The 85,640-nt window shown below is 71.0% G+C and carries 84 protein-coding genes and 1 riboswitch (1 of these 85 cut by a window edge); of the genes, 40 read left to right on the top strand and 44 right to left on the bottom strand.

Features of this window, described 5'->3' with window-relative positions; translation table 11 throughout:
- The 3 genes from ACFY1E_RS17525 to ACFY1E_RS17535 all read left to right on the top strand — a co-directional run.
- Positions 1-101, top strand: the 3' portion of a protein-coding gene (locus ACFY1E_RS17525; RefSeq protein ID WP_389076593.1) for a glycosyltransferase family 2 protein. The gene continues 886 nt to the left of window position 1, outside the view; the window shows 101 of its 987 coding nt (coding positions 887-987); its start codon lies beyond the left edge, outside the window; its stop codon occupies positions 99-101.
- The gene (locus ACFY1E_RS17530; RefSeq protein WP_389076596.1) at positions 101-1,441 is read left to right on the top strand and encodes an alpha-2,8-polysialyltransferase family protein; all 1,341 of its coding nucleotides are present in this window, start codon (positions 101-103) and stop codon (positions 1,439-1,441) included. The genes ACFY1E_RS17525 and ACFY1E_RS17530 overlap by 1 nt, the downstream gene beginning before the upstream one ends.
- Before the next feature lie 217 nt (positions 1,442-1,658).
- Positions 1,659-2,783 (top strand): acyltransferase family protein, encoded by a 1,125-nt coding sequence (locus tag ACFY1E_RS17535; RefSeq protein WP_389076598.1) that lies wholly within the window; start codon positions 1,659-1,661, stop codon positions 2,781-2,783.
- 47 nt (positions 2,784-2,830) lie between these two features.
- Here the strand turns inward: ACFY1E_RS17535 and ACFY1E_RS17540 are convergent, their stop codons facing one another.
- Entirely contained in the window at positions 2,831-3,481 is a 651-nt protein-coding gene (locus ACFY1E_RS17540; protein WP_389076599.1) for a TetR/AcrR family transcriptional regulator C-terminal domain-containing protein, read from the bottom strand.
- A 73-nt stretch (positions 3,482-3,554) separates the two neighbouring features.
- Between ACFY1E_RS17540 and ACFY1E_RS17545 the strand changes: the two genes are divergently transcribed.
- Complete coding sequence (locus tag ACFY1E_RS17545) at positions 3,555-4,979, top strand: FAD-dependent monooxygenase (protein WP_389076602.1); 1,425 nt, start codon at positions 3,555-3,557, stop codon at positions 4,977-4,979.
- 15 nt (positions 4,980-4,994) lie between these two features.
- Here the strand turns inward: ACFY1E_RS17545 and ACFY1E_RS17550 are convergent, their stop codons facing one another.
- Positions 4,995-5,672, bottom strand: coding sequence for a hypothetical protein (locus tag ACFY1E_RS17550; protein WP_389076603.1), 678 nt, complete (start codon positions 5,670-5,672; stop codon positions 4,995-4,997).
- Between the two features lie 286 nt (positions 5,673-5,958).
- Positions 5,959-7,557, bottom strand: a complete 1,599-nt coding sequence (locus ACFY1E_RS17555) for a methylmalonyl-CoA mutase (RefSeq protein WP_389076606.1) — start codon at positions 7,555-7,557, stop codon at positions 5,959-5,961.
- A gap of 241 nt (positions 7,558-7,798) precedes the next feature.
- Between ACFY1E_RS17555 and ACFY1E_RS17560 the strand changes: the two genes are divergently transcribed.
- Positions 7,799-8,641, top strand: a complete 843-nt coding sequence (locus tag ACFY1E_RS17560; protein ID WP_389076608.1) for a L,D-transpeptidase family protein — start codon at positions 7,799-7,801, stop codon at positions 8,639-8,641.
- A 210-nt stretch (positions 8,642-8,851) separates the two neighbouring features.
- Here ACFY1E_RS17560 and ACFY1E_RS17565 read toward each other — a convergent pair whose 3' ends face one another.
- From ACFY1E_RS17565 to ACFY1E_RS17585, 5 genes are all read right to left on the bottom strand, one after another.
- On the bottom strand, positions 8,852-9,922 hold the full coding sequence (locus ACFY1E_RS17565; RefSeq protein WP_389076611.1) for a hypothetical protein: 1,071 nt from the start codon (positions 9,920-9,922) through the stop codon (positions 8,852-8,854).
- Entirely contained in the window at positions 9,922-10,584 is a 663-nt protein-coding gene (locus ACFY1E_RS17570) for an RNA polymerase sigma factor (protein WP_389076614.1), read from the bottom strand. Before ACFY1E_RS17570 ends, ACFY1E_RS17565 begins: the two co-directional genes overlap by 1 nt.
- Before the next feature lie 383 nt (positions 10,585-10,967).
- Entirely contained in the window at positions 10,968-11,735 is a 768-nt protein-coding gene (locus ACFY1E_RS17575; RefSeq protein ID WP_389076615.1) for a hypothetical protein, read from the bottom strand.
- Positions 11,728-11,853, bottom strand: coding sequence for a hypothetical protein (locus ACFY1E_RS17580; RefSeq protein WP_389076618.1), 126 nt, complete (start codon positions 11,851-11,853; stop codon positions 11,728-11,730). Before ACFY1E_RS17580 ends, ACFY1E_RS17575 begins: the two co-directional genes overlap by 8 nt.
- Complete coding sequence (locus tag ACFY1E_RS17585) at positions 11,850-12,467, bottom strand: RNA polymerase sigma factor (protein WP_344404500.1); 618 nt, start codon at positions 12,465-12,467, stop codon at positions 11,850-11,852. Before ACFY1E_RS17585 ends, ACFY1E_RS17580 begins: the two co-directional genes overlap by 4 nt.
- Before the next feature lie 318 nt (positions 12,468-12,785).
- Between ACFY1E_RS17585 and ACFY1E_RS17590 the strand changes: the two genes are divergently transcribed.
- A complete protein-coding gene (locus ACFY1E_RS17590; protein WP_389076620.1) occupies positions 12,786-15,032 on the top strand; it encodes a peptidoglycan recognition protein in 2,247 nt (748 codons plus the stop codon).
- Positions 15,033-15,036: 4 nt separating this feature from the next.
- On the opposite strand, the gene ACFY1E_RS17595 is transcribed toward ACFY1E_RS17590, so the two are convergent.
- A complete protein-coding gene (locus tag ACFY1E_RS17595) occupies positions 15,037-15,405 on the bottom strand; it encodes a hypothetical protein (protein ID WP_389076623.1) in 369 nt (122 codons plus the stop codon).
- A gap of 33 nt (positions 15,406-15,438) precedes the next feature.
- The gene (locus tag ACFY1E_RS17600) at positions 15,439-15,831 is read right to left on the bottom strand and encodes a hypothetical protein (protein WP_389076625.1); all 393 of its coding nucleotides are present in this window, start codon (positions 15,829-15,831) and stop codon (positions 15,439-15,441) included.
- Positions 15,832-15,998: 167 nt separating this feature from the next.
- Here ACFY1E_RS17600 and ACFY1E_RS17605 point away from each other — a divergent pair, with 167 nt between their 5' ends.
- Positions 15,999-16,493, top strand: coding sequence for a DUF1877 family protein (locus tag ACFY1E_RS17605; protein WP_389076627.1), 495 nt, complete (start codon positions 15,999-16,001; stop codon positions 16,491-16,493).
- Between the two features lie 268 nt (positions 16,494-16,761).
- On the opposite strand, the gene ACFY1E_RS17610 is transcribed toward ACFY1E_RS17605, so the two are convergent.
- From ACFY1E_RS17610 to ACFY1E_RS17620, 3 genes are all read right to left on the bottom strand, one after another.
- On the bottom strand, positions 16,762-17,328 hold the full coding sequence (locus ACFY1E_RS17610; RefSeq protein ID WP_389076630.1) for a hypothetical protein: 567 nt from the start codon (positions 17,326-17,328) through the stop codon (positions 16,762-16,764).
- Between the two features lie 96 nt (positions 17,329-17,424).
- Positions 17,425-17,928, bottom strand: a complete 504-nt coding sequence (locus ACFY1E_RS17615) for a hypothetical protein (protein WP_389076968.1) — start codon at positions 17,926-17,928, stop codon at positions 17,425-17,427.
- Positions 17,929-18,031: 103 nt separating this feature from the next.
- Positions 18,032-19,642, bottom strand: coding sequence for a glycoside hydrolase family 20 protein (locus ACFY1E_RS17620; RefSeq protein ID WP_389076969.1), 1,611 nt, complete (start codon positions 19,640-19,642; stop codon positions 18,032-18,034).
- Between the two features lie 218 nt (positions 19,643-19,860).
- Here ACFY1E_RS17620 and ACFY1E_RS17625 point away from each other — a divergent pair, with 218 nt between their 5' ends.
- From ACFY1E_RS17625 to ACFY1E_RS17670, 10 genes are all read left to right on the top strand, one after another.
- A complete protein-coding gene (locus tag ACFY1E_RS17625; RefSeq protein WP_389076632.1) occupies positions 19,861-20,436 on the top strand; it encodes a 2-oxo-4-hydroxy-4-carboxy-5-ureidoimidazoline decarboxylase in 576 nt (191 codons plus the stop codon).
- A 191-nt stretch (positions 20,437-20,627) separates the two neighbouring features.
- Entirely contained in the window at positions 20,628-21,008 is a 381-nt protein-coding gene (sdhC, locus tag ACFY1E_RS17630; RefSeq protein ID WP_115906317.1) for a succinate dehydrogenase, cytochrome b556 subunit, read from the top strand.
- A gap of 5 nt (positions 21,009-21,013) precedes the next feature.
- Positions 21,014-21,496: a succinate dehydrogenase hydrophobic membrane anchor subunit gene (locus ACFY1E_RS17635; protein ID WP_389076635.1), complete on the top strand. Its 483-nt coding sequence runs from the start codon at positions 21,014-21,016 to the stop codon at positions 21,494-21,496.
- A 22-nt stretch (positions 21,497-21,518) separates the two neighbouring features.
- Positions 21,519-23,273 carry a succinate dehydrogenase flavoprotein subunit gene (gene sdhA, locus ACFY1E_RS17640; protein WP_351462343.1) on the top strand — a complete coding sequence of 585 codons (1,755 nt, stop codon included), beginning with the start codon at positions 21,519-21,521 and terminating at the stop codon, positions 23,271-23,273.
- Complete coding sequence (locus tag ACFY1E_RS17645) at positions 23,273-24,034, top strand: succinate dehydrogenase iron-sulfur subunit (RefSeq protein WP_389076637.1); 762 nt, start codon at positions 23,273-23,275, stop codon at positions 24,032-24,034. Before sdhA ends, ACFY1E_RS17645 begins: the two co-directional genes overlap by 1 nt.
- Before the next feature lie 138 nt (positions 24,035-24,172).
- A complete protein-coding gene (locus ACFY1E_RS17650; protein WP_389076640.1) occupies positions 24,173-24,715 on the top strand; it encodes a hypothetical protein in 543 nt (180 codons plus the stop codon).
- A 102-nt stretch (positions 24,716-24,817) separates the two neighbouring features.
- The gene (locus ACFY1E_RS17655) at positions 24,818-25,228 is read left to right on the top strand and encodes a VOC family protein (protein ID WP_115906321.1); all 411 of its coding nucleotides are present in this window, start codon (positions 24,818-24,820) and stop codon (positions 25,226-25,228) included.
- A gap of 117 nt (positions 25,229-25,345) precedes the next feature.
- Positions 25,346-25,741, top strand: coding sequence for a hypothetical protein (locus ACFY1E_RS17660; protein WP_389076642.1), 396 nt, complete (start codon positions 25,346-25,348; stop codon positions 25,739-25,741).
- Entirely contained in the window at positions 25,738-26,253 is a 516-nt protein-coding gene (locus tag ACFY1E_RS17665) for a thiol-disulfide oxidoreductase DCC family protein (protein ID WP_389076645.1), read from the top strand. The genes ACFY1E_RS17660 and ACFY1E_RS17665 overlap by 4 nt, the downstream gene beginning before the upstream one ends.
- 11 nt (positions 26,254-26,264) lie before the next feature.
- Positions 26,265-26,999: a TetR/AcrR family transcriptional regulator gene (locus tag ACFY1E_RS17670; RefSeq protein WP_389076647.1), complete on the top strand. Its 735-nt coding sequence runs from the start codon at positions 26,265-26,267 to the stop codon at positions 26,997-26,999.
- A gap of 14 nt (positions 27,000-27,013) precedes the next feature.
- On the opposite strand, the gene ACFY1E_RS17675 is transcribed toward ACFY1E_RS17670, so the two are convergent.
- Positions 27,014-29,419, bottom strand: a complete 2,406-nt coding sequence (locus ACFY1E_RS17675; RefSeq protein ID WP_389076970.1) for an MMPL family transporter — start codon at positions 29,417-29,419, stop codon at positions 27,014-27,016.
- A gap of 166 nt (positions 29,420-29,585) precedes the next feature.
- On the opposite strand from ACFY1E_RS17675, the gene ACFY1E_RS17680 reads away from it, so the two are divergent.
- Positions 29,586-30,275, top strand: coding sequence for a response regulator transcription factor (locus ACFY1E_RS17680; RefSeq protein WP_115906323.1), 690 nt, complete (start codon positions 29,586-29,588; stop codon positions 30,273-30,275).
- Entirely contained in the window at positions 30,272-31,723 is a 1,452-nt protein-coding gene (locus ACFY1E_RS17685; protein ID WP_389076650.1) for a sensor histidine kinase, read from the top strand. Before ACFY1E_RS17680 ends, ACFY1E_RS17685 begins: the two co-directional genes overlap by 4 nt.
- A gap of 14 nt (positions 31,724-31,737) precedes the next feature.
- Here ACFY1E_RS17685 and ACFY1E_RS17690 read toward each other — a convergent pair whose 3' ends face one another.
- The 4 genes from ACFY1E_RS17690 to ACFY1E_RS17705 all read right to left on the bottom strand — a co-directional run bounded on the left by ACFY1E_RS17690 (position 31,738) and on the right by ACFY1E_RS17705 (position 35,509).
- A complete protein-coding gene (locus tag ACFY1E_RS17690; RefSeq protein WP_389076652.1) occupies positions 31,738-32,139 on the bottom strand; it encodes an ATP-binding protein in 402 nt (133 codons plus the stop codon).
- A gap of 95 nt (positions 32,140-32,234) precedes the next feature.
- The gene (locus ACFY1E_RS17695; RefSeq protein ID WP_389076653.1) at positions 32,235-33,791 is read right to left on the bottom strand and encodes an ABC transporter substrate-binding protein; all 1,557 of its coding nucleotides are present in this window, start codon (positions 33,789-33,791) and stop codon (positions 32,235-32,237) included.
- Between the two features lie 185 nt (positions 33,792-33,976).
- Positions 33,977-35,218, bottom strand: a complete 1,242-nt coding sequence (locus tag ACFY1E_RS17700) for a metallophosphoesterase (protein ID WP_389076654.1) — start codon at positions 35,216-35,218, stop codon at positions 33,977-33,979.
- Positions 35,219-35,269: 51 nt separating this feature from the next.
- A complete protein-coding gene (locus ACFY1E_RS17705) occupies positions 35,270-35,509 on the bottom strand; it encodes an SCO4848 family membrane protein (protein ID WP_099930902.1) in 240 nt (79 codons plus the stop codon).
- A gap of 91 nt (positions 35,510-35,600) precedes the next feature.
- Between ACFY1E_RS17705 and ACFY1E_RS17710 the strand changes: the two genes are divergently transcribed.
- Positions 35,601-36,881, top strand: coding sequence for a D-alanyl-D-alanine carboxypeptidase family protein (locus ACFY1E_RS17710; protein WP_389076657.1), 1,281 nt, complete (start codon positions 35,601-35,603; stop codon positions 36,879-36,881).
- On the opposite strand, the gene ACFY1E_RS17715 is transcribed toward ACFY1E_RS17710, so the two are convergent.
- Positions 36,826-37,818, bottom strand: coding sequence for a YihY/virulence factor BrkB family protein (locus tag ACFY1E_RS17715; protein ID WP_389076660.1), 993 nt, complete (start codon positions 37,816-37,818; stop codon positions 36,826-36,828). The genes ACFY1E_RS17710 and ACFY1E_RS17715 overlap by 56 nt on opposite strands.
- Positions 37,819-38,018: 200 nt before the next feature.
- Between ACFY1E_RS17715 and ACFY1E_RS17720 the strand changes: the two genes are divergently transcribed.
- Positions 38,019-39,374 (top strand): FAD-binding protein, encoded by a 1,356-nt coding sequence (locus ACFY1E_RS17720; RefSeq protein WP_389076661.1) that lies wholly within the window; start codon positions 38,019-38,021, stop codon positions 39,372-39,374.
- Positions 39,375-39,696: 322 nt separating this feature from the next.
- On the top strand, positions 39,697-40,452 hold the full coding sequence (locus ACFY1E_RS17725) for a decaprenylphospho-beta-D-erythro-pentofuranosid-2-ulose 2-reductase (RefSeq protein WP_389076664.1): 756 nt from the start codon (positions 39,697-39,699) through the stop codon (positions 40,450-40,452).
- A 10-nt stretch (positions 40,453-40,462) separates the two neighbouring features.
- Here the strand turns inward: ACFY1E_RS17725 and ACFY1E_RS17730 are convergent, their stop codons facing one another.
- Complete coding sequence (locus ACFY1E_RS17730) at positions 40,463-41,041, bottom strand: 2'-5' RNA ligase family protein (protein WP_344404529.1); 579 nt, start codon at positions 41,039-41,041, stop codon at positions 40,463-40,465.
- A 137-nt stretch (positions 41,042-41,178) separates the two neighbouring features.
- On the bottom strand, positions 41,179-42,192 hold the full coding sequence (trpS, locus tag ACFY1E_RS17735) for a tryptophan--tRNA ligase (RefSeq protein WP_389076667.1): 1,014 nt from the start codon (positions 42,190-42,192) through the stop codon (positions 41,179-41,181).
- Between the two features lie 89 nt (positions 42,193-42,281).
- On the opposite strand from trpS, the gene ACFY1E_RS17740 reads away from it, so the two are divergent.
- The 3 genes from ACFY1E_RS17740 (at position 42,282) to ACFY1E_RS17750 (ending at position 44,608) form a co-directional block, all read left to right on the top strand.
- Positions 42,282-42,884 carry an RNA polymerase sigma factor gene (locus tag ACFY1E_RS17740; protein WP_389076669.1) on the top strand — a complete coding sequence of 201 codons (603 nt, stop codon included), beginning with the start codon at positions 42,282-42,284 and terminating at the stop codon, positions 42,882-42,884.
- Positions 42,877-43,761, top strand: a complete 885-nt coding sequence (locus ACFY1E_RS17745; protein WP_389076671.1) for a hypothetical protein — start codon at positions 42,877-42,879, stop codon at positions 43,759-43,761. The genes ACFY1E_RS17740 and ACFY1E_RS17745 overlap by 8 nt, the downstream gene beginning before the upstream one ends.
- A gap of 97 nt (positions 43,762-43,858) precedes the next feature.
- A complete protein-coding gene (locus ACFY1E_RS17750; protein WP_389076674.1) occupies positions 43,859-44,608 on the top strand; it encodes a hypothetical protein in 750 nt (249 codons plus the stop codon).
- A gap of 47 nt (positions 44,609-44,655) precedes the next feature.
- Here the strand turns inward: ACFY1E_RS17750 and ACFY1E_RS17755 are convergent, their stop codons facing one another.
- Complete coding sequence (locus ACFY1E_RS17755; protein ID WP_389076675.1) at positions 44,656-46,107, bottom strand: glycine hydroxymethyltransferase; 1,452 nt, start codon at positions 46,105-46,107, stop codon at positions 44,656-44,658.
- 45 nt (positions 46,108-46,152) lie between these two features.
- Positions 46,153-46,242: riboswitch (ZMP/ZTP riboswitch) on the bottom strand.
- A 104-nt stretch (positions 46,243-46,346) separates the two neighbouring features.
- Between ACFY1E_RS17755 and rocD the strand changes: the two genes are divergently transcribed.
- Positions 46,347-47,552 carry an ornithine--oxo-acid transaminase gene (gene rocD / locus ACFY1E_RS17760; protein WP_389076678.1) on the top strand — a complete coding sequence of 402 codons (1,206 nt, stop codon included), beginning with the start codon at positions 46,347-46,349 and terminating at the stop codon, positions 47,550-47,552.
- Positions 47,553-47,565: 13 nt separating this feature from the next.
- Here rocD and ACFY1E_RS17765 read toward each other — a convergent pair whose 3' ends face one another.
- Together ACFY1E_RS17765 and ACFY1E_RS17770 are read right to left on the bottom strand one after the other, a co-directional pair.
- Entirely contained in the window at positions 47,566-48,750 is a 1,185-nt protein-coding gene (locus tag ACFY1E_RS17765; RefSeq protein ID WP_389076680.1) for a glutathionylspermidine synthase family protein, read from the bottom strand.
- Positions 48,751-48,755: 5 nt separating this feature from the next.
- Complete coding sequence (locus ACFY1E_RS17770; protein ID WP_389076682.1) at positions 48,756-49,091, bottom strand: hypothetical protein; 336 nt, start codon at positions 49,089-49,091, stop codon at positions 48,756-48,758.
- Positions 49,092-49,219: 128 nt separating this feature from the next.
- Between ACFY1E_RS17770 and ACFY1E_RS17775 the strand changes: the two genes are divergently transcribed.
- Positions 49,220-50,062: a DMT family transporter gene (locus ACFY1E_RS17775; RefSeq protein ID WP_389076973.1), complete on the top strand. Its 843-nt coding sequence runs from the start codon at positions 49,220-49,222 to the stop codon at positions 50,060-50,062.
- A 127-nt stretch (positions 50,063-50,189) separates the two neighbouring features.
- Here the strand turns inward: ACFY1E_RS17775 and ACFY1E_RS17780 are convergent, their stop codons facing one another.
- Complete coding sequence (locus ACFY1E_RS17780) at positions 50,190-51,590, bottom strand: PLP-dependent aminotransferase family protein (protein WP_389076684.1); 1,401 nt, start codon at positions 51,588-51,590, stop codon at positions 50,190-50,192.
- 47 nt (positions 51,591-51,637) lie between these two features.
- Between ACFY1E_RS17780 and ACFY1E_RS17785 the strand changes: the two genes are divergently transcribed.
- From ACFY1E_RS17785 to ACFY1E_RS17795, 3 genes are read left to right on the top strand one after another with little or no spacing between them, the layout of a single operon-like run.
- Positions 51,638-52,135: a carboxymuconolactone decarboxylase family protein gene (locus ACFY1E_RS17785; RefSeq protein WP_389076687.1), complete on the top strand. Its 498-nt coding sequence runs from the start codon at positions 51,638-51,640 to the stop codon at positions 52,133-52,135.
- The gene (locus tag ACFY1E_RS17790; RefSeq protein WP_389076688.1) at positions 52,132-52,578 is read left to right on the top strand and encodes a carboxymuconolactone decarboxylase family protein; all 447 of its coding nucleotides are present in this window, start codon (positions 52,132-52,134) and stop codon (positions 52,576-52,578) included. The genes ACFY1E_RS17785 and ACFY1E_RS17790 overlap by 4 nt, the downstream gene beginning before the upstream one ends.
- Positions 52,575-53,303, top strand: a complete 729-nt coding sequence (locus tag ACFY1E_RS17795; protein WP_389076691.1) for an isocitrate lyase/phosphoenolpyruvate mutase family protein — start codon at positions 52,575-52,577, stop codon at positions 53,301-53,303. Before ACFY1E_RS17790 ends, ACFY1E_RS17795 begins: the two co-directional genes overlap by 4 nt.
- Here the strand turns inward: ACFY1E_RS17795 and ACFY1E_RS17800 are convergent, their stop codons facing one another.
- The 8 genes from ACFY1E_RS17800 to ACFY1E_RS17835 all read right to left on the bottom strand — a co-directional run bounded on the left by ACFY1E_RS17800 (position 53,304) and on the right by ACFY1E_RS17835 (position 63,865).
- Positions 53,304-54,275, bottom strand: a complete 972-nt coding sequence (locus ACFY1E_RS17800; RefSeq protein WP_389076693.1) for an ABC transporter substrate-binding protein — start codon at positions 54,273-54,275, stop codon at positions 53,304-53,306. It lies immediately after the preceding gene.
- 1 nt (position 54,276) lies between these two features.
- A complete protein-coding gene (locus ACFY1E_RS17805; RefSeq protein ID WP_389076695.1) occupies positions 54,277-56,220 on the bottom strand; it encodes an ABC transporter permease in 1,944 nt (647 codons plus the stop codon).
- Positions 56,220-57,281, bottom strand: a complete 1,062-nt coding sequence (locus ACFY1E_RS17810) for a glycine betaine/L-proline ABC transporter ATP-binding protein (protein ID WP_389076696.1) — start codon at positions 57,279-57,281, stop codon at positions 56,220-56,222. The genes ACFY1E_RS17805 and ACFY1E_RS17810 overlap by 1 nt, the downstream gene beginning before the upstream one ends.
- Positions 57,281-58,810, bottom strand: a complete 1,530-nt coding sequence (locus tag ACFY1E_RS17815) for a GMC family oxidoreductase (RefSeq protein WP_389076698.1) — start codon at positions 58,808-58,810, stop codon at positions 57,281-57,283. The genes ACFY1E_RS17810 and ACFY1E_RS17815 overlap by 1 nt, the downstream gene beginning before the upstream one ends.
- 126 nt (positions 58,811-58,936) lie before the next feature.
- Positions 58,937-60,466, bottom strand: a complete 1,530-nt coding sequence (locus ACFY1E_RS17820; RefSeq protein WP_389076700.1) for an aldehyde dehydrogenase family protein — start codon at positions 60,464-60,466, stop codon at positions 58,937-58,939.
- Positions 60,467-60,647: 181 nt separating this feature from the next.
- Entirely contained in the window at positions 60,648-61,712 is a 1,065-nt protein-coding gene (locus ACFY1E_RS17825) for a hypothetical protein (RefSeq protein WP_389076702.1), read from the bottom strand.
- Positions 61,713-61,722: 10 nt separating this feature from the next.
- The gene (locus ACFY1E_RS17830; protein ID WP_389076703.1) at positions 61,723-62,088 is read right to left on the bottom strand and encodes a hypothetical protein; all 366 of its coding nucleotides are present in this window, start codon (positions 62,086-62,088) and stop codon (positions 61,723-61,725) included.
- Positions 62,078-63,865, bottom strand: coding sequence for a hypothetical protein (locus tag ACFY1E_RS17835; RefSeq protein WP_389076705.1), 1,788 nt, complete (start codon positions 63,863-63,865; stop codon positions 62,078-62,080). The genes ACFY1E_RS17830 and ACFY1E_RS17835 overlap by 11 nt, the downstream gene beginning before the upstream one ends.
- A gap of 157 nt (positions 63,866-64,022) precedes the next feature.
- Here ACFY1E_RS17835 and ACFY1E_RS17840 point away from each other — a divergent pair, with 157 nt between their 5' ends.
- Complete coding sequence (locus ACFY1E_RS17840; protein ID WP_389076708.1) at positions 64,023-64,943, top strand: GNAT family N-acetyltransferase; 921 nt, start codon at positions 64,023-64,025, stop codon at positions 64,941-64,943.
- Here ACFY1E_RS17840 and ACFY1E_RS17845 read toward each other — a convergent pair.
- A complete protein-coding gene (locus ACFY1E_RS17845; RefSeq protein ID WP_389076709.1) occupies positions 64,926-65,852 on the bottom strand; it encodes a LysR family transcriptional regulator in 927 nt (308 codons plus the stop codon). The genes ACFY1E_RS17840 and ACFY1E_RS17845 overlap by 18 nt on opposite strands.
- A gap of 96 nt (positions 65,853-65,948) precedes the next feature.
- On the opposite strand from ACFY1E_RS17845, the gene ACFY1E_RS17850 reads away from it, so the two are divergent.
- On the top strand, positions 65,949-67,346 hold the full coding sequence (locus ACFY1E_RS17850) for an MFS transporter (protein ID WP_389076712.1): 1,398 nt from the start codon (positions 65,949-65,951) through the stop codon (positions 67,344-67,346).
- A gap of 335 nt (positions 67,347-67,681) precedes the next feature.
- Here the strand turns inward: ACFY1E_RS17850 and ACFY1E_RS17855 are convergent, their stop codons facing one another.
- From ACFY1E_RS17855 to ACFY1E_RS17880, 6 genes are all read right to left on the bottom strand, one after another.
- On the bottom strand, positions 67,682-68,590 hold the full coding sequence (locus tag ACFY1E_RS17855) for a hypothetical protein (RefSeq protein ID WP_389076714.1): 909 nt from the start codon (positions 68,588-68,590) through the stop codon (positions 67,682-67,684).
- 137 nt (positions 68,591-68,727) lie between these two features.
- Complete coding sequence (locus ACFY1E_RS17860) at positions 68,728-69,717, bottom strand: malate dehydrogenase (protein ID WP_389076717.1); 990 nt, start codon at positions 69,715-69,717, stop codon at positions 68,728-68,730.
- Between the two features lie 353 nt (positions 69,718-70,070).
- On the bottom strand, positions 70,071-71,288 hold the full coding sequence (locus tag ACFY1E_RS17865) for a DUF2690 domain-containing protein (protein WP_389076719.1): 1,218 nt from the start codon (positions 71,286-71,288) through the stop codon (positions 70,071-70,073).
- A 366-nt stretch (positions 71,289-71,654) separates the two neighbouring features.
- Positions 71,655-72,110 carry a helix-turn-helix domain-containing protein gene (locus ACFY1E_RS17870; RefSeq protein ID WP_389076722.1) on the bottom strand — a complete coding sequence of 152 codons (456 nt, stop codon included), beginning with the start codon at positions 72,108-72,110 and terminating at the stop codon, positions 71,655-71,657.
- Between the two features lie 257 nt (positions 72,111-72,367).
- On the bottom strand, positions 72,368-72,889 hold the full coding sequence (locus ACFY1E_RS17875; protein WP_389076725.1) for a DUF3017 domain-containing protein: 522 nt from the start codon (positions 72,887-72,889) through the stop codon (positions 72,368-72,370).
- Complete coding sequence (locus tag ACFY1E_RS17880; protein ID WP_389076727.1) at positions 72,879-73,733, bottom strand: bifunctional methylenetetrahydrofolate dehydrogenase/methenyltetrahydrofolate cyclohydrolase; 855 nt, start codon at positions 73,731-73,733, stop codon at positions 72,879-72,881. Before ACFY1E_RS17880 ends, ACFY1E_RS17875 begins: the two co-directional genes overlap by 11 nt.
- Before the next feature lie 247 nt (positions 73,734-73,980).
- Between ACFY1E_RS17880 and ACFY1E_RS17885 the strand changes: the two genes are divergently transcribed.
- From ACFY1E_RS17885 to ACFY1E_RS17915, 7 genes are all read left to right on the top strand, one after another.
- Entirely contained in the window at positions 73,981-74,595 is a 615-nt protein-coding gene (locus ACFY1E_RS17885; protein ID WP_389076729.1) for an RDD family protein, read from the top strand.
- Between the two features lie 38 nt (positions 74,596-74,633).
- On the top strand, positions 74,634-75,164 hold the full coding sequence (locus ACFY1E_RS17890) for a hypothetical protein (protein WP_389076732.1): 531 nt from the start codon (positions 74,634-74,636) through the stop codon (positions 75,162-75,164).
- 131 nt (positions 75,165-75,295) lie between these two features.
- The gene (locus ACFY1E_RS17895; RefSeq protein ID WP_344404555.1) at positions 75,296-76,042 is read left to right on the top strand and encodes an FHA domain-containing protein; all 747 of its coding nucleotides are present in this window, start codon (positions 75,296-75,298) and stop codon (positions 76,040-76,042) included.
- The gene (locus ACFY1E_RS17900) at positions 76,039-77,604 is read left to right on the top strand and encodes a protein kinase (protein WP_389076735.1); all 1,566 of its coding nucleotides are present in this window, start codon (positions 76,039-76,041) and stop codon (positions 77,602-77,604) included. The genes ACFY1E_RS17895 and ACFY1E_RS17900 overlap by 4 nt, the downstream gene beginning before the upstream one ends.
- Before the next feature lie 98 nt (positions 77,605-77,702).
- On the top strand, positions 77,703-78,203 hold the full coding sequence (locus tag ACFY1E_RS17905; RefSeq protein WP_389076737.1) for a hypothetical protein: 501 nt from the start codon (positions 77,703-77,705) through the stop codon (positions 78,201-78,203).
- Between the two features lie 127 nt (positions 78,204-78,330).
- The gene (locus ACFY1E_RS17910; protein WP_389076739.1) at positions 78,331-78,801 is read left to right on the top strand and encodes a hypothetical protein; all 471 of its coding nucleotides are present in this window, start codon (positions 78,331-78,333) and stop codon (positions 78,799-78,801) included.
- Positions 78,802-78,874: 73 nt separating this feature from the next.
- On the top strand, positions 78,875-80,536 hold the full coding sequence (locus ACFY1E_RS17915; protein ID WP_389076741.1) for a protein kinase: 1,662 nt from the start codon (positions 78,875-78,877) through the stop codon (positions 80,534-80,536).
- 19 nt (positions 80,537-80,555) lie between these two features.
- On the opposite strand, the gene ACFY1E_RS17920 is transcribed toward ACFY1E_RS17915, so the two are convergent.
- The 4 genes from ACFY1E_RS17920 to purN form a co-directional block, all read right to left on the bottom strand.
- Positions 80,556-81,281 carry a family 16 glycosylhydrolase gene (locus tag ACFY1E_RS17920; protein ID WP_389076744.1) on the bottom strand — a complete coding sequence of 242 codons (726 nt, stop codon included), beginning with the start codon at positions 81,279-81,281 and terminating at the stop codon, positions 80,556-80,558.
- A gap of 148 nt (positions 81,282-81,429) precedes the next feature.
- On the bottom strand, positions 81,430-81,933 hold the full coding sequence (locus tag ACFY1E_RS17925) for a hypothetical protein (protein ID WP_389076746.1): 504 nt from the start codon (positions 81,931-81,933) through the stop codon (positions 81,430-81,432).
- A gap of 117 nt (positions 81,934-82,050) precedes the next feature.
- Entirely contained in the window at positions 82,051-83,616 is a 1,566-nt protein-coding gene (gene purH / locus ACFY1E_RS17930; protein ID WP_389076748.1) for a bifunctional phosphoribosylaminoimidazolecarboxamide formyltransferase/IMP cyclohydrolase, read from the bottom strand.
- Complete coding sequence (gene purN, locus ACFY1E_RS17935) at positions 83,613-84,242, bottom strand: phosphoribosylglycinamide formyltransferase (protein ID WP_389076750.1); 630 nt, start codon at positions 84,240-84,242, stop codon at positions 83,613-83,615. The genes purH and purN overlap by 4 nt, the downstream gene beginning before the upstream one ends.
- 336 nt (positions 84,243-84,578) lie before the next feature.
- Between purN and ACFY1E_RS17940 the strand changes: the two genes are divergently transcribed.
- Positions 84,579-85,340, top strand: a complete 762-nt coding sequence (locus ACFY1E_RS17940) for a hypothetical protein (protein ID WP_389076753.1) — start codon at positions 84,579-84,581, stop codon at positions 85,338-85,340.
- Positions 85,341-85,640 lie beyond the last annotated feature (300 nt).

Raw genomic sequence — 85,640 nt, forward strand, 5'->3', positions numbered from 1 at the left:
AGGACATGCTCGGCGACGTGCTCGAGACGATGGACCTGCACCGTTCCTCCAAGCTGCGGCGACTGCGGCGCAGGATCACGACAGCGAAGGCGGCTGCCTGATGCCCCGTACCACCCGCATCTACTGCGTCTCGACCCTGTACGGCGCCGCCACCCTGGCCGCCGCGCTGGACTCGGACTGCTTCGAGGACGAGGACCGCAGTCTGCTGCTGGTCTTCAACAACTCGGCGACCCCGGAGACCACACCGTCCGTCGACGAGATGCCGGGCTTCGAGCCGCTGCGCGACCACTTCGACGAGATCCTGTCCTGGAACGAGGCCATCAGCCCCTTCCACCCGGGCGCCTGGACCCCGCGCCAGGACGACATCCCGCTCTTCGAGCGCTATCTGCGGCTGCTCTGGGACCTGGGCGACGACCGGGTGGAGCTGGTCGTGGAGTCCATCCAGGTCGCGCCGGCTCTGACGGTCGCCCAGCTGTTCACCGACGCGCCCGTGCACGTCTACGCCGACGGCCTGATGAGCTACGGCCCCACCCGCAACAAGATCGACCCGCTGGTCGGCACGCGCGTGCGGCGGCTGCTCCACCTGGACCTGGTGCCGGACCTGACCCCGCGGCTGCTGACCGAGTTCGACGTCCCGGCGGAGCTCGTGCCGACCGAGGCGTTCCTCAAGGTGATGGGCGAGCTCGCCTCGTCCGTGCAGGACTTGCCGGTGCTGCCCGACAACTCGGCGCTGCTGCTCGGCCAGTACCTGTCCGCGCTCGGCATCCTCTCCCCCGAGGAGGAGGAGGACCTGCACGTACGGATGATGCGCGGGGCGGTCGAGCGCGGGCACCGCTCGATCGTCTTCAAGCCGCACCCCACCGCGCCGGCCCGCTACAGCCGCGCCCTGGAGACCGAGGCCGGGAAGCTGGGCGTGGACCTCACCGTCCTGGACCTGCCCGTCCTCGCCGAGGTGCTGTTCGAGCGGTCGCGGCCCGCCCTGGTCGTCGGCTGCTTCTCCACGGCCCTCTTCACGGCGTCCGCGTTCTACGGCCTGCCGGTCGCCCGTATCGGTACGGCACCGCTGCTGGGCGCGCTCACGCCGTTCCAGAACAGCAACCGGGTGCCGGTGGTCCTCGCCGATGCGCTGCTGCCGGACCTGGAGGGCGGCAAGGGTGAGAAGACGCCGGCCGCGAGCACCCTGGACGGTCTGCTCGACGCGCTCAGCTACACGATGCAGCCGCAGATCTACCCGTCCCTGCGGACGGCTGCGGAACGTTACCTCTCCAAGCATCTGTCCGCACGCACCAAGCGGTACTTCCGGCGGAAGCGGCTCACCGCGCTGGGGCTGCCCGGGGGCATCCCGGAGCGCCTGGCGTTCCTCCCCCGCAACTCCACGGCCCGCCGGGTGGTCCGCCGGGCGCGGGCGCTGAAGAAGGCCGTGGGGCGACAGGCGCCGTAGGGGACGAGGCGAGCCGGGGCCCCCACGGAGTGGGGGCCCGCTGTCGGTCGCTCCCGCACGGGAATTCCGAGTGAACGCAAGAAGCCAGGGCGACACTCAGATGAACTCACCGGGACCACACGGCGAATCATGGCTTTCCCGGCCAAGGCATCACGGTCATTCGGACTAACGTGCTGTGAGGCACCCGTGAGAGTGAGCGCCCATCGAGGGGAATCCTGTGACCAGCACGACCGTCCGACCCGCGCCCGTCGCGCCGGTGCCTCAACGGCCGGCACGGCCGCAGCCCCGCGAAACCCGGCTCCGCGCCCTGGACGGACTGCGACTGATCGCCGCGCTGATGGTGGCGGCGTATCACTACGGCGGACGCGGCGGTGAGGTCACCAGAGCCTGGGGAAGTTCCGCCAAGCACCAGTTCCCCACGCTGCACGGCTATTTCGCCTACGGCTGCCTCGGTGTCCAGGTCTTCTTCGTGATCAGCGGATTCGTGATCTGCATGAGCGGCTGGGGCCGGCCCCTGAAGTCGTTCTTCGCCTCCCGCGCCTCCCGGCTGCTGCCGGCCTACTGGGCCGCGATCCTCATCGTGTCCGCGGTGTTCGCGCTGCCGATGGTCGCCTACAAGGCCCTGTCGCCGAGCGACACCCTGGTGAACCTGACGATGCTTCAGCAGCCGCTGGGCGTGGACCGGGTGCTGGGGGTGTGCTGGACGCTCTGGGCGGAGATCCGCTTCTACGCGCTGTTCGCGCTGTGTGTCGTCCTGCCCGGGGCGACCCGTCGCCGCGTGATCCTGTTCTGCGCCGGCTGGACGCTGGCGGCGGCGATCGCGCAGGGAGCGAAGATGCCGCTGCTCGACATCGTGCTGATACCCGAGTACGCACCCTTCTTCATCGGCGGTGTCGGGCTCTACCTCGTCCACCGCGACCGGCGCGACATCTACGCCTGGGGCATCGTGGCCGTGAGCTTCCTGATCGGGCAGCACTACGCGGTACGTGGCCTGTGGAACGCGTCGGACCCGAACGCCTTCGCCCACCGCTCCTCGCTCGGCATCGTCCTCGTCGTCGCATTCGGCTTCATCGCGGTCGCCGCGATCGCCCTGGGCTGGCTGAACCGGGTGAACTGGCGCTGGCTGACCGTGGCCGGAGCGCTGACGTACCCGTTCTACCTGGTCCACGAACACCTGGGCTGGGTGGTGATCCACGCCCTGCATCACAGCCTCGGCCTGCCGTCGGCGGTGACCTTCGTCCTGACGGTCGCGTCGATGCTGCTGCTGGCCTGGCTGCTGAATCGTTACGTCGAGAAGCAACTGACGCCGAGGCTGCGGGCCGCGCTGTCCGGACCGCGCTGAGGCCTGCCCACCGGACGAGACGTGCTCACCGGACGCCGACGCACCGCTCAGGTGCAGCCGTACCGCGCCTCGATCCCCGCGATGACCAGCTCAAGCCCTTCCGCGAAGTGCCGGTCGTAGTCCTCGAAGAGTTCCGCGCCGACGGCCGCCGAGAGCGGGAACTCGGCGAGCAGCCGGGCCCGTTCGGCCACGTCATAGCCTTCGCGACGTTCGTCCGGCAGCGGGCGGACGCCCTGTTCCTCGGTGACGAAGCCGATGGTGAAGGCGTACGCGGTCTGGTTGGCCCGCGCGGCCTCGGCGAGGGTGAAACCCGCGGCCGTGAACAGCCGTAGGTTCTGCTCCATCTCCCGGGCGTGGTCGGTACCGGTGAAGCGCGCGCCGCTGTAGACCTTCGCGCCGTCGCGGTAGCCGAGCAGGGCCTCCCGCAGCCCTCGGTACGTCTTGGCCATCCGCTCCTGCCAGGTGTCGTCCGGATCGAGGGCGGCCCCGGCGACCATCCGCCGGTACATCTGGGTCGCCATCTCGTCGAGCAGCGCCTGCTTGTCCTTGAAGTGCCAGTACAGGGCGGGCGCCTTGACGTCCAGTTCCTTGGCGATGGCCCGCAGGGACAGGCCGTCCAGGCCCACCTCGTTCAGGAGCTCCAGGGCGGTGTCCGCGACCCGCTTGCGGTCGAGGGGCGCGCGTCGTTCCGTACTCACGCTTGACAGCTTAACAGCGTTAAGGGCACCCTCGGACCCAAGGCTACTTAACAGCGTTAAGGAGAGTGGGATCGTGAGTCGTGCCGTGGATGGCGTGATCGATGTGGTGATCGTGGGGGCGGGCCCGACCGGTCTGGCCCTCGGCGTCGACCTCGCCCGGCGGGGAGTGGACGCACTGGTCGTGGAGAAGGCGGACGGGCTGTTCCCTGGCTCGCGCGGCAAGGGCCTGCAGCCGCGCACCATGGAGGTCCTGGAGGATCTCGGGGTGCTGGACGCGATCCTCGCGGCCGGCGGGCGCTACCCGGTCGGGATGATCTGGCAGGACGGCGAGCGGGTCGGCGAGCACCGGATGTTCGACGCGGACGAGGTGAAGGAGGCGGCCGGGGGCTCGGCGTTCACCGAGCCGTGGATGGTGCCGCAGTGGCGGACGCAGGAGATCCTTTACGCGCGCCTGCAGGAGTTGGGCGGGCGGGTCGAGTTCGGCCGTGAGGTCGTCGGGCTCGACCAGGACGAGGACGGCGTGAGCGTGCGCTTCGCATCCGGGCCGGAGCTTCGTGCCCGGTACGTCGTCGCCGCCGACGGCGGACGCTCGGCCGTGCGGCGGGCGCTCGGCATCGGCATGACCGGCGAGACGGTCGACCCGAAGCCGGTTCTGGTGTCCGACGTGCGGATCAGCGGCCTGGACCGCGACAACTGGCATGTCTTCCCGCCACGCGGGGACGGCGACGGCTACATGGCCATCTGCCCGCTCGCCGGTACGGAGGACTTCCAGCTGGTCGCCCAGTTCCCGGAGGGGACCGCGGTCGACGTCTCCCTGGACGGCATCCGCAAGGTGGCCGCCGCGCGCTCGCATCTGGCCCCCCAGGACGTGACGGAGGTCCGCTGGGCCTCGGAGTTCCGCCCGCGCGCGGCCCTCGCGGACCGGTTCCGGAGCGGGCGGGTCTTCCTCGCCGGGGACGCGGCGCACGTGCACTCCCCCGCCGGCGGCCAGGGACTCAACACCAGCGTCCAGGACGCGTACAACCTGGGCTGGAAGCTGGGAGCGGTGCTGCGGGGCGGAGCTCCCGCCGCGCTCCTCGACACATACGAGGAGGAGCGGCGCCCCATCGCGGCGCAGATGCTCGGCATCTCCACCGGCGTGCACCGCGGGGAGGTCAAGCGGGGTGCGGCGACCGTCCAACTCGGTCTCGGCTACCGGGAGTCCTCACTGACGGAGGAGACGCGGACGGACGCGGGGGCGCTACGGGCGGGCGACCGTGCGCCGGACACGACCGTCGGAGGTGTACGCCTCTTCGACGCGCTGCGCGGGCCGCACTGGACGCTGGTCGCGGTGGGGGTGGCACCGCCGGAGCTGCCGGATTCGGTGCACGTGGTCAGGGGCGAGGCCCAGCCGACGCTCGGCACGGGCCTGTTCCTGGTACGCCCGGACGGTTACGTGGGCTGGGCCGGCGAAACGAAGGACGGCCTGTCGGAGTACGTGACGCGACTCGCCCCGTAGGGGCGCGTACCGAGCTCACAAGCCGAAGGAGAGGCCGTCGTCCGGATCATCCAGCTCGCTGGACGCCTCCAGCGGTGTCCCGAGGGTCGGGTGACGGCCGGTCAGGTCGAAGTCGTCGGGCAGCTCGTCGACCTCGTACGCCTTGGGGGCCACGTCGGGCAGCTCGTCGACGTCGTGCCGGAGAAACTCCCCGACCTCCTGCGTCGCCAGGAAGTCCCGGGCCTCGGTGATCTCCTTGAGCTCGGTCTTCTCGTTGATGCCCCGCACCGCCTCGGCGAGCATCGTGATGGCCTTGCCGATCACCGACGTCGGCATCAGGTGGATGAGGAAGCCGCTGATCGCAAACCGGGCCACCCCCGCCGCCAGGCTGTCGTCGCCCTTGGTCGCCGCGTGGACCATCTGCAAGGCGGCTGCGTCGACGTGGCCGTGCAGGGCGGTGATGGCCGCCGACGCCGCGTCGTAGCCCGTGGGGCCCTTGGGGTGCTTGGGCTCAAGGGGACACGCCACGGCGATGGACTTCCGGTCGCCTTCATCGAATCGGTGGAACGTGATCGCGAGGTCCTTGACCCGTTCGTTGACCTCCTCGAGCGTCAGCGGGGTCTCGCTGGTCCCGAGCCGGCGGAGCGCCGTCCCGAGGACCGTCTTCGCGTCGGCGAGCGGGCCCACCTCGAAGCCCGGCCCATTGAGCTCCATTCGTGCCTTCCCTTCGATCGGGAGGTGCGACTCCGGGCCTCGGGACAGCTCCCCGCCCCCTCGCGCATGCGGGTCCCGCTGCGACTCCGGACCTCGGGACAGCTCCCCGCCCCCTCGCGCATGCGGGTCCTGCTCGACCTTCGGCTGCCGCACGTTCTTCCCCGGCCGTGGGAACCGCAGGCGCGGCCTCTCCGGTCCGAACCTCATCCGAGCCTCCCCGAGACAGCGGGCCATGTGTGTCGCTAAGACGCCTCGGCCCGCTCCCCGGTTCCTGGAAAATCCCAGCTCAGAAGGCGTCCGAGGGCACGTACGTCCCCCACACCTCGCGCAGCGCGTTGCACACCTCGCCCACCGTCGCCCGGGCCCGCAGCGCGTCCTTCATCGGGTAGAGGACGTTGTCCTCGCCCTCGGCCGCCTTCTTCAGCGCCGAGAGGGCCGCGTCGACCGCCGGCTGGTCGCGCTCAGCGCGCAGCTTCGCCAGGCGTTCGGCCTGCTGGGCCTCGATGGCCGGGTCGACGCGGAGCGGCTCATAGGGCTCCTCCTCGTCGAGCTGGAAGCGGTTGACGCCGACCACGACCCGTTCGCCGGAGTCGGTCTCCTGGGCGATGCGGTAGGCGCTGCGCTCGATCTCGGACTTCTGGAAGCCGTGCTCGATCGCGTTGACCGCACCGCCCAGCTCCTCCACCTTGGCCATCAGTTCGACGGCGGCCGCCTCCACGTCGTCCGTCATCTTCTCGATGACGTACGAACCCGCGAAGGGGTCCACGGTGGCCGTCACATCGGTCTCGTAGGCCAGCACCTGCTGGGTACGCAGGGCGAGCCGCGCGGACTTGTCCGTGGGCAGCGCGATCGCCTCGTCGAAGGAGTTCGTGTGCAGCGACTGGGTGCCGCCGAGGACCGCGGCCAGGCCCTGGACCGCGACGCGGACCAGGTTCACCTCCGGCTGCTGGGCCGTCAGCTGGACGCCCGCGGTCTGCGTGTGGAAGCGCAGCATCAGCGACTTCGGGTTCTTCGCGCCGAACTCCTCCTTCATCACGCGGGCCCAGATGCGCCTGGCCGCACGGAACTTGGCGACCTCTTCGAGGATCGTCGTACGGGCCACGAAGAAGAAGGAGAGCCGGGGCGCGAAGTCGTCGACGTCCATGCCGGCGGCGACCGCCGTGCGGACGTACTCGATGCCGTCGGCCAGGGTGAAGGCGATCTCCTGCGCGGGCGAGGCACCCGCCTCGGCCATGTGGTAGCCGGAGATCGAGATCGTGTTCCACTTCGGGATCTCGGCCTTGCAGTACTTGAAGATGTCGGCGATCAACCGGAGCGAGGGCTTCGGCGGGAAGATGTACGTGCCCCGCGCGATGTACTCCTTGAGCACGTCGTTCTGGATCGTGCCGGTGAGCTGGGAGGCCGGCACGCCCTGCTCCTCGCCGACCAGCTGGTACATGAGCAGCAGCAGGGCCGCAGGCGCGTTGATCGTCATGGACGTCGAGACCTTGTCCAGCGGGATCCCGCCGAACAGCACCCGCATGTCCTCGACGGAGTCGATCGCCACGCCGACCTTGCCGACCTCGCCGTGCGCGATGGGGGCGTCGGAGTCGTGGCCCATCTGGGTCGGCAGGTCGAAGGCGACCGACAGGCCCATCGTGCCGTTGGCGATGAGCTGCTTGTAGCGGGCGTTGGACTCGGTCGCCGTGCCGAAACCGGCGTACTGGCGCATGGTCCACGGGCGGCCCGTGTACATCGACGGGTAGACACCGCGGGTGAAGGGGTACTGGCCGGGCTCGCCCAGCTTCTCGGCCGGGTCCCAGCCCGCCAGGTCCTCAGGCCCGTAGACCGGTTCGATGGGCAGTCCACTCTCAGTAGATCGAGCACTGCCCGACTCGCGCGCCATGGTGTGATGCCTCCCGCTGAGTTACTGGCCAGTACAGACCGACCCTCCTGCGGACTGTAGCGGGGTGCGTGCAGTCGGTGGAGGGGAGCACGCTGGGAGCTTCCTCACAGCGTTTTTGCGGTCTCCGTCACAACCATGCCCCGCCGTTCGCAACCCGTCATCCGCGGGCAGCATCTCAGTTAAACGCGGGGCTGTCGGTTGCATCGGTGAGACGACGGGGGGCGCTGTGCGTATGACGGGCATGGGGAGATCGGCCGCCGCTGCGGCAGCACTCGCGGCGCTGGCCGCCGTGTGCGGCTGCACCGTGCAGGGCACGGACGGCAAGGGTCACTCACCCGTGCACATCCAGCTGCCGAGCAGCACCCCCTCCGGCAAGTCCGAACCGGCCTCCGGCTCCGGCTCCGGCTCCGGCTCCGAGGACAAGCCGAGCGCGTCGCCCTCGACGCCCGGCCCGGCAGTGCTGTGGTCCCGTGGCGACTCCGGGGACGACGTGCGTGAACTCCAGGCCCGGCTGCGTCAGGTCGCCTGGCTCTACGACGGTCCGACCGGGACGTACGACGACCTGACCGAGGAGGCCGTGAAGGGCTTCCAGGGCAAGCGCGGGCTGCCGAAGACCGGGCGGACGGACACCGTCACCTGGCAGCGGCTGCTGAAGATGACGCACGAGCCGGGGAAGTGGGAGCTGTATCTGATGGGCGGTCAGCCCGCCGGCCCTGCCGATCCGCGGTGTCTGACCGGGCGGGTGCTGTGCATCGACAAGACGAGCCGCACCCTGCGCTGGATGATCGACGGGCGGACGGTGTCGACGATGTCGGTCCGCTTCGGCGCGACCGGCACGCCCACCCGCGAGGGCGTCTTCCACGTGTACTGGAAGTCCCGCCACCACTGGTCGACGCTCTACGACTCGTCCATGCCGTACGCGATGTTCTTCAGCGGCGGCCAGGCCGTGCACTACTCGTACGACTTCGCGGCCCGCGGTTACGCCGGCGCCTCGCACGGCTGTGTCAACGTCAGGGACGAGTCGGCGATCGCGGATCTGTATGCGCAGGTGAACGACGGCGACAAGGTCGTCGTGTACCGGTGAGCCCCCGGAGCCGGGGAGAGAAGTGAGTGGGGCGCGGGCGGAACCGGGGGAACGTGTCCCGCCCGCGCCGATGCACGAGCCGTGGGTACGGGGGGAACCCCGGCTCTGTGCGACGGCCGATGACCAGTCGGCTCACTCAGTACTGCGCTGGTGGGGCCGAAAACGTTACTGGTGGGCCGAAGAAAATTTCGCGAACCACAAAACCGCAGGTCAGAGCGCGCTGTAGGTCGGCCTCGGGGACGGGTTCGGTGTCGTCACCAGCTGCCTCGGCAGAAACGGCGGAAGCGAGGAAGGTGTGACGACGGGGCCGGGGGCTATGTGGTGGCCGTCGCCGTCACCACCCTGATCTCCCTGGTCGCCGCCCTTGCCGTTGTGGTTGCCCCGTCCGCCCTTGCCCTTGCCGTCCTTGTCGTCGCCGCCGCGGGACGCGCCGTCGGTGCCGGCCAGGACGTTCTTGCAGTACTTCCAGACGCGGGCCGCGCCGGAACCGCCCGCCGCCCCCTCCAGGGCCCGCCTGCGGTCGGCGGTGAGTTCCTTGCCGTCGCGCACGTCGCGGCAGGCCGCCGGGGCGCCGAGCCACCAGCCGCCGGCAGTGGCCCGCCCGTCGTCGGAGCCGGAGCCGGGCTTGGCCGAGGAGCCGCCACCGGTCGAGCCGTGCGGGGTGCTCGGGCCGGCGGAGGGGGAGCTGGAGCCGTCGGGGGTGGTGTCGCCCAGGGCGCTGTTCTGCGAGGGCGACACCAGCGGGCGGTCGGGGCTCGCGCCGACCGAGACAGAGGCGACGGGGCCGGGCTCGTCGTGGCCGAACGGCGTCGGGAGCACTCCGGACGTCGCCGCGAACGCGACACCGCCGACCATGCCGGCGGCCAGTGCGGCCGTCAGCCCGAAGCGCGCGGGCCTGCCCCAGCGGGAGCGCCGGGGGGCAGCGGCGGAACCGCCGATGCGGACGAGCCCGGCATCGGAGGCCCGGGTGCGGGGACGGTGCCGCCCGGCGGCGGCCTGCTCGGGGAGCGCGCCGGAGCGGGCCGCGCGGAAGGCGGCCAGCGCGGCGGCCTCGCCGGGGAGTTCGGCGCTGCTCAGCGGGGCCTCGACGATCAGCCCGTCGAGGGTCTTCGCGAGCCGTTCGGCCTGGTCGCGGGAGGCGGGGTCGACACTTTCGAGTGACTCTCCGCGCAGCAGGAGCTCCGCCGTTTCGCGGTCCAGCCACCGGTCGGGGCTCGGGCCCGTGGCGGAGCCGGCGGCGGACTCCGAGTCCCCCGGAAAGGCACAGCGCTCGTCGGCCATCACATGTCCTTCTGCGTCCGCGCAACGCTGTGCGTCACACTCGCGGACGTCACCGCGCGGCCGCGCGGTTCCCTCTGGAGCGGCAGCCCGTCCAGGCCGCCGCTCGATTCCGGATCCTCGCCGAGCAGTTCCGCGAGCCGCTTCAGACCGCGGTGCGCCGCCGTGCGTACGGCACCCGGGCGCTTGCCGAGCGTCTCGGCGGCGGTCTTGGCGTCGAGGCCCACGACCACGCGCAGCACGACGGCCTCGGCCTGGTCCTGCGGCAGCCGGGAGATCAGCGAGAGGGTGTGGTCGGTGGCCAGGGACTCCATGGCCTCGCCCGCGGTGTCGGACTCGGCGGCCCTGCCGGTCAGTTCCGTTTCGTCGCCGCCGATCGCCGGGCGGCGGCCACGCATCCGAATGTGGTCCAGCGCACGGTTGCGGGCTATCCGCGCGGCCCAGCCGCGGAAGCGGTCCGCGTCGCCGGTGAACCGGTCCAGATCACGGGCGATCTGCAGCCAGGCCTCGGACGCGACGTCCTCGGCGTCCGGATCGCCGACGAGCGTGCGGACGTATCCGAGCAGCCGCGGATGCACGGCGCGGTACACAGTCCGGAACGCGGTCTCGTTCCCGTCCTGTGCCGCAAGCACCGCGGCGGTCAGCTCCGCGTCGTCCCCCAGCACCCGATGGTTCCTCGTTCGATGGTCGCGGCGTCGAGGCCGCCGATCGTTGCGATGGTCCGCGATGGTCGTTCGCCTTCCGCGCCCGGCGCGAAAGGCACGTTACGACCTGAAACCGCCGCTCGTCCATGTCCGTACCCCATGCAACCACCTCGCAGAGGGGCTGCCTGTACCCGGGGTGTGACAGATACCGCACTCCCGGCGCTGTAGAGAGTACGGGCCGCCGCGCGGCCCGACCGCGCGACGGCCGGGGCCTCTCCTGTGGGGGGTGGCGGCCCCGGCCGTTGCTTCGGTTGCTGCTCCCGACGGCGGACGTCCGGGGCGCGAGGGCCGTGCCGGGGCATGCCGAGCCGGCCGTTCCCGCCGCTCGTACCTTCAGCCGGTGGTCAGTTGCCGGTCCTGCCGCTCGCCTTGTCGGCGCTCTTCTCCGGCTTCCCGGACTTGCCGGAGTCATCGGCCTTGCCCTTGTCGCCGGCCTTCGCGGTGTTCTCGGCCTTGGCGGTCTTGTCGTCCTTGCCCGGCTTGGGGGTGGCCGTCGACCGCCCCAGCTGCTCGGCGCAGTAGGCCGTGACGTTCGCCTCGCCGCCCGCGGCCGCGATCAGCCGCTGCCAGGCCGTGGAGTCCAGCGCCTTGCCGTTGCCGTCGAGCTTCTTCTCGTACGCCCGGCAGTGCGCCTCGGTGTCCTTCGCCGTGTCCGGGCGGTCCGGTGTGGTGGCGGCACCGGGCGTGCCGGAGGCCGTCGCGGAGGGCACGGCCGGTGCGTGCTGCCGCTGCCGGGCCGCTTTCCCGTCGTCGTGCGAGGAGCCGCCCACCGAGCCGATCGCCGCGAACGCGACACCGCCCATGGTGAGTCCGGCCAGGGCCAGGGTCAGGGTGGCCCGCAGGGAGCGGCGGGTGTGGCCTTGCTCACGCGGGCGCCAGTCGTCGCGGCGCCGGGTCCGCGCGCGTAGCGCCCCGGCGTCGCGGGCGGCCCGGAACGCGGCGACGGCCCGCTGCTCGGCGTCGGCATCGAGCGCGCCCGCGCGCATCGCGTCGGCGAGCAGGCTCTCCAGCACGGGTCCGGCAGGCCAGTCCTCGGTGCCCGACAGGGCCCCGCCGGGGTGTACGCGCCGACGGCCGCCGGGGGCACTGCCGTCGCTCTGCCGTTCACCCATGTCCGTATCCATCCGTGTCCGACGGCCGGCCCTCGCGGCCGTCCCTGCCGTCGTTGACGTTCATTCCGTCATTGATGTTCATTCCGTCGTTGACGTTTGTTTCGCCGTCGACGTTCATTTCGACTCCCCCAGCGTCCGGGGATCCTCATTCGTCACACCTGGGGCGCCCAGCCGGGCCGCGAGGCGCTTCAGGCCGCGGTGCGCGGCCGTGCGCACGGCGCCGGGGCGCTTGCCGAGGACGCGTGCGGCCGCGGGGCCGTCGAGGCCGACGACGATGCGCAGCAGCACGGCCTCGGCCTGGTCGCGGGGCAGGCTGCGGACCAGTTCCAGGGCGCGCTCGGTGGAGAGCGCCTCCAGCGCCTGGTCGTAGGTGTTGTGGGTGCCGGGCAGCTCCAGCACGTCCTGTTCGAGCGCCGCCGACCGGGGCCGTACCTTCTGCCGGCGCAGATGGTCCAGGGCGCGGTGCCGGGCGATGGTCGCGGTCCAGCCGCGGAAGCCCGCCCCGTCGCCCTTGAAGCGCCTCAGGTCCCGGGCGATCTCCAGCCAGGCGTCGGACGCGACGTCCTCGGCGTCGTCGCCGACGATCCCGCGCAGATAGCCGAGCAGGCCGGGCTGCACGATCCGGTACGCGACCGCGAAGGCGGCCTCGTCGCCCTCCTGGGCCCGCGCGACGGCCGCGCCCAACTCCCCGTCGTACGGCTGCACGGGGCGGGGTTCGCGTCCCTGGCGCAACAACAGTCCTCGTTCGTACGAGTGCGAAGGTGGCTCTGCCGAGCCCGCGCCGCGCGTCACCTCGGTCCGTGCGCGCGCCTTCACGACCCTCTGCGTCAGGCGTCACGGAAGTGTCACAGCCGGTCGGATGTCACAGGTGTGCAGCATGTGCCGCCGTGCCGAACGCACCGGCCACGGCGGCGGCCGAGTGACGTTTGGCCAGGGCCTAGCGCTGTGTGTAAGTGCCACCTGCTCTGTGACAGGTGTGGCAGTCATGGTCTTTTTCTAGGGGTGGGGTAAGTGGGTCCTCGCGGTACGCGTGCGTACAGACCGCTGAGCATGAAGCGACGGGCGTGGATCACGCTCGGCGCGGTGGTACTGGGCGGCGGAGGTGTGGCGACGTACGCGGTCGCCGGCCCGTCCTCCGGGCACGGCCAGGCCAAGCGGCCGGTGAAGGTCTACGCCCTGGCCCTGCAGGACGCGGCGAGCGGCAAGCGGGAGCTGCCGCGCACGCAGACCAAGCAGTTCTCGATGCTCGGCGTCTCCTGGAAGGACGCCGGCAAGCGGCTGCACGGCACGGCCCAGGTGCGCACGCACAGCATCGGGACCGGCGAGTGGACCGCCTGGAAGGACCTCGAGGCGAACGTCGACCCGGTCGAGGACCCGGAGGCGGGCGCCGACGCGCGCGGTGCCTCCGAGCCGCTGTGGGTCGGCCCCTCCGACGGCGTGCAGGTCCAGGTCGTCCACAAGGACGGTTCCACCAGCTCCGCCCTGCCCAAGGGGCTCGCGGTCGACCTGGTCGACCCGGGCGTGGCGACCGCCGCCGAGCAGAAGGCCGCGCCGGCCGCGTATGCGGCGGATGTGACGCCCACGGACTCCGTGTCGCCGACGGACTCCGCGTCACCGACCGACTCCGCGACGCCCACCGATTCCGCCTCGCCGACGGACTCCGCCTCCCCGAGCGACTCCGCGTCCCCCTCGACGAGCGCATCCCCTTCGACGAGCTCATCCCCTTCGGCGAGCGCCTCCGCGAGCCCCACGGCCGGCACGCCCACCGCGCCGCCGTCGACCGTGCCCGAGCCGCCGATCGTCTCGCGCGCCGACTGGGGCGCGGACGAGTCGCTCAGCCCCGACCCGTCGGAGTACAACGCCGATGTGAAGGCCGTCTTCGTGCACCACACGGACGGCACGAACGACTACTCGTGCGCCGACTCGGCAGCGATCGTCCGGGGCATCTACGCGTACCACACGCAGACCAACGGCTGGAACGACATCGGCTACAACTTCCTGGTCGACAAGTGCGGCACGATCTTCGAGGGCCGCAAGGGCGGCGTCGGCCTCCCGGTGCTCGGCGCCCACACCTACGGCTGGAACCGGGAGTCGGCCGGCATCGCCGTGCTCGGTGAATACACCACCACCGGCGCCACCGACGCGGCCCTGGAGTCGGTCGCACGCATCGCGGCCTGGAAGCTCGGCCAGTACAAGGCCGATCCCGCCACCACCGTGCAGCTCAAGGCGGGCGCGACCCAGACGAACTACTTCGCGACCGGCTTCACCGCCGGCAACTCGTACACCTTCAACCGGATCTCCGGCCACCGGGACGGCTACAACACGCAGTGCCCGGGCAGTTCCCTCTACGCCCAGCTGCCGACCGTCCGGGCCTGGGCGTCCGGCCCGGTGCAGGGGCTGAAGCTGACCTCGCTGTCCGGCGCGGGCCTGTCCGGCTCGACGTACTACACCAAGGGCGCCGTCACGGCGAAGTGGTCGACGACCACGCCCGGTTCGCTGATCTCCAGGTTCGAGCTGCTGGTGGACGGCAAGGTCGCCGCCACCGCCTCCGGCACGTCGACCTCGGTCGGCGCGACCCTCGCCCTGGGCACCCACACCGTCGCCGTGCGGGCCGTGCACCAGTCCGGCAAGACCACGACGACCGCCGCGCTGAACGTCGTCGCGGAGACGACCGCGCCGACCTTCACCACCGCGCCGCAGCTCTCCCTGCGCACCGGCACGGTCAACACGAGCGCCGTCCCGGTCACCCTCGGCTGGAAGGTGACCGACAACGCCGCCCTGAAGTCGGTGAGCCTGCTGACCCCGACATCGGCCACCTTCGGCCCGACCACCACCAGCTCCAGCCGCACCGCCACGTCCGGCACCGCGAGCACCTGGTCGATGAAGGCGTACGACTACGCGGGCAACACCCGTACCTCGTCCGCGTCCTTCACGCCGGTGATCCTTCAGGAGACCTCGGCCACCAAGTCCGGCAGCTGGACGGCCCGTTCCTCCACCAGCTACCTGGGCGGGAAGTCGTACTCCAGCGGTTCGAAGGGCGCGAGCCTGACCTGGACCTTCACCGGCCGCTCGGCCTCCTGGGTGGTCAGCCGTGCCTCCACCTCCGGTCAGGCGTACGTCTACGTCGACGGGGTGAAGGTCAGCACCGTCGACCTGAAGTCGTCGACCACCCTGTACCGCCAGGCGATCTGGACGAAGACCTGGTCGTCCGGCGCCAAGCACACGGTGAAGATCGTGGTGGTCGGCACCAGCGGCCGCCCGACGGTCACGACGGACGGCCTCGTCTACGTCAAGTAGCCGCTCACGAGGCCGTGTCCACCGGTTCGGGCGTCCGCTCCTGCGCAGTTTGCGGGGTGGGCGCCCGGTCCGCGTTCACGACCAGGCCCGCGATGGTCGCGGCCGGCTGCAGCGACCCCATCGCCCACCAGGTGGCGACGTCGAACCCGTGCGCGGTCGCCTCCGCCTGCAGTGAGCGCGGGTCGACGCCCGGTCCCGCATGCGCCGTCAGGTACCGCGCCGTCACCGTCGCGGCGATGGTGTTCAGCAGCGCCGTACCGATGGAACCGCCCACCTGCCGGGCGGTGTTGAAGGTGGCGGAGGCCACTCCCGAGTCGTACCGTCCCGAGGTCGCCTCCTTGCTCCCTCCGGGCACCACCGTTCGGGAACGCAAGCGTCTCTTATCAAGGCGATTTTGCCGCCGCGGTCACCTTCGGACGCCGTCGGTCGCGTCCCGGCACAGCAGCCGCAGCGAACCGTCCCCGTGCCAGCAGCGCCGGGCCTCGTCGAACGGGTCCCACATCCGGCCGTCCGGGGTGCGTATCCAGTGGTCACCGCCGGTCGCCCACCACTCGGCACCCACCTGACGGGCGATCACTTCACCGGCGTACGCCCCGAAACCGCGCAACACGCTCTCCACCGCGGCGTACGGCGCCCCCTCCTGCCGTATCCCCTCGATCATCCGGTCGACGCGCCACAGGCTCTGCGCCGAGTAGTCGAGGCGCAGCCGGGCGCCCTCACGCATGGCCGCGACCGCGTCCGCCGCCCACCGCACGGGCTTCGTCGCCGCGCTCGGCCTGGTCTCGTGGAAGGTAGTCACATAGACAGGAGCGGGGTCGGCGGGCCATCCGTCACGCGATTTCCGCCGAGTTCCCGATACCGGCGCAGTACCGCCCCACCGCCGCCGCAGGACGGTCACAGGACTCCCTCAGGTGCGAGCTTTGCCCGGGAGTGACGCTTCGCCCCTTCCGTGCGCTCCTCTCACTGATGAGCCCGTACTTCCATCTCCGCGCGGTGCCGCCCTCGGCCCTGCGCAACAGCGCCACGTGGCTGCAACGGCTGTTCGAGGACGACTGGGACACCGTGCGCCGACGGATCGACCGCCACCGGGAGGAGATGCTGGACCACCACTACGTCGACCACGACACCCTCTACGCGGGCCCACCCCCGCACCGCGCCGGGGAGGGCCCCCGCACCCACGTGGTCCTCGGCGGCCGACCGGTCCCCCACCACGCCCCCGAGGCCCCGCCGTTCCTCCTGCTGACCGCGGCTCAGGCGGCCCGGGTGGCGGCCTTCCTCACCTCGACCGACATCGAGCCCCTCTGGCACCAGGCCCGCGACCACATCCTCCCCCACTACGGCGGCCCCGCCACCGAAGAAGAAACCCACACCCTCATCACCTCGACCCACCGCGATCTGACGGCCTTCTACCAACAGACGGCCCAATACGGCGACGCGGTGGTCAAGTGCCTACTGCACTGATTTCCCGCCCTGGGGACGGATTGTCTTTCAGGGCAGCACGGGAGACAGCTCCTTCCAGGGCCGCTGGGGAAGCGGCTTTCCCGAGGACACCGAAAGCGGCACCGCCGAGGGGCACAGCAAGCGGCCTCTCCGGTGGCGCCGGGAACTGCTTTCCCCAGGGGCGCGGGCAGCGGCCTTCAGGGGCGCGGGGAGGTATCGCTATGCGGCTCCGCCGCGTGGGCGCGACAAGCCACGACGTACCCGAACCCGCCCGACAACCCCAACCGCCCTACCCCCGCCGCGCGCGACGAGACACCACGGCCTGCAGAACCCGCCGCCCCTCGATCGACACCTCCAGCGCCCGGCGCAGTCCCGCCGCCCCATGCCCCGCAAGCAACTCAAGTACGGTGACCTGTCGCCGCAACTCCGCGGCAACGAGCGGAGACATCCCCTCCGTACGCCCCTCCCGCCGGGAGTCGACCGAGGACGCCGCATCGTCCATCGGGTCCAGCAGCCGGTGTATCTGCAGCGCGGCGACGGAGCAGGCGTCGGCCCACACCCGCACCTGGGCGGGCGCCCGGTCGACCGGTGCCGCCGCCAGCATCCGCCGGGCCAGCAACGCGGCCTCGTCCTCGACGGACTCGTCGTACTCCCCGCCCCCGGCCAGCTTCAGCCGCGCATGCTCCAGCCGCGCACCCCAGTCACCGACGTCACCGGAGTCCGCGAGGCTGGCCCACAGCGGCCGCAGGATCTCGTCGTCACCGCCCAGCAGCGGCACACACCGATCCAAACAAGCCAACCCGCTGGCGGCCAGTCCGCGGTCGTCGGCCTGAGCGATCAGTTCCACCAGGCTCATCCACGCCTCCTTCTGCGGGTCCCGTACCGGGCCCAGCAGGGCTCTTCCCTTACGGAGCCCGCACTTCCCCTTACTGCGTGCGACGGCCCGGGAGTGTCACAGCGGTACCACACCGAGCCGGTCGAGCAACTGGAAAAACAGGTTTTCGGCCAACGGATCGGCGTCGGCGGTCAGAACGTCCAGCAACGGCCCGGCGTCCACGTCGTGCCCCGCCTCGGCGGCCCAGGCGACCGCCCGGTCGGCCGCGTCCCGGGGCTCCAGGAAGTAGTCCTCGATGGTGAGCCCCTCGCTCGCGGCGCCGAGGTACCCGGCCATCGCGGCCCGTGCGAGACACGTGGTCCACGCCCCGCTCTCGGGCGCCGCCGCCTCCACCACGACCGAGGCGCTGTCCATGACGTATCCGAAGAGCGCGGGCGCCCCGGTCTCGGCGGCGAGGACGTTCATGTTCCCGACCTCGCCGTCCCCGCTCGGATACTCCCAGACCTGCCAGCCACCGGCCGCCGACGACCGCTGCAGCATGCCCTTCACCCCGGCGAGCGCATCGAGCTCCGCAAGCGGCCGCTCGCTGCGGCCCACGACGAAATACCCCCAGTAGCCCATCCCGGCCCCCACGGCTGTGTCACCTTCGGCTCGCGCCGAATACACCACAGTCGTACGACAGTTCGCAGCTGTATGGGCCAAGAAATCCCGTCGCCCGGCGCGCTCAGCCCAGCCGGCCGGCCAGCGCCTTGAACTGGGTCCACGTCAGCCCCGGCCGCCCCGGATCCCACAGCTTCTGCACCGTCGCCCGCAGCGGCATCCGGATCCCGGCCGCGACCTGGTCCTGTGTCTGGGAGTTCGACAGGTCGCACCACACGGCGAAGGACCCGCCGAGAATCTGCCCGTCGTACTGCGCCGGGACCGCCTGCGTGCCGCGCACGACGCGCGGCGTCCACTGCTCGTAGATCCGCTGCCCGGTCGGGTAGACGAAGTTGTTGGGCTGCCCGAGGACGTAGTACAGGAACTCGTCGTTGTAGTTGATCAGCTTCCGCCCGGCGCTCAGATACTCCACCGGCTGCCGTGCGCCGATCTCCTTGCCCGTCCAGTACCCGACCTGCAGATCCTTGGCGGGCTGCACGGACGTCCCGCGGAAGAACCCGTCGTTCCACACCCGCATGGTCCGGTCGTGGGCCCGGATCGTGTCGGCGCGGTCGTTGAGCCACCCCGTGGTCAGATCGGAGACGGTGCCGGCGGGCCCGTACTTGTTCACCGCGGCGGTGGCCAGCTGCGGATAGGAGGCGGCCGGGTTGGACACCATCAGCGCCAGGTACTCGTCACCGCCGAGATTCCACTGGTTGCCGGGGAAAAGGCCGGCGTACTCGTTGAGCAGATCGTCGACGATCTTGGCGGCGGCGGGCTTGGAGATGTCGACGGCGCCCTTCGCCGCCACTCCCCGCACATTGCGCAGCTGCAGATCGGGGTGGGCGGCGATGACGGCCCCCAGATGCCCGGGCGAGTCGATCTCGGGCACCACGGTGATGTGCCGACTGGCGGCGAGATCGACGATCTGCTTCACCTCGGCCTTCGTCAGGTGCTGCGGCGAGACGATCTCGGGGTGCGTGTCGGACTGGATCCGGAACCCCTGGTCGTCGGAGAAGTGCAGCCCCAGCTGGTTGAATTTCAGGTCCCCGAGCTCCCGTACCCGGTCCTCGATCCAGCCTGCGGTGAAGTGCTTGCGCGCGATGTCCAGCATGAACCCGCGCACCGCCTTGGCCGGCTGGTCCCGCACGATGCCCTCGGGCGCCGTACCGCCGCCGTGCACCTCCTGCTTGAGCGTCCGCGTGCCGTAGAACACGCCGGCATCCGACGGCCCGCTGATGTTGACCCGGCCACCGCGCACGGTCATCGCATACGACTCCGGGTTCGCCCCGTCGCCGTCGCCCAGTGCCAGCCGTACGTCCCCGGCCTGCACGTCGTCCTTCTCACCCGCGTACGTCAGCCCCAGCTCCCCGGCGATCAGACGCCCCTCGTCGGCCAGATCGGCATCGTTCACGACGACCCGCTCACCACGCGCCGGACGCCAGCCCGGCCCGCGCGCCGCGGTGTGGGAGCGCACGGCGGGGATGGTCTGCGGGGCCTTCGACAGGGCGTACGAACGGGTCGGGCGCGGCGCCGGACTCCGGCCGCCCGAGGCACTGGGCGCCTGGGCGGATCTGCCGGCGGACGGCGACTGCTGCTGCGCGGACCCGGCAGGCCCGCTGTCGTCGCCGGAGGCCCAGCACCCCAGGCCGATACCGAGCGCGACGGTCCCGGCGAGCGCGCCCGCGATGATCATGCGCCGCTGCCGCTTCACGTTCTGCGCCGGAGACCGGCGCCTGTGCTGGCTCACAGCGTCAACCTAAAGCCCATGGACAACACGACGCGTCCACCACGCGCCCCAAAACTCTCTCTTGCGGGTGAAATTCGGGCATCCGTCGGACACCTCGCGCCCAATCTCGATAACGTAAGACCACATCCTTCGCAGCTCTCACAGCATCCTCTGTCGAAACACACGTGACGCCCACACACCTTCCTGGCCGAGTCGCGGCCATACCGACGCTGCCCAGCATCCTGGACGCCTTCAACATCGCGCCCGTGGAAGAGGCCCGAAAGCTCCTCCTGGACTGCCTCCGCAGCCTCCGCTGGGCCCACCGGGTGGCAGACCACCGCCCGTACCCGGACATCGACTCCCTACTCGCCGCATCGGACGAGGCGGCGTACGACCTGTCCCCGGCAGATCTGTCGGAAGCGCTGGCAAGCGAGACATTGCCACCACTGCCGGACGAAACGTACACAATCGCCTACACGGCCCTGAGCGCGGCCCACGCGGCGTACGAGGCGAAGTTCGGCCACGCCTTCGTGATCTGCCTGGACGGCCTCTCTCCGGACGAGACGCTGGACCACGCATTGGCAGGAATCCGGTCACGCCTGACGAACGACCCGGAGGAGGAACGGGTGATTGCGGCAGAGGAGCTCCGGCGCCTCGCAAGAGGGCGGTTGGTCGACATGCTCAGGGGCCCGGGGCTGCATCAATCAGCGGCTCCGCCGTGGGACGCGACCAGCCCCGACGAACCCGCACGCGGCAAATAACAGGACACCCCGCCCCAGAAGCCGCGAACGCTAACCCATACGCGTGCCACTTTGATCACACCGGTAGGCCCCCTGTAAGCGTCAAGCCAGCGGCTAGCTACCATGCTGGGGGCCGGTGGACCGTACCCGGCCGGGCCCGACCGACAGGCAAAGCCGGCGCGGCCCCAATCCCCGCTCCCGGAGGGACTTCCGTGCCGGCTGGAACGCTGTACCGCGGCCGGGAAGGAATGTGGTCCTGGGTGGCTCACCGAGTCACCGGCGTCCTCATCTTCTTCTTCCTGTTCGTTCACGTGCTGGACACCGCTCTCGTCCGTGTCTCACCCGAGGACTACGACAAGGTCGTAGCCACGTACAAGACCCCGATCGTCGCGTGCCTGGAGTACGGCCTCGTCGCCGCCATCCTCTTCCACGCACTGAACGGCCTGCGCGTCATCGCCGTCGACTTCTGGTCGAAGGGCCCGCGCTACCAGAAGCAGATGCTCTGGTCCGTCGTAGGCCTGTGGGTCGTGCTGATGCTCGGGGCGATCTACCCCGTCCTCGGTCACGCCGCTCGTGAACTGTTCGGGAGCTGACACCGATGGCCACCACTGAAACCTCCGCGTCCGGGATCGGCCCCGTCGAGGGCGGCTCGCTCTACAACGTGGACAACCCGGCGCCCCTCATCGAGGCCCCGCGCAAGCGCACCAAGAAGAGCCCGAAGTCGACCCGGGGCAACTTCGAGATGGCCGCGTGGCTCTTCATGCGCCTGTCCGGCATCGTCCTGGTCGTCCTGGTCCTCGGCCACCTGCTGATCCAGCTCGTGCTGGACGGCGGCGTGTCGAAGATCGGCTTCGCCTTCGTGGCGGGCCGCTGGGCGAGCCCGTTCTGGCAGGTCTGGGACCTGCTGATGCTGTGGCTCGCGATGCTGCACGGCGCCAACGGCCTGCGCACGGTCATCAACGACTACGCGGAGCGCGCGAACACCCGGCTGTGGCTCAAGGGCCTGCTCTACACCGCCACGGTGTTCACCATCCTGCTGGGCACGCTGGTGATCTTCACCTTCGACCCGAACATCCGCTAGGCACGGGGCTGAGGCAACCACCATGAAGATCCACAAGTACGACACCGTCATCGTCGGCGCCGGTGGCGCGGGCATGCGCGCGGCCATCGAGTCCACCAAGCGCAGCCGCACCGCCGTGCTGACCAAGCTCTACCCCACCCGCTCCCACACGGGCGCCGCGCAGGGCGGCATGGCCGCCGCGCTGGCCAACGTGGAGGAGGACAACTGGGAGTGGCACACCTTCGACACGGTCAAGGGCGGTGACTACCTGGTCGACCAGGACGCCGCCGAGATCCTGGCGAAGGAGGCCATCGACTCGGTCCTCGACCTGGAGAAGATGGGCCTGCCGTTCAACCGCACCCCGAACGGCACGATCGACCAGCGCCGCTTCGGCGGTCACAGCCGCAACCACGGCGAGGCCCCGGTCCGCCGGTCCTGCTACGCGGCCGACCGCACCGGCCACATGATCCTCCAGACGCTTTACCAGAACTGCGTGAAGGAGGGCGTGGAGTTCTTCAACGAGTTCTACGTCCTCGACCAGCTGATCACCGAGGTCGACGGCGTCAAGAAGTCGGCCGGTGTCGTCGCGTACGAGCTGGCGACCGGCGAGATCCACGTCTTCCAGGCGAAGGCCGTGATCTACGCGTCCGGCGGCTGCGGCAAGTTCTTCAAGGTGACGTCGAACGCGCACACGCTGACCGGTGACGGCCAGGCCGCGGTCTACCGCCGGGGGCTGCCGCTGGAGGACATGGAGTTCTTCCAGTTCCACCCGACCGGCATCTGGCGCATGGGCATCCTGCTGACGGAGGGCGCCCGTGGTGAGGGCGGCATCCTCCGCAACAAGGACGGCGAGCGCTTCATGGAGAAGTACGCGCCGGTCATGAAGGACCTCGCGTCCCGTGACGTCGTCTCCCGCTCCATCTACACGGAGATCCGCGAGGGCCGCGGCTGCGGTCCCGAGGGCGACCACGTGTACCTGGACCTCACGCACCTCCCGCCGGAGCAGCTGGACGCCAAGCTGCCCGACATCACCGAGTTCGCCCGTACCTACCTGGGCATCGAGCCGTACACGGACCCCATCCCGATCCAGCCGACCGCGCACTACGCGATGGGCGGCATCCCGACGAACGTCGAGGGTGAGGTCCTCAGCGACAACACGACGGTCGTCCCGGGCCTGTACGCGGCCGGTGAGGTCGCCTGTGTGTCGGTGCACGGCGCCAACCGCCTCGGCACCAACTCGCTGCTCGACATCAACGTGTTCGGCCGCCGGGCCGGCATCGCGGCGGCGGAGTACAGCCAGAAGGCGGACTTCGTCGAGCTCCCGGAGAACCCGGCGGAGCTGGTCGTGTCGCAGATCGAGCGGCTGCGTACGTCCACCGGCACCGAGCGTGTGTCCGTCCTGCGCCGCGAGCTGCAGGAGACCATGGACGCGAACGTCATGGTGTTCCGCACCGAGCAGACGATCAAGACGGCGGTCGAGAAGATCGCCGAGCTGCGCGAGCGCTACAAGAACGTCGCGATCCAGGACAAGGGCAAGCGGTTCAACACCGACCTGCTGGAGGCCGTCGAGCTGGGCAACCTGCTCGACCTGGCCGAGGTCATGGCGGTGTCGGCGCTGGCCCGCAAGGAGTCCCGCGGCGGTCACTACCGCGAGGACTACCCGAACCGCGACGACGTCAACTTCATGCGCCACACCATGGCGTACCGCGAGGTGGGCGACGACGGCACCGAGTCCATCCGTCTCGACTACAAGCCGGTCGTCCAGACCCGCTACCAGCCGATGGAGCGTAAGTACTGATGGCTACCCCTGTCATGGACAAGGTGGAGGCGGAGTCCGCCGCCTCCCCCTACATCACCGTCACCTTCCGCGTCCGCCGGTTCAACCCGGAGGTCTCGGCCGAGGCGACCTGGGAAGACTTCCAGCTGGAGATCGACCCCAAGGAGCGCGTCCTCGACGGCCTCCACAAGATCAAGTGGGACGTCGACGGCACGCTGACCTTCCGCCGCTCCTGCGCCCACGGCATCTGCGGCTCGGACGCGATGAGGATCAACGGCAAGAACCGTCTTGCCTGCAAGACCCTCATCAAGGACATCAACCCCGAGAAGCCGATCACGGTCGAGCCCATCAAGGGCCTGACGGTCCTGAAGGACCTCGTGGTCGACATGGAGCCGTTCTTCCAGGCGTACCGGGACGTCATGCCCTTCCTCATCACGAAGGACACGAACGAGCCCACGCGTGAGCGGCTGCAGAGCGCCGAGGACCGTGAGCGCTTCGACGACACCACGAAGTGCATCCTGTGCGCCGCGTGCACCTCGTCCTGCCCGGTCTTCTGGAACGACGGCCAGTACTTCGGTCCGGCCGCCATCGTCAACGCGCACCGCTTCATCTTCGACTCGCGTGACGAGGCCGGCGAGCAGCGCCTGGAGATCCTCAACGACCGTGACGGCGTGTGGCGCTGCCGCACGACCTTCAACTGCACGGACGCCTGCCCGCGCGGTATCGAGGTCACGAAGGCGATCCAGGAAGTGAAGCGGGCGCTGATCACGCGTCGCTTCTGACGTTTCGTCACAGACAGGCAGTGCCAGGGCCGTTCCTCCCGGTGGCGGGGGGAACGGCCCTGCTGGCAATATGAGTCGTTGCTCCAACAGCCCGCTTGCAAGGGCTGGTTCACGGCGCGGAAAACGGGGGACGACAGCGTGACCGAGCAGAATCCGTACGGCGGCGGAACGGGCCAGTGGGGCCCGGGCACCCCGCCGCCGGCGCAGCCTCCCACGACCCCGCCACCCGGCTACGGATACCCCAACCCCGGCCCGGCGTACGGCTATCCACAGCAGCCGGCCCCACCGCCCCACGGGTTCCCCCAGCAGTCGGCCGGCCCCGCCCCCGTGGGCGGTGCCCCGCTCCTGTCCATCGGGGACATCACGGTGATGGGCGACCAGATCATCACGCCCGCCGGCAACCTCCCGCTGCGCGGCGCGGTGTGGAACGCCACCGACCTGTCGCACACCGAGGAGAAGATCCCGGCGCACGCCATCGTGCTCGCGATCGTCTTCTTCGTCTTCTGCCTCCTCGGCCTGCTCTTCCTGCTGATGAAGGAGAAGAAGACCACCGGGTACATCCAGGTCACCGTGACGAGCGCGGGACGACACCACTCGACGATGATCCCGGCCTTCGGCCCGCAGTACTTCGCCCAGGTCATGGGGCAGATCAACTACGCCCGCTCGCTGAGCAGCATGTGATCCGACCCTTTTCGTACGCCGGGCTGCCGGCTGCTCGCCCGGGCGAGTGACCCCGCACGGCCGGTCCCGGCGGGGCGCGCACCCCGCTCCTATTCTGACGGTATGTCAGATGACCAGTCTTACGAACTGCTCGGATTCGACAACGTGCTGCTGCCCGTCGGGGACCTCTCCGTGGCGGTCGACTTCTACCGGCGCGCCGGGTTCACGGTGGGCTTCCGGTTCGACGAGGCCGGGATCGCCCTGCTGAAGGTCGGGGGCGAGACACCGGGGATCCTGCTGCGGCAGGAGGAGGAACTGGGGCACCGGTCGCCGCCGTGGCCCTCGCCCCGCGTGTGGATCGAGGTGGCCGACGCGCGGAAGGCGGCCGACTCCCTCGCCGCGGCGGGCATCCCGCTCCTCGACGACCCCTTCTCCGTCGCCACCGGCTGGACCGCGGAGATCGCCGACCCGTGGGGCAACGTCATCGGGTTCACCGACTACAGCAAGCGCCCGGAGCTCGGCCGCCGGCCCTGAGGCCCGCCCCGTACGCGATGCCGCCTCCGCGATGCCCCATCCGGCTTGAACGTGTTCAAAAACAGGTCTACAGTCATCCCTGTCAGCGTTTTGAACGCGTTCAAGAAGGGGTGGGGCATGGACCGCACGGTCATCGCCTACGTCATCTACCTGCTGGTCAGCATCGCACTGACCATCTGGGTGGCCCGCACGCTCAGCCGCAACGGGCGGATCTTCCTCGCCGACGTGCTGAGGGGCAACGAGAAGCTCGCCGAGGCCGTCAACCACCTCCTGGTGGTCGGCTTCTACCTCGTCAACCTCGGCTTCGTCGCCCTGTACCTGAGCGGCGACCAGACCATCGAGGACACCCGGGGGATCTTCGAGGCCCTGTCGACCAAGCTGGGCGTGGTGCTGCTGGTGCTCGGTGTGATGCACCTCGGCAACGTGTACGTGCTCAACAAGATCCGGCGGCGCGGGATGCTGGAGCGGGAGCAGGTGCCGCCGGTCGCGCCGCAGGACTGGGTCGGGGCGTGAGCGAGGTGAGCGCCACGAAGGCGGACCGGGTCCCGGTCCGCCGGCTCACCGTCCTGTACGACGCCGAGTGCGCGCTCTGCACCTTCCTGCGCGACTGGCTCGTACGGCAGCCGCAGCTGGTGCCGCTGGAGCTGGTGCCAGCGGCTTCGGACGAGGCCCGGCGGCGCTTCCCCGGCCTCGACCACGGCGCCACCCTCGACGAGATCACCGTCGTCGGCGACGCAGGCCAGGTCTACCGGTCCGCCGCCGCCTGGATCGTCACCCTGTGGGCGCTGCGCGAGCACCGGCCGCTCGCCCACCGGCTCAGCACCCCGTCGGGGGCGAGGCTCGCCCGAGGGGCGGTCCTCGCGGCCGCGAAGTGGCGGGGCTCGATGTGGGGCGGGAAACAGGGCGGCGGGCAGCAGTGGGGCGGGCAGGTGTACCGCCGAGCCGACGGGTGGGCGTACCACCCGAGCCAGGGCTGGACGTACAGCGCACCGGGCTGCGACGGCGGCTCCTGTGTCACCCCGTAGGCTCTGTTTCCGTGCCTGCGAAGAACGACGGCCCCGACGAGGGCGGCAACCCCAGCAAGTCCGAGCAGACCCGTGCGCTGATCCTGGAGACCGCCATGCGGCTGTTCCAGGAGCGCGGCTACGAGAAGACGACGATGCGGGCCATCGCCCAGGAGGCCGGGGTCTCCGTCGGCAACGCGTACTACTACTTCGCCGGCAAGGAACATCTGATCCAGGGCTTCTACGACCGGCTCGCCGCCGAGCACCGGGTGGCGATCCGGGAGGTCCTGGACCGGGAGACCGATCTGGAGGCGCGGCTCGCAGGCGTCCTGAAGGTGTGGCTGGACATCGCCACGCCGTACCACGAGTTCGCGGTGCAGTTCTTCAAGAACGCAGCCGACCCGGACAGCCCGCTCAGCCCGTTCTCCGAGGAGTCGGAGCACGCGCGTCTGGAGGCGATTTCCGTCCACCGTGAGGTGCTGGCCGGCGCGACCAAGACGAAGGTCCCGGAGGAACTGCGGGACGTGCTGCCCGAGTTGATGTGGCTCTCCCAGATGGGTCTCGTCCTGTACTGGATCTTCGACCGGACCGAGGGGCGGGAGCGGAGCTACCGGCTGGCCGAGCGGGGCGCGCGGCTGACGGCCCGCGGTGTGTCGCTGGCGCGGTTCCGGGTGCTGCGGCCGCTGGTGCGGGAGGTGCACGAGCTGTTCACGGACTTCCTGCCGGGGATGACGAAGGTGCTGCCGCCCCCCGGCAAGTCGTCCTGAGGCGCGGGACGCGGTCAGTTCACCGCGTCCACCTCCCCCTCCGCCAGCTCCACGTCGTACACCAGCGGACCGTCCGTCACCACGACCTGTGCCGCCCGTGAGCCGTACGAGGTCGCGCTCGTGGCCAGCAGATACGTCCCCGGGCCAGGCACCGACAGGATGTACGAGCCGTCCGCCAGTGACCTCACCCGGTCCAGTTGGCGTCCGCCCTTCGACATCAGCGTCACGGAGGCGCCGTCCACCGGTTCGCCGTCGGCGCTGCGGATGAAGCCGTGGACCGCCGAGGCCGGGCCGCCCGCGGCCGGATCCTCGACCGCCTCTTCGCCCGGCTCCACCGCCAGGTGCGGAAGCCGCTTCTCCAGCCAGGCGGGCAGCCACCAGTTGGAGTTGCCCAGCAGATGCATCGCGGCCGGCACCAGTGCCGTGCGCAGGACGAACGCGTCCAGGGCCACCGCGGCGGCCAGGCCGACGCCCGCCATCGCCGCTCCCGAGTCTCCGCTCAGCACGAAGGCCAGGAACACGCAGACCATGATCAGGGCCGCGGAGTTGATGACCCGGCTGGTCTCCGCCAGGCCGACACGCACCGCGCGGGCGTTGTCGCGGGTGTGCACCCATTCCTCGTGCATCCGGCTCACCAGGAAGACCTGGTAGTCCATCGAGAGGCCGAACAGCAGGGACAGCATGATGACCGGCAGGAAGGCGTTGATCGGGCCCTCCTTGCCGAGGCCCAGCAGGTCCAGGCCCCAGCCCCACTGGAAGACCGCGACGAGGACGCCGAAGGAGGAGGCCGCGGCGATCAGGTTCATCAGGGCGGCCGTCAGCGGCACCACCAGGGAGCGGAAGGCGATCAGCAGCAGCAGGAAGCCGAGGCCGATGATCGTCGCGATGAACAGCGGCAGCCGGTCGCCGGTGACGGAGGCGAAGTCCTTCGAGACCGCGGTCACGCCGCCGACGTGGGCGTTCGCTCCGGCCTTCGGGATCACCTCGCCCCGCAGCCTGTCGATCAGGTCGTCCGTCTCCTTGGACTGCGGTGACGTCTTCGGTACGACCTGGATGACCGTCACGCCCTGCGCGGGCGGCAGGGCGGCCACGCGGGCCACGCCGGGGGTGGTTTCGATGCCCTTGACCAGGGTGGCGGTGTCGCCGCCCTGGGTGACCACCTGGAGCGGGCCGTTGAAGCCGGGGCCGAAGCCCTCGGCGAGCAGGTCGTACGCCTTCCTGGTGGTCGTCGACGCGTCGTCGTTGCCCTGGTCGGTGGCGCCGAGGCGGAGCGACAGGACGGGGACGGCGAGGACGGCCATGACGACCAGGGCGAGGGCGGCGATCCTGCGGGGGCGCTTCTCGACATTGGTCGACCAGCGGGCCGCGAGGCCGCTCGCCCGCTCCGGCTCGGGGCCGTCGGCGGCGAGCCTGCGGCGCTGACGGCGGCTGAGGACCCGCGGGCCCAGGAAGCCGAGCAGGGCCGGGAGCAGGGTGGTGGCGGCCATGACGCTGAGCACGACCGTCAGCGAGGTGCCGATGACCACGCCGTCCAGGAAGCGCAGTCGCGTCACGAGCATGCCGGCGAGCGCGATGCAGACCGTACCGCCCGCGAACAGCACCGCCCGGCCCGAGGTGTTGAGCGCCGTGACCGCCGACTCCTCGGGGTCCAGGCCGCGCAGGATGCCGCGCCGGTGCCGGGTCACGATGAACAGGGCGTAGTCGATGCCGACACCGAGGCCGATCAGGGAGGCGAGCAGCGGGGCGATGTCGGGGATGTCGGTGGTGTGGCTCAGCAGCTGGGTGGAGAACAGGCCCATGCCGACGCCGAAGACCGCGATGGCGATCGGCAGCATCATCGCGAAGAACGAGCCGAAGGCGAGGAACAGCACGACGGCCGCGGCGATGATGCCGACCATCTCGGACAGGCCCTGCGGCGGCTGCTGGACGCGCTGGATGGCCTGGCCGCCCAACTCGACGTGCAGACCGCTCTTCCTGGCGCCCTGTGCGGTGTCGAGGACGTTCTGGACGAGGTCCTTGGGCACCTCGTTCGCGCGCTTGGCGAAGGTCAGCTGGGCATACGCGATCTTCCCGTCACTGCTGATCTGGGCGGCGCCACGAGGTCCGGCGTACGGGCTGGTGACCGCGCCGACGCCCGGCAGCTTCGCGATCTTGTCGAGAGCGGGCGTGATCCGGGACCGGACCGCCTGGTCCTTCACCGAGCCCTGGTCGACCTTCCACACCACCGTGTCGGTGTCGCCCGAGGTGTTCGGGAAGGCCTTCTCCATCAGGTCGTACGCGCTCTTGGAGTCCGTGTCCGGGAGGGAGAAGACGTTCGCGTAGTTCGTGCCCGCCGTCGAGGCCGAGAAGCCCAGGCCGAACAACGCCCCCACCCACAGCAACAGGACCACCAGCCGGTGCCGATAGCACCACCGTGCCAATGCCGCCACGATCAAAGCTCCTTCGCGCTCGTCGGTTGGTCCCCCAGGTCCTGCGCAACAGGATTGGCGGTGCGACTCGCGCGTGGACACGAGATGCCCTCGACTCTCAAGGAACTCCAAAGACGGATTCGGCCCCGCTGTCAGTGGTCCACCCGATACTGGGGGCATGACGACGGCTCCAGGCACCGTGCTGGTGGTGGAGGACGAGCCGAGCATCGCGGACGTCCTCGCCATCGCCCTGCGCTACCACCGGTTCGAGGTGATGGTCGCGGGCACCGTCCGCGAGGCCCTCGCGCTCGCCGAGCGCACCCGGCCCGACGCGGCGCTGCTCGACGTCATGCTCCCGGACGGGGACGGGCGGGCGCTGGGGCGCGAACTGCGCGCCAGGCGGCCCGACCTGGCGCTGGTCTTCCTCACCGCGCGGGACTCGCCCGCCGAGATCGTCGGCGCCCTGGGCTTCGGCGACGACTACATCACCAAGCCGTTCAACATCGACGAGGTCGTCGCCCGTATCACCGCGGTGCTGCGGCGCACCCGCACGGCCGACGTCCTGCCGCAGCGGCCCCCGCTGCGCTACGGCGACCTGGAGCTGGACGAGACGACGTACAGCGTCCACCGCGCGGGCCGCTCCGTCGAGCTCACCCCCACCGAGTACGCCCTGCTGCGCTTCCTGGTGCGCAACGGCGGCCGGATCGTGCCCAAGGAGCAACTCCTGCGCCATGTCTGGCAGTACGAGCACACACCGCCGGAGTCGACCGTCGTGGAGACCTACATCAGCTATCTGCGGCGCAAGCTGGACGCGCTCGGACCGCCGGTGATCACCACTCGGCGCGGTGTGGGATACGGGCTGGCATGAGGATCCGGTGGCCGCACTGCGAGCGCGGCATCCATTCGCTGCGCGCCAAGCTGACTCTGGCGAACGTCGCGCTGCTGGCCCTCGGCATCGTCGCGGCGACCGCGGTCAGCCTGATGGGCATGCGGTACTACCTGCTGAACCAGGTGGACGCCGAACTGAACAAGACCCGGCAGTCGCTGGGCGGTTCGCTCACGATGGACCAGATCGACGCGCTGGGCGCGCTGGCGATCGTCCGCGACCGGTTCCTGCCGCAGCACGACAATGAGCAGGCCCGGCCCGACTCGATCCTCACCGCCGTCGACGCGCACGGGAAGCCCCTCTCCCTGGCCCGCTTCGCCCCGACGGACACCCAGCGCGCCCTCGCGAGCGCGGTGGACGATCCCCGTGCCCTCGCCGCGGCCGCCGACCCGCACGACATCAGCGTGCACGGCGCCCGCTACCGCGCCACCGCGACCCGCCTCGCCGACGGCACGTACATCCTGTTCGCCACCTCCACCGACGCCCTGCACCACGGCATGCTCAAGGCCCTCAAGCTGGACCTCGCCATCGGTTCACTGCTTCTGGTGCTGCTGGCCTGGCTCACGATGATGAGCGTCAGCCGCCGGATGCGGCCGCTGGAGGACATGGTGGAGACGTCGACGGCGATAGCCGAGGGCGACCTGACCCGGCGCGTGCCCTCCAGCCACCATCCGACCGAGGAGGTCGAACAGCTGCGGCTCGCCCTCAACTCCATGCTCCACCAGGTCGAGTCGGCGTACCGCACGCGCGAGGACAGCGCGGCCCAGCTGCGCCGCTTCGTCGCCGACGCCTCGCACGAACTGCGCACCCCGCTGTCCGCGATACGGGGCTATCTCCAGCTGTACGACAAGGGCATGCTCAGCGATCCGGACGAGCGAAAGCGGGCCTGGGCGCGGGTGCTGGCGGAGACGGACCGCATGGGGCGGCTCGTCGACGAACTGCTCACCCTGGCCCGCCTCGACCAGCAGCCCGAGCTGCGCTTCCGGAACGTCGACGTGAGCCGTCTGGTGCGGGACGCGGCCGAGGACCTGAGGGTGCAGCAGCCGGAGCGGCCGATCAAGGTCGCTGCCGACGGCGCCGTACTGGTGCACGCCGACGAGTCGGGGCTGCGGCAGATACTGGGCAATCTGGTGGGCAACGTACGCACGCACACGCCCGCGGACGTGGCGGTGCGGCTCGGGGTGGAGCGCGAGGACGGGGTAGTGCGGCTGTGTGTCGCGGACGAGGGTCCGGGGCTGTGCGCACAGGACGCGGCGCGGGTCTTCGACCGCTTCTTCCGGGCCGGCGGCGGCGCGGGCAGCGGGCTGGGCCTGGCGATCGTGCAGGGGGTGGTGGAGGCGCACGGCGGTGAGGTGACGGTGGAGACGGCGCCGGGCGAGGGCTTGCGGGCGACGGTCACCCTGCCGTCCCGGACGGCGGTACGGCCGTGACTACCGGGCGGCGCTCAGGTGTGCACCATGACGAGGGCCCACACCGTCTTGCCGTGGTGCCCTCTGCTCCACACCCCCCAGGCCGCCGCGACGGTCTCCACCAGATGCAGGCCCCGGCCGCTCTCGTCCCCCTCGCCGACCAGCCGTAACCGGGGCTCCAGCCGGCCCTCGTCGGAGACCTCTATGAGACAGGAGCCGTCGGCGAGCGCGGTCACCGCCACCTCGAACTCGCGCTCCAGGAGCGGACCGTGGCGTACGACGTTGGTCGCCAGCTCGGACACCAGCAGCACCGCGTCCGCCAGCGCCGGATCGTCCGGACCGTGCCCCCAGTCGGCCAGATGGTCCCGCACCCGGCGCCGGGCCAGACCGACGGACGCCGGATGCCGGGGCAGCCGGAACGAGTTGCGCCTCAACACGTTTGCTCCTCACCCCGCGCACACCTCCGCCACATGGTCCCGCGTCAGGTGAGCGTCCGACGTCACTGGGGCGAATGTCAACGCCGCGAGAAGCGTCAGATCCAGCCCAGGCTCCAGAGCCGGAACACACCGGTGCCGTCGTCGAGATACTGGCTGCCGCCGACGTCCTCGGTGCTGAGCACGTACTCCTTGCCCTGCCACAGCGGGATGACCGGCACGTCGTGGGCGACGTCCCGCTGCAGCGTGACGAAGTCGGAGGCGGCGTCGCCGCGGTCGGCGTACCGCTGGCTGGCCTCGATGAGCTGATCGACGGCCTTGTTGCCGTAGCCGGTGCTCATGGTTCCGTTGGTGCCGACGAGCGGGGCGCCGAAGGTGTCCGGGTCCGGGTAGTCGGCGACCCAGCCGACGGCGTACGCGTCCAGCTTGCCGGTGGCCCAGCGCTTCTGGAAGTCGGACCACTCGTAGCCCTTCAGGGTCACCTTGAACAGGCCGCTCGACTCCAGTTGCTTCTTGATGGTCTCGGCCTCCTGCTCGGCGGAGCCGCGGCCCTTGCCGTAGCCGTAGGTGAAGCGGACCGGCGTCGTCACACCGGCCTCGGTGAGCAGGGTCCTCGCCTTCTGCGCATCCTGCTTCGGGTAGGCGTCGAAGAACGAGGTGGTGTGGCCGGTGATGCCCGTCGGGATCAGCGAGTACAGCGGGTCGACGGTCCCCTGGTACACCGTGGCGGCCAGCTCCTCGCGGTCGATCAGCCATGCCATGGCCTGCCGGACCCTGGGATCGTGCAGGGGCGCGTTCGCACGGGTGTTGAGGTAGAGGTTGCGGGTCTCGGCACTGTCGGACTCGGCCAGGCGCTGGTTGGGGTCGCTCGCCGAGAGCCGGGACAGGACCTTGGGCGGCAGCTGGCGGGTGGCGACGTCGACCTTTTTCGCGTTCCAGGCCTTGTCGAGGGCGTCCGAGTCGACGTAGTAGATCAGGTCGACGGGCCGGCCCGTCTTCTGGACGGCACCCCGGTAGTGCGTGTTCGGCGTGAGAGCCGCCTTCTTGCCCTTTGTGTACGACGCCAGCTCGTACGGTCCGGTGCCGTCGGCGCCGGGGTCGGTGCGCAGGTGGTTCTTCGGGTACGTGTGGCTGTCGACGATCGAGCCCGCCCCGGTGGCCACCTTGAACGGGAACGTGGCGTCGGGCGAGGACAGATGGAAGGTGACCGTCAGGCCGTTCGCGTCGACCGAGCGGAGCGTGCTCAGCAGCGAGGACGGGCCGACGTCGGACTTGATCGCCTTGACCCGGTCGAAGGAGTACTTGACGTCCTCGGCGGTCATCGTGCGGCCGCTGGGGAAGGCGAGTCCCGTGCGCAGCGTGCAGCGGTAGGTGGTCAGTTGACTGCCGACGAAGTCGCAGCTCCGGGCGGCGTCGGGCACCGGTGAGGCGCCACCCGGCTCGAAGGTCAGCAGTGACTGGAAAACGTTGCTGAACAAGGCCCAGGACCCCGCGTCGTAGGCGCCGGCCGGATCGAGCGAGGTGACCTCGTCCGTCGTGCCGACCTCGATGGTCCTGTCGGTGTTCTCCTGCGACGGCAGCAGCTGCCAGCCGCCGACCCCCACGCCCGCCAGTACCAGCAGTGTCGCGAGAATCCGCATGCGAACCGAGCGCATCGGTTGCCCTCCCCGGGCCCGACGGGCCCCACCCCACATGCCACTCCCCTAGTGGCGCGGCTCACCTAATCACAGGTTTTTCAGCCGGGGGAAGAGGGATTTCTCGAGTTGAGAAAGCCATTACCGCAAGGGGTTTCGGGGAGGTTTCACAGCGCTCTCACAGGGTGTGCTGCGTACGGTTTCGGTCAGGCCCGTGTCGATGCCAGTTCGATCACAGTGATGTCCGACGGTGCGCCCACGCGCGTGGGCGGCCCCCAGGCGCCCGCGCCCCGGCTGACGTAGAGCTGTGTGTCGCCGTAGCGCTCCAGGCCCGCGACGGTCGGGTTCGCGGCGGCCGCGACGAAGTTGCCGGGCCAGAGCTGGCCGCCATGGGTGTGGCCGGAGAGCTGGAGGTCGACGCCGTGCTTGACGGCGTCGTGGATCTGGACCGGCTGGTGGGCGAGGAGCACGCACGCGCGTGCCGTGTCCCGGTCGCCGAGCGCCTTGGTGAAGTCGGGGCCCTGGCCCTCGCTCTCGCCCGCGATGTCGTTGACTCCGGCGAGATCGAACCAGGGCAGCTCGGTGCGGGAATTCTCCAGCGGGCGCAGCCCGAGCCGCCGTACCTCCTCGACCCACTGTTTCGCGCCGGAGAAGTACTCGTGGTTGCCGGTGACGAAGTAGGAGGGCGCCTTCAGCTGCGACAGCGGTGCCGCCGCCGGCCCCAGGTTCTTCACGCTGCCGTCCACCAGGTCGCCGACGACCGCGACGATGTCCGGCTGGGTGGCGTTGACCGTGTCGACGACCTGCTGCGCGAAGCCGCGGCCGAGGATCGGGCCCAGGTGGATGTCGCTGACCACGGCGATGCGGTAACCGTGGGCCGCGCGCGGGAGTTTGGCCAGCGGCACGGTGACGCGCTTCACACGGGGGCCGCGCAGCACGCCGTACGTGCCGTAGCCGACCGTTCCCACGGCGGCAACGGCCGCGGCTCCTGCGACGACACGGGAGACGAAGAGGCGGCGCGAAGGCTCCTTGACCGGCGCCGGTCCGGGCTCGGCCTCCGGCGTCTTCGGGGGTACGGATCCCGCCGGTACCGGCTGTGCCTGCGGTACGGCCGCCGTGGCGCGCGCCCGCCGTTCCAGCAGGCGGCGCAGCAGGGGCCGTACCACCTCGCCCGCCACGACGGCCAGCAACAGATAGATCGACAGCGCCAGCCAGAGGAAGCCCGGCCAGGCCAGGACCTGCTGGAGCCAGAAGGGCCAGCCCGCGCGCTCGCCGACGACCGCTCCGGCCGCCAGCACCCAGCCGGCCGCGATTCCCGCCGCACCCGCGCGGCGCGCGAGGCCCGGACCCCGGGTCGTGTCGCGGAACAGACGGCGCCACAGGTACCAGTTGCCGGCCACGAGAACGGCGAACGCCGACAGCGCGAGCAGCGCGAAGACGATGACCATCGTGCCTGACCCCCGTTGCCGGTTCTGCCGTTTGTGTGTATTTGTCCGCCGTTATGAGGTCTGGCGCAAAGCGCGCAGTCCGCGCAACCCGATGACCCCGATGACCGTCCCCAATACGAAGGAGACGACGGCGAGCGTCAGATGCACCCAGAAGTACGCCGTCGGGTGACCGTCGTCGAACGCGAGCCCGCTGCCGTCCTTGATGAGATTTTTAACGAAAGTGACCCAGATGACCCAGGACCACACCCCGAAGGCGAGCAGGAACCAGGAGACCGGGCGGCTGAGCTTCATGCGTTCAGTATCGCCGCCGCCTCCTTCGTTCCGTGTCCGGGGTGGGGTGGGAGGCGGGACTTCACGGCCCGTGCCATGTACTTTCTCGTCCGTGTCCGCTCCCCAGAAGACCCTCAGGCGATCCCTGCTGGTCACCTCCGCCGTCCTGTCCTCGATCGCGCTGACCGCGCCCGTCGCCTTCGCTGCCCCGAAGCCCTCGCCGAGTCCGACGGCCACTCCCCCCGCGGAGATGTCGTCCGTGGGTGGCGCCCGTCTGGGGCAGCCGGGCACACAGGTCGATCTGGGCAGCGGCGCGCCCGTGCTCCCCAAGGACATCACCGCGCGCTCGTGGATCGTCGCCGACGCCGAGTCGGGCGAGGTGCTCGCCGCGCACAACGCGCACTGGCGGCTGCCCCCGGCCAGCACGATGAAGATGCTGTTCGCGGACACGGTGCTGCCGAAGTTCCCCAGGACCCAGGAGCACGAGGTGGTGCCCTCCGACCTGGCGGGCATGGGTGCCGGTTCCAGCATGGTCGGGATAAAGGAGGGCGAGACGTACACCGTGCGCGACCTGTGGCTCGGTGTCTTCCTGCGCTCGGGCAACGACGCGGTGCACGTGCTGTCGGCGATGAACGGCGGAGTCGAGACCACCGTCTCGGAGATGAACGAGCACGCCGAGGAGCTCCAGGCCCTCGACACCCACGTGGTCACGCCGGACGGCTACGACGCACCGGGGCAGGTCTCCTCCGCGTACGACCTGACCTTGTTCGCCCGCTCCGGGCTGCAGAAGAAGGACTTCCGCGAGTACTGCTCGACGGTGCGCGCTAGCTTCCCCGGCGACACGAAGGAGAAGAAGGGCAAGTCGGTCCGCGAGTCCTTCGAGATCCAGAACACCAACCGGCTGCTGACCGGCGACTCCGACGTCTCCGTCTACCAGGGCATCGCGGGCGTCAAGAACGGCAACACGACGAACGCCGGCGCGACCTTCACCGGTGTCGCCGAGCGCAACGGCAGGGTGCTCCTCGTCACCGCGATGAACCCGGAGAGGAAGGAGCACAACGAGGTCTACAAGGAGACCGCCAAGCTCTTCGACTGGGGTTTCCAGGCGGCCGGCAAGGTACGCCCTGTGGGTGAGCTGGTGGCGCCGAAGAGCGCCGCGCAGTCGGGCGGGCAGTCCGGTGGGAACGAGTCGGCGGGCCAGACGGGCGGGGCCGCCGGCAAGGCGTCCGGTTCGCCGGTGGCGAGCGCCTCGGCCGCGGGCCGCTCCGGCGGCATGGGGGTCGCCTTCGCCATAAGCGGTGGGGTGCTGGTGCTGCTCGCGGCGGCCGCGTTCCTGGTCAACCGCCGCTGGCCGCTGCCCGATCTGGTACGTCGCCGGTCGTCCCGTCCATGAGGTCCGCCCCGGCGCCCTGCTCCTCCTGTTCCTCCCGTTCGTCCTGCTCCTCCTTTTCGTCCTGCTCCTCCCCCTGAGCCTGGGCGTGCTGCTCGCTCGGCGTCGCCGTCCACGCGGCGCAGAACAGGACCAGCTTCGCCGTGAAGTTGATCCACAGCAGCAGGGCCACGGGCACGCCGAACGCGCCGTACATGCTCTTCGCGGCCACGCCCTGCATATAGCCGCTCAGCAGCGTCTTCAGCAGTTCGAAGCCGACGGCGCCGGTCAGCGCCGCGACGATCAGGCGGCGGCGCCGCGGTTCGACGCCGGGCAGCAGCGTGAGGACGTACAGCAGCAGCAGGAAGTCGGCGAACACGGCGACGGCGAACGCGGCGATGTGGAGGAGGGCCCCGCCCCAGCCGCCGTTGTCGATGTCGAGCTGCCGGGTGATCCAGCCGACCATCGCGGAGGCGACGGCGGAGGCGGCGATCGTGACGAGGACGGCGCCGCCGAGACCGACGAGGATGCCCAGGTCCTTGGCCTTGCGCAGGAAGGGGTTCTCCTCCTCGTCGGGCAGCTCCCACACCGCGCGCAGGCACTCGCGCATCGAACCGGCCCAGCCGATGCCGGTGAACAGCAGGGCGGCGCCCGCGATGAGGCCGATGGTGCCGGCGTTCTGGACCAGGTTCTGGATGTCGAGCTGGTCGGAGATGCCGGGCACCTGCTCGGCGAGCTTGTTCTGCAGGTCGCTCTGCTGTTTCGTGCTGAGTGTGGCCGCGGCGATCGCGGCGGCCACGGTGAGCAGCGGGAACAGTGCGACGAAGCTGGTGAAGGTCATCGCGGCGGCCAGCCGGGTCCACTTCACCCTGTCCAGTCGTTCGAACGACCGCCAGGCGTGCGTGAGCATGAGGCGCGCCAGCAGCGGCCCGACGACGGGGAGCTTCTTCAGCCAGTCCATGATCAGACTCTCCCCCAGGTGTGGAAGACCAATGTGCGAGTACCCCGAAAACCCGGCATTGTGCTGCGCGGCGGCGGGCGCGGGCACTCCGAGGACGCCACATTTCGCTGCGGGGCCGACATCCCATTAATCCCCCATTCCGGGCATAAGCGTCCTGTTTCACTGCTGACCGGTCATACAGGGGCGATACGGTCACCGGCATGTCCGCCGACACCGCTCCGGTCACCGTCACCGGCTGGGGCCGCACCGCTCCCACCGCGGCCCGTCTGATCCGCCCCCGGTCGTACGAGGAGACCGTGGCCGCCGTCCGGGGCTGCGGGGTCCGCGGCGGCATCCCCAGGGGCCTTGGACGGGCGTACGGCGATGCGGCGCAGAACGCAGGCGGTGCGGTGCTCGACATGACGGGCCTGGACCGCGTCCACGCGATCGACGCCGACGGCGGCACTGTGCTGTGCGACGCGGGCGTCTCCCTGCACCGGCTGATGGAGGTACTGCTGCCGCTGGGCTGGTTCGTGCCGGTACTGCCCGGCACGCGCCATGTGACGGTCGGCGGCGCGATCGGTGCGGACGTCCACGGCCAGAACCACCACGTCTCCGGCTCCTTCTCCCGGCACGTCCTGTCGCTGGAACTCCTCACCGCCGACGGCGGGGTCCGCACGGTGAGCCGGGGCACTCCCCTGTTCGACGCCACCACCGGCGGCATGGGCCTGACCGGCGTGATCCTCACGGCCACCCTCCGGCTGCTGCCGGTCGAGACCTCCCTGATGTCGGTGGACACGGAGCGCGCCGCGGATCTCGACGACGTGCTGGCGCGCCTGACGGCCACCGACCACCGCCACCGCTACTCGGTCGCCTGGATCGACCTGCTGGCCCGCGGCGCGGCGACCGGACGCGCGGTCCTCACCCGCGCCGACCACGCCCCGCTCGACGCGCTGCCCGCACGCGCGCGTGGCGCGCCACTGGCGTTCCGCACCCCGCGGTTCCCGCCGGTCCCCGCCTTCCTCCCGGAGGGCCTGCTCGGCCGCACCACCGTGGGCCTCCTCAACGAGCTCCGGTACCGGGCGGCGCCACGCGCGCGTACCGGCCGACTGCAGCGGATCTCCGCCTACTTCCAGCCGCTGGACGGCGTGCCGCACTGGAACCGCATCTACGGCCGCGGCGGACTCGTGCACTACCAGTTCGTCGTCGGACGCGGCCAGGAGGACGCCCTGCGCCGGATCGTGCGGCGCATCTCCGAGCAGCGCTGCCCGGCCTTCCCGGCCGTCCTCAAGCGCTTCGGGGAGGCCGCCCCGGGGTGGCTCTCGTTCCCCGTGCCCGGCTGGACGCTCGCCGCGGACCTCCCGGCGGGCCTGCCCGGTCTCGGCGACCTCCTCGACGAACTCGACGAGGAGGTCGCCACGGCCGGCGGCCGCGTCTGCCTCGCCAAGGACTCCCGGCTGCGCCCCGAACTCCTCGCCGCGATGTACCCGCACCTCGACGACTTCCGGTCCCTGCGCACGGAACTCGACCCGCGCGGCACGTTCACGTCCGACCTGTCCCGCCGCCTTGCGCTGTGACGATGCACTGCTCGACCGGGGGCCCGGGCTCGTCCCCCGGAGATGCAGCACGATCCTGCGACGATGCGCCGCGCCGACCCGGGGCCCGGGGACGCCACCCGAGAGATGCAGCACGACTGACCTCCGCCGCCCCGCCCAGCGACGATGCTGCGCCGACGGGGGGCGGAGCCACCCCCGGAACGCAGCACGTCCGCCCCTTCCCCCCGCCTCGCCCTCTCACGATGCCCCACGTCGACCGAGGGCCCGGGACGCCACCCGAGAGAAACAGCACGACCGATCCCATCCCGCCACCCCGCCCTCCGGGCACCTAGGAGCTGCTGTCGTGAAGGACGCCTTCGGCCTCCCCCAGTCCCTGCTCGTCCTCGGTGGTACGTCCGAGATCGCGCTCGCCACGGCCCGCCGTCTCATCGTGCGCCGCACCCGCACGGTGTGGCTCGCGGGACGTCCCTCGCCCGCCCTGGAGCAGGCCGCGGAGCAACTGCGCGGCCACGGTGCCGATGTGCACACCGTCGCCTTCGACGCGCTCGACCCCGACGCCCACGAGACCGCCCTCGGCAAGGTCTTCGCGGAGAGCGACGTCGACATGGTGCTGCTGGCCTTCGGGATCCTCGGCGACCAGGCGCGCGACGAGCGCGAACCGGCCTGGGCGGTGCGCGTCGCACAGACCAACTACATGGGCGCGGTGTCGGCGGCCCTGGTCAGCGCACGCGCCCTGCAGACGCAGGGCCACGGCTCACTGGTGGTGCTCTCCTCCGTCGCCGGTGAACGGGCCCGCCGCAGCGACTTCATCTACGGCTCCAGCAAGGCCGGCCTGGACGTCTTCACGCAGGGCCTGGGCGACGCCCTCTACGGCACGGGCGTGCACGTCATGGTCGTACGCCCCGGGTTCGTACGGTCGAAAATGACCACCGGCCTCGCGGAATCACCCCTCGCGACGACCCCGGAGGCGGTCGCGACAGCCGTCGAACTGGGGCTGCGGCAGCGCTTGGAGACGGTGTGGGTGCCCGGCACGCTGCGCGTGGTGATGTCGGCGCTGCGTCACATGCCGCGCGGCCTGTTCCGGCGGCTGCCTCTGTAGCTGCCCGGCGTCAACGGGTCGGCAGGGAGCCGCGCTCCACGTGCCCGGCCTGCGGCGGGACCACCAGGCCGCCGAAGGGGTACTCCCGCAGCTTGCGCCACACGCCGTCCGCGCCCTGCTCGTAGAGGGCGAAGCCGGTGCACGGCCAGTCGGCCTCGTAGTCGGCGAGCTCCTCGAAGGCGCGGTCCATCGCCTCGTCGTCGATGCCGTGCGCCACCGTGACATGCGGGTGGTACGGGAACTGCAGTTCGCGCGGTACGGGGCCGGCCGGGTCGCGGAGCTGCTTCTGCAGCTGGGTGCAGGCCTCGGCGCCCTCGGCGATCCGCACGTAGACGACGGGCGACAGGGGCCGGAAGGTGCCGGTGCCGGACAGCCGCATCGGGAACGGCCGGCCGGTCGCGGCGACCTCGGCCAGATGCGCCTCCACGGCCGGCAGGTCACTGCCGTCGACCTCGGTCGGCGGCAGCAGGGTGACGTGCGTGGGGATGCCGTGAGCAGCGGCGTCGCCGAAGCCCGCGCGCAGCTGTTGGAGCAGGCTGCCGTGAGGCTCCGGGACCGCGATCGACACGCCGATCGTTACGGTCCCCACGTCGTCTCCTGTCGTCGTGACGGATTTGTTCTCAGCCGTCGGCTATCGACTGTACGGCCACGGCCGGGTCGCGGGCAGGCGCAACCGTAGTGATGTGCAGCGCTCTGCCGAGTGGTACACGCGTGCGCCGGCGTGCCTCAGTGCTTGGCGGGGAGGAAGCCGACCTTGTCGTACGCCTGGGAGAGGGTCTCTGCGGCGACGGCCCGGGCCTTCTCGGCACCCTTGGCCAGGATGGAGTCCAGCGTCTCCGAGTCGTCCAGATACTGCTGGGTGCGCTCCCGGAAGGGCGTCACGAACTCGACCATGACCTCGGCGAGGTCCGTCTTGAGCGCGCCGTACATCTTGCCCTCGTACTCCTGCTCCAGCTCGGCCACCGACTTGCCGGTCAGGGTCGAGTAGATGGTGAGCAGATTGCTGACGCCGGGCTTGTTCTCGGCGTCGTAGCGGATGACGGTGTCGGTGTCGGTGACGGCGCTCTTGACCTTCTTGGCGGTGGCCTTGGGGTCGTCGAGGAGGTTGATGAGGCCCTTCGGCGTGGACGCCGACTTGCTCATCTTGATCGACGGGTCCTGCAGGTCGTAGATCTTCGCCGTCTCCTTGAGGATGTACGGCTTCGGGATGGTGAAGGTCTCGCCGAAGCGGCCGTTGAAGCGCGTGGCGAGGTCGCGGGTGAGCTCCACGTGCTGGCGCTGGTCCTCGCCGACCGGGACCTCGTGGGCCTGGTAGAGCAGGATGTCGGCGACCTGGAGGATCGGGTACGTGAACAGGCCGACGGAGGCGCGGTCGGCGCCCTGCCTGGCGGACTTGTCCTTGAACTGGGTCATACGGGAGGCCTCGCCGAAGCCGGTGAGGCAGTTCATGACCCAGGCCAGCTGGGCGTGCTCGGGCACATGGCTCTGGACGAAGAGCGTGCAGCGCTCGGGGTCGAGACCGGCAGCGAGCAGCTGGGCGGCGGCGAGCCGGGTGTTGGCGCGCAGCTCCGCCGGGTCCTGCGGAACGGTGATCGCGTGCAGGTCGACGACCATGTAGAACGCGTCGTGGGTCTCCTGCAGCGCCACCCACTGGCGGACGGCGCCGAGGTAGTTGCCGAGGTGGAACGAGCCTGCGGTGGGCTGGATTCCGGAGAGCACGCGGGGTCGGTCAGAGGCCATGTTCACCATTCTCTCAGGTCTGTCGAGTCGATCCGGAACTGGTCGGAAACAGGTGGGAACCGATCCGTCTGCTGCGGTGTAACAAGAGTGTGAGAACGCGGGAGGGGGGCCGCATCGTCGATGAGGCCGCGGTGGTCGCACGCGTACGCGCCGGGGAGCCGGAGGCGTATGCGGAGCTGGTGCGGGCCCATACGGGCATCGCGCTCAGGGCGGCCACGGCGCTCGGGGCGGGTGCGGACGCGGAGGACGTGGTGCAGCAGGCCTTCGTCAAGGCGTACTGCGCGCTGGGCAGGTTCCGGGACGGTGCCGCCTTCAAGCCGTGGCTGCTGTCGATCGTCGCCAATGAGACGAGGAACACGGTGCGCACGGCGGCCCGGCAGCGCACGCTCGCCGGCCGGGAGGCGGCTTTCGTGGAGGCGGAGCCGCTGATACCGGAAGCGGCGGACCCGGCGGTGGCGACGCTGGAGACGGAGCGCCGTGCGGCGCTGCTGTCCGCGCTGGAGAAGCTGAGCGAGGAGCACCGCCTGGTCGTCACCTACCGCTATCTCCTGGAGATGGACGAGTCCGAGACGGCCCAGGCGCTGGGCTGGCCTCACGGGACGGTCAAGTCCCGCCTGAACCGCGGTCTGCGCAAGCTGGCCCGACTGCTGCCGGATTTCAGGCCTCGGGAAGGGGGTGACGAGCGTGAGTGAGGGACGGGGTGCATACGACGGTGAGGGCGGCCCTTCGCGGCTGCCGGAGGAGTTGCGGGCGCTGGGCCGGTCCCTGGATGCGCCCTGGAGCGACGGCCCCGGCGGTTCTCCCAGCGCCGAGACGATGGTCGAGCGGGTGCTGGGGCAGATACTGGCCGAGCAGGTGCCGGTCCCGGTGGCCGAGCCCCGGGGCTCCCGTGAGCGGCTGCGCACGGTCCGGCGCTGGACCCGGCTGCGGTGGCGCTCGCTGACCACGGTCCTGTGCGGTCTGCTGACGGTTCTCGTGCTCACACCCCCGGTGCGGGCCGCGGTCTTCGACTGGTTCGGCTTCGGCGGGGTCGAGCTGCGGTACGACCCGTCGGCGGTGCCCTCGCCGGGCGTCTCGGTGCCGGGCTGCGGCACTTCGGTGTCGCTCGGACAAGCCGGGCACCGGGCGGGTTTCGAGCCGCTGGTACCGGACGCGCTCGGCGTGCCGGACACGGTGGCGGTGACGAGCGAGCCGCACGGCCGCTTTCTGGTGAGCCTGTGCTGGCGAGAGGGCGGGCGCACGGTCCGCCTGGACGAGTTTCCGGAGCGGCTGGACGTCGGCTTCACCAAGGTCGTGCGCGAGGCACCGGAGTGGATCGAGCTGGGCAAGGAGCCCTCGGCGGACGGTGTGCAGGACTATGCGCTGTGGTTCCCCCGCCCGCACCTGCTGAGCTTCTGGCTGGTCGACACCGACGGGAACCGCTTCACGCGCAGCGAGCGGACCGCGGGGCCGACGCTGTTGTGGAGCCACCGGACGGGTGCGGGGGCCGTGACACTCCGGTTGGAGGGCGTGGCGTCCGAGCATCGTGCCGCAGAGATCGCGAAGTCGCTGGAGAAGCCCTCGAAATAGCGCGGCCGGGGTGGGAACCCCGACGGTTCGGGCGGTGTACCAGAAGTGACACGCGGTTGCAGAAGGGCCGCACGGCACCGACCGGTTGGGGGACTGGATGCGTTCGTGGAGGGGCAGTCGGGCGAGGGTGCGGGTCGCCGCTCTCTTCACGGCGGTGGTGGCCGTGGCCCTGTGCGGAATGCCGGTGGCCACGGCATCCGACGGGAGCGACGCGGCGGCGCAGGGGCAGGTCCGGGACGTCCCCGACCTGGCAATGATCATCGCGGTCGGCACCGGGCAGACGACGGTGCTGCGTTCCGGTGAGCCGGCCTTCGGCCGCCTGCGCCAGCTGCTGCGGCCGACCTACGCGGGGACGGAGCGGGTGCCGGACGCCTGGGTCGAGGGGCGCTACCCGCCGGTGGACTTCACGGTGGTCTGGGGGCTGACGGGGATCGGAGGCTGGCCGCAGACGAGGCGTCCGCCGGGCGGTGACGTCGCCGTCGAACGGCAGGACCAGCTGCTGGTGGCGGCGGACGGCACGCCCTGGGTACGCAGCGATCCCGCGCCGGCCGTCCAGGACGACGACATCCGCTGGCATCGGGCACCGCGCTCGGTCTTTGTGCAGCTGGAGCAGGCGAAAGTGCTGGGCGACGGGGCGGCCGCGGCCGGACGCGGCGCGAGCGGGGCCGCCGGGCGGCAGGCCACCGGGCAGGGGGCCGGCTGGAGCAGTGTCTGGTGGGCGGTGCCCGGAGGGGCCCTGGGGCTCGCGGTCGGGGTCGGCGGGGCGCTGCTGATACGGCGCGCGGCGGCCCGGCAGGGTGCCGGACCGCCGCGGGAGGAACCACGCCAGGAACTCATCGACCTCTGAGCGTCACCGACGCCATCGATCTTTGACAATTCAAGAGAGGGCCCTGGTCAGCCCAGGTCGATCTCCGGGTACAGCGGGAAGCCGGCCACGAGGTCGGTGGCGCGGTGGGAGATCTCGTCCGCGATCTTCGGGTCGAGGACGTGCTGCGCCTTGGACGGGGCGCCCGACTTGGTGGTGCCCGGCTCGGCGGTGGTGAGGACGCGGTCGATGAGGCCCGCGACCTCGTCCATCTCGGCGGTGCCCAGGCCGCGCGTGGTCAGGGCGGGGGTGCCGATGCGGATGCCGGAGGTGTACCAGGCTCCGTTGGGGTCGGCGGGGATGGCGTTGCGGTTGGTGACGATGCCCGAGTCGAGCAGGGCCGCCTCGGCCTGGCGGCCGGTGAGGCCGTACGAGGTGGCCACGTCGATGAGGTTGAGGTGGTTGTCGGTGCCGCCGGTGACGAGGGTGGCGCCGCGGCGCATCAGGCCCTCCGCCAGTGCGCGGGAGTTGTCGACGATGCGCTGGGCGTAGTCCCGGAAGGAGGGCTGACGCGCCTCGGCGAAGGCGACCGCCTTGGCGGCCATGACGTGCGGGAGCGGGCCGCCGAGGACCATCGGGCAGCCGCGGTCGACCTGGTCCTTGAGGGAGTCGTCGCACAGGACCATGCCGCCGCGCGGGCCGCGCAGCGACTTGTGGGTGGTGGTGGTGACGATCTGGGCGTGCGGGACCGGGTCGAAGTCGCCGGTCAGCACCTTGCCCGCGACCAGGCCGGCGAAGTGCGCCATGTCCACCATCAGGGTCGCGCCGACCTCGTCGGCGATCTCCCGCATGATGCGGAAGTTCACCAGACGCGGGTAGGCGGAGTAGCCGGCGACGATGATCAGCGGCTTGAACTCGCGGGCGGAGACGCGCAGGGCCTCGTAGTCGATGAGGCCGGTGGCGGGGTCGGTGCCGTAGGAGCGCTGGTCGAACATCTTGCCGGAGATGTTCGGCCGGAAGCCGTGGGTGAGGTGGCCGCCGGCGTCCAGGGACATGCCGAGCATGCGCTGGTTGCCGAAGGCCTGGCGGAGCTCGGCCCAGTCGGCCTCGGTGAGGTCGTTGACCTGGCGGGCGCCGGTCTTCTCCAGGAAGGGAGCCTCGACGCGGTCGGCGAGGACGGACCAGAAGGCGACCAGGTTGGCGTCGATGCCGGAGTGCGGCTGGACGTAGGCGTGGCGGGCGCCGAAGAGCTCCTTGGCGTGCTCGGCGGCGAGCGACTCGACGGTGTCGACGTTGCGGCAGCCTGCGTAGAAGCGGCGGCCGATGGTGCCCTCGGCGTACTTGTCGCTGAACCAGTTGCCCATCGCGAGGAGGGTGGCCGGGGAGGCGTAGTTCTCGGAGGCGATCAGCTTGAGCATCTCGCGCTGGTCGGTGACCTCCTGGCCGATGGCGTCCGCGACGCGTGGCTCGACGGCGCGGATCACGTCGAGGGCGGCACGGAAGGCGGTGGACTCGGTGGAGAGGGGCTGCTGCTCTGACATGTCGTCGGCCTCCGGGTGGCGTGGCGTGCAAGCGGTCACGGTTCTCGGTCTGGCCCAGGCGCACGGCACTCGGTCACGCACGGGTCGCTCCCCGATGGTCCGTCCCATCCTTGCGCGCCAGTCACGACCCGTCGATCAGCCTACCGGCCACGCCGGAGAGCGCAGGTCCCGCGTCCACCATGCGAGCGACGATAGGAAGAGGGGGCCGCTGCAGGGCTGCCACACCCCCGGGAGGTCCCGTGACCACGACGGACGCGCTCATCGCCGCCGCCGACGCGCACAGTGCGCACAACTACCATCCGCTGCCCGTGGTCGTCGCCTCCGCGGACGGGGCGTGGATGACGGATGTGGAAGGGAGGCGGTATCTGGACCTGCTGGCCGGTTATTCGGCGCTCAACTTCGGGCATCGCAACCGGCGGCTGGTGGAGGCGGCGAAGGCGCAGCTGGAGCGGGTGACGCTGACGTCGAGGGCGTTTCATCACGACCGGTTCGCGGCCTTCTGCTCCGAGCTCGCCGAGCTGTGCGGGATGGAGCTGGTGCTGCCGATGAACACCGGCGCGGAAGCGGTGGAGACGGCCGTGAAGACGGCCCGGAAGTGGGGCTACCGGGTCAAGGGCGTGCCCGCGGAGATGGCCAAGATCGTGGTGGCGGGCAACAACTTCCACGGCCGTACGACGACCCTCGTCAGCTTCTCCACCGACCCGGAGGCGCGGGCGGACTTCGGCCCGTACACGCCGGGCTTCGAGATCGTGCCGTACGGGGACCTGACGGCGATGCGGTCGGCGGTCACGGAGAACACGGTGGCGGTGTTGCTGGAGCCGATCCAGGGCGAGGCGGGGGTGCTGGTGCCGCCGGCCGGTTATCTGCCGGCGGTGCGGGAGCTGACGCGCGAGCGGAACGTGCTGTTCGTGGCGGACGAGATCCAGTCGGGTCTCGGCCGGACCGGAAAGACCTTCGCGTGCGAGCACGAGGGGGTGGTGCCGGATGTGTATGTGCTCGGCAAGGCACTGGGGGGCGGGATCGTGCCGGTGTCGGCGGTGGTGTCGTCGGCCGATGTGCTCGGAGTGTTCCGGCCCGGTGAGCACGGTTCGACGTTCGGCGGGAATCCGCTGGCCTGCGCGGTGGCGCTGGAGGTGATCGCGATGCTGCGGACGGGCGAGTTCCAGGCGCGGTCCGCGGAGCTGGGCGGTCATCTGCACCGGGAACTGGGGGCGTTGACCGGCACGGGGCGGGTGCGGGCGGTGCGCGGGCGGGGGCTGTGGGCGGGCATCGACATCGCGCCGCAGTACGGCAGCGGGCGGGAGGTGTCCGAGAAGCTGATGGAGCGGGGGGTGCTGGTGAAGGACACCCATGGGCCGACGGTGCGGATCGCGCCGCCCCTCGTCGTCGAGAAGGAGGATCTGAACTGGGGGTTGGCCCAGCTGAGGGGCGTGCTGGGCCTTTAGCGGCTCCTGCGCGTCACAGGATCACATGCGGCAGGAAGCGGGCGTACTCGTCCGTGATCAGGCCGGAGGACTCCCGGATGCCCAGGCCCGCCGACTCGTTGTCGACCACCCAGGCGCCGAGCACGACATGGTTGCCGTCGAAGGCGGGCAGTGGGGCCAACTCCTGGTAGCAGCAGGCCTCTTCGTGCGGGACCGGTTCGGTGCCGGGCTGGTGGATGGTGACGCCGGCTCCCTCGCGGCCCAGCAGGGGCTTGGCGACGTAACCGGTGGTCGAGGCAAGATCTCGGGGGCCGTCCAGATACGCCGGAAGGAGGTTCGGGTGGCCGGGGTACAGCTCCCAGAGGACGGCGAGCAGCGCCTTGTTGCTGAGCAGCATCTTCCAGGCGGGCTCGATCCACAGGGTGGTGCCCGTCCCGCCGCCGTTGTCGAGGGTGTCGAGGACATGACCGGCGAAGCGGTCGGTGGTGAGCCACTCCCACGGGTAGAGCTTGAAGCAGCTGCGGATGAAGCGGAGTTGGTTGTCGACGAAGCGGCCGGAGAGCGGATCCCAGCCGATCTCCTCCATGGAGATCCAGTCGGTGTCCACGCCCGCCTGCTCGGCGGTCTCCTTCAGATAGGCGACGGTCATCAGGTCCTCGCCGAGTTCGTCGGCCGAGGAGTGTGCGAAGTAGAGGGGGCTGCCGGGCGGGAGGAGGGCGGCCTGCTTCTTCCAGGCGGCGACGAGGCGTTCATGGAGGGAGTTCCACTGGTCGGCGCCCGGGAAGCGGTCCTCCATCCAGAACCACTGGGGGGAGGCGGCCTCGACCAGGGAGGTGGGGGTGTCGGCGTTGTACTCCAGGAGCTTCGCCGGTCCCGTGCCGTCGTGGCGGAGGTCGAAACGGCCGTAGACGGAGGGGAGTTCGGCGCGGCGGTGCCAGGCCTCGGCCACCGCCTGGGCCACGCGCGGGTCGGTGATGCCCAGGTCGGGGAAGCGGTCCTGCGTCACGATGTGCTCGGCGGCGGCCAGGCACATGCGGTGGAGTTCCTCGACGACCTCCTCCAGGGCCTCGACCTCGTCGAGGGTGAAGGAGTAGTAGGCGCTCTCATCCCAGTAGGGGCGCAGGGAGCCGTCGGGGTGGCGGGTGACGGGGTAGACGAGACCCTGCTCCTCGACGGTCCGCTGCCAGTCGGGGCGGGGGGTGAGGGTGTGTCGCTGCATGGGTCTCAGCCGCCGGAGCTGCCCTCGCCGCCGCCGAAGCCGCCCCGGGACACCCCGTGGCCGGAACCGCCGGAGGAGCTGCGGGGCTTGGTGAACGACCCGCCGTCGACCCAGCCGTCCTCCTTCTCGCCCCCGTAGTGCCAGGCGCCGTGGACGGAGGTGTTGCTGGACTTGCAGTTCTTGTCGGCGACGACCTTGTAGCCCTTGGCCAGGTTGTAGCTGTCGCGGTCCACGCAACGCTTGTCGGGTTCGGAGGAGCAGGCGGTGAGGGCCGCGGCGAGGAGGCCCATGCCGCCGAGTACGACGGTGCCCGACCGTAGCTGCCGGCGTGTGTCCGCCACGTTTGTGTCTCCCCGTTCGATGTGGCTGTCCTGCGTTGTCCGGGCCACAGCCTAAAGAGAGGTAAGAGCCCAGCCCCAGGCACCCCTCCTGTGGGGCTCTCCCCTACAGTCACTTTGTGATCTTTGGGATGGTGTGCGCGCTGGGCGCGGCGGTCTGCTTCGGTACCGCGACGGTTTTGCAGGCGGTTGCCGCGCGGTCGGCCGACACGGGTGAGGGCGGGGAGGCGGCGCTGCTGCTGCGGGCCCTGCGGCAGTGGCGGTATCTGGCCGGGCTGGCGCTGGACGGGCTGGGGTTCCTGTTCCAGATCGTCGCCCTGCGGTCGATCCCGATCTACGCGGTCGCCGCGGCGCTCGCATCCAGTCTGGCGGTGACCGGGGTGGTCGCGGCGCGACTGCTGCAGGTGCGGCTGAGCGGGACGGAGTGGGGTGCGGTCGGGGTGGTGTGCGCCGGGCTCGCCATGCTGGGGCTCGCCTCTGGGGCCGAGGGGGACCGTCACGGGTCGACGGAGCTGAAGTACGCGATGCTCGCGATCGCCGTCGTGGTGCTGCTGCTCGGGCTGTTCGGAGGGCGGTGGTCCGGGCGGGGGCGGGCGCTGGTGCTCGGCCTGGGAGCCGGGTTCGGGTTCGGGGTGGTGGAGGTGTCGGTGCGGCTGATCGACTCGCTCGCACCGTCGGAGCTGCTCACCAATCCGGCCACCTACGCCCTCGTCATCGGCGGGGGCGCCGCCTTCCTGCTGCTCACGTCGGCGTTGCAGCGCGGCTCGGTGACCACCGCCACCGCCGGGATGGTGATCGGCGAGACGATCGGACCGGCGGCGGTGGGCGTGGTGTGGCTCGGGGACCGCACCCGGGACGGGCTGGCCTGGCTTGCGGTGCTGGGGTTCCTGGTCGCGGTCGCGGGGGCGCTGGCGCTTGCGCGGTTCGGGGAGGCGCCGACCGTGGACGCCCCGACCACGGAAGCGGCCGCGTGAGGGAATCCCGCCGGGACGGCCCGACCAGCTGCGGCCGCGGCGCCGGATCGTGCGGGTGCGCCGGCGGCGCTCCCGCCCGTGCTGCGGGTGTGGCAGGGCGGCCGTCGTGGAAGGGAGAACAGCGCAGTTACGGTTCTGTCGATTCCGGCAGTGCCGCGCACAGCGCGTCCAGGGTGCCCGCCCATGCGCTGTCCGTCGGGGTCCCGTACCCCACCACCAGCGCGTCGTGCGGCTCGACGGTCGCCTCGGGGTGCCGGTAGCGGTGCAGGCCGTGCACCGCGAGGCCCTGCCAGGCCGCCGCCCGCAGCGTCGCCTGCTCGGTGCCCGGCGGCAGCCGCAGCACCACGTGCAGGCCCGCCGCGATACCGGTGGCAGCGACCTGCGGGGCCCGCCGCGCGAGTTCCGCGACGAGCGCGTCACGGCGGCGGCGGTAGCGCAGCCGGGCCGCGCGCACATGGCGGTCGTAGGCGCCGGAGGTGAGGAACTCGGCGAGCGTCAGCTGGTCCAGGGCCCCGCAGGAGTCGATGTGCCCCTTGGCCTTCGCCGCCTCCCGGGCGAGGTCGGGCGGCAGGACCAGCCAGGCCAGTCTGAGGCCGGGGGCGAGGGATTTGCTGGCCGTGCCCGCGTAGACGACGTGGTCCGGGTCAAGGCCCTGGAGGGCGCCGACGGGCTGGCGGTCGTAGCGGAACTCGCCGTCGTAGTCGTCCTCGACGAGCAGACCGCCGGTGCGGCGCGCCCAGTCGACGGCGGCGGCGCGCCGGTCGCGGTGCAGGGTGCCGCCCATCGGGAACTGGTGGGCGGGGGTGAACAGGACCGCGTCCTCGTCGGTCAACTCCCCCGGGTCGGTGCCCCGTTCGTCGAACGGCAGCGGGACCGTCCGCAGACCGGCCTCCGCCAGCAGGTCCCAGTGCACGTACAGGCCGTACGACTCCACGGCGACCGTCCTCGCGCCGCGCGCCCGCAGTGCCGCGCCGAGGATGCGCAGGCCGTGCGAGATGCCCGCGCACACCAGGATGCGTTCGGGGTCGGTGCGTACGCCCCGGGCGCGGGCGAGGTAGTCGGCGAGGGCGGTGCGCAGTTCGATGCGGCCGCGCGGGTCGCCGTAGTCGAGGGCCTGGTGCGGGGCCGTGGTGAGGGCGCGGCGGGCGGCCTTGAGCCACTCGGCGCGGGGGAAGAAGGCCAGGTCGGGGGTGCCGGGGATGAGGTCGTAGGCGGGGCGGTCGACGGTGCGGGAGCGGGGTGCGGGCGCGGCGGGCCGGCTCACCGCCCGGGCGGCCACCCGGGTGCCCGAGCCCTGCCGTGCGGTCAGCCAGCCCTCCGCGACCAGGTCGGCGTAGGCGTCGGCGACCGTGTTGCGGGCGATGCCCAGGTCGGTGGCGAGGCTGCGGGAGGAGGGCAGCCGGGTGCCGGGGGCCAGCCGGCCGGTGCGGACGGCCTCGCGCAGGGCGTCGGTGAGCCCCCGGCGGAGGCCGGGGCCCGTCGGCTCCAGGTGCAGGTCGACGCCCAAAGTGGCCCAGGATTTCGCCATGGGAATGGACCATACCGCTGGGCTGCCTCACTTCTAGGGTCGAGGGCATGACGACAGAAGAAGCCACCGCATACGCGCCCGAGCAGCCCGCCCGGCTGCTCTGGGCCCAGCACGCCCCCGAGGTCTACAAGGCGATGGTCCGCCTCGACGCGGCCGCCCGGCGGGGCCTCGACCCGAAGCTGCTGGAACTGGTGAAGATCCGCGCCTCGCAGCTCAACCACTGTGCGTTCTGCCTGGACATGCACACCAAGGACGCGCTGGCGGCCGGTGAGAGCGTCGAGCGGATCGTCCAGCTCGGCGCGTGGGAGGAGTCCAAGCACTTCTACACGGAGAAGGAGCTCGCCGCCCTGGAGCTGACCGAGGCGGTCACCGTGCTGACCGACGGCTTCGTCCGGGACGAGGTGTACGAGCACGCCGCCAAGCACTTCGAGGAGCCCGAGCTGGCGCAGGTGATCGCCGCGATCACTGTGATCAACGCGTGGAACCGGTTCGGCGTGACCTGCCGCATGGCGCCCGGCCACTACGAGGCGGGACAGCACCAGTGAGCCGTACGACCGTCCTGGACCGTGAGGTCGGGCAGGCCCTGTCCGCGCTCAGCGCGACCGCGAAGAGGGGCCTCGGCGATCCCGCGCTCGCCGAACTGGTCGTGATCCGGGCCTCGCAGCTCAACCACTGCGCGTTCTGCCTCGACATGCATCTCGCCATCGCCCGCAGACACGGCGTGAGCGAGCGGCAGCTCGACCTGCTGGCCGCCTGGGAGGAGGCCGGGGACGACGTCTTCGACGAGCGGGAACGGGCCGCGCTCGCGCTGACGGAGGCGGTCACGGTCCTGACCGACGGGTTCGTGCCCGACGAGGTGTACGCGACCGCGGCCAAGCACTTCGACGAGCCGCGGCTCGCGCATCTCATCGCGCTGATCGTCGCCATCAACAACTGGAACCGGGTGATGGTCGCCCGCCGGATCCCGCCGGGAGGTCACACGTCATGAGCAAGGTGGATGTCTTCCGCGCGCTGCACCGAAGGCGCGCGCCCGGTGACCCGCTCGTCCTGCCCGGCCCCTGGGACGCCGTCAGTGCCCGGGTGTTCGTGGAGGCCGGGTTTCCAGCGCTCGCGACGCCCAGCGCGGGGATCGCCGCCTCCCTCGGACACGAGGACGGGTCCACTCCGGCCGACGAGATGTTCGCCGCGGTGGCGCGCATCGCACGGGCCGTGGACGTGCCGGTGTCGGCGGATGTCGAGGACGGCTACGGGCTCGCGCCCGAGGAGCTGGTGGAGCGGCTCCTGGAGGCGGGCGCCGTGGGCTGCAACCTCGAGGACTCGAACGGGGGTGTCCTCAAGGACCCGCACGAGCACGCCGAGTGGCTCGCCGAGGTGCGGTACGCGGCGGGCGACCGGCTCTTCGTCAACGCCCGCGTCGACACCTTCGTCCACGGGGACGGCAACCCCGAACGGGCCATCGAGCGGGCCGCGTTGTACGTCGCCGCGGGCGCCGACTGCATCTATCCGATCGGCGCCCCGGCGGACGTACTGCCGCTGCTGCGGTCCGGGATCCAGGGGCCGGTCAATGTGCACGGCACACTGGACGGCAGGGGCCCCTCGCCCACCGAACTCGGTGAACTCGGCGCCACCCGCATCACGTTCGGACCCGGGCTGCAGCGCTGGGCTGCGCTGGCACTGCAGGGGATGGCCGAGCAGCTGAACAAGCCGCGGTGATCAGGACAGCCACGCCTTCCACGTCGACGCGTGGCTGTCCACCCACTTCTTCGCCGCCTGCTCCGGGGTCAGCTTCTGATCGGCGATCATCAGGGAGACCTCGTTCTGGTCCTCGGTCGTCCACTTGAACTTCTTCAGGAAGGCCGCCGCCTTGCCGCCCCGCTTCGCGAAGTCCGCGTTGAGGTACTTCTGCAGCGGGGTGTGCGGGTAGGCGCAGGCGACCTTCGCCGGGTCGGTGTCGCAGCCCTCCTTGTACGGCGGCAGCTTCACCTCGGTCATGGGGACCTTCTTGAACAGCCACTGCGGCGCGTACCAGTACGTCAGGAAGGGCTTCTTCTCCTTGGCGAACTGTTTCATCTGGGTGATCTGCGCGGCCTCGGAACCGGCGAACACCACCTGGTAGTCCAGCTTCAGGTTCTTCACCAGCGCCTTGTCGTTGGTGACGTAGGACGGTGAGCCGTCCATCAGCTGGCCCTTGCCGCCGCTCTCAGCGGTGCGGAACAGCGACGCGTACTTGTTGAGGTTCTTCCAGTTGGTGATGTCGGGGTGCTGCTTGGCCAGGTACGTCGGCACGTACCAGCCGATGTGGCCGGTCACCCCGAGGCCGCCGCCGCGCGCGATGGTCTTCTTGTCGTCGACGTAGCGCTTCTCCTGGTCGGGGTGGCCCCAGTCCTCCAGGATGGCGTCGACGCGGCCCTGGCTGAGCGCGTCCCAGGCGGGGACCTCGTCCACCTGGACGGTGTCGACCCGGTAGCCCAGCTTGTGCTCCAGCAGGTACTGGGCGACGGCCACGTTGGACTGCGCGCCCACCCAGGACTGGACGGACAGGGTCACGGACTTGGCGCCCTGCGCGTTGGCGAACGGGGACGCCTGCTTGGTCATGTCGGCCGCACCGCAGCCGGTGAGCAGCACCAGGGAGCCCACCACGGCGGCCGCACTCAGCGTCGTACTCGTACTCGTACGAAGTCGCATGTCACGCTCCCTTCTTCGCACGGCGTTCGGTCGGCTGGGTCACCCGGTCGAGCATCAGGCCGAGGCAGACGATCGCGGCGCCCGCCACCAGGCCGGTCGCCAGGTCGCCCTGTGCCAGGCCGAAGACGGTGTCGTAGCCGAGCGCGCCACCGCCGACCAGGCCGCCGATGACGACGACGGCGAGGACGAGGACCACGCCCTGGTTGACGGCGAGCAGCAACGCCGGTCGGGCGAGCGGGAGTTGCACCTGGCGCAGCTGCTGGGCGGGGGTCGCGCCCAGCGAGCGGGCCGACTCCAGGGCGGCCGGGTCGACCTGACGCAGGCCCTGCGTGGTGATGCGGACGACGGCGGGCAGCGCGTAGACGACGGCGGCCGCCGCCGCGGGCGCGCGGCCCACGCCGAACAGCGCGACCACCGGGATCAGGTACACGAACTGCGGCATCGTCTGGAAGACGTCCAGGACGGGGCGGAGCAGACGCTCGAACCGGTCGCTGCGGGCCGCCGCGATACCGATGGCGAAGCCCAGGACCAGGGTGACGGCGACGGCCGCCAGTACCTGGGAGAGGGTGTCGAGCGAGGGCTGCCACACGCCGAGCACGCCGATCGCGGCCATGGCGAGGACCGCGGTGAGCGCGGTGCGCCAGGTGCCGATCAGCCAGGCGAGAGCGGCGACGACGAGCAGGACCGACCACCAGGGCAGCCCCTGCAGGCCGCTGCGGACCGGGTTCAGCACCCAGGTCGTGAAGTGGCCCGCCCAGTCGGCGGTGCCGCCCACGACGGGCACGCCCGAGTACAGGTGCGCGGTCATCCAGTCGACGGCACGGTTGACCGGCTCGGCGATGTCGAACGTCCAGGAGCCGGGCCAGTCGAGGCGGCCCGCCAGCCGTCCGGCGAGCGCGACGGCCACGGCGGCGGCAGCGGCGTAGAGCCACGGCCTCAGGCTTCCGGGCTCCTCGCCGGACTGCTCGCCCGCGGCGCCGGTCACGCGGTCCAGTACGACGGCGAGCAGCACGATCGGGATGCCGGCCGCGAGCGCCGCGCCCACGTCGACCGAGGCCAGCGCCTGGTAGACGCGGTCACCGAGGCCGCCCGCGCCGATGACGGAGGCGATGACGGCCATCGACAGCGCCATCATGATCGTCTGGTTGAGGCCGAGGAGGAGTTCCTTGCGGGCCAGCGGGATGCGAGCGGTCAGCAGGCGCTGGGGCGCGGTGGCGCCGAGCGAGTCGACGGCCTCCAGGACCTCCTTGTCGGCGCCCTGCAGACCGAGGGCGGTGAGCCGGGCCATCGGCGGGGCGGCGTAGACGACGGTCGCGAGGACGGCGGCGGGCACGCCCATGCCGAAGATCAGGACGACGGGCAGCAGATACGCGTAGGCGGGCAGCACCTGCATGGTGTCGAGGACCGGGCGCAGACCGCGGTCGAGGCGGCCGGAGAGCCCGGCGGCGAGCCCCAGGACCACACCGACGGCGACCGACACGAGTACGGCGACCACCATGAGCGCGAGGGTCTGCATGGTCGGCACCCACATGCCGAGCAGACCGCAGGCCAGGAACGCGGCGCCCGTGCCGAGGGCGAGCCGCACTCCGGCGACGCGCCAGGCGACGAGGGCGCCGATGGCCGTGACGCCGGCCCAGCCCGCGGCGAGGAGGACCAGGTACACGGCGTGCACGGAGATCACGACGGCGTTGCTGATGTAGCCGAAGAAGTAGAGGAACAGCGGGTTGCTGTCCCGGTTGTCGATGATCCAGTTGCTGGCGGTGGTGAGCGGCTTGGTGAGGTCGACGGTGAGGGCCGCGGGCCAACTGCCGCTGGCCCAGCGGGCGTTGGCGAGGGGGACCAGGACCGCGGCGGCGAGCGCGAGCATCAGCAGCTTCTGGACGGCGCGGTGTTTCAGCAGACCGCCGGGCAGTGCGCGCGGGGCGGATGCGGTGACGGTGGCCATCAGGCCGCCTCCTTCCGCGGCTGGGTTCCGGCGACGACGCCGAGGAGCCTCTCGTGGTCGACGACACCCAGGCAGCGGCCGTCGTCGACCACGCAGGCCGGCTTGCCGCTTGCGGCCACGACCTTGATCGCGTCGGCGACGAGCTCACCGGGCGCGAGCGCCCCCGGATGCTCCGTGCCGCCGCAGTCCCCGGGCCGCATGGCCGTGCGTACGGTCATGACCTGCTCACGGGAGACGTCGCGGACGAACTCGCGGACGTAGTCGTCGGCCGGGCTGCCGACGATCTCCTCCGGGGTGCCCAGCTGGACGACCCGGCCGTCGCGCATCAGGGCGATGCGGTCGCCGAGCTTCAGGGCCTCGCTCAGGTCGTGGGTGATGAAGACCATCGTGCGGCCCTCCTCGCGGTGCAGGCGGACCACCTCCTCCTGCATGTCCCGCCGGATCAGCGGGTCGAGGGCGCTGAACGGCTCGTCGAACAGCAGGACCTCGGGGTCCACGGCGAGGGCGCGGGCGAGACCCACGCGCTGGCGCTGGCCGCCGGAGAGCTGGCTCGGGCGGCGCTGCTCCATGCCGTCCAGGCCGACCTTGGCGACGACCTCCTGGGCGCGTGCCCGCCGCTCGGACCTGCCCACGCCCTGGATCTCCAGGCCGTAGGCCACGTTGTCGAGGACCGTGCGGTGGGGCAGGAGGCCGAAGTGCTGGAAGACCATGGCGGCGCGGTGGCGGCGCAGTTCGCGCAGGCGGGACTTGTCCATGGCGCGGACGTCCTCGCCGTCGATGGCGATCGTGCCGGCCGTCGGCTCGATCAGCCGGGTCAGACAGCGCACCAGCGTGGACTTGCCGGAGCCGGACAGGCCCATCACCACGAACACCTCGCCCTTGCGTACGTCGAAGGAGACGTCACGCACGGCGGCGGTGCAGCCCGTGCGGGCGCGGAGTTCGGCGGGTTCCAGCGAGGTCAGTCCGTCATCGGCGGGGACCCGGTCGGCCTTCGGGCCGAACACCTTCCACAGCCCCTCGACGGAGAAGACCGGCTTGCTCATCACGTTCGTCGCGTTCATCACGCACCACTTCCGATCAGGTCTACGGCTTTCTCCCCGACCATCAGCACTCCGATCATCGGGTTCACGGCGGTCATGGTCGGGAACACGGAGGCGTCCGCGATGCGGATGCCCTCCAGACCGCGGATCCTCAACTGCGGGTCGACGACGGCCAGTTCGTCGTCGCTCGCCCCCATACGGCAGGTACCGGCCGGGTGGTACACGGTGTGCGCGACCTTGCGCGCGTACTCGCTCAGCTCCTCGTCGCCGGTGATGTGCGGGCCGGGCGCCACCTCGCGCTTGAGCCAGCCGGCCAGCGGCTCCGTCGCGGCGATCTCGCGGGCGATGCGGATGCCGTCGACCAGGGTGCGGCCGTCGTAGTCGTCCTCGTCCGTGAAGTACCGGAAGTCGAGGGCGGGCTTGACCGACGGGTCGGCGCTGGTCAGGTACAGCCGGCCGCGGCTCTTCGGCTTCGGGATGTTGGGCGTCATCGAGACGCCGTACCGGGGCCGTTCGTAGCCGAGCCGCTCCGGGTTGTCCGTGAAGGGCACCTGGTAGAAGTGGAACATCAGGTCAGGGCCCTGGTGTCCGGGGTCGCGGCGCACGAACAGCCCCGCGTCGCTGTCCATCGCGGAGTTCTCCGGGAGGGGGCCGTGGGTCTCCCAGACGATCACCGACTCGGGGTGGTCGAGGAGGTTCTCGCCGACGCCCGGCAGATCGAGCGCCACGGGTATGCCGAGCGCCTCCAGGTCCTGCCGGGGACCGATGCCCGAGTGCAGCAGCAGCCGCGGGGAGTCGACGGCACCGGCGCACAGCAGCACCTCGCTGCGCGCCCGCACGAGAATCTCCTCGCCGTCCTTGGTGCGGACGTGCACTCCCTCCGCCCGGGTGCCGTTCAGCTCCAGCTTGTACGCCCAGGTCTCCAGGAGGATCGTCAGGTTCTCGCGCTCGTCCATCACCGGGTGCAGATACGCCACCGACGCCGACGACCGCTTGTTGTTCTCGGGGTGGTAGGCGAGGTCGAAGAAGCCCACGCCCTCGCTGAAGGGCGAGCGGTTGAAGCCCTCGATCCGGGGAACTCCGACTGCCTGCTGCGCGGCGTCGACGAAGTCCCGGGCGATGTCGTTGCGGTCCTTCTCGTCGACCGGGACGATGTTGTTCTTCAGCCGGGCGTAGTACGCCTCCATCGGCACCGCGCCCCAGCCCTTGGCGCCGGCCTCCTCCCACTCGTCCCAGTCGGACGGCAGCGGCTTGAAGGCGATCAGCGTGTTGTGCGAGGAACAGCCACCGAGCACCCGGGCCCGGCTGTGCCGGATGTGCGAGTTGCCGCGTGGCTGCTCGGTGGTGGGGTAGTCGTAGTCCAGCTCACCGCCGAGGAGGCCCATCCAGCGGCGCAACGTCAGCACGTCCTCACGGCCGACGTCACTGGGCCCGCCCTCGATGACGGCGACGGTGACGTCCGGGTCCTCGGTGAGGCGGGAGGCGATGACGGACCCTGCGGTCCCGCCGCCGATGACGACGTAGTCGTAGATCTGGGTGTTCTCGGGCATGGGGTGGTAACTCCAGGGAGGATCAGGCGCGCCCCATAGGGGCGCGGGGAACTGCGCGACCAGCCACGGCGCAGCCGCAGACGAACGACGGCCTGCAAACGGCACCCAGCGGCGCGCAGCGCAGTTTCAGCCGCTGAACCAGCGGACGGGCTTCGGCGCGAGGTTCTGGTACACGTGCTTGGTCTCGCGATACTCGGAGAGCCCCGCAGGGCCCAGCTCACGCCCCACCCCGCTCTTGCCGAACCCGCCCCACTCCGCCTGCGGAAGATAGGGATGGAAATCGTTGATCCAGACGGTGCCGTGCCGCATCCGGCCGGCCACCCGCCGGGCCCGTCCCGCGTCGGCGGTCCAGACGGCACCCGCGAGTCCGTACTCCGTGTCATTGGCGAGGGCCACCGCCTCGTCCTCGGTACGGAACGTCTCCACCGTGAGGACCGGTCCGAAGACCTCTTCGCGCACGACACGCATCTCGCGGTGGCACTGGTCGAGAACGGTCGGCTCGTAGAAGTAGCCGCCCGCGGGACGCTCCGGAGACGGCTCGGGGCGCTTGCCACCGGTCCGCAGCACCGCACCCTCGGCCAGCGCGGAGGCGACGTACGACTCGACCTTGGCGCGCTGCTGCGCGGAGACGAGGGGGCCGCACTCGACGCCGTCCTCGGTGCCGCGGCCCAGGCGGATCCGGGCGGCCCGGCGGGCGAGCTCGGCGACGAAGCGCTCCCGTGCGGACTCCTCGACGATGAGGCGGGAGCCGGCCGAGCAGACCTGGCCGCTGTGGATGAAGGCCGCGTTCAGGGCCTGGTCGACGGCGGTGTCGAAGCCTTCGTCCGTCGCGCAGGCGTCGGCGAAGACGACGTTGGGGTTCTTGCCGCCGAGTTCCAGGGCGACCTTCTTGACGCTCGGGGCGGCGGCCTGCGCGACCTTGGTGCCGCTGACCAGGCCGCCGGTGAAGGAGACCAGGTCGACGTCGGGGTGCTCGGCGAGCCGGGCGCCGACCGTGTGGCCGGGGCCGGTGACGATGCCCGCGACGCCGGTGGGGAGCCCGGCCTCGGAGAGCAGGTCGATGAGCGCGATGGTGGTGAGCGGGGTGATCTCGCTCGGCTTGATCACGAAGGTGTTGCCCGCCGCGAGAGCCGGGGCGATCTTCCAACTGGCTTGGAGGAGGGGGTAGTTCCAGGGGGTGATCAGCGCGCAGACCCCGACCGGTTCGTGCACGACGACACTGTGGATGTCGGGCGAACCCGCGTCGACGACCCGGCCCGGAGCCTCGCCGGCCACCAGGTCGGCGAAGTAGCGGAAGGCGTCGGCGACGCAGTCGATGTCGACCCGCCCCTCCTCGACGGTCTTGCCGGCGTCGCGGCTCTCCAGCAGCCCGAGCCGCTCGCGGTCGCGCACGAGCAGGTCGGCGACGCGGCGCAGCAGCGCGGCGCGCTCGGCCACGGGGGTGCGGGGCCAGTCGCCGTGGTCGAAGGCGCGCCGGGCGGCCGCGACCGCCAGGTCGGTGTCCTTCTCGTCTCCCTCCGCAACCAGAGCGAAGCCCTGGCCGTCCGCGGGGTCGATGATCTCGCGCGTGGCGCCGGAGACGGCTTCTCGCCACTCCCCTGCCACGTGGATGGTCGCCTGCGCGTCCAGCCCCTGGGTTTCCGCTCTCTCCGCCATGATCCGTACTGCCTTCCGTTCCTGTTCGGTGCCTCTGAGTGACACGTGTGTCCCTCATGAGGACCGTGAGCGCCTGCCCCCCGCCTTCGGTTGCATGCGCAATCCATGGCGGAAAGTGCGCTGCGTCACTGAAAATGCGGGCAAACAGGGCGAAACAGAAGCGGAGTGGAACGGAGAGCGGTCAGTCGGTCCCCGGGTTCGCCTCACAGGTCGTGTAGGGCGGGCAGAACCAGTCCAACGCCGTGGTGAGCTGCGCGAGCTGGTCCTCGTGGCTGTCGGAGTCCGGGCCGTAGGAGGCGATGGCGTAGATGTTGCCGTCCGCCGCGACGAAGCGCTCGTCGTAGACGTGCCAGGTGCCGATGTCGGGCTCGCCCTTGAGCGTGTCGGCCCGGTACTCCAGCCGTGAGCCGATGAACTCGCCGTCGTCGAGCTTCTGCAGATCGAGCTTCTTGAAACCGGCGGGCTTGGGGGTCTGGTCGGACAGATACAGCTGGAAGGAGGCGTCGGGGGACGACTCCTGCACCTGGTACACCTGCAGCCGGTGCTTCCGGTCGGCGCTGCGGTAGTTGACCACGGCCATCCCGTACATGGAAGCGACGCTGCTGCGCGACCACCCCTCGGGTATCGCGATCCGGAACCCCTCCGTGTCGTCCCGCAGCTCGTACCCCGCGGGCGGCGCGGAGGCCGACGGGGACGGCGATGCCGTGTCGTCGGCGAACGGCGACTGGGACACTTCCGGCGGCACGGAGGCCGTCTGGGACGGGGCGGCACTCGCCGCCACGTGCTTCTTCCCCGAACCGTCGTCCTTGCCGACCACCAGGGTCAGTACGAGGCTCACGGCGACCCCGACCACGGCGGCACCGACGACCACGGACCAGACGAGCCGCCGGTTGAGCCCCGGGGCGGGGGCGGCGGGTGCGGGGAGCGGCTCGGGGGGCGTCCAGGAGGCACCACTGGACCACTCCGGCACGGTGCCCTCGGTCCCCGGACCGTGCCAGGCGCTGTCCACACCGCTGCCGGGCCAGCCCTGCGCGCCTACGGTGGGCGTCTCCGGCCCGACGGTGGGAGTCCCTGTCCCCACGGTGGGCGTCGAGGTCGGGGGCGCCGGGTAGGCCGGGCCGGTGACCGGCGGCGCCTGCTCCGCAGGCGGCGGTGTCGGCAGCGTCGGTTCGGCCGCCGGGGGCCCGCCCGTGCCGTCCTCCCAGCGCTGGGTGTCCTCGTTCCAGTACCGCTGTCCCCCGCTCATCGTGTCCCTCTCACCGCCCCAGGAGGCCGGCCAGGGCGCCGGCGGAGGACAGGAAGGTGACCAGGGCCTGGGAGTCGGTGAGCAGTTCGCGCAGGCGCTGGCGGCGGTTGGGCGCCGCCTGGCCGGTGCGGGTGATCTCGGTCTCCGTGTCGGCGAGCGCCTGGCCCAGCGCGACCGTCTGCTCGGTGCTGTTCACCAGCGCCAGGTCCTCCCGCAACTTCCGCACCGCCACGAGGAGTTGCCGGGTCTCCTCGTCCGGCTGCGCTCCCGTGCCCTGGTGCACATGGCTCTCGGCGCTTGCGTTGTGGCCGGCGGCGACCGCGTTGTTGCTGCCCGAGATGTCACCGATGCTGATGCTCGGCTGTTCACTGGCCATTGCTGTCGGCCCCCTTCTGCGGCGCCGCGCCGCCCGAGACATGGGAATCAGAGGAGTAGGACGACGAGGCGGAGTTCTGCATGCCCGCCGCGATCGAGTTGTTGCTGCCGGAGATGTTGCCGATGTTGACGTCGCCGTTGCTGATGTTCACGATCTTCTGCATGAACTCGCCGGTCTCGTAACCGGCTTCGGCGAGCGCTGCCCGGACCCCGTTGGCGACCCGGTCCTGCACGCTCTTCAGATAGCGCGCCACGTCCATCTCCTGGAAGAGCGAACCGGTCTGCACCGAGCCCAGTTCGCGCACCGAGAGCGCCGGGCCGTCGGGCAGCGCGCCCGCGTATCCGCCGGTCAGCAACCGCCACACGTACACCAGGCCGCGGCCGAGCTGGGCGAGCGAGCGCCCCGCCGAGGCGGGCACCAGGACGACGGCGCCGGCCGCCTTGCCCAGCACGTTGTTGTTGCGGAACCGGTGCGCCGTACGGTCGGCGTCCTTGAACTCCGCACGCACCGGCGTCAGCACATGCGGCGCGATCTCCAGCATCAGCATCCGGCCCTGGGTGTGGATGCGCACGAAGACCGTGACGACCAGCTCCTCCTCCCAGCCGCCGACGCGGATGCGCAGGAAGTGCCGCCGCTTCTCGGCGCCCTCCTCGACCGCCCGCGCCCGGTGCTCCTCGAAGGCCTGCGGGGTGTACGGCGCCTGGTCCCGGGTGAGCAGCCCCTCCACGGGCAGGAACACGCACTCGTCGATCTCCAGCCAGCGCAGCCGGTCGCGGACGCCGGGGCCCGCGTACTCGGCCGGGACGCGGAGCTGTTCGAGCAGCGGGCGGATCCGCTCCAGGATCGCGCGGTTGCTGAGCGGCTGCTGCTTCTTCAGCTCGTCCCGCCGCAGTTCGACGGCGAGCACCCAGGTGTTGTACGCCGCTCCGGCCCCGCAGAACGGACGCGCCTCGTGGTACATGACCAGCGGTGCGTGCTGCTCGATGCGGATGCGCTGCTTCAGCCGCTGGAAGCGCGGGTTCTCGGCCTGCTCGGCGGGGTCGGAGGCGGCGTCCGGGAAGCGCTGCGGGGAGAGCTCGGCGGCCAGGGCGCGGCTGAACTGGTGCCGCTGGATGTGCACGCACCAGGCGATGAGCGCGAACACGGCGAGCGTGAGCCAGGCCTGCCACGGCTTGATCGCGTCGGCGAGGCTGCCCGGCGAGAGCGCATCGCTGACGCTCGGCGAGTCCGAGTATCCGTAGTCCGAGCCGTACGAGCCGTACGAACCGTAGGAGGAGCCGTCGTCCGAGCCGCCGCCGAACGCGGCGATGACGAGCAGGACCAGTATCGTCGCGAAGAAGACACGGCCCCACCAGCGGACGAGGAACGCGGCGATCCGGCGGTACAGCGGCGGCTGTTCGCCGCGCCCCCTCACCCACGGCGCGAGGGCGAGCAGCACGCTCGGCCACAAGAAGAAGAGCAGAAGCCCTCCGCTGAGGCCCGAGCCGACCACCCACAGCCCGAGGATCGCCCCGGCCCACAGCAGCTCCTGGCGGCGGGCGCGCAGGGCGTGCGCGAGGACGCGGGCGGCGTCGAAGCCGAGCGAGGGCGCCACGATCCGCTGCTCGTTGAGGTGCAGTTCCTCGATCACGCGGTCGCGGTAACCGGAGTCCAGATAGGTGCCCGCGCACAGCAGCCGGGTCGCCTCGCTGGCGTGCGGCGGAGTGGGCGGTGGTGTGGGCGGCGCCCCTGTGGGCGTCGTCGGCTGCGGTTGCTGTGGCACAAATGCGGTGCTCACGCGAACTCCCCCGATGCGTGGAAAGACCGTTGTCAGACGTTCAGTTGACAAACCATCAGCATAGAGGGGCGGATGGGACCGGTGGAAGCGGAATGCCAAGGGACGAACACGGAGAGCAGGGATGGACGCCCCGATATTCTTTGACTAAGGTCAAAGAATGGAGCCAGGACATACGGAGCCGGTGTCGACGGAGCAGGTGGCGGCCCTCCGCCGGTTCAACCGCTACTTCACCCGCCGTATCGGGGCGCTGGACGATCACTACCTCGGCCAGGACCGCCCGCTCGGTGAGGCCCGTCTGCTGTTCGAGATCGCCGAGAACCCGGGCTGGGTCTCGCTGCGGGAACTCAGGAGCCGGCTGGGTCTCGATGCCGGCTACCTCAGCCGCATGGCGAAGGCGCTGGAGGCACAGGGCCTGGTCCGGCTCAGTGTCCACCCGGACGACAACCGGCTGCGCACGGCCGAACCGACGCCCGCCGGACGCGTCGAGGTCAAGGAGCAGAACCGCCGGGCCAACGCCCTCGCGGCAGGCCTGCTGGACACCCTCACCCCTGGCCAGCGCGCGCAGCTGATCGAGGCGATGGCCACCTCGCAGCGTCTGCTGCGGCTGGCCGCCATCACCGTGGAACTCGTCGACGGCGGCTCCCCGGACGCCCGCGCCTGCCTGGACGCGTACGCCGCCGACATCGACGCACGCTTCCCCGAGGGCTTCGACAAGTCCGACCTGGTGGGCCCGGAGGAGGTGTCCGGGGAGGCGGGCGCGTTCTTCGTCGCGTACGAGGAGGGCCGCCCGGTGGGGTGCGGCGCGCTGCGCCGGCTGGAGCCCGGCGTCGGCGAGATCCGGCACGTGTGGGTGCACCCGCAGGCCCGGCGCCTCGGCCTCGCCCGCCGGATCCTCGGCGCACTGGAGGACGCGGCGGCCGCGCGCGGCTGCAGCGTCGTACGCCTCGACACCCACGCGAGCCTCACCGAGGCGCAGGCCATGTACCGGGCGTCCGGCTACACGGAGATCCCCGCCTACGTCGACCACGTGTACGGCGACCACTGGTTCGAGAAACGGCTGTCAGGTCCGGCCGGCTGACCACTGGGCGAGCAGCTCCCGCACGGTCCGCCGCAGCCAGGCGTGCGCCGGGTCGGCGTCGTGCCGCGGATGCCAGGCGAGGCCGAGGTGCAGCGACGGGAGCTTGAGCGGCACCTCGAAGGTGACCAGGTCCAGGGTTGCCGCGGACGGCAGGGCCCACGAGTTGATCAGTCCGACGAGGTCGGTGTCCCGGACGATGAACAGCGAGGCCGGGAAGGTGGCGACCGCTCCCACCACCCGCCGTTTCAGGCCGAGTTCGGCGAGGGCGGTGTCCACGGGCCCGTGCAGCCTGCCCCGCCGCGACACGGTCAGGTGATCGGCCTCCGAGGCGAACCGCTCCGCGGTCAGCTCGCCCTCCAGCAGCGGGTGTCCTGCCCGCACGACCCCCACCATCCGGTCCTCGTGCAGGGCCTCCACATGCACCTCGGGTGCCGTGGTGTCCACGACCCCGATCTCGAGATCGGCGGTCCCCTCGCGCAGGACGGGTGTGTCCACATGGCTCTCCGCCAGGAACCGGATACGGATGCCGGGCGCCTCCTCGGCGGCGCGGGCGAACAGCGCGGCGCCGCAGGCGGCGGGGACGGCGTCGTGGCCGATGATCGTGAGGGTGCGCTGCACGGTCCTGAGGTCCGCGTCCCGGCCCGGCGCGAACAACGCGCGGGCCCGCTCCACCACCGCACTGACCTCGGCCCGTACGGCCAGCGCGTGCGGCGTCGGCACCATCTGCCGTCCGGCCCGCACCAGCACCGGGTCGCCGAGCGCCTTGCGGATCCGGCCAAGGGTGCGGGACATCGCCGGTTCGGAAAGATGCAGCCGACGGGCGGCGCCGCCCACGCTCTGCTCCTCCAGCAGCACATCCAGGGCGACCAGCAGATTCAGATCCAGACCGCTTGATTGCGTCACACGCATCGATCCCTTGCAAAGCTTGCACTGGAGTGCAGGACGTGACCGAGCCTACGGTGACAGGGCGTCCCACACCACCCGTCGAGCTCCCCGGGAGGAGCCATGCCCCCGCACGCCCTGAAACGGTCCACCCTGCTGGCACTGTGCGCCTGCGTCCTGGTCGCCCAGAGCATGGTCGCCGCCATCAACCTCCTGATACCGCAGCTGAGTTCGTCGTCCCTGCATCCCTCGCACGCCGAGATCCTGTGGACGGTCGACGCGTACGTCATCGTCTTCGCCTCCCTGCTGATCCCGGCCGGTGCGCTCGGCGACCGGTACGGCCGCAAGGGCGCCCTGCTCGTCGGCCTCGGCCTGTTCGCGGCGGGCGCGGCCACCAGCGCGCTCGCGCCGAGCCCCGCGCTCCTCATCACCGGGCGCGGTGTCTCCGGCGCGGGGGCCGCGCTGATCACCCCGGCCACGATGTCGATCCTGATGCGCCTCGCCGGCCCGGAACGCCGGGCACAGGCCATGGCCTCCTGGACGCTCGCCATCGGCCTCGGCGGCATGTTCGGCAACCTCGGCGGCGGTCTGGTCGGCCAGTTCCTCACCTGGCGCGCCCTGTTCGGCGCGATGGTCCCCCTGGCCGCGCTGCTCGCCGTGACCGTCGCGGTCACCACCCCGCGCACGGCACGAGCCGCCGGCAACCATCTCGACCCGCTGGGCACCCTGCTGCTCACCGCGGCCCTGGTCGCACTCCTCTTCGGCATCATCGAGGGCCCGGCGTACGGCTGGGGTTCCGCGCGCATCCTGGCCGTCTTCGCGGCGGGCGCCCTCCTCACGGCCGCCTTCACGCTCCACGCCCTGCGCTCCCGCACCCCCCTCCTCGACCCCCGGATGTTCCGCTCCACCGGCCTGCGCGCCACGACCCTCGGCATGACGACCGGCTTCTTCGGCCTCTTCGCCCTCTTCTACGTCAACTCCCAGTACCTGCAAGGCGTGAAGGGCTACGGCCCCGCCGTCACCGGGGTCGCGATCGTGCCGCTTATCGTCGGCATGGCGCTCGTCCCGAAGCTGGCGGCGCGCTGGGCGTCCCGCCCCCGCCCGGTCATCGGCACCGGTCTCGCTCTGATCGGCCTCGGCCTGCTCGGCGCGTCCACCGCGGACGCGGGCACGCCCTACGCCCTCTACGCCTGCTGGCTGCTCGTCATCTCGGCCGGCGCGGGCCTGTCGATGCCGGCCCTCACCCTCGGCGTCGTCACGTCCCTCCCCGCCCACCAGGCGGGGCTCGGCTCCGGCCTCGGCACCTCGGCCCGCGAGATCGGCGCGGCCCTCGGCGTCGCCGTCACCGGCACGGTCCTGGCCTCCCACCCCACCTTCACCGACGGCATGGGCCCGGCCCTGCGGACGGTGGGCGTCCTGGTCCTGGCAGCAACGGCGGCAGTCGTGTCCGGCCACCACGCAAACACCGCCCCCACCCGCCCGACAACCTCACCCACCCGCCCCAAGCAGCCCATCGCATGACCGCCGACCTCCGTCGAACAGGCCCCCGTTGCAGCGGATCCGCGGGGCCGCTGGAACGGATCGCGTAGACGGTGCCGTCGGCTGCAGGAAGCCGTGGTCGATCACCCGGCGAGCAGGAGGGGCGAAGCCCGCCCTCGACGTGCGCGCGGCCCGTGCCCCGGCCCGGCAGGATCCTCCGCGACACGCCTCCCACCTCGGGAGCGAGGCCCACCAGCCCGCTGGAGCAGATCGCACACAGCATCCCGTCGACCGCACGGAAGCGATGGTCGATCACCCGTCGAGCAGGCCGTTGCGCAGCCGCCCTCAGCGGGTGCGGGGCGCGACCCGCAACACAGTCAGCACCGCGCCCCCGCCGGGCAGAACGAGCGCACCGCCATCCGCAGCGGCGCCCGGACCTGCTCCGGGGCGAGGTCCGCGGGGCCACTGGAGCGGATGGCATAGAGCGTGCCGGCGGCTGACCGGAAGCGGTGGTCGATGACCTGACGGGTGCCCTTGTGCTGGTCGTCGTAGCGGTACGTCAGCTCCGCCCAGGTGTCGCCGTGGTCGCGCTCGACGACCCGGTAGCCGGGCTGCTTGGCGAAGCCGTAGCCGGGGTCGGTCTCGGCGAGGGTCAGGGAGTCGTAGGGGGTGGGTTCGGTGACCTCGAAGATCTGCAGCTGGCGGCCGTCGGAGGGGGCGTCGTAGTAGACGATCCGCGCGAGCTTGCCCTGTTCCTCACGCCGGGTCCAGCCCTTCGGGACGTCGACCGAGTAGCCGACGGGGTCCTGCGCGCGGCGGTAGCCGACCGAGGGCGACGAGGACGAGGACGTCAGGAGCGAGGCCGACGCGGTGGGGGTGGGCGTCGGACTCTGCGGCGGGGTCGTCGTGGCCGTGACGCTCACACTCGTCGCGGGCACGGCCCCGGTGCCGCGCGCGTGGTCGCGGGTGAGGTACCAGGCGCCCGCTCCGGCGCCCGCGCCGAGGACGAGCGTGGCCGCAAGGACGGCCAGGACACGGCGGGCCCTGCCGCGCGGCTGCGCGGGAGGCGGCGGTGGCGGCCACGTCGGCGGCAGGACACCGCCCGTGTGGGTCGGAGCGAAGGCCCACGGGGGTGGCGCCTGGCCCGTCTGTGTCTCGGCCGACGACCACGGCGGTGGAGTCGCCGGCTGCTGGGCGGCCCAGGCCGCCTGGCCTCTCTCCTCGCTCGGTTCCCGCTCCGGCCCGGAACCGGAGCGTCCGTCGTCGTAGCCGTACCGACCGCTCATGACACGCCCCCCGAATCACCCCATTGGGTACCGCTTCTGACGGTAGCGGCGAAAACGGCCACGGGCCCCGTTCCGGAAGGAACCGGAACGGGGCCCGTGCAGGGTCGTGACAGAACCGTGAAGCCTTTCGGCTCGGTTCAGATGAGGCCGAGACCGCGGACCGCCTCGCGCTCCTCCTCGAGCTCCTTCACGGAGGCGTCGATGCGGGCGCGGGAGAACTCGTTGATGTCCAGGCCCTGGACGATCTCGTACTTGCCGTCCTTGGTGGTGACCGGGAAGGAGGAGATCAGGCCCTCCGGGACGCCGTAGGAGCCGTCCGACGGGATGCCCATGGAGGTCCAGTCGCCGTCCGCGGTGCCGTTGACCCACGTGTACACGTGGTCGATGGCCGCGTTGGCGGCGGAGGCCGCGGAGGACGCGCCACGGGCCTCGATGATCGCCGCGCCGCGCTTGGCGACGGTCGGGATGAACTCCTCGGCCAGCCACTTCTCGTCGTTCACGGTCTCGGCGGCGTTCTTGCCGGCGACCGTGGCGTGGAAGATGTCCGGGTACTGGGTGGCGGAGTGGTTGCCCCAGATCGTCAGGCGCTTGATGTCGGCGACCGTCGAACCCGTCTTCTTCGCGAGCTGGGTCAGCGCACGGTTGTGGTCGAGGCGGGTCATCGCGGTGAAGCGCTCGGCCGGTACGTCCGGCGCGGCGGCCTGCGCGATGAGCGCGTTGGTGTTGGCCGGGTTGCCGACCACGAGGACCTTGATGTCGTCCGCCGCGTGGTCGTTGATGGCCTTGCCCTGCGGCTTGAAGATGCCGCCGTTGGCCTCCAGCAGGTCGCCGCGCTCCATGCCCTTGGTGCGCGGACGGGCGCCCACGAGGAGGGCGACGTTGGTGCCGTCGAAGGCGACGTTCGGGTCGTCCGTGATGTCGATGCCCTGCAGGAGCGGGAACGCGCAGTCGTCGAGCTCCATGGCCGTGCCCTCGGCGGCCTTCAGCGCGGGCGTGATCTCCAGCAGGCGCAGCTTGACCGGCACGTCCGCGCCGAGCAGCTGGCCGGAGGCGATGCGGAAGAGCAGGGCGTAACCGATCTGGCCGGCCGCGCCGGTGACGGTGACGTTCACGGGAGTGCGGGTCATGGCGTTCTCCGTATGACAGCTGGCGGTGGGCGTCCTTGCCCTGGGGTGCGGACGTACAAATGATCGATCTCTTGGCATCAAGAGATCCACCGGTCAGGCTATCGCGCATCCGGGATCCCGGACGTCCGGGTCCGTGTGGCCCGTCCCACAGAGTGAACCGGCGACCCGACCGGCTCAGAAGAAAAACGGGACGGGAGGAATAGTCGCCCCCGTCCCGGGCACGCGAACCGTACCCCCACGGGAGTCCGGCACGGTCGGTCCCCCCACGGCGGCCGCCCCAGTCCCCCCTCTCCCGGACGGGCGGCCGCCCCCTTTTTTCTGCTGCCCTACTCCGCTGCCTCACGCCACGCCGGCTACTTCGTGCACCCCTTCTGCCCGGACGCCAGCGTCGCGCAGGCCGTGGCCTCGCCCGCGTCCTTGACCGCGACCATCGGCGTGTAGGCGATGTTGTCCCCGGCGGCCGTGATGCTGTCGCTCTCCTTGGCCCTGCCGGCGGTCACCTGCACGGAATCCCCTTGGGTGGCCTGGGTGATACGCCCCCACGCCGCACCGCACGTCTTGCTGTACCGCACCTCGACCGTGGACGTGCCGACGACGGCGGTCTTGGCGGTGGTGACCGAGGCGGCGTCCTTGGTGCAGCCCATCGCCTCCGCGTCCTTGCCGGTGCAGGAGGCGCCGCTGCACTTCACTCCGGCCGGCAGATCGGTCCGGGCGCTGACGGACGGGGACGGCGAGGCGCCGCCCTCGTTCTTCTTACCCGAGCCGTTGTCGGTCAGATAGAACACGGCCGCTATCACGACCAGTACGCCGACGAGACCCGCGAGGAACATCGTCAGCTTCCGCCTGCCACCGCCCGAGGAGGAACCCCCGCCGGGCCGCGGGCCCTGCGGCGGCTCACCGACCGGACCCGGCGTCGTCTGCCCCGTCCAGCCCTGACCGCCGGCCGCCGGCTGGGGCGCCGGAGCCGCGGCGCCGGGAGCACGCGCACCGGACGGCGCCGGCCCCTTGTACCCGGCCAGCCCCCACGAGTTGGCGCCGGAGGACTTCTCCGGCGCATCCGCAGCGGGCGAGGCGCCGCTCTCCCGCACCGCGCCCGCCGCGTCCCGCACATCCGGGCCCACCGGCTGCGGCGGCACCGTCGGTGCCACGCCCGCCGGTCCCGCGATCCCCGGCGTCGCCGTCGCGCTGCCCGACCTGCGGGCCGTGGCGCTGCTCTTGCTGCTCGCCTTGGCATTGGCGGGAGGCGCCCCGAACTCACCGAGCGCGGCACGCGCCTGGGAGATGCGGATGGCCTCCATGGTCATGTCGTGGCGCATCTCCGAACGGCTCCAGGCACGCTCGGCGAGCTCCCACATGGTCGTCAGATGGATCGGGTTGGTACCCGTGACCTCGGCCAGCGCCACGATCGCACCCTTGGGCGCGAGCAGCCGGCCGTTCAGATACCGCTCCCAGGACGTCTTGCTGTAGCCCGTGCGGTCGGCCACCGACGCGATGCTCAGGCCACTGCGGTCCACGAGCCGGCGCAACTGGCTCGCGAACTCCCTGACCTGCGGATCGAGTTCGTCCGGCAAGGCCCTCCAACGAGGCATTGCTTCCCCCCTCTTCCCCCCGGTTTGGTGCTGGTGTTCCTCGCGTTCCCCCGCGCGTGGTGCCCGTTCTGGCTACCCACAGGGATGCGCCCAGTAAGGATCTCAGTTCCCGGGACGGGGGCGCACGGGAGCGTTGGGGCCGTTCGGCATGCTCCGTTGCACGCCGACGCGACCGCGGTCCGATGTCCCACCGGCGGCCCCCTCCGCCGTCCGGCCGGACCTGCCCACCTTAGGGCCCTCAGCGAACAACCCCGTGTCAATTCCGCAAACTTGTCAATACATCGACACCGGAGACACACACGGACAACCTCGCCCGTCACGGGCGCATTCACCCCGCTCAGGGGCACCTCACCCGCGCGCGAGGACGCCCACGACCGCGATCACCAGCATGAGGAGCAGCAGCAGTACGGCGTACATCAGCAGCCGCCCGCCCGGCCGCCGACGGGTCTCTTCGGGCGTGTCCCACCAGGGCAGGGTGGGATCGTCCTCGTACTCGGTCGCGCTTTCCTCATCAGCGGGTTTCGCCGGGCGCGGCCAGGCCTGCACCGCCAGTTCCCAGCGCACCCCGAAGCGCTCGGCCTCCGTGTCGGCGAGGCCCGCGATCCGGCACAGGGCGGCGACGGCCTGCCGGGGTGGCGGCTGGGTGGCGTTGAGATAGCGGTGCCAGGAGGACTTGCTGTACGCGGTGCGGGCGCCGAGCGAGACGAGGCTGAGCCCCGTCCGGTCCTTGAGGAGCCGCAGCTGCTCCACGAAGTGCCGCACCTCCGGCGGCAGATCGTCCGGCAGCGGCTGCCAGCCGCCCATCGCGCACCTCCACCAGATCTCGCATTGCCCGTCCTGAGCAGGTGACGACACAGACCCGCCGTTGGTTCCCCCGCGCAGGTTGCCGGGCGTCGGCGACGGCCGCGCCCCAAAGGGGCGCGGGGCTGTGTCGATATACGGCTCCGCCGCGATGGGGGTCCCCCCGCTCGAGCGAAGCCGAGAGTGGGGGAGCGACCAGCCACGACGGCCCCGCACACGATGTACGACCTGACTCAGCACAGGAGACGCCTACTGCGCAGCTAACTGCTCACCGTGAAATGCAGCGTGTCCTTCAGGAACGGAATCTGCAGCCACGGGTGCGGCTGCACCATCATCGCCAGCAGCACGATCGCGAGGCCCAGCACTCCGTACGTCACGATGTCCGTGAAGCGGGAGCGTACGGCGAGCATGCCGACGTCGGGCAGGATCCACCGCAGCGCGGCACCGGCCACCAGGGCGATGCCGATCAGCAGGGTGCCGACCCTAAAGACGTCCAGCGCGGTCAGCAGCAGGCCGAGCCCGACCAGGCCGAGGACGGCGAGGATCGGCCACTGCCGGGCGGGCGCCGGGGCATCGCCGGGAGCGGCCCGGCCGCCGCCCTCGGGACGTGCGGTGTCCTTCGTGAACAGCGGGAAGCGGCGCGTCACACGGCGCGGCCTGCCCTCGGCGTCGGGCGCGCTGATCGCGTCGCGGACGGTCTCCTCCGCCTGCTGCTCGGGGTCCTCGGCCGCGCGCTCGGGCTGCTTCGCCGCACCCTTGGGGTGCTTCGCCTCAGCCGGCACTGCGCTCCGCCGCCTCGACCACGTTGACGAGCAGCTGGGCACGGGTCATCGGGCCGACACCGCCGGGGTTCGGCGAGATCCAGCCGGCGACCTCGGCGACGCCCGGGTGGACGTCGCCCACGATCTTGCCCTCGGCGCTACGCGAGACACCGACGTCGAGGACGGCGGCGCCCGGCTTCACGTCCTCGGGCCGGATCAGATGGGCGGAACCGGCGGCGGCGACGATGATGTCCGCGCGCCTGAGGTGCGAGGACAGGTCGCGGGTGCCGGTGTGGCACTGGGTCACGGTCGCGTTCTCGCTGCGGCGGGTGAGCAGCAGCGGCATCGGGCGGCCGATGGTGACACCGCGGCCGACGACCACGACCTCGGCGCCCTTGATCTCCACGCCGTACTGACGGAGCAGGGTGAGGACGCCGTTCGGGGTGCAGGGCAGCGGGGCCGGCTCGTTCAGGACGAGACGCCCGAGGTTCATCGGGTGCAGGCCGTCGGCGTCCTTGTCCGGGTCCATCAGCTCCAGGATCCGGTTCTCGTCGATGCCCTTGGGCAGCGGCAGCTGGACGATGTAGCCGGTGCACGCCGGGTCCTCGTTCAGCTCCCGGACGACCGCCTCGACCTCCTCCTGCGTCGCCGTCTGAGGCAGTTCGCGCTGGATGGAGGCGATGCCGACCTGGGCGCAGTCGCGGTGCTTGCCGGCGACGTACTTCTGGCTGCCGGGGTCGGTCCCGACGAGGATCGTGCCGAGGCCGGGCGTGACGCCCTTCTCCTTCAGCGCCGCCACGCGGGCGGTCAGATCGGACTTGATCGCGGCTGCGGTGGCCTTGCCATCGAGAATCTGGGCGGTCATGCCCCCCATCCTCCCGGATGACCGCCCCCCGGTTCCAATCCGGGTGCCGTACCGACGGGACGGTCATGATCGGCAAGATTGCACTTGCACAACACATGCGAAATGCCACTGGACAAGGCGAGCAGCCGTAAAGAACGATGAACGGCGCAGTATCGCGGTTCGTGTTCGGGGGGCAAACCGCTCACATCGTGTGATTCCTCCGCGCAAATCCGCACTGTCCCCATATGCGCAACGGAGGAATCCCGCCATGAGTTACGGCGACCCGAACAACCCCTACGGCCAGCCGCAGCAGCCGCCGCAGCAGCCCGGTTACGGCTACCCCCAGCAGCCCGGTCAGCAGCAGCCCTACGGCTACCCGCAGCAGGCCCCGCAGGGCGTGCCGCCGCAGCAGCCGGGCTACGGCTACCCGCAGGCGCCCCAGGCCCCGGCCGGCTACGGCTACCCGCAGCAGCCGGGTTACGGCATGCAGCCGCCGTACGCGAACTGGGGTCAGCGTTTCCTCGGTCTGCTGGTCGACGTGCTCGTGTTCGCGCCCTGCTACATCGTCATCGCCATCGGAGGGGTCAGCAAGATCTGGGCCCTGGTGATCGTCGGTTACCTCGCCATCTTCGGCGTGGCGATCTGGCAGCTGATCAAGGAAGGCCAGACCGGCCAGACGGTCGGCAAGAAGGCGCTCGGCATCCGCCTGGTGCGGGAGGCCGACGGGCAGCCCCTGGGCGTCGGCATGGCCTTCGTGCGCCGGCTCGCGCACTTCCTGGACAGCCTCGCCTGCTACCTCGGCTGGCTGTGGCCGGCCTGGGACGCCAAGCGTCAGACGTTCGCCGACAAGGTCTGCTCGTCGATCGTGATCCGTACGAACTGAAGCGCTGCTCCACCCCATTTCCCGGAGGAACACTCCCCATGAGTTTCGGCGGCCCCCACAACCCCTACGGCCCGCAACAGGGCCAGCAGCCGGGCTACGGCTACCCCGCTGCTCCCCCGGTCGGCCCCTACGGCGGCACTCCCGTGATGACGACGATGCCGGGCACCGTGAGCGTGGGTCGCGTGCTGCTGTGGGTGATCGTTCCCCTGCAGCTCATCGGTGTGGCCCTGTTCGCCTTCGTCGCCGGGGTGGTTCGGAGGGCGTCGAACGCCGGCGTCGAGGACGACGCCTCCTTCGAGAAGATCAAGGAGTACTCGTCCGGCGTGCTGTGGGCGCTGGTGGTGTTCGCGCTGGCCTGGGCGGTGTTCGCGGCCGTGCTGGCGTTGAAGTTCAGCGACGGCGGCAACCGTGTCCGGATCACGGCCATCGTCTTCGGCGTCATCACCGCGATGCTCGGGATCTACCCCTTCGTCGTCGTGGGCCTTCTCCACACGGTCCTCGGCATCCTGATAGCCGTGTTCGCCGGCAACGCGAACGGAACCGCCTGGTTCAACCGCGTACGCCAGTGAACACCCCGGCGCCACTGAACAGTTCGCGCCAATAAACCGCCAAGGGCCGTGTCTCCCCGTCCGAGGGGGACACGGCCCTGGTGCGTCGCCCTACTCTGACGTGGGTAGCCGGCAGGCACGGGAGACGCACCTTGTACAGCATCATCGTGGTACCTCCGCCGACCACGGAGGACCAGTCCACTCGCACCCAGCTCAAGCTCGCGCCCGGCGAGCGGCTGACGTTCGGGCGCAGCGCCGACTGCGACGTGGAGATCCCCCACAAGGGCGTCTCCCGCAGGGCCGGTGAGATCACCGCGCAGGGCGCCTTCTGGATACTGAGCAACCTCAGCCGGGAGCAGACGTACGTCGTGGAGAACCCGGAGGGCGCCGGCGAGCACGTGAAGGTCGGCCCGGGCCGCCTCGACGCCCCCGTCCCCTTCGAGTTCTCACGGATCGTGCTGCCGGCCGCCGGTGACCTGCTGGCCGTCGAGGTGTGGGCACCGCGCCACGACTACCTCCACTCCGAGGGCGGCCTCGACGGTGCGACCACCGCCCCCGCTTTCTCCGTCGACCGCACCAAGCGCTACTTCGCGGTCCTCGCGGCCCTGTGCGAACCGCGCCTGCGCGGCGAACCGCACGCGCCCCTGCCCACCGTCGACCAGGTCGTGGACCGCCTGCGACCCAACTGGCCGGCCGCGTCCCGCACTTCGGTGCAGTGGAACATCGACTACCTGGCGGTGAAGCTGCGTCTGAAGCCGGGTCCGGACGAGGCGGACACCGGCCCGCGTCTCAACGGCAAAAAGGAGTCGCTGGTCTCGCTGGCACTCCGCTTCGACCTTGTCCGCGAGGACGACCTGGTGGTCCTGGCCGCCTCCCCGTCCGGCCGGGCGGTCCGGTGACCGAGCCGTACGCCGTGCCGGTGCCCAAGGGGTACCGGGTGGGTGTCTGGGAGGTGCGGGACCCGATCGCGACGGGCGCCTTCGGGAGCGTGTACGAGGGCAGACGCACGGGCGACGACCTGGCGGGCACCGGCGAGGAACTGCCCCGCACGGCCGCCCTGAAGTTCCTGCCGACCGGCACCGGAACCCCCCGCCAACTCGCTCATCTGCGCGAACTCGTCGAGCGCGAGGTCGAGTTGCACCGCCGTCTGAAGCAGCCGCGCCTGATCCGGATGTACGGCACCCTCACGGTCGACGACCCCGGCCGGCCGGAGCTGGACGGCGCCACCGTCCTCGTACTGGAGAAGGCGGAACGCTCCCTGGCGGCGCTGCTCGCGCACTCGCCGCGACCGGAGGCCGGGCCGGCGCTGCTCGCGCAGATCTGCGAGGGCCTGGCCCAGCTGCACCGCGCGGGCTGGGTGCACGGTGACCTGAAACCGGCCAACGTGCTGCTGATGAAGGACGGTTCGGCACGGCTCGCCGACTTCAACATGGCGGCGGAGCTGGAAGGCACGCACGCGTACACCCCCGCCTTCTCGACGCCCGACTACACCCCTCCCGAACTCCTCTGGTCGGAGATCGGCACCCGCGGCCGCCAGATCCGCCCCTCCGCCGACGTGTGGGCCTTCGGTGTCCTGGCGCATCTGGTGCTGACCGACTCCTTCCCCCTCCCCGGCGGCACCCCGACCGCCCGCCGCGACGCGGCCGCCGCCTACGCCCGCGGCACCGACGAGCTGCGCCTCTCGCCCGAACTCCCGGACGCCTGGCGGCAGATCGTCCGCGACTGTCTCTCGCGCACGCACGCCGACCGCGTCGGCACGGACACACTGCTGCGCCGGGTGGCGGAGGCGGCAGGCACGGACCGCCCGCCCCGTCCCCCGCGCCTCGGACGCCGCTCGACGGTGATCGCGAGCGCCGCGGCGGCCACCGTCGCGATCGCGGCCCTCGGCTACGGCATCAGCACCTGGGCGGACTCCGGCAGCAACCCGCCGACCGTCAGGAGCGCCTCCCCCACGACGAAGATCACCCCCGCCACCTACGGCTCCGCCGAACTCCGCACGGACCAGGACATCCCGGCGGCCTACCGCCCGATGATCGTCGAGGCGGCTCACCACTGCGACCAGGCGGACGTCACACCCGCCCTCATCGCGGCCATGCTCAAGGCGGAGAGCAACTTCGACCCGAAACTCTCCGACCCCGGCAAGGACGAGTACGGCATCGCACGCTGGACGCCGAGGTTGCTGCGCTGGTGGATCAGGGCCGACGGCCGGCCGGTGAAGTCGATCCCCAAGCCACCCCTCTCGGTCCCCGACTCGATCACGGCCCTCGGCCACTACCTCTGCTACATCGAGCCGAACCTGACACCCAACCTGCCCGGCGACAAGCGGGTGCTGATCGCCGCCGCGTACCGGACCTCGTACAAGCGAGTGAACGCAGCGCGCGGGATTCCCCCCGAGTACCGCGACTACTGCCGGCGGCTCACCCAGTACCTCAAGGAGTACACGCCACCCGGGAGTTGGTGACCCTGAGACTTCCGAGGTACCGGCCGGCGGGTGCCGGCGGCACGGTGGTACCACTCCGCCACGGCGGAACGACCACCAGAGTTCATGGGGGAAACAACGTGAACATCGCCAAGCCCGCCGCACTGCTCCTCGCGGCCACCGCCCTGCTCGCCGGCTCCACGGTCGCGGCCACCGCGGCCGACACCCCGGACGGCACCCGGGTGACCTCGACGCCGGACGGCATCCGCGTCAACAGCCTCCAGCGGACCGCCGACCAGGTGCTCGCCGGCCACCCGAAGGCCCTCAAGTCCACCGCCGACGAGGTCGAGTACGACGGCCTGACCCTGACCCGCGCCCCGAAGAACACGCTCGGCGCGCAGGACCTGGCCTGTGACTACGGCCACCTGTGCATGATCGTCAGGGGCACCAAGTTCGACTTCTACAAGTGCCAGACCTGGACCGTCAGCAACTGGACCGGTGACGGCCCGTTCACCAACAACCAGACGCCCGGCACGGTCGCCAGGTTCTACAACCAGGACGGCAGCGTCCGCTGGACGTCCACGGCGTACCAGGCGGGCACGGCCACCTGGGACCCGATCTGGTCCCTGCGCCCCTGCTGACAGGGCGCCCCACAGCAGCGGTCTCCGGCTCCCTCGGGGGAGGGCCGGAGACCGCGTACGTCCGGCTGTTGTACGGTCCGGATGCCGCGCCCGGGACCAGGGAGCGGGACCTGTGGACAGGGGGACCGTGAACAAAAGAGGGAAAGCCGCAGTCGCGGTGGGGGCGCTGATCGTGGCTCCGGTGCTGATGGCGGGCACGGCCTGCGGCTCCGAGGGCGCCGCCACACACGACACCTCGACGGCGGCCGCGCAGCCTGCCGCCGGTCGCACCAGCCCGGCGGCGCCCCCGGCGACCCGAACGTCACCGCCACCCGGCCCGGCACAGAAGCTGGCCGACCTCGACGGCGGCCTTCGCCCTGCCGACCAGTACCGGCAGGTACTCGCTGCACTGGCACCCCGCTGCAAGGAGGACCTCCCCCACCTGGCGACCGTCGTCGACACGACGCTCAAAGCCGTGAAGAAGAAGGGCGGCGCCGACGAGGACGAGTTCGGCGTCCTGCAGAAGCTGGAGGCCTGGGTGCCTGCCGGGAAGCCCCGGAGGTCCTGTGCGTCACAGGCGGCGGCCTACGTCGCGCAGCGCGATCCGGCGACCCGATAGTCTCTCGTCAACCAACGGTGCCACAGGGCACGTCGGGGTGACCGAGGTCGACAGAGAACACGTCGGGGGATCCATGTCAGACGCCGCCCTCGCAGAGACGTGTGCGAGGCTCCTGCGGCCGGCCGATCCGGTGCGTATCGGGCCGTACGTGCCGTTGGGGCTGCTCGGCAGCGGTGGCATGGGGCGGGTCTATCTCGCGCGGTACGGCGACGGGACGCCCGGGCTGGCCGCGGTCAAGGTCGTTCGGCCCGAGCTCGCCGAGGACGTGCGCTTCCGGCGGCGGTTCGAGCGCGAGGCGACCGTGCACGCGCGCGTGGGCGCGCCGTACACGCCGGAGCTCTTCGGTACGGGGTTCGAGGCGGACAGCGAGTTGCTGTGGATGGCGACCGCGTATCTGCCGGGACTCAATCTTGCGGACGCGGTACGGGACTGCGGCGTGCTGGAGCCGGCAGGGGCATGGCGGCTGGTGGCGGATCTCGGCCGAGCGCTGGGCGCGCTGGCCGCCGTCGGGATCGTGCACCGGGACTTCAAGCCCTCGAACGTGCTGCTGACCCGGCAGGGCGCGCACGTCATCGACTTCGGCATCGCCCAGGCGGTGGACTCCAGCGCGATCACCACCACCGGCAGCCGGGTCGGCACCCCGGCCTTCATGTCCCCGGAGTACCTCAGGGACGGCCGCTGCGACACGGCGTCCGATGTGTTCTGTTTCGCGAGCACCGTCGTCCACGCGCTCACCGGCCACGCACCCTTCGGCGACGGCACCGGAATGGACGTCCTGCACCGCGTCGCCTCCGAGCAGCCAAACGCCGAGGTCATGGCCCGGGTTGCCACCGCCGATCCCGCCCTGGCCGCGCTGCTGACGGCCTGCCTCAACAAGGACCCCGCGCTACGGCCCGGCCCCCAGGACCTCATCGACGCCGCCGCCGCACACCCACGGGCCACCTCCTGGCAGGAGCCCCTGGACGGCCGCCTCATGGCCCGGCAGCAGGCGTACGACGTGCTGCGGAACAGCCCCGTACGGGGCGAGCAGGCTCAGCAGACGCCGACCCAGCGGGTCGTGTACCCGGCGGGACCGGGCTTCGGCCCGCCGGTGCCTCCGCCGGTGACGCCGACCGCACCCGTCCGGCCCCGCAGGAAGCGGTACGTCGCCCTCACCGCCGTACTCGCGGTGTGCGCCGTGGCCGTGACCGCCTTCCTGCTCACCCGCCCGTCCTCCTCCGGCGCCACCACGGGCGCCGCCGCCACCGTCACCACGGCCGACGACGGCGCCGGGCCCTCCTCGGCCTCCGGGAATGCGAACGAGAAGGGGCGGGAGAAGCCGAGGGGACAGGGGCAGGGGCAGCTGGTGGACACGGGCGCCTCCGCCACCCCTTCCCCGTCCGGCAACAGCACTCAGAGCACCAGCCCCACTCCCCACCCCACCTCCACGACACCCGGCGCTCCGACCCCCACCGTCTCGAAGTCGACCGCCGCCCCCACGAAACCACCCTGGCTCACCGACTGCACCTACTACTCCGGCACCGAGCAAACCGAGCTCGGCGACCGCGGCCAACGTGTCGTACAGGTGCAGTGCATGCTGACCAAGCGCGGCTACAGCGTGGGAAGTTCAGGGGTGGACGGGGACTTCGGCAAGGCCACCGATGCGGCGGTGCGGAGCTTCCAGAGCGACAAGGGGCTGGAGGTCGACGGCCAGGTGGGGCCCAAAACCTGGGCGGCACTGCGCAGTTCGACCTGAAGGTCCTGAAGCGGAACCCCTATGGAAAGTACGGGGTGTACGTGATCGAGGAGACCTTCAGATACCTCGCACCGTCCCCTGTGGCCCATGTCGAGTCGTTGGGGTTGCCCGGCCAGTCGCCGCCGACGGCGGTGTTGACGATGAAGTGCATCTTCACACCCGAAGGAGTGGTGTACCACTTGGTGCCGGTGATGGTGCCGTCGACGGCGAAGTCGATGTGATCGGGGTACCAGGAGAAGGAGTAGGTGTGGTACGCGTTGGTCCAGCCCGCGCCGTTGGTCTTCGAGAACTGGGTCTGGGCGTTGTTGACGTCGTGGGAGGTCTGGTAGACGGTGTTGGCGTTCTGGCCGACGATCTCGGCGGCGTCGAACTCGGGCAGCCAGGGGTTCAGGTAGGCCGCCCAGACCGCGGGCAGGAGGCCCTGGCCGTTGGGCATGTTCGCGGTGAAGCTGTAGGTGCCGTAGCCGTAGAGCGCCTTGGACTCCACGCGGCCCGAGTAGTACGTGCCGCCCGACTTGTAGGTCTTGATGACGAGGGTGCTGCCCTCGTACCAGACGCAGGCGGGGGTGTAGGTCTCCAGCTCGTTGTTGGCGGTCCACCGTGCGTTGATGACGTTCCACGAGTTGACGGTCTGGGGGGCTCCCCAGGATGCCGCATGGGCTTGCGGCTGCCCCAGCAGAAGCAGTGACAGTGCCGCCAAAGCGGCGACTATCAGGCGTCCCGGACGGAGAAGTACAGCTGACATCGCGGCTCCATTGCTCGGATGACATGGGGGTGTGGGAGCGGTCCCACTCCCGTCAGCCGGACTGTAGGAGTCCGTTCAATGTTTGACAAGATACACGGCACGGATCGCTTCCTGGCTTCTGGAGTTGAAGCCGCGGCGTGGGGCCTGACTAGCCGGGCCCCGGCACGAGCGGAGATGTCGAGAAGGTCAGAGTCGGCCCGTAGGAGCCGTCCTCCTCGTCGCTCACCGCGACGCTGATCTCCCGGTCGGGGTGTCGCGCGGACAGGACACCCTGCCAGCACTCGCCCAGCGCGAGCGCGAGTTGCGGGAGCTCCTCGCCGAGCCGATCGTCGTCCGTCAGGGGGGTGTTGCCGAAAGTCGTCCACAACTCGACGTGGTTGACGACGGCTTCGATGCGCTGCCGGTCGCCGCCCAGGTTGGCGAACCAGTCGTCCACGGTCCCCCGGCTGAAGCGCTCCTTGAGGAACACACCACCGCGGTACTCGACCGTCTCGGGGCAGAACAGCCATGCCGCGGCCAGGACGAAGCGCAGGCCGCCCTCGTGGTCGAGGTAGTCGCCCGGGGAGAGCTCCTCGTCCTTCCATTCGGTGCGCCACCGCCTGAAGAACGCCGGCAGTTCACGCTCGGACCACACCGGTTTGCTGCTGGTCACGGGTCTCCCAAAGGGCCTGCGGAAAAACGACCGCCCGTACGCGGCGAGAACCGCGTACGGGCGGATGCTGCTCGGGCGGACGATGCCGGGGCGCATGCGCCGCCGTGCGAAAGCCGCTCAGTGGAAGAAGTGCCGCGTCCCCGTGAAGTACATCGTCACGCCCGCCTTCTTCGCAGCCTCGACCACCAGCTCGTCGCGGACCGAACCGCCCGGCTGGACGACCGCCTTCACGCCGGCCTCGACGAGGATCTCCAGACCGTCCGGGAAGGGGAAGAACGCGTCCGAGGCGGCGTACGAGCCCCGGGCCCGCTCGGCGCCCGCGCGCTCGACGGCGAGCTTCGCGGAGTCGACGCGGTTGACCTGGCCCATGCCGACGCCGACCGAGGCACCGTCCTTGGCGAGCAGGATCGCATTGGACTTGACGGCGCGGCAGGCCTTCCAGGCGAAGGCCAGCTCGGCCAGTTCGTCCGCGGAGAGCGCCTCGCCCGTGGCCAGCGTCCAGTTGGCCGGGTCGTCGCCCTCGGCCTGGAGGCGGTCGGTCACCTGGAGGAGCGCGCCGCCGTCGACGGGCTTGATCTCGGCGGGGTGCGAGGGGGCCGCCGGGGCCTTCAGGACGCGGATGTTCTTCTTCTTGGCGAGGGCCTCCAGGGCGCCGTCCTCGTAGTCCGGCGCGACGATGACCTCGGTGAAGATCTCGGCGACCTGCTCCGCCATCTCCTTCGAGACCGGGCGGTTGACCGCGATGACGCCGCCGAACGCGGACAGCGGGTCGCAGGCGTGCGCCTTGCGGTGCGCCTCCGCGACGTCCGAACCGACCGCGATACCGCAGGGGTTGGCGTGCTTGATGATCGCGACGGCCGGCTCGTCGTGGTCGTACGCGGCACGGCGCGCGGCGTCCGTGTCCGTGTAGTTGTTGTACGACATCTCCTTGCCGTGCAGCTGCTCGGCCTGCGCGAGGCCGCTGCCGCTGCCGTCGACGTACAGGGCGGCGGGCTGGTGCGGGTTCTCGCCGTAGCGCAGGGTGTGCGCGCGCTCCCAGGTGGCGCCCAGGAAGTCGGGGAACTGCGACTCGTCCACGGGCGCGTAGGAGGAGGCGAACCAGGAGGCCACCGCGACATCGTACGCCGCCGTGTGCTGGAAGGCCTCCGCCGCGAGCCGCTTGCGGGTGGTGAGGTCGAAGCCGCCGTCCTTGGCCGCGGCCAGGACGTCGGCGTAGCGGGCCGGGCTGGTGACCACGGCGACCGAGGGGTGGTTCTTGGCGGCCGCGCGGACCATCGACGGGCCGCCGATGTCGATCTGCTCGACGCACTCGTCGGGGGTCGCCCCCGAGGCGACGGTCTCGCGGAACGGGTAGAGGTTGACCACGACCAGGTCGAACGGCTCCACGCCCAGCTCGGCCAGCTGCTCGCGGTGGCTCTCCAGGCGCAGGTCGGCGAGGATGCCCGCATGCACCCTGGGGTGCAGGGTCTTGACCCGGCCGTCCAGGCACTCGGGGAAGCCGGTGAGCTCCTCGACCTTGGTGACGGGGACGCCCGCGGCGGCGATACGGCCGGCGGTGGACCCGGTGGAGACGAGTTCCACGCCCGCCTCGTGCAGGCCGCGTGCGAGGTCCTCGAGGCCGGTCTTGTCGTAGACGCTGACGAGCGCCCGGCGAAGGGGCCGCTTGTTGCTGTCGGCGGTCACTGGATAACTACCTTTCGTCCCTCAATGCGATAGCCGTTGCGGGCGAGCCGCCCCACGACATCGACGAGCAGCCTTCGCTCGACTTCCTTGATGCGCTCGTGCAGCGCGCTCTCGTCGTCCTCGTTCCGGACCTCCACCACGCCCTGAGCGATGATCGGTCCGGTGTCGACGCCGTCGTCGACGAAGTGGACGGTGCAGCCGGTGACCCTGGCGCCGTACGCGAGCGCGTCGCGCACACCGTGGGCTCCGGGAAAACTGGGGAGGAGGGCCGGATGCGTGTTCACGAACCGGCCGCCGAAGCGGGCCAGGAACTCCTTGCCCACGATCTTCATGAACCCGGCGGAGACGACCAGGTCGGGCTCGTACGAGGCGACGGCCTCGGCGAGCGCCGCGTCCCACTCCTCGCGGGTCTCGTAGTCCTTGACCCTCGTCACGAAGGTCGGCAGCCCGGCGCGCTCGGCCCGGGCGAGTCCCTCGATGCCGGCGCGGTCGGCCCCGACGGCCACGATCTCGGCGCCGTAGGCCTCGACGCCGGTCGTCTCGATGGCGTCCAGCAGCGCCTGGAGGTTGGTGCCGGATCCGGAGACCAGCACGACGAGGCGCTTGGCCACGGGCTTGGCGGCCACGGTGGGGCCCTTTCTCGGGGGAGCGGTTCCGTACAGCCGGCCGTATGTACGTTCGTACGAATGCTTCGCGCCCCGGGATACGGGGAAGTCTACGAAGCGGCCGACCGTCAGCAACGATACCGGCACTCCGGGCAGCCCCCACGGGACGGGGGCGCGGCCGGAAGGTAGCGTCTGGGAGAGCCCGGGTCGGGAACGTGGTCGTGGTGCTGTGCGTTTCCGAAGTGGAAGCTCGTGCAAAGACAGCCGTACGAACGCCTGATCAAGGCTTGATCAACCGATCAACGCTTGGTCAACACCTGATCACTGCCGTATCGCCTAGGGGAAGACGCTCACTTGATGCCGGACCGCAGCCTGCGACTGCTCACGCTCCCCCCGCAGTCGGTGGAGGGAGGGGAGCACCGCGGCGTGCTGCTGCGGGAGCGCCCCGCCTCTCCGCCCGACGCACCCTCGGACCGGAAGACCGGCGACTCCCCCGAGGACGACAACCCCTTCGCCCCGCCTCCGGAGGGCACCCCGGACCGCCCGTGGCGGCCGCGCCGCCCGGCCGAGGGGGAGAACGGCGACGGGTCCGGCGAGTCCGGTTCCCCGTGGGGCAGCCAGTGGAGCGACCGCCAGCCGGGCCGCTCCCCCGGCGGCTTCGGTGAGCGCCCCGGCAGTCCGTCCCCCGGCCCCGAGGGCCAGGGCGGCAACACCCCGGGCTCCGGCATGCGCTGGGACCCGACGGACCCCTCGCAGCGGCGCGCCCGCTACGCCCTGCTGTGCGGCATGTGGGCCTTCTTCTTCGCCCTGTTCAGCTGGCCGTACGTGGCCCTGCTGCTGGGCGCCCTCGCCCTGTACTGGGGGATCAGCGCCCTGCGGGCCAGGACCGGCGCCGAGCCCGCGGGCGACCCCGGCGGCCGGCCGCAGACGACGGCGGCGGTGACCGGCCTGGTGACGGCCTCCCTGGCGATCGCGCTGGTGGCCGCGACCTTCACAGCGCAGTTGGTGTACAGCGACTACTACAACTGCACCAACGACGCCCTCACGAACCAGGCGAAGCAGTCCTGCACCCAGCTGCTGCCGAAGGAACTGCGGGGACTGCTGGGCACGAACGGCTGACGTACGGCCTGCGCGGCGGCACGATCAGCAGGCAGGAAACGGCTACCGAACAGCCACAACACGATCGCCGCTCACGACCCGTCCGGCCCGTCCGGTGCATCCGGCGTCCGAGGCGGGTCGGACACGTCCTTGAGGGCCGCCCAACGGGACTCCCGGGTGGCCTCGCCGGGCCATGCGGCCACCGGCCGAGGCGAGGGTTCCACAGGCAGGAAACGGCTACCGAACAGCCACAACACGATCGCCGCTCACGACCCGTCCGGCCCGTCCGGTGCATCCGGCGTCCGAGGCGGGTCGGACCGT

The sequence above is a fragment of the Streptomyces sp. NPDC001604 genome, assembly GCF_042893475.1.
Lineage (GTDB): Bacteria > Actinomycetota > Actinomycetes > Streptomycetales > Streptomycetaceae > Streptomyces.

Bases quoted from the DNA above. Each gene is read 5' to 3' on its own strand.
- ACFY1E_RS17720 (WP_389076661.1), top strand. From the start codon at position 38,019: ATGTCCGCCGACACCGCTCCGGTCACCGTCACCGGCTGGGGCCGCACC.
- ACFY1E_RS17765 (WP_389076680.1), bottom strand. From the start codon at position 48,750: ATGCAGCGACACACCCTCACCCCCCGCCCCGACTGGCAGCGGACCGTC.
- ACFY1E_RS17615 (WP_389076968.1), bottom strand. From the start codon at position 17,928: ATGGGCTACTGGGGGTATTTCGTCGTGGGCCGCAGCGAGCGGCCGCTT.
- ACFY1E_RS17695 (WP_389076653.1), bottom strand. From the start codon at position 33,791: ATGCGCTCGGTTCGCATGCGGATTCTCGCGACACTGCTGGTACTGGCG.
- ACFY1E_RS17555 (WP_389076606.1), bottom strand. From the start codon at position 7,557: ATGGCGCGCGAGTCGGGCAGTGCTCGATCTACTGAGAGTGGACTGCCC.
- ACFY1E_RS17920 (WP_389076744.1), bottom strand. From the start codon at position 81,281: ATGTCAGCTGTACTTCTCCGTCCGGGACGCCTGATAGTCGCCGCTTTG.
- ACFY1E_RS17825 (WP_389076702.1), bottom strand. From the start codon at position 61,712: ATGAGCGGGGGACAGCGGTACTGGAACGAGGACACCCAGCGCTGGGAG.
- sdhA (WP_351462343.1), top strand. From the start codon at position 21,519: ATGAAGATCCACAAGTACGACACCGTCATCGTCGGCGCCGGTGGCGCG.
- ACFY1E_RS17880 (WP_389076727.1), bottom strand. From the start codon at position 73,733: ATGACCGCCCAGATTCTCGATGGCAAGGCCACCGCAGCCGCGATCAAG.
- ACFY1E_RS17610 (WP_389076630.1), bottom strand. From the start codon at position 17,328: ATGAGCCTGGTGGAACTGATCGCTCAGGCCGACGACCGCGGACTGGCC.
- ACFY1E_RS17805 (WP_389076695.1), bottom strand. From the start codon at position 56,220: ATGGCCACCGTCACCGCATCCGCCCCGCGCGCACTGCCCGGCGGTCTG.
- ACFY1E_RS17680 (WP_115906323.1), top strand. From the start codon at position 29,586: ATGACGACGGCTCCAGGCACCGTGCTGGTGGTGGAGGACGAGCCGAGC.
- ACFY1E_RS17815 (WP_389076698.1), bottom strand. From the start codon at position 58,810: ATGCCCGAGAACACCCAGATCTACGACTACGTCGTCATCGGCGGCGGG.
- ACFY1E_RS17715 (WP_389076660.1), bottom strand. From the start codon at position 37,818: ATGGACTGGCTGAAGAAGCTCCCCGTCGTCGGGCCGCTGCTGGCGCGC.
- ACFY1E_RS17800 (WP_389076693.1), bottom strand. From the start codon at position 54,275: ATGCGACTTCGTACGAGTACGAGTACGACGCTGAGTGCGGCCGCCGTG.
- ACFY1E_RS17795 (WP_389076691.1), top strand. From the start codon at position 52,575: ATGAGCAAGGTGGATGTCTTCCGCGCGCTGCACCGAAGGCGCGCGCCC.
- ACFY1E_RS17870 (WP_389076722.1), bottom strand. From the start codon at position 72,110: ATGGGCGGCTGGCAGCCGCTGCCGGACGATCTGCCGCCGGAGGTGCGG.
- trpS (WP_389076667.1), bottom strand. From the start codon at position 42,192: ATGGCCTCTGACCGACCCCGCGTGCTCTCCGGAATCCAGCCCACCGCA.
- ACFY1E_RS17565 (WP_389076611.1), bottom strand. From the start codon at position 9,922: ATGGCCGACGAGCGCTGTGCCTTTCCGGGGGACTCGGAGTCCGCCGCC.
- ACFY1E_RS17635 (WP_389076635.1), top strand. From the start codon at position 21,014: ATGGCCACCACTGAAACCTCCGCGTCCGGGATCGGCCCCGTCGAGGGC.
- ACFY1E_RS17780 (WP_389076684.1), bottom strand. From the start codon at position 51,590: ATGGCGAAATCCTGGGCCACTTTGGGCGTCGACCTGCACCTGGAGCCG.
- ACFY1E_RS17705 (WP_099930902.1), bottom strand. From the start codon at position 35,509: ATGAAGCTCAGCCGCCCGGTCTCCTGGTTCCTGCTCGCCTTCGGGGTG.
- ACFY1E_RS17885 (WP_389076729.1), top strand. From the start codon at position 73,981: ATGAGTTACGGCGACCCGAACAACCCCTACGGCCAGCCGCAGCAGCCG.
- ACFY1E_RS17890 (WP_389076732.1), top strand. From the start codon at position 74,634: ATGAGTTTCGGCGGCCCCCACAACCCCTACGGCCCGCAACAGGGCCAG.
- ACFY1E_RS17750 (WP_389076674.1), top strand. From the start codon at position 43,859: ATGCGTTCGTGGAGGGGCAGTCGGGCGAGGGTGCGGGTCGCCGCTCTC.
- ACFY1E_RS17620 (WP_389076969.1), bottom strand. From the start codon at position 19,642: ATGATCATCGCGGGCGCGCTCGCCGGGACCGTCGCGCTCGGTATCGGC.
- ACFY1E_RS17860 (WP_389076717.1), bottom strand. From the start codon at position 69,717: ATGACCCGCACTCCCGTGAACGTCACCGTCACCGGCGCGGCCGGCCAG.
- ACFY1E_RS17550 (WP_389076603.1), bottom strand. From the start codon at position 5,672: ATGGAGCTCAATGGGCCGGGCTTCGAGGTGGGCCCGCTCGCCGACGCG.
- ACFY1E_RS17775 (WP_389076973.1), top strand. From the start codon at position 49,220: ATGGTGTGCGCGCTGGGCGCGGCGGTCTGCTTCGGTACCGCGACGGTT.
- ACFY1E_RS17830 (WP_389076703.1), bottom strand. From the start codon at position 62,088: ATGGCCAGTGAACAGCCGAGCATCAGCATCGGTGACATCTCGGGCAGC.
- ACFY1E_RS17530 (WP_389076596.1), top strand. From the start codon at position 101: ATGCCCCGTACCACCCGCATCTACTGCGTCTCGACCCTGTACGGCGCC.
- ACFY1E_RS17845 (WP_389076709.1), bottom strand. From the start codon at position 65,852: ATGCGTGTGACGCAATCAAGCGGTCTGGATCTGAATCTGCTGGTCGCC.
- ACFY1E_RS17850 (WP_389076712.1), top strand. From the start codon at position 65,949: ATGCCCCCGCACGCCCTGAAACGGTCCACCCTGCTGGCACTGTGCGCC.
- ACFY1E_RS17785 (WP_389076687.1), top strand. From the start codon at position 51,638: ATGACGACAGAAGAAGCCACCGCATACGCGCCCGAGCAGCCCGCCCGG.
- ACFY1E_RS17755 (WP_389076675.1), bottom strand. From the start codon at position 46,107: ATGTCAGAGCAGCAGCCCCTCTCCACCGAGTCCACCGCCTTCCGTGCC.
- ACFY1E_RS17655 (WP_115906321.1), top strand. From the start codon at position 24,818: ATGTCAGATGACCAGTCTTACGAACTGCTCGGATTCGACAACGTGCTG.
- ACFY1E_RS17580 (WP_389076618.1), bottom strand. From the start codon at position 11,853: ATGAACGTCGACGGCGAAACAAACGTCAACGACGGAATGAACATCAAT.
- ACFY1E_RS17700 (WP_389076654.1), bottom strand. From the start codon at position 35,218: ATGGTCATCGTCTTCGCGCTGCTCGCGCTGTCGGCGTTCGCCGTTCTC.
- ACFY1E_RS17685 (WP_389076650.1), top strand. From the start codon at position 30,272: ATGAGGATCCGGTGGCCGCACTGCGAGCGCGGCATCCATTCGCTGCGC.
- ACFY1E_RS17810 (WP_389076696.1), bottom strand. From the start codon at position 57,281: ATGAACGCGACGAACGTGATGAGCAAGCCGGTCTTCTCCGTCGAGGGG.
- ACFY1E_RS17575 (WP_389076615.1), bottom strand. From the start codon at position 11,735: ATGGGTGAACGGCAGAGCGACGGCAGTGCCCCCGGCGGCCGTCGGCGC.
- ACFY1E_RS17855 (WP_389076714.1), bottom strand. From the start codon at position 68,590: ATGAGCGGTCGGTACGGCTACGACGACGGACGCTCCGGTTCCGGGCCG.
- ACFY1E_RS17840 (WP_389076708.1), top strand. From the start codon at position 64,023: ATGGAGCCAGGACATACGGAGCCGGTGTCGACGGAGCAGGTGGCGGCC.
- ACFY1E_RS17660 (WP_389076642.1), top strand. From the start codon at position 25,346: ATGGACCGCACGGTCATCGCCTACGTCATCTACCTGCTGGTCAGCATC.
- ACFY1E_RS17645 (WP_389076637.1), top strand. From the start codon at position 23,273: ATGGCTACCCCTGTCATGGACAAGGTGGAGGCGGAGTCCGCCGCCTCC.
- ACFY1E_RS17820 (WP_389076700.1), bottom strand. From the start codon at position 60,466: ATGGCGGAGAGAGCGGAAACCCAGGGGCTGGACGCGCAGGCGACCATC.
- ACFY1E_RS17560 (WP_389076608.1), top strand. From the start codon at position 7,799: ATGGGGAGATCGGCCGCCGCTGCGGCAGCACTCGCGGCGCTGGCCGCC.
- ACFY1E_RS17605 (WP_389076627.1), top strand. From the start codon at position 15,999: ATGAGCCCGTACTTCCATCTCCGCGCGGTGCCGCCCTCGGCCCTGCGC.
- ACFY1E_RS17590 (WP_389076620.1), top strand. From the start codon at position 12,786: ATGAAGCGACGGGCGTGGATCACGCTCGGCGCGGTGGTACTGGGCGGC.
- ACFY1E_RS17940 (WP_389076753.1), top strand. From the start codon at position 84,579: ATGCCGGACCGCAGCCTGCGACTGCTCACGCTCCCCCCGCAGTCGGTG.
- ACFY1E_RS17915 (WP_389076741.1), top strand. From the start codon at position 78,875: ATGTCAGACGCCGCCCTCGCAGAGACGTGTGCGAGGCTCCTGCGGCCG.